Genomic DNA, 112,753 nt, shown 5'->3' on the forward strand with positions numbered 1-112,753 from the left:
TGTTTCAGCATCCATCGTGCCGCAGTCTCAATCCCATGCGAACCGAGCGCCAGCCTTGCGTCTACATCCTCGCGAGCCAGCCGCACGGGACGCTTTACATCGGTGTCACCAGCAATCTCACCGCGCGGCTCTGGCAGCATCGCAACGAAGTGGCCGAGGGGTTCACCAGCCGCTACCACGTCCACCGCCTCGTCCGTTACGAGCTGCTGGGCGACATGGAGCGCGCCATCGCCCGCGAAAAGCAATTGAAGCGCTGGCACCGGCAGTGGAAGATCAACCTGATCGAGAGCGAGAATCCCGATTGGCATGATCTGGCGGTTGGGTTGGGGCTGCCTCCCATCGACCTGCGCTGATGGCGGGATAGACCCTGAAACGAGTTCAGGGTGACGAGGGGTGGGGTTCATCGCACCCATCAAAACGGGTTCACCGTAAAGCCGTTCTGTTGCAACAGCGCGTGGGCGGTCATCGCAGACAGCGCCATTTCCACGCCGGGGATCAGGTCTTCGGGCTTGATGCCGTAAGCCGCCGCGCTTTGCCCGCACAGGATAAAGCGCACGTCCGCCTCCAGCAGCGCCTCCACCAGTTTGGCCGAGGGGTTATCGCCCCCGCCCCCGGCTGCGTTCGCGGCGTGGGCGGCGTTGGTCAGCACTTCGAGCGAGGCCTTGCCGTGCACCACCACCGCCAGCCGGATATTCTCCTGAGGCACGCCGTTCGCCACGTGCATATTGAGGAACCGCGCCGCGCTTTCAAACCCGCGATTGGCGCTGCCCTCCGCCGCCGGGGTCGCCACATCAAAAGCAACCGCAAATTCGGTGTCGGCGGGCAGTTGCGTTATACCCGGCACCGGGGCGTGCGGGCCGAAGTCGGTGATTACCGGGCCGGGTTTGAACGCGCTGCGATCCTGCGCGGCGAGCGGGGCGGCGGCGATAACGGCCAATGCGAGCGCAAGAGTGGTGATGATACGCATGAGACTTCCTCCTAGGATGCTGCCTTTTTCAATGCCACGCGGATGAGGTCGCCTTCGCTGGCGCCATCCCCCAGTTCCTCCAGCGCGCGCGCCACCGCTTGCGCCGCAACCGCCGGTTTGAACCCGAGGTTTTCGAGTGCGCTGGCCGCGTCCGCGCCTTTGCTTCCCGCAGGCGCGGCAGTCACGCCGACCGCAACCCCGCTCACGCCTCCGGGCATCGCGCCCGCCTTATCCTTCAATTCGTTGACGATCCGGCTTGCCAGTTTCGGCCCCACGCCCTGCGCCCTTGCCACCATCGCCGCATCGCCGCGTCCGCAGGCGTCGCGCAATTCTCCGGTCGAGAGCGCCGAGAGTATCGCCAGCGCCACCTTGCTCCCCACGCCCTGCACACCGGTCAGCAGCCGGAACCAGTCACGCTCGGCGCTGTCGGCAAAGCCCAGCAGGCGCATGTCGTTCTCGCTCACCTGCAATTCGGTGTGTACGGTGCAGGCCTCTCCCACTTCGCCCAGCGCGGCCAATGTGCGGCGCGAACAGTGGACGAGATAGCCGACCCCGCCGACATCGACGATGGCCCAGTCCTCGCCCAACGCATCGAGCCTGCCTGAGAGTTTGGCGATCATGATTCCCTGTCTGCGTTACCGCTTCACTGCTTGCGCGCAGGGTTGTGACGGACAGAACGAGAACAGTCCAGAGCCTGAGTGGGGTTATCGTCATTGCGAGCGTAGCGCGGCAATCCAGAGCGGCACACGAACGCGCTGGATTGCCGCGCGGCTGCGCCGCTCGCAATGACGGCTTGGTGGACAAATCAGCGGGTTTGCGCATAAGCGCAAGGCATGAGCTGGAACACCTTCGGGCGCGTGCTGCGCTTTACCACTTGGGGCGAAAGTCACGGGCCTGCGCTGGGCGCGGTGGTGGATGGCTGCCCGCCGGGGCTGGCGATCAGCGAAGACTATATCCAGCCGTTCATGGATACGCGCAAGCCGGGCACCAGCCGCTTCACCACCCAGCGGCGCGAGGATGATCTGGTGCGCATCCTGTCGGGCGTGTTCGAAGGGCGGACGACCGGCACGCCGATCAGCCTGATGATCGAAAACACCGATCAACGGTCAAAAGATTACTCGGACATCGCGCAATCCTATCGCCCCGGCCATGCCGATTACGCCTATGACGCCAAATACGGCATCCGCGATTATCGCGGCGGAGGGCGTTCCAGCGCGCGCGAAACGGCGGCGCGGGTGGCGGCGGGCGCGGTGGCGCGGCTGGTGATCCCGGAAGTCAGCATCGTGGCCTATGTGTGCGAGCTTGGCGGCGACCGGATCGACCCAGCGCGGATCGACCACACTGAAATCGCAAACAACCCGTTCTTCTGCCCCGATCCCGAAGCCGCCAAGCGGTGGGAGGCCAAGGTTGATGCAGCCCGCAAAGCCGGATCGTCATTGGGCGCGGTGGTCGAATGTGTCGCCACCGGCGTTCCCGCAGGCTGGGGCGCGCCGATCTATGCCAAGCTCGACAGCGATCTGGCCGCCGCGATGATGAGCATCAACGCGGTCAAGGGCGTCGAAATCGGCGACGGATTCGAGGCCGCGCGCCTGACCGGCGAACAAAACGCCGACCGGATGCGGCCCGGCAATGAGGGTAAGCCAATCTACGCCAGCAACCACGCGGGCGGCACAGCGGGCGGGATTTCAACCGGGCAGCCAGTGGTTTGCCGGGTGGCGTTCAAGCCGACATCTTCCATCCTCACCCCGGTCGAATCGATCAACAGCGCGGGCGAAGCAGTCGAAGTCGTCACCAAGGGCCGCCACGACCCCTGCGTCGGCATCCGCGGCACCCCGGTGGTCGAAGCGATGATGGCGCTGGTGCTGGCCGATCACAAGCTGCTGCACCGCGCTCAAGTAGCATAAGCGATAGCGCGGGCAGGAACGCGCGCAGATGGGTTAGCGGTCGCGCGCGCAGGACACCTCGGTTTCGTGATGCCCCACGCTCCCATCAATCGCTTCCATCAATCAATACACGCGCATTAATCGATTGGACGCGCCATCGTGAAAGCGTCATTGTCTATCCATAGACTGCGCCCGACTGGCGAGTCTCACGCAATCAACCTGTAAGGAGAGAACACTCATGGACGCAAAAACTGGCGAGATGAGCGGCTGCCCATTCAATGGCGATGCCGGAACACGCAGCCTGCTGGGCCGCACCAACCGCGATTGGTGGCCGCAAGCAATGCAGCTCGACATCCTGACCGAAGGCGGGCGCAGCGCAAACCCCTACGGCGAGGATTTCGACTACGCCGAAGCCTTCAACGCACTCGATTACAATGCGCTCAAGGCCGATCTCACCGCGCTGATGACCGATAACCAGCCGTGGTGGCCCGCCGATTACGGGCATTACGGCCCGCTGTTCATCCGCATGGCGTGGCACGCCGCAGGCACTTACCGCACCGGTGACGGGCGCGGCGGCGCGGGCAGCGGACAGCAGCGGTTCGCCCCGCTCAATTCCTGGCCCGATAACGGCAACCTCGACAAGGCGCGCCGCCTGTTGTGGCCGATCAAGCAGAAATATGGCCGCAACATCAGCTGGGCCGATCTGTTCATCCTCGCGGGCAATGTCGCGATTGAAAGCATGGGCGGCCCGGTGTTCGGCTTTGGCGGCGGGCGTGCAGACGTCTATGAACCCGAAAGCACCTATTGGGGCACCGAAGAACAGTGGGTCAACGAAGGCGTTGCCACCCGCATCCGGCCTGACGATGGCGCCGATTTGGAAAACCCGCTCGCCGCGATCCAGATGGGGCTGATCTACGTCAATCCCGAAGGGCCGGGCGGCAATCCCGATCCATTGGAAAGCGCGCGCGATATCCGCGAAACCTTCGCCCGCATGGCAATGAATGACGAAGAAACCGTCGCGCTCACCGCTGGCGGCCACGCGTTTGGCAAGGCGCATGGCGCTGCCCCTTCGGACACGTTCAGCGGCGCGCCTGAAAGCGAAGACCTGCATCTGCAAGGCTTTGGCTGGCTGACGGACGAGGCCGAAATCGCGGCAGGCAACATCACCACGTCCGGGCTGGAAGGAGCGTGGTCGAATAACCCGACGTCGTGGAGCCACGATTATTTCCGCATCCTGTTCAAATATGATTTTGAGCTGGTGAAGAGCCCGGCAGGCGCGCAGCAGTGGACGCCGATCAACCCTGATCCCGAAGACATGGCCCCCGACGCGCGTGACCCGAACAAGCGGGTGCCGACGATGATGACTACCGCCGACATGGCGCTGAAGATGGACCCGGAATATCGCAAAATCTCCGAACGTTTCCTCGCCAACCCCGAACAGCTGGATGATGCCTTTGCGCGCGCGTGGTTCAAACTGTGCCACCGCGATATGGGGCCGAAGGTGCGTTACATGGGGCCGGAAGTCCCGGCTGAAACGCTGATCTGGCAGGATCCGGTTCCCGCTGGCACCGCGCCTGCTGGTGCCGAAGTGGCGCGCTTCAAGGCGGCTATTCTCGGCTCTGGCCTGACCGTCAGCGCGTTGGTCAAGGCCGCGTGGGCTTCGGCCTCGACCTACCGCAATTCCGACCATCGCGGCGGCGCCAACGGCGCGCGGGTGCGGCTGGCCCCGCAAAGCGGCTGGGCGGCGAACGATCCCGACGAACTCGCCAAGGTGCTCGGCGTGATCGACGCGCATCGTGGAAGCCTCAGCATGGCCGACGCAATCGTGCTGGCCGGGTCGGCTGCGGTCGAAAAGGCGGCCAAGGATGCCGGGCATGACGTGGCCGTGCCGTTCACAGGCGGGCGCGGCGATGCGGGCGAGGAACACACCGACGCGGCGAGTTTCGAACCGCTGGAACCGTTTGCCGATGGTTTCCGCAACTACCTCAAGACCAAGGCATCGGTGCGCACCGAGGAGATGCTGATCGACAAGGCGCATCTGCTCGGCCTGTCGATCCCCGAACTGACCGTGCTGGTCGGCGGCCTGCGCGTGCTCGGTGCCAACAGCGGCAACCGCAAGCACGGCGTGTTCACCGACAAGGTCGGCGTGCTGACCACTGACTTCTTCCGCAACCTGCTCGACATGGGAACCAAGTGGGCGCCCGTGGATGGCAGCGGCGATGAGGAATATGTCGGCACCTGCCGCACCACAGGGGCGGAGAAATACCGCGCCACCCGCGCCGATCTGGTGTTCGGATCAAACTCGATGCTGCGCGCTCAGGCCGAGGTCTATGCCGAGGCCGGGGCCGAGGGCAAATTCGTGGCCGACTTCATCTCGGCCTGGAACAAGGTGATGAATGCTGACCGCTTCGATGTGAGCTACGCCCAATATCACTGAGCGTATCACTGAGCGTATGGCGAGTGACACAGAAAGGCCTCCGGTAGCGATACCGGGGGCCTTTTTGGCGAACAGACGGACGCAGAGCGCGGTTACACCGCAGGCACGACAGTCGACATTCCTTCGTTCACACTGATGATCGGGTGATAGCCAAGTTCGCGGCGCGCCTTTTCGGTATTCAGCGTCACCTCTACCCCGACCGTGCCGTATTCCTGCGCGCCAATCGGCGCTGCAATCGCCCCGCTGGTCAGGCGTTCAATCGTGCTGCCAACCGCCACCACTGCGCGCACCACCATGCGTGGCACGGTTTTGTCGGTTGCCTCAACCCCGGCCGCCTCCAGCAGGCGCGAAACGAAGCTGCGGAATGTGCTGCGTTCGTCATCCGCGATGAAATAGGCCTCGCCCGCCTTGCCATGCATCAGCGCCAGCACGATCCCTTCAACCGCGTTATCGATATGGGTCGTCGATGTGAGATAGGTGCCGCCCGCAATCCACGCGAGTTTTCCGCTGCGCGCTGCGGCGATCAGCTGCGGTAGCGCGGTGGTATCATCACGCCCCCAAACGAAGCGCGGGCGCACCGCGATGATCGGCATGGCGGGCGATGACAGGCTCAACGCCATCTGCTCCGCCGCCGCCTTGCTGGCCGAATAGCTCCCGGCAAAGCGCGCCGGATAGGGCTGTGCTTCGGTCGCATCCATCAATGGCTTGCCCGACAGCAAGACCGCTTCGGTGCTGATGTGTACCGCGCGGCCAATGCCCGCCTCACGCGCGGCGGTGAAGACATTGCGGGTGCCGTTAAGGTTGGTGGCGTGTTGATCGGGTTCGTGGATCGCATGGCCGGTGTCAGCCGCCGCGTGAACCAGCCCGGCGCAGCCCGCCATCCCGGTGACGAGGCTTTGGCGATCGAGAATATCGCCGCGCGCCGCCTTTGCCCCCAGCATTTCCACCGCCTGCGCCGAAGCATCACTGCGGGCCAGCGCCACCACGTCATGCCCATCGGCGACCAGCCGCCGGATCAGGTTTCGGCCAAGATAGCCGCTGCCGCCCGTCACAAATATCCGCATTGCCATTCCCCTCTCACCCGGATGCCCGCCCGCAGCCGCTTGATATAGGCCGGGTGGGGCCCGCGCGCTTGAGCATGGCCGAGAACCTGCATTGCCGCAACGGCCCGCTGGGCAAGAACTGGCCAGTGCCTTGCTGATCAACAGCCCGGCCGAATCCGCTTGACCGTCGCGCATCCTGATATAAATATGATATCATAATTATATCGAATCGGAGAATTCGTCATGGCAATTGCTGATACCCCCGCCCTCAATCGCAGTCGGGAAACCCCAGCGGCAACGCAGAGCGGTTATATGATGCTGCTGGTTTCGCTGGTGTTGGTGGTCGCGGCAGTGTGGCTGTTTATCAGCGCGATGACCCCGGACGATCCCGATGGGCTGCGTCTGGTTGGTGCGATCATCACCGGTGTGATCGGTGTTCTGGTGCTCACCGGGTTTTACATGATCAACCCCAACGAAGCCGCCGCGATCCAGCTGTTCGGCGCGTATAAGGGCACTGACCGCAGCGAAGGCCTGCGCTGGGTGCTGCCGTGGCTGACGCGCAAGAAAATCGCGGTGCGCGCCAACAATGTCATCTCGGAAAAGATCAAGGTCAACGATGCGCGCGGCAACCCGATTGAAATGGCCGCGCAGGTCGTCTGGCGCGTTACCGATACGGCACAGGCGCTGTTCGACGTCGATGATTACCGCGAATTCGTCGATGCCCAGATCGAAGCCGCGGTGCGATCAATCGGTTCTCGCTACCCCTATGATGATATCGAACATCTCGAAGTGACCTTGCGCGGCAATCACGAGGAAGTGGGCGTTGAATTGCGCGCTGCCTTGATCGAGCGGCTGACGGTGGCCGGGATCACGGTGGACGAATGCGGTCTCACCCACCTTGCCTATGCTCCCGAAATCGCAGGCGCAATGCTGCGCCGCCAGCAGGCCGAAGCGGTGATCGCCGCACGGCGCAAACTGGTCGAAGGCGCGGTGTCGATGGTGGAAATGGCGCTCACCCAGTTGTCCGAGAAAAACGTGGTCGAACTTGACGACGAACGCCGCGCGGCGATGGTATCGAACCTGATGGTGGTGCTGTGCGGCGAGCGCGAAACCCAGCCGGTGGTCAACGCAGGGTCGCTCTACTGATTGCATCATGGCCGCAAAAAAAGCCTTTGCCCTGCGCCTTGACCCGGCGCTTCACGATGCGCTTCAACGCGCGGCGGATGCTGACCTGCGTAGCGTCAACGCCGAGATCGAAGTGCTGTTGCGTGAGGCGCTGGCGCGGCGCGGGGTCAAGGTGGCGGTCAGCAAGGGAGCGCGGCGCGGACGGCCCGCCGGGCCGCGTGACAGTTCAGCGGAGGCCTGAACGGGCCATCCCCCGGAATCGCGTAAGTATTGGCAGAGCGGCGAATGCGGTGTTCGCCGGATCGAATGGTGCCGGGATCAGCCTTTCGCCGCGTGCTCGGCGCGGGCGATTTCGTGCAGCCAATCGGCGTGGCGCGGGGCTTTCTTCGTCTTCGACCATTCTTCCAGCATCAACGGCGCGACGCGGGCGAGCTCGGCATATTGATCCGCCGTGCCAATGTCGGCGGCAAGTTCAAGCCGGTGCCCGTTGGGATCGAAGAAATAGATCGACTGGAAAATGCCGTGATGCGTCGGGCCGAGCACCTCCACCCCCTGCGCTTCGATATGCGCCTTGGCCGCCAGCAGTGCCGCCATATCGGGCACCCGCAGCGCGATGTGCTGCACCCAGGCGGGCGTGTTGGGGTCTTTGCCCATGTCCGGCTGGTTCGGCAGTTCGAAAAAGGCGATGATGTTGCCGTTCCCCGCATCGAGGAAGATGTGCATATAGGGATCATATTCGCCGGTTGACGGCACGTGATCCTCGGCAAAGGCGGTGGTGTAGGTCATGCCCAGCACGCGGGCATACCATTCCACCGTCTCCTTTGCATCGCGGCAACGATAGGCGGCATGGTGGATGCCGGCCAGATTCACCGGGTGTGCGACGGGGTGTGCTGCGTTTTTGGTCATAACCAACTCCGTTCGGGCTGAGCTTGTCGAAGCCCTGCTTTTTCTTCTGTCCTGCCTTCCCAAAGAAGAACAGCCCTTCGACAAGCTCAGGGCGAACGGGGATGGGAGAACGGTTTGCGCCTACTCCGCCGGTTCCTCAACGTTCAACACGCCGCGGATGATCTGGTCGCGTTCCATGCTTTCGAACAGGGCTTTGAAATTGCCCTCACCAAAGCCGTCATCGCCCTTGCGCTGGATGAATTCGAAGAACACCGGGCCAACCTGCGCCTGCGCGAAGATTTGCAGCAGCAACCGGGGTTGGCCGCCTTCTGTCGAGCCATCGAGTAGGATGCCGCGCATCTTGAGCGCGTCCACATCCTCACCGTGGCCGGGCAGGCGTCCGTCGAGCATGTCGTAATAGGTCGCCGGCGGCGCGGTCATGAACGGGACGCCCAGCGCCTTGAGCCGATCCCAGCACGCCAGCAGATCATCACAGATCAACGCGATGTGCTGGATGCCCTCCCCATTGAAGGCCTTGAGGAACTCGTCGATCTGGCCCTTCCCGCCTTCACCTTCTTCATTAAGCGGAATGCGGATCTTGCCGTCGGGCGCGGTCAGCGCCTTGGACGTGAGGCCGGTATATTCGCCCTTGATGTCAAAAAAGCGGATCTCGCGGAAGTTGAACAGGGTCTCGTAATAGTCCGCCCAATACTTCATCCGCCCGGTGTAAACATTGTGAGTCAGGTGATCGATGGTGTGGAAGCCCGCGCCGACGGGATGCGGATCAACGCCGGGCAGGTATTCAAAATCGATGTCATAGATGGTGAGGCCCCCACCCTTACCATTACCAACGCCCGTATCGGCATAGCGGTCAACCAGATACAAAATCGCGCCGCCGATGCCGCGGATCGCGGGGATGCGTAGTTCCATCGGGCCGGGTTCGTTGGCGACGGGTTCTGCCCCTTGGGCGATCAGATGGGCATAGGCCTTGGCCGCGTCGCGCACCCGGAATGCCATCCCGCAGGCTGCCGCGCCGTGTTCCCGCGCGAAATACCACGCGGCGCTGCGCGGTTCGTAATTGGCGATCAGATTGATGCCGCCCTGTCGCCACAGGTCCACGTCTTTGGAACGGTGCTGCGCCACGCGGGTGAAGCCCATCGCCTGAAACACAGGTTCCAGCACGCCCTTTTCCGGCGCGCAGAATTCGACGAATTCGAACCCGTCGAGCCCGGCGGGGTTTTCAAACAGGTCGGTGGCCGAAGCTTTGTTGGTCGGTGCGTTCATCGCGGCAATCCCCTGCGGCAAGCAATTAGTTTCAATTGAAACCAAATACCCGAAGGCAGCGATTCGCGCAAGGGTGGGTATGCGCTAAGCGATCCGCCCGATGCTGCGCCCGTGCTCATCGCGAACCACCGCCAGTCGCGCTCCGAACGGCGCGCCGCCTTCGAATGCCGCAGCGGTTGCGGGGTCGGTCAGATCAGCATTGCCGCACACCCGTTCGCCTGCCGGATTGCGCCCGATGAATATCGCCGCATCGCCCTTGGGGGAGCGGTTGATGGTGTAGGTTTCCACCGTCGCGCTATCGAACGGCGCGGCGGAGGCGGGGACGGCATTGGCCGCCTTGGGCAGTTTGGCAAAGCGGTCACCCACAGACCAATCGGCGGGCGTGGTCGAGTAGATGCCAGTGGCATATTTGCTCATCCACCCGCCATTCGCTCCCACCAGCGCGAAAGCCCCCCGGTCGGCGCGCACCCGCTGCACGGCTTCGACGATGGCGTGGGCGGAATAATTGTTCCCCGCCCCGCCAAAGAACGGCAGGCCCCCGGTCAGCGTCAATCCGCGCGGATCGTCGGCGGACAGGCCGAAATGGTCGCATTGGTTGAACACGGGGATGGCGAAGCACGAATAGAAATCGATATAGGCGATGTCATCCATGCCCTTCCCCGCCCGCGCCAATGCCGCTTCGACGCTGGAGATGGAGGCGGGGTTGGCGGACAAATCGGGCCGCTCGGACAGCTTCAACTCGGTCGCAGCAGTGACCGCGTGGATATGCACCCACTTGGCTTCGGGCACGCCCAGCGCGCGGGCCAGCCCGGCGCTTGCGACAATGATCGCAGCGGCCTGATTCACCTGATCGCGCGCCACGGTCATACGCGGGTAAGGCTCAGCGACAATGCGGTTGCGCGCCGTCACCGTTGCCAATTCTTCCGCGCTGCGCTCCACCGGGGCGGCGGAGTGCGGGTTGGCGGCGGCCACGCGGGTAAAGGGCGCGAACAGCTTGCCGATTTCCAGCCGGTATTCCTCCAGCCCCATGCCCAGCTTCGCCCGCCGCGCATTTTCCGCCAGCGCATAGAGCGGGATTGCCCCGCTCGCGCCATGGGCGAACAGCGCGGGCTCCAGCAGCTCCTCGACCCCGAAGCCCTGATCCTCGAACGCGCCACCGATGGCTTCCGACCAGTCGGGTGCCTCACCCTTGGCGGTCAGCGCCAGCACGGTCGAGATCGCCTCCGATCCCACGATCACCGCGCATTGGCTGTCCCCCGCCGCGATCGCTGCGGCAAATTCGCCCACCAATTGCTGATTGGTCTGCCCGCCGGTGGGGGTGAGGATCGCGCGCGCCGGGTTGGCACCCACGCGCTTCGCCAGCGCGCGCGGCACATTATCCGCCGCACCGAACGGCGGTTTGCGATCCGGGCGCGACATTTCAAACGCGCGGATCGCGGCCAGCGTGTCGATGGCATCGGCCACAGACCCTGTCGCGCCGCTGTCCGCAATCGCCGCAGCCAGCGCCCGTCCGCCAAGGTCCATGTAGGAGAGGGCGGCGTAACCGGGTTCGCCAACCCTCTCCGAATATTGACCGACCCCGATGATGACCGGGGTGTTGTCAGCGATGTTAGTCGACAAAACCATCGACCCGTTCAACGATGATCGCCGGGGCCATGCCGCCCGCCGCGCACATCGTCACCAGGCCATAACGCCCGCCGCGCGCTTCCAATTCATCGACGATGGTGCCGATCAGGATCGACCCCGTCGCGCCAATCGGATGGCCCAGCGCGATTGATCCGCCGTTGACGTTGACCTTGTCCCAATCCAGCCCCAGATCGCGCACGAACTTGGCGGCGACCACCGCGAAAGCTTCGTTGATTTCGAACAGGTCGATATCGTCCACCGTGAGGCCCGCCTTCGCCAGCACCTTTTTGGCGGCAGGCACCGGCGCATTCAGCATCAGCGTGGGATCATCGCCCATATTGGCGGTGGCAACGATGCGCGCGCGCGGTTTCAGCCCGTGCTTTTGCGCGTAGTCCTTGCTGGTAATCAGCACCGCCGCCGCGCCGTCAACCACGCCGGACGAATTGCCCGCGTGGTGGAAATGCTGAATGTCGAGGTCAGGATATTTCTGGTTGATCAGCTTGCGAAATGTCGTGCCCTTCTCGTCCAGCGGCACATCGGCAATCTTGGGAAAGGCCGGTTCCAGCTTGGCCAGATCGTCCATCGTCGTCTGCGGACGCGGGTATTCATCGTGGTCGAGCAGCACGGTGCCATCATCCGCCACCACCGGCACCAGCGATTTGGCGAATCGGCCCGCCGCCATCGCTTCGGCGGCGCGTTGCTGCGAACGGTAGCCGACCGCGTCCAGATCGGCGCGGGTGAAGCCTTCCATGCTGGCAATCGCATCGCCGCAAATGCCCTGATGCGATTGCGGATGCACCGCCTGCAGGCGTTCGTTATAGCTGCCCATCATCGGCGGTTTCAGCCCGGCGCGCATTTTCTCCTGAGACATGGCCGAGGTAAGGCTCATCATCTCGGTTCCGCCAGCGACGATGCAATCTTCCATCCCGCTCATCACCTGCGCCGATGCCAGCGCGACGCTGGTAATCCCGCCGCCGCAGAACCGGTCTAGCGTGGTGCCCGATGAGGTAATGTCATAGCCCGCGTCAAGCGATGCCATGCGGCCCAGATCGCCCGCCTGCATCCCGTCCTGCGTCGAAACCGACCAGATCACGTCATCAACCGTACTGGTGTCGAGGTGGTTGCGCTCCGCAATCGCCTTCATCACCGTGGCGGCGAGATGCTGCGGATGCTGCGCCGCCAGCGCGCCCTTCCCCTGCTTGCCGATCCCGCGCGGGGTGCGCACTGCGTCGATGATATATGCTTCAGCCATGGTGATCCTCTCCGATATAACGAAATTGCGGTTGACGTGTTGGTAAACCGCCTCCACCACTTGCACAAGAATTGAGTTTCAATTCGCAATGCTAAAATCAATAGGGAGACAGCCGTGAGCGAGAATACCCCACCCGAAGTGCTGACCGAGGTTGAAGACGGCATCCTGATCGTCACCATCAACCGTCCCGAAGCCAAGAATGCGATGACCAAGGCGGCGGCCGAAGGAATCGCGGCGGCGATGGATCGGCTGGACGCCGAGGATGATCTGCGCGTCGGCATCATCACCGGCGCGGGCGGGACATTCTGTTCGGGCATGGATCTCAAAGGCTTCCTGCGCGGCGAAACCCCCAGCGTCGAAGGGCGCGGGTTTGGCGGCGTGGTGCAGGCCCCGCCCGCCAAGCCGCTGATCGCGGCGGTCGAAGGCTATGCATTGGCAGGTGGGCTGGAACTGATGATCGCGTGCGATCTGGTGGTCGCCAATGCCAACGCCAAATTCGGTATTCCCGAAGTGAAGCGCGGACTGGTGGCCGCTGCTGGCGGCGTGATGATGCTGCCCGATCAGATCCCCGAACGCATCGCGATGGAACTGGCGCTGACCGGCGATTTCATCGGGGCAGAGCGCGCCTATCAAATCGGCCTGATCAACGAAGTCACCGAAGGTTCGGCGCTGGACGGCGCAAAGGCGCTGGCCGCGAAAATCGCGGCCAATGGCCCGCTGGCGGTGAAGGTATCCAAACAGGTGATGAAGCAATCGCGCGGCTGGGCTATGGAAGATCGCTACGCCAAGCAGGGGCAATTGATCGGGCCGGTTTTCGTCAGCCATGATGCGCGCGAAGGCGCGGCGGCCTTCGCCGAAAAGCGCAAACCCAACTGGACGGGGAAATAAGCAACGGTTTCGCCCCACGGCGGGTAATCCTGCTTGGCCCGGTCGCCCCAGACCCTGCCTAGACCCGCCTTAGACCGCGCTAGCCCAATGTTTCACGCGAAACATTTTTGGCGGCTTGGGTAAGCGAACCGACAGTATTTGGGATCATAAGGAGAAAGAAATGCCCGTCATCAACGTGCCGCAACCGGCCTTCATGGAAGAAGAAGAAATCGCCATTTTCGCTGATGCCGTCGGCAAATTCTATCAGCAGCACGCCCCGCAAAAGCGCGTCCAGCAATGGCGTGACGATGGTATGGTGGAACGCGAATTCTGGCGCGAAGCCGGGGCAGCAGGCCTGCTCGGCGTGAGTGTCCCGACCGAATATGGCGGCCACGGCGGCGATTTCCGGCATGATCTGGTGGTGATCGATCAGCAGGCCAAACACGACGTTGATGGGTTCGCCGCCAGCCTGCACAATACGATCATCCTGCCCTATCTGGTGCGCCACGGCACCGAAGAACAGAAGCTGAAATACCTGCCCAAGCTGGTCAGCGGCGAATTGGTCAGCGCGATTGCGATGACCGAGCCGGGGGTGGGCAGCGACCTTCAGGCGATCACCACCACCGCCCTGCGCGATGGCAATGGCTACCGCATCAACGGGGCCAAGACCTATATCTCCAATGGGCAAACCGCCGATTTCATCGTGGTCGTCGCCAAGACCAACCCGAACGAACGGGCCAAGGGCATCTCGCTGATGCTGCTGGAAACCGAAGGCGCCGAAGGGTTCCAGCGAGGCAAGAAACTCGACAAGATCGGGCTTGATGCAGCCGATACGTCGGAACTGTTCTTCGACAATGTCTTCGTGCCGGCCGAAAACGTGCTCGGCGGGGTCGAGGGCAAGGGCTTTTACCAGCTGATGGGCGAATTGCCGCAGGAACGTCTGGTGATCGCCATCGGCGCGGCCACGGGGATCGAAAAGGCGCTCGATACCACGGTCGAATATGTCAAATCGCGCAAGGCCTTCGGGCAGACGATCTGGGATTTCCAGAACACCCAGTTCGTGCTCGCCGATCTCAAGGCGCGCGGCACGGCGGCACGGGTGTTCGTCAATGATTGCATCGCCAAACTGCTCCGGGGCGAGCTCGATGTCGCCACCGCGTCGATGGCGAAATACTGGGTGACCGAACTGCAAGGCGAAGTCGTCGACAAGTGCCTGCAACTGCATGGCGGCGCGGGCTATATCAACGAATATCCGATCGCCAAGATGTACCGCGATGCCCGCATCACGCGCATTTTCGGCGGATCGAACGAAGTGATGAAGATGCTGATCGCGCGGAGTATGTAGTTTGTTTTGCGCTCCCGCGCAGGCGGGAGCCTCAGGCACGATCATGCTTCACCGGACTGAGAACCCCGTCTTCGCGGGGACTCACAGAACAACAAAAAAGGGCGGCTCGAACCATCGAGCCGCCCTTTTTTGTGGCCGAAGCCTGCGCGTCCTAGAACTTGGCGCGCAGCGTAACACCATACTGGCGCGGCGGCAGGACAAAGGCTGAACGTGAATTGGCCGCGCCGGTTCCGCGCAAGGTGGTGTTGAATGTCACCCCGCGCACCACTTCGTTGGTGAGGTTCGTGACCCAGCCCTCGATCGTGTACTGACCACCAGCAAAGCGCAGTCCGCCGCGCAGGTTCACGAAGGCTTTGCCATCCTGAATATCGGCGATGATCGGGTCGGCAGCATCGATCGCCTGCTGCAAACCGCCATTGGCCGCGATGGCGGCGGCATCGGGCAGGATGATCGCCTGGGTCGAGGTGCGCTGATCATCCTCCATCCGCACCTGGCCTGACAGGAACACTTCGGTCGAAGCATTGATTGGCTTTTCCCACAATGCGCCAATCAACGCGACGATTTGCGGCGCGTTGGTCAGATCATTGCCGCACAGCGCCACCACCTGAACCGATGTCTGCGTACCAGCGCAATCGTCGGGGTAGCTCGCCTCAAGGAAGGTCGCGCCAAAGTTGAAGGTCAGTTCGTCATTGGGCCGGAACAGCCCTTCGATTTCGACGCCCTTCGTTTCGGCCTTGGGCACGTTGAACGTTTCAAATGCGGTTCCGGTGAATTCGAGCACCTGGAAGTCCGTGAATTCTTCATAAAATGCCGCGACATTGACCGTCAGATCGCCATTGGCAGTCTGGCCTTTTAGCCCGATTTCGTAGGCATCAACCTCTTCCGAAAGGAAGGTTGGATCGGCCCCGTCCACCGCTGCGGTGGTATCAAGGTTGATCCCACCCGCCTTATAACCATGCGTGAAGCTGGCATAGGTATTGATCGACGGGCTGAATTCATAGCCCAGTTTGACGGTGTAAATCAGTTCTTCGTCGTTGAAGTTTTCCTGGAAGGTACGCGGCAGCGGCAAGACGGCCGCCTGCGGCAGATCAGCCGGAGCGGTGAAGCCGAAACAGCCAAGACCGATAAAGGCAGGTTGCAAAGCGCCCGGAACCCCGCCCAGCGCACCCAGAACCGCCGGGCAGATCTGGTTGTTGACCGCTGTCTGGGTAAAGCCGCCCTCCTTGTCTTCCCACGAATAACGCGCACCGACAGTCAGCTCGAGCCCGTCAGTGATCTCGAACGAATTATGCGTGAAGATGGCGTAGCTCTTGGCATCCTGTTGGAACCGGTTGGTGTTGGTGGTGCCTGCCGGATCAACCCCGGTGAACACCGACAGCGGGTTGGGGCCAAGCGCACCGCCGGTCGGCACGAACAGCAGCGCACCGACATTCTCGCCAAAGTCCTGTCCCAGCGAAAAGCTGACCGACTGGTCAAGCTGTTCGTCCGAATAGAAGCCGCCGACCATGTAGTTGAGCTTGCCGCCAAAGGCTTCGCCTTGAAGCCGCAGTTCAGCAGTCCAGGTTTCGATATCGAGATTGAGCGCATCGACGTTGAAGATATCAAGCCCGCTGAAATCCGAATCGTAGTTTTCGAAGCTTTCGAATTTGCGGTAGGAGCCGATGAAGATCAGATCGGCATTGTCCGACACCGGAAATTCCAGTTCGCCGGTCACGCCGTAATTGTCGATATCTGCAATCGGGGCAAAATTGGCCGAGACGACGCGGTTGTTGAGCGCCTGCTCAAACGCCCCCTGATCGCGCGGCGTGGTCGATACCGAAGGCTGGCCATTGCCGCCATTCGCGCCAAGCCCGACCGCGGCAAACGCCCCGCCGGTCACCAATGGTGACTGAAACAGTTCAATCGCGCCGCAGCAGCTTGATGTGCTATTGGAAAAATCGGCGATGATGCGTCCACGCAACCCGCTATCGGTATCCCATCCGATCTGGCCGCGCACCAACCACTGATCGACATCATTGGTATCGCCAATGTCGTTCCCGTTGCGATCAGCGACCGTCAGAAACCCGTCACGCTCACGAAAGGCGCCGGTCAGGCGAACGGCCACCGTGTCTCTGACGATCGGAACGTTGATGGCACCTTGCACGCTGATCTCGTCAAAATTGCCGTAGCCAGCATTCACGAAGCCGCCGAATTCGGTAACGTCCGGACGGACATTGGTGACGTTGAGCGCGCCGGCCGAAGTGTTGCGGCCGAACAGGGTGCCTTGCGGCCCACGGAGGACTTCGACCCGCTCGACATCGACAAATTCGTTGAGCGCGACGCCCGGGCGGGACTGATACGCACCATCGACAAAGATGCCGACAGCGCTTTCGAAGCCGATATTGTTCGATGTGGTCCCGATCCCGCGCACCCGCAGCACGACCGAGCCTGACGCCAACTGCGCTTGTGAACTGGTGAAGCTTGGTGCGAGCGCCGAGATCTGCCGGATATCGCTCACGCCCTGATTTTCCAGCTGCTGCGGCGAAATCGCGGTCACCGCCAGTGGAATGTCCTGCACGTCCTGCGCGCGGCGGGTGGCGGTCACGATGATGACGTTGCCTTCCCGCACGGCCGGAGCGTCTTCGGCCGCATCCTGAGCAAAGGCGGGGGTGGTAAGTGAACTGCAGGCCATCAGGCCGCCAGCAAAGGCTGCAAACTTGCGCATCAGTGTCTCCCTCTCTCCACCCCAGCCGGTCTTTGCGCCGATATTGGGGTTGTGAGATGAAACCTATCAGGCCTCCGCGCGCTCACAAGCGGCGCAGACAAACTTCTGATTAATAGTAGCAAAAATGCAACATAATGTGTTGCGGCGCACCATAATTGCAATATAGAATTCGCAAACGCAACAATGATGCGTTGCCGCAAGCAAGGTCAGAAGCCGTAGCGTAAACCCAGCCACACGGTGCGCGGCGCGCCCAGATCGATCGATCCGCCCTGATTGCGGGTGATGATTGTCTCGTCCGTTAAATTTTCAGCCCGCACCACCATTGAAAGCTTTCCGGCGAGCGGCGCAGTGAGAAATGCGTCCAGCGTGGTGGCCGGTGCCAGCCGATCGGCCTCGCGATCATCCTCGAATTGAGCAGCAACGTGACGCAGGGTTCCCGCCACCCGCCAACCGGGCGCAGGCTGCCAGCCAAACGTGACCGACGCGGCGAATTCGGGGGTTTGCGCCGGACGGTTCCCGTCAAGATCAAGCGAAGCGCCTTCGCCCCGCACCTCGGCGTCGGTCCAGGCCAGCGAACCATCGATAGTGACCGCGCCGAATTTGGCAGCAAGGCTCGCCTCAACCCCGCGCGCGGTGATCGCGGGCAGGTTTTCGCGGCGGCGCAGGTTGGGGGCGATGGTCACATTGGCGATGGCGTTTTCAACCTCGTTATCGAACGCGGTGAGTGACAGAACGATTTGATTGATCGGCTGCCAGTCCAGCCCCACCTCGAACCCTTCAAGCCGTTCATTCTCCAGCGCGGCATTGGCCTCAGTCACCACCGGAAACACCACAAACGGGCGGTAGAGTTCATTCAAGGTCGGCAGGCGCAGTCCGGTATAGGCGGCGGCACGGATATCCAGCCGCCGGGTGGCATAGAACAACGCGCCCGCGCGCCAGCTTACCGCCCAGTCCGACCGGTCAGGTGCGCTGATTATATTGACCGGCACCCCGGCATGATCGACCGCGCGGAAAAATCCGCCGGTAATGCTGGTGCGATCCGCGCGCAGCCCGCCGTTGACCAGCAGCGGGCCGATCTGCCAGTCATCCTCGACAAACAGCCCGAGATTGGCAGTCGCCCCGCCCGCGCGGCGGCGTTCGGTGAAAAGCCCGGTAAAGGCGCTGATCGCGTCTTCCTGCAATTCCCCATCGGCGCGGCGGTAATCGGCACCGATGCGGATATCGTGCGCTTCGGCCAGCGGCGGGCGCAGTTCGAACTTGCCGCCCACCCCGGTTGATGGCGTGGCGCGCTGATCGAGTGCCGGGGTAAAGCGGGTCGAACTGATCACCACATTGGTAAAATCGCGCGCCTGAACATAGGCGAGTGCATCGAATTGCCACGCCCCGCGCCCAACGATACGCAGGCTGGCCTCCTGCCCTTCGCTGGTCGAATCTGCGCCGTCAAAACGCAAGGTGCGGTTATCGCGGAATGCCGCGACGCGGGCTTGCAGTTCGACATCTGAGGTCAGCGGGGCGACCGCCCGCAGGGCCGCGTTCCAGCTATCAAACCCGGCGCGCGCAGTGGCGGGGACGCGCTGATCATCGGGCGTGGTAAAGAACCCCTGCCCGCGATCCCAGCGCCCGCTGGCAACCGCGAACCCGCGCCCCAATCGCTGGGTCAGCACGCCGCTGAGTTCGCTTTCGGCGCGGCTGTTGATCGCTGCGCTGGCGAGCAATGGCGCGCTCTCTCCGGGTGCGGCGCTTTCCAGCTCGATCGTGCCCGCCAGTGCGCCAGCACCAAACGGCCCCGACCCGCCGCCGCGCGTCACCCGCACGGTGCCCAAGGTTTCAGGGGCGATGGCGGACAACGGGATAAAGCCGAAGAACGGATCGGCAATCGGCACCCCGTCCAGCAGCACCAGCGCGCGGCTGGTGGCATTGCCGCCCAACGCGCGCAGCGTCACGCCTTGGGCGCTCGGGTTGGATGAACGGCTGTCCGAACGGCGAAACTGCTGGAATCCCGCCACGCCGCGCAGCACATCCTCGATCCGGCCCGACGGACTGGCGATAATCACATCGCGTTCCAGCGTGGTGGTGGCGTAGATGCTGGTCGACAGTGCCGGATCAAGCCCGCGCCCGGTAACGATGATTTCGGGCCGAGGTTCCACGTTCAGAACCTCATCATCCTGCGCGGCAAGCGGCACGGCCAAGGCAAGAACGGTCAGGGGGCCCGACAGACGTAGCAACATTCTCATGCCTGCGCGCCTAGCGGTTCGGCCTGCCCGCGTCACCCAAAAGTCAGTTGCAGAATGCCATTCAAGACTCGCTTTTGCGCAAAGCCTGTGGTTACATCAGTGTCAACAAGGGAGAGAGGGCCTGTCATGCTTGCAACACCACCAGATTTCGACGTGCTGATCGTTGGTGCCGGGATTTCCGGGATCGGCATGGCCGCGCATATGGAATCAAAGGCCCCGCATCACACCTACGCCATCGTCGACCGGCGCGATAATCTGGGCGGCACGTGGGATCTGTTCCGCTATCCCGGCATCCGTTCGGATAGCGATATGCACACGCTGGGCTTCGATTTCGAACCGTGGCGGCATGAAAAATCGATCGCCGATGCGCCAGCGATCCTCGATTACCTCGACCATATCGTCGATGAGCGCGGCATCCGCCAGCATATGCGTCTCGGCCACAAGGTGATCAGTGCCGATTTCCGCCACGACGAAGCGCGCTGGCATGTCGAGATTGAACTGACCGACGGATCGCGCACCCGCATGACCGCTAATTTCCTGTATCTCGGATCAGGCTATTACGATTATGACGAGCCTTACGATCCGGGCTTCGATTTCGGCGAATTTGAAGGTCAGGTGATCCACCCGCAATTCTGGCCCGAAGACCTCGATTACGCGGGCAAACGCGTGGTGGTGATCGGATCGGGCGCAACTGCGGTGACAATCGTGCCATCAATGGCGAAAGATGCCGCGCACGTCACCATGCTGCAACGCACGCCGACGTGGATGTTCTCCCGCCCGGCAAAGGATGCGATCGCCAATTTCCTACGCAAGATTCTACCCGAAAACCTCGCCTACCGAATCACCCGTTTCAAGAACATCCGGATGCAGGATTATGCGTTCAAGATGGCGCGCGACAAGCCGCAGAAGGTGAAAGACGCGCTCTACACAAAGATCGAAGAAGCGCTCGGCCCGGATTACGACAAGGCCAGCTTCACCCCGCCGTATAATCCGTGGGAACAGCGGCTTTGTCTGGTGCCCGATCAGGATCTTTTCGATGCGATGAATGCGGGCAAGGCCAGCGTCGTCACCGGCCATATCGCCAGTTTCGAAAAGGGCGGTGTGCGGCTGACCGATGGGCAGTTCCTGCCCGCCGATATCGTGGTGACGGCAACCGGGCTGAAACTGGCGGTGGCGGGCAAGATCGCGATTTCTGTCGATGGCGAAGCGGTCGAATTCAACCAGCGGTTCTATTACAAGGGCTGCATGTTCTCGAACCTGCCCAACCTTGCGGTGGTGTTCGGATATTTGAACGCCAGCTGGACTTTGCGCGCAGATATCAATTCCGATTTTGTCTGCCGGGTGCTGGAACATATGCGCAAGACCGGCGCGACTATCGCCGTCCCGGCGCTCACCCCCGAAGGCGAAGTCGCGATTGTCGAAGATGACGTGTTCGATTTTTCAAGCGGATATATCCAGCGCGGCAAACACATCATGCCGCGCAATTCGGTGTCCTATCCGTGGCGGCTCAATCAGGAATATCTGCTGGATCGCAAGCGGATGAAGCGCGATCCGCTGACCGATGGCATCCTGACCTTCACGCGAGCGGGAGCGAATGCTCAATCGGCTGGCGAGCAGCTTGAGGCAGCGGAATAAGTCAGGGGAGATGGCGACGAATCTCTTTTGATTGTTGTCATTCTCCCCTAATCTTTGGCCATGACCTCTCCTGAAAAAATCTGGACCGCCGGACTTGTCGTTATCGGTGATGAAATCCTTTCCGGCCGCACGCATGACAAGAACATCGCGCAGGTGGCCAGCTGGCTCCAGGTGCAGGGCATCCGCTTGGCCGAAGTGCGGGTGGTGCCGGATGTCGAAAGCCGGATCGTGGCCGCAGTGAACGATCTTCGCGCCGCCTATGATTACCTGTTCACCACCGGCGGCATTGGCCCGACGCATGATGACATCACCGTCGATGCGGTCGCCGCCGCATTGGGCGTGCCGGTGGTGGTTCACCCCGAAGCGCGCGCGCTGCTCGAACGTTATTATGAAACCCGCGGCGGGCTTAATGAAGGTCGGCTGCGCATGGCGCGCGTGCCTGAGGGTTCCGACTTGATCCCCAACCGCATGTCCGGCGCGCCCGGCATCCGGCGCGGCAACCTGTTCCTGATGGCGGGCGTGCCGCATATCACGGCGGGAATGCTCGACGCGCTGACGGGCGAGCTGGAAGGCGGCGCGCCGCTGCTCACCGAAACCATCGGCTGCTGGATTGCCGAAAGCGAAGTCGCCGACCTGTTGCGCCGCACCGAAGCCGCGCACGAGGCCTGCCAGATCGGATCCTACCCGTTTTTCCGTGAAGGCCGGGTGGGTGCCAATTTCGTGGTGCGATCAACCAGCGCAGACGCTCTCAAGACCTGCTGCGACAGCCTGATCGAAGGGCTGACGGCGGGCGGTTACGCTTGCACCCCCGGCGGAATCTGACGCGCAGGCCTGATCCAAAGGGTTGATACGGGAAACAAAGGGGCCGGAAGCACACAGCCCCCGACCCCATTATTGTTAGGCGATTGCCGCCCAACGAGCCCACAGGGCTCGCAAGGCCGACCGGCTGCCCGCAGCGATGCGACCGTCAGGTCGCGTGAGCGAGGAAACGAAGCCGCTGGTGCGGCTTCGCCCCACAAATTACGCCCCTTCGACTTCCGAAAGGTCAACCTTGAGGCCCGGGCCCATGCTCGAGGTCACGGTGACCTTGCGCACATATTTGCCCTTGGCACCCGAAGGCTTGGACTTCACCACCGCTTCGGTCAGCGCCTTGAAGTTGGCCTTCAGCGCGTCGTCGGAGAAGCTCAGCTTGCCGATGCCCGAATGGATGATGCCCTGCTTTTCGACGCGGTATTCGACCTGGCCGCCCTTGGCGTCCTTGACCGCCTGCGCGACGTTGGGGGTGACGGTGCCCAGCTTGGGGTTCGGCATCAGCCCCTTGGGGCCGAGCGTCTTGCCCAGACGGCCAACCACCGCCATCATGTCGGGCGAAGCGATCACGCGGTCGTAATCGAGGTTGCCCGCCAGCATATCTTCCATCAGGTCTTCAGCGCCGACCTTGTCAGCACCAGCCGCCAGCGCCTTTTCGGCGTTGTCGCCGCGCGCGAACACGGCCACCTTCACGTCCTTGCCGGTGCCCGAAGGCAGCGACACCATGCCGCGCACCATCTGATCGGCGTGACGCGGATCAACTCCGAGGTTCATGGCGACTTCAACGGTTTCGTCGAACTTGGTCTTGTACTGGCGCAGCACGCTCAGTGCTTCGTCAACGCTGTAAAGCTTTTCGCGGTCGAGCGAGGCCAGCACTTTGGCTTTTTTGGAAATCTTGGTCATCGGTTCAGCCCTCCACCACTTCAAGGCCCATCGAACGGGCGCTGCCGGCGATGATCTTCATCGCCTGATCAATGTCATTCGCGTTGAGGTCAGCCATCTTGGCTTCCGCGATTTCCTTGATCTGCGAGTTGGTGATGGTTCCGGCCGAAATCTTGCCCGGCTCCTTCGAACCCGACTTGAGCTTAGCCGCCTTCTTGAGGAAGAACGATGCGGGCGGGGTCTTGGTGATGAAGGTGAATGAACGATCCGCATAGACCGTGATCACGGTCGGGATCGGCATTCCCTTTTCCATTTCCTGCGTCGAGGCATTGAACGCCTTGCAGAATTCCATGATGTTCACGCCGCGCTGACCCAGCGCCGGGCCGATCGGCGGCGACGGGGTGGCAGAGCCCGCGGGCACCTGCAGCTTGATATAGCCTTCAATTTTCTTGGCCATGGGGCCGTTCCTTTCACACTGTCGAACCACCGCACAATCGGCGCGGCAAATCGTGTTCTCATGTTAAGTGGTCAAACAGCGGGAATTCCCGCCTTCCACACGAATCCCTTGCGGGAAGGGGCGCCATTAATGGTGCACCGCGCAAAAGGCAACAGGCTTGAGCGGGAACTAGAGCCATTCGGCGCGACGGCGCTCTCGTTTAGCGGACAGGCCGTGCCCGAAGATGGAGTGCCGCAGCCGCTGTTACAAATTTGCCATTATGGCGGCGCCCCAGATCATGAAGATCACCAAGCCCAACACCGTACCGACTACAAGGCAGCCGCAATTGATCATGCCCAGCGTATAGCCCGTGCGTCGCTCCTGATCCTTTCCGGTGATGATTGCGGCAAGGCCCAGCCCTGCGGAAATCAGAAAAAAAAGGAACCCAATCCCCATCCACGAGGTGAGGTAGCCAACCGCCAATGAAACAAGCGCGAAGATGCCCAGCAGCAGCGCGGTATCCTGCCCGCCTTGCTGCGCGCCGGGGAGGTGCGCGGGGCCTTGGGCAATCGGGTAAATATCGCTTGCCACGCCGTCGACAATCTCAAAATCGACGACCATCCCGGCTGCGGGGGCACGATCGCCTCTCCAGCTTTCGAGGTGGAAATCAATCCGCGCACCCTCGGAATGGGAAATCGCGCCCTTGTTCTCCGCTTGATTATATCCGAGTATCGTCCCTTTCACGCCCGCCATCCTCCGTTATTTTGTCGCCCCCCCCCACAGGTTTCGACGATTGGCCGAACGAGAGCATGACGCCTTGCCAAAGGCCTGTAAACATAAAATTTCACCCGAAATCGCCGCGCGAACCGCAGCCGCATAAGTGGCGCAGTCTGCATACAATACATGGTCGGCCACAGGCCAATGATTGAAACAGGCCCCAAAAGGCCGAGGGCTACTTCGCCAGTTCGACGTGCTCGAAATCGAGTTCCACCGGGGTCGCGCGGCCGAAGATCGACACGGAAACCTTGACCTTGGCCTTGTCGAAATCGAGTTCTTCGACGATCCCGTTGAAGCTGGCAAACGGGCCGTCGAGCACTTTGACCGAATCGCCGATTTCGTAATCGACGCTGATTTCGTGCTTGGGGGTTGCCTTGGCTTCGGCCACGCCGCCGAAATAGCGCGCGGCTTCGCGTTCGGAAATCGGCTGCGGCTTGGTGCCCGAACCCAGAAAGCCGGTGACCTTGGGGGTGTTCTTGACCAGGTGATAGACATCATCGGTCATGTTCAGCTTGGCCAGCACATAGCCGGGCATGAACTTGCGTTCGACCTGCACCTTTTTGCCGCGCTTCACCTCGGTCACGGTTTCGGTGGGAACCTGAATATCCTCAACGCCTTCGGAAAGGCCAAGCCGTCCGGCTTCGGAAATGATTGCGTCACGCACCTTGTTTTCGAAACCGGAATGGGCGTGAATGATATACCAGCGAGCCATGAAATGTCCTTGAGAGTGGGTCTGACGGGCAGAATGAACTGGCCGGGGCCTTATTGCAGCAGGCCGATCGCGCCGCGCACAATCGCGCCGAACGCGCTGTCGATAGCGAGGAAGAACAGCGCGAGGATCAGCATGAAGATGAACACGAAGATCGAAGTGCGCACCGTCTCTTCACGAGTCGGCCACACGATCTTGCTGCCTTCGGCGCGCACCTGATTGACGAATTCGCCAGGTGAGGTCTTGCGCTTTTTTTCTTCGGCCTTGGGTTCGGCACTATTTTTCTGCTCGGCCATAAAGCCTCGTATCCCTTCGCGTGAATTCCGGCGTCATTCCCAACGGCTTTCAGGTAGGGGGCCGCGCCGCCCGGGACAAGGTCACCGGAGGGGCTGGATATGCTACCAATGTCAGAAAAGACGCGCCGTCTATACGGGCGGCGCGTGGCAATTGCAAGATTGCTTGGGCGCGCGTCAGTTCAGCGCGAACAGCCGTGCAAGCAGACCGGGCTGCTGCATCGGCCGCAGCGGGCCGTGGATCGCCGACAGACGCGCCGGATCGCGGGTAGGACGCGGGCTGACCCAGTGGTCAGGGCGCGAGGAACGGAAAGTATAGGCGCTCATCCTGTGTCTCCTGTGCGTTGATGAACTCGGTTCGTCGACAGGAATACACGGTTTGGCTTGCGGTGGGATGAACAGGCACCAAGTTGGCCAGCGTCCGCCGAAAGCCTATGCCGTTTCGGAGAAGCCGCTATGAATGGCCTCGGCCTCATCTGCTGACCTGAAATGGCTCAGCGGAAATCCAGCCTTATCGGAGAGCGACTTGCCAGCCACGCCGTATCGAGCTTGCGCCGCACCGGCGGGAGCGGGGCGAGCAGCGGGCGATCCGGGTCAGCCACGGCCTGCTGCACCGCCAGCGTTCCCCGATAGCCACGCCGCGCCAGATCATTAGCGATAGCCAGCACCTCATCTTCGTTCAGCAACGCGTCGTGCACCGTGGTGCGCACTTCAAACGGCACCCGATCCTGTCCGCACAGCAAATCGAGCGTCCGCGCAAACCGAACGAAGGCCCGGGTTCCGGTAACCTTCTCGAAGCTTGCAGACGGCGCCTTGTAGTCGAGCGCAACATAATCGATCTGCCTGTGATCAAGCAATCGCGCGACCACGTCGGGCCGCAAACCGTTGGTATCAAGCTTTACCGCAAACCCCAAAGCTTTCACCTGCGCGGCAAACGTGACAAGTTGAGGCCACGTCGTCGCCTCTCCGCCTGAAAGCACCACGCCTTCCAGCAGTCTTTGCCGCCGCCGTAGAAACGCCAGCGCGTCCTCGCCGGTAAGCGTTCCCTTGCCGAACACAATCTCCGGATTATGGCAGTAACCGCAGCGCATGTTGCAGCCCGCCACCCAAAGGATGCAGGCGCTGCGCCCAGGAAAGTCGAGGAGGGTGAATGGCGTGATCGCGTGGAACGGAGCTGCGACGCGCGCCCGCCTTCGTTCGGTTCCGGCGCGATCAGCCAGCGCGGTCAAACAGGTTCTCCACCATCGCGGCATCTTCGGTAAAGTGACGGCGCTGGCGGTGTTCTCCGACCTTCCCCTTATTGAAGCTGTCGACCGGACGGAAATAGCCCATGACCCGCGTCCAAACCTTGGTGCTGTTGCCGCATTCTGGACAGTCGGGCTGCTCGCCCGCAAGATAGCCGTGCGTATCACACACCGAGAATACCGGGGTGAGCGTGACATAGGGCAAACGGTAGCGGGTCAGCACGGTGCGCAGGAACCCGCGCGCCGCATCCGAACTCGACAGCTTCTCGCTCATATAGAGGTGCAGCACCGTGCCGCCCGTGTATTTGCACTGCAGATCATCTTGCAATTCCAGCGCCTCGAACGGATCTTCGGTGTGATCGACGGGGATTTGCGAGCTGTTGGTGTAATAAATGTTATCGCCGCTGCCTGCCTGCAGGATATCGGGGAAACGTTTGCGGTCTTCCTTGGCGAACCGATACGTCGTCCCCTCTGCCGGAGTGGCCTCGAGGTTGTAGAGATTGCCGGTTCGTGCCTGGTAGCCAACCAGCCGCGCGCGCATGTGGTCGAGGATGCCGAGCGCCATCTCTATCCCTTCCGGAGCGGTCAGATCGTGGGCATCGCCGGTGAAATTCCGCACCATTTCGTTCATCCCGTTCACCCCGATGGTCGAGAAGTGATTGCGCAGGAACGGCAGGTATCGCGCGGTATAGGGATATAGCCCGCGATCATACATGCTCTGGACGAATATCCGCTTCTTCTCGAGCGTGGAGCTGGCGATGTCCATCAGCCGGTCGAGTTCGGCCGTGAAGCCATCAAGGTCGCCTTTGAAGCGGTAACCCAGCGCCGCCATATTGATCGTAACCACTCCGAGCGAACCGGTCATCTCGGCCGAACCGAACAGCCCGTTCCCGCGCTTGAGCAATTCGCGCAGGTCGAGTTGCAAGCGGCAGCACATCGATCGCACCGCGCCCGGCGCATAGGCGTCCGGATTGGGGCGCCGTTCGCCGTTCGCCGGATCGCGTATATATTGGCTCCCGATGAAGTTCTGAAAGTATGAGGACCCGACCTTGGCGGCATTATCAAAAATCGCGCTGGCGACCCGGCTGTCCCAATCGAAATCCTCGGTGATGTTGACCGTCGGTATCGGGAAGGTGAATGGCTGGCCGGTGGCATCGCCCTCGGTCATGATCTCGTAATAGGCGATCACGATCTGCTCCATCTCAGGCGCGAAATGGGCGAAAGTCAGGTCTTCCAGGCTGCGCAACCCCAGATCGCGCTGGCGGGCGCGGTCAAGCAGGGCGGCATCGTCAAGCCCTGCAAACAGATGGCGGTCATGCGCGGTCGGATAGAGATTGCGCAAATCCTCGGGCACGGTGATGTCGAGCGTGATGTTGGTGAACGGCGATTGCCCCCAGCGCGCAGGAACGTTGAGGTTGTAGACGAACTGGCGGATCGCCTTCTTTATTTTGGCGAAGGACAGATTGTCACGGAACACATAGGGCGCAAGGTAGGTGTCGAAGCTGGAAAACGCCTGCGCTCCGGCCCATTCGGATTGCAGAATGCCGAGGAAATTGGCCATTTGCCCCAGCGCTTCACGGAAATGACGTGGTGGGCGCGATGACACGCGCCCGGCCACGCCGTTGAAGCCGTCATTGAGCAAGGCGCGCAAGGACCAACCCGCGCAATAGCCGGTGAGGCTGTCGAGATCGTGGATGTGGAGGTCGCCTTGGCGGTGGGCAAGGCCTTCTTCCGGGGCATAGACTTGATCGAGCCAGTAATTGGCAATCACCTTGCCAGCGACGTTGCTGATCAGACCCGCATGCGAATAGCCGACATTGGCGTTCGCCTTGATCCGCCAGTCGGCCCCTGAAACATATTCATCGACGGTTGCGCCGCAATCGATGCCGCTACTGGCGGCAGGTGAGCCGCGCATCGCGGCGATGCGGACGACAGGTGTGGCAACTGCGTTCATCTATGGTCTCCCGAGTATATTGTGGCTCCGACTGGCCCCAGCCACATCATCTTGTGAATAACCTCTCTAACGGGGCGACATTGGCGATGGATTGACATTCATCAATCGACCGACTGTGGGCCCGAAAAAATGCTTTCCTGTGCGCCCGCGCAGCCTCAAGACAAAACCGCCCCCCGGCCGAAGGGGCCGGAAGGCGGCAAGGTCACTCCCTTGGGGAGGGGCGGGAGTGAACGGAGCTTCAGGCGGCGACCGGGTGGCCGCCTTCCATCGCGTGCAGAATGCGCGGGTCTTCCGAAATCGGGATACCGGCTTCTTCATAGCGCCCGCGAACCCGCCGCGTCAGCAAGCCGACGCGGGCGAGCGCGGGCAGCATCAGGTGTTCAAGCGAGTGGATCTGCCCCGGCGGCAATTGCCGGGTGATGCCGAGTTGTTCGGCCTCACGCAGCCCGGCGAAGAAATCATCCGCATCGATCTCGCAATTTTCCAGCACCATCATGAAACCGGGATCAATCCGGCTGGCAATCGTCCCCGCAGTCCCGGCAAAGGCAAGAATGCTGACCGCTTCAAACGCGAAATCGGCCAGATCCTCGACCTCGTCTTCGGCGAGTCCGGCAATTACCGGGGCCAGATAGGCATGGCCGAATGAGACGTGGCGCGATTCGTCGCGCATCACGTTGAAGGTTAATTGCTTGAGCAATTCGCACTGGGTCGAACGATACATGTTGTTGAACGCGCCCAGCGCCAGCCCTTCGACGATCATGTTCATGCCGATCATGATCTTCTCGTAACGATCCGCCTTCAGCGTGGCATCGATCAACTGTTTGAGCCAGCCCGACATCGGATAAACCATCGCCACCTTGTCGCAATACCGCGCGAACACTTCGACATGGCGCGCCTCGTCCATCGTCTGGGTCGCGGCATACAGTTTGGCAGTGGCATCGGGCACCGAATGGGTGACGCAGGCCGCCGTCATCAGCGCGCCCTGTTCGCCGTGCAGGAATTGCGACAGCAACTGCGCGGTCGAATGGGCTGTGAAGCGTTCCTGCTGCGATTTTGACAGCTTCTGGAAAAACGGCATCCGGTGATAGATGTCCTGTTCGTCATTGATCAGCGGCTTGGACGGATCGACCGCCAGATCCCACGGCAGGCGTTCATCACTGTTCCACTGATCCTGCTTGGCGCGGCGGTAGAGGTCTTCAATCTTGTCGCCCGACATCAGATAATCGAACGTCCAGGCAATTTCGAGCGGGCTGCGATAGATGTCGTCGGGTGACTGGCCCTTCAACCAATTTGGCAGCGGGCTGGCTTCGGGGGTTTTTGTAACAGTTTCCATGGTTCTCTCCCTTGAGGCGCGCAGCGCGGGCGGGCCATGCTTGCGGTTTCAATATTGGCGGGCGGGCAGGCGCACGATCATGCCGTCCATCGCGGCGGTCACCGGAATCTGGCAGGCGAGCCGGCTGCGATCATTCACATCATGCGCAAAATCGAGCGTCGCGCGTTCAAGATCGTGCATCGCGGGAAGCCGGGGGGCGTCGGCTGGATCAAGGTAGCAATGGCACGTGCCGCAGGCGCAAAACCCACCGCAATCGCCCTCAATCCCCGGCACCTTGTGCATCGCCGCAGCTTCCATCAGGCTGATGCCTGCAGGGCTGGCGATGTCGTGGACCGTGCCATTATATTCGACATAGGTAATCTGAGGCATTGGCCGTGCTGCTCCGCCAGTTACTGACACTGATGTAAGCAGTCGGGAGCAGCGCTTACATTGATCTTTATCAAGGCAGGCCGGTTCGAACCCGCAGATGCAGCCGATCATCCATAATTCTGTTTGAGGTTGCCATGTCCCGTCCCGGCGCTTGCCGCCTATTTTTGAGCGCTACGTTCGGCATCCCGTCCGGGGCGGAACTCTCCCGGCAACTCAGCGAACTGGCCACCCCGGTCACGGTGATGCGCGGCGAGACGGTTGAAACCGATCCTGCGGCGGCATCATTGGCATTCCTGACCGGTGGCGCGACCAAATTGAGCGCGCTCGCGGCGCGCGGGCGGCACCAGATCGTGGCGTTCCATTTCGGCGGTGACATCTTCTCGATCCCTGCAGAAGGGCTGCACCGCCATGTGATTACCGGATTACGCGACAGCGCGCTGTTCCTGTTCCCGGCGCGCGCATTCTATGATCGTGCTGCGGCCAGCCCGCGCATTATGCGCACGCTGCTGGAACGCTCGCAAACCGCGCTGTTCCGCTGCCGTGACAAGGCAGTGAACCTTGGCCGCAAGACCGCGCGCGAACGGGTTGCGGGGTTTCTGCTGGGCATGGCGGAGCGGCTGGATTGCCCCGATGACGAGCCCGGCTGCATCAAATTGCCGATGTCGCGCCGCGACGTGGGCGAAAGCTTGGGCCTGACCATTGAAACGGTCAGCCGCCAGATCACCGAGCTCAAGGAAGCCGGAATTATCGACACCCGTGGGCGGTCATGCATCGTGCTGCATAATCTGGATCAGTTGGCCGCGCAGGCTGGCAATGTCGAACCGCGCGATGCGATGTCCGGCCTTGCCCCGGCAGCGCAGCGGGTGGTGATGGTTCACTGACCGCGCCTGATACCGCCGCATCACGCGCTTGGAATGCGCAAGCGCCGTAATAACCGGGCATGGCATCTGGCAATCCTTGATTTACATCAATTGCGTGACGCTCAGTCGGTCTATGTGAGCCTGCATGGATCACACACCTTTCGCATCGCTCGCCGTGCTGACGCTGCTGACGGTTCCTGCCGTAGCCAATGCCCAGAACGCGCCCCCGCCCGCATCGGTATCTGCATCGGTGGCCGAACCCGCGCCCGAAACCGCACCCGCAACGCTCAAACTCGATCCCTATGCCGATATCCGCTACCGGCTCGAACTGGTGGATCAGGATGGTCTGCCGCAGGATGCCACCGCATCGACGCTGCGAATCAGGGCCGGGGTCAGGCTGGGCGAATGGCATGGATTCAGCGCGCAGGTGGAGGGTGAGGCAATTGCCCGGATCGGCCCGCGCGATTTCAATGATACGGTCAACGGACGCACGGCGTTTCCGGTGGTCGCTGATCCTTCTGATGTGCTGCTCAATCAAGCTATCGTGAAGTGGCAGCCGGTCAAGGAACTGTCCGCCAGCGCCGGGCGACAGGCGGTCAATCTTGATAACCAGCGCTGGGTCGGATCGGTCGGCTGGCGGCAGAACGATCAGACGCTTGATGCTGTCCGGCTAACCGCTGCGCCGGTGAAAGAAGCGAAAATCGATTACTTGTATGCCTGGCGCGTCAACCGGGTGTTCGGCCCGGATTCGGCGCAGGGCATCTGGCACGACACCGATATTCACGGCCTGCGCGCGGCCTATGCCGTTGAAGGGTTCGGCACGCTGACAGGCTATGGCTATTGGCTGGATATTCCCGCTGCTCCGGCCAGCAATTCGCAGACCATTGGTGTGCGGTTGGCGGGCGAACGCAGCGTGGGGAACGGCATCCGCCTGCTCTATACTGGTGAATATGCCCGCCAGACCGATCACGCCGCTAACCCGCAGGCGTTCGGACTGGATTATTGGGTGGGAGAGGCCGGGATTGCGCGCGGCGGGTTCACCGCAAAAGTGGGCTGGGAGCGGCTTGAGGGAAGCGGGACGGTTGCCCTGCAAACCCCGCTGGCGACGTTGCATGCCTTCAATGGTTGGGCCGACAAATTTCTGGTCACCCCGCCCGATGGCCTGCGCGATGTATACGGCGAAGTTGGCTACCGGTTCGGCGCGGACTCTACACTAAAGGGGTTGGCGCTGCGGGCAATCATCCATGATTTCGCGGCGACCGCTACCAGTGCCACCTATGGGCAAGAGATAGACCTGCTGGCGTCCTATCCGATCCGGCCCAATCTCGTGCTGCTGGGCAAATTCGCGCATTACGACGCCGATCTGTTCGCCACCGACACCACCAAGGGCTGGCTGTCGCTGCAACTGACATTCTGATGCTCACCCTCTTGAGCCAAAGTTCGAAGAGTGCCGCCTCATCATGCTTTAGTGCAAGTGTGCATCCGCGACCATTCGTCACGCGTCAGTTCCCAATAGCGTGATCGCCGCGCCGTTCCATCCGGGCGAATGCTGTCGCGTTCGCCCATGTAACGGAACCCGGCCGCCTCGATCACCCGCGCCGAACGCAGATTGTCGAGCGCGGCAGTCAGTCCGATCAACCGCACGCCGAGGTGATCGAACATCCAGCCAAAACTGCGCGCCGCACCCGCCTTGCCGGTGCCCTGGCTCTGCGCATCGGCGCGGAATGCCCCGCCGATTTCGGCGGCTGAACGATCAGGCCAGACGCTGAAATAGGAATAGCTCAGAATCGCGCCCGTTTCGTCAACCAGAACCGCCAGAACCGCTTCTCCGCGATGCTGGCGCTCGCGTGCATCGACAATCCATTGCCTGATGCTTTCCCGGGTGAAGGGCCGGGGCAGATCATAGATCGGATCGGACACTTGCGGATCGCTGAGCAGGTCGAGCAACGCGTCGGCATCGGCTTCTTCTGCAAGGCGGTAACCTGGCGCAAGCAAGCGCACATCAGCGGATCGCACCGCATTGCGGATTTGCCGTTCCTCTGCGGCGGTGACGTTCAATCGGGTGACGGGCGGCGCGCTCATGATCGGTGGCACTAACGTTGGTCAGGCGGAACGGGATCGGGCCGTGAAAAAGCCGATAATGCGGCGCGGTCCTCGATCCGGATTTTCGCGCCGCGCGCCGCTACGCCATGCGCCTTGAGCGTGCCAAAGGCGCGTGACAGGTTCTCCGGAGTCATCCCCAGGAGCGATGCCAGCACCCGTTTTTCGCCGCTCAGTTCAAATTCCTGCTTGTCGCCGTGGCGGGCGCTGTGTTCCAGCAGGTAATGGCCAAGCCGCTCCGCCGACTGGCGCAGTTTCATGTCCGTGAGCGCGCGCACCATGTCGCGGTATCCCAACGCCAGTTCGTGCATGGTGGCCTGCATCAACGCCGTGTCCCGCTTGATCACCTCTCGCATCAGCGCCGCTGGCACCAGCAGGATGCGCGATGAGGCCAGCGTGCGGGCCGACATCAGATAGGGCATGTCGTTAATGACGGCGGCAAGGATGTAGCTGGTCACTGGCTCAACGATCCGCATGGTCGTATCGCGCACGTCTCCGGCGGCGTAGAGTTCGACCAGACCGTCAACCAGCACGTGCAGAAAATCGGCGCGCTGCCCGATCTCGAACAGCGTCAGTTGCGGCGGGAAAACCTGCAGGAATGATCCCGACAAGACCCGTTCGCGCATGGCGTCGTCCATATCGCGGAACAGCGGCAGGCGGGCAATTTCTGGCTTTTCGCCGATTCGCATGAAAGTCATCACCCCCGGTGCTTAGGCAACTATTCTAGCTGCCGGATTGATGCATATCAAGCAACCACTTGATGTAAGTTGGGTCAGGCTAGCTGTCATATCAGGCCAAATCAATTTTGCGTCTTTTGCGGTCTCCCATTTGATCTTGATCAACAAGGCGCGTGCCGCCTCGTGCGCATTGCGAACTGGTAAACGCATCTCCAGCGGGAGCTTACCATGTCGCCACAAGACCAAGTGACCAGCGCGGAACAGAACCGCGCTCTGGGTCTCAGCACCTTCGCTTTCACCATCTGTTTCGCGGTGTGGACGATTTTTGCGATCATCGGGATCGAGATCAAGGCCGAACTGGGCCTGAACGATACCCAATTTGGCCTGCTGGTCGGCACCCCGATCCTGACTGGATCGCTGACTCGCCTGCTGCTGGGGGTGTGGACCGATCAGCGGGGCGGGCGGATCGTGTTTCCGCTGACCATGCTGGCATCAGCGGCGTCGACGTTTCTGCTGTCCTATGCCGATAATTACTATGTGATGCTGCTCGCTGCGCTCGGCCTTGGTCTGGCTGGGGGCGGGTTTGCCGTCGGCGTCGCATACGTCTCGAAATTCTACCCGCAGGAACGCCAAGGCGCGGCGCTGGGTTTCTTCGGGATGGGCAATGTTGGCGCAGCAGTGACCAAGTTTCTCGCGCCGTGGCTGATGGTTGCCGTTGGCTGGCAGGGCGTAGCGCAGGTCTGGGCCGCGGTGCTCGCGGTGGTGGCGGTTGTGTTCTACCTGTTCGCCAAGGATGATCCGGAATTTGCCGCGCGCAAAATCAGCGGGGCTAAAGCGCGCGGCCTGATCGAACAGCTTGAACCGCTGAAAAATGAACAGGTCTGGCGGTTCTCGCTGTATTATTTCTTCGTCTTCGGTGCGTTCGTGGCATTGGCGCTGTGGCTGCCGCATTACATCGTCGATCTGTATGAGGTCGATATCAAGACCGCCGGGATGCTGGCGGCCAGCTTCTCACTCTCGGCCAGTGTGTTCCGCGCTTATGGCGGGATATTGTCTGACAAGTATGGCGCGCGAAAGATCATGTATGCCACCTTTGGCGTGTCGCTGGTCTGCCTGTTCATGCTGTCCTATCCGGCGACGCATTATGTGATCGAAGGCATCCGTGGGCCGATCACTTTTTCCACCTCGATGAGCCTGGTGCCGTTCGTGATTACGGTGTTCGTGCTCGGCTTCTTCATGTCGCTGGGCAAGGCGGCGGTGTATAAGCATATTCCGGTTTATTACCCGCAGAATGTCGGATCGGTCGGCGGGCTTGTCGGTCTGGTCGGCGGGCTGGGCGGGTTTATTCTGCCAATCGTGTTCGGTGCGGTCAGCGATCTTACCGGTATCTGGACCAGCTGCTTCATGGTGCTGTTTGCGCTGGTGGCGGTGGCTTTCATATGGATGCATCTGGCGATCCGGCAGATGGAACAGAAGGCCAGCGGGATTGATAGCCGCAGCCTTCCGCAGTTCCCCGAAATGGCCGGAATCCACGACGAAATCAAACACGCCGCTGCGCAGCCCAGCAAGGTTCTGGCCGAATGGCAGCCGGAAGACCCGGATTTCTGGGAAAACACCGGCGAACGCATCGCGCGGCGCAATCTGTATATCTCGATCCCCGCGCTGCTGCTGGCCTTTTCGGTGTGGATGGTGTGGTCGATGGTGGTGGCCAAGCTGCCATCGATCGGCTTTGCCTATACCACCGATCAGTTGTTCTGGCTGGCCGCGCTACCCGGCCTGTCGGGCGCGACCTTGCGCATTTTCTACAGCTTCATGGTGCCGATCTTCGGCGGGCGGCTGTGGACCACGATGAGCACAGCATCCTTGCTGATCCCCGCATTCGGGATCGGTTATGCGGTGCAGAACCCCGATACGCCCTATGTCATCTTTCTGGTGCTGGCGCTGCTGTGCGGGTTTGGCGGGGGCAATTTCGCCTCGTCGATGTCGAACATCAGCTTCTTTTTCCCCAAGGCGCAGAAGGGCAATGCGCTGGCGCTGAACGCCGGGCTGGGCAATCTCGGCGTGTCAGTGATGCAGTTCGCGGTGCCGCTGGTGATTGTGGCAGGCGTGTTCGGCGCGCTGGGCGGCGCACCGCAGCAGACGGCAGACGGCGGCCAGTTGTGGCTCCAGAACGCGGGCTTCATCTGGGTGCCGTTCATCATCGCCAGCACGCTGCTGGCGTGGTTCGGGATGCATGACATTGCCGATGCCAAGGCCAGTTTTGCCGAACAGTCGGTGATCTTCCAGCGCAAGCACAATTGGCTGATGTGCTGGCTCTACACTGGCACCTTCGGCAGCTTCATCGGCTTTTCCGCCGGTCTGCCACTGCTCGCCAAGCAGGAATTTCCCGATGTCGACGTGCTCAAATTCGTGTTCCTGGGCCCGCTGGTTGGCGCATTGAGCCGCGCGGCCACCGGCTGGGTGTCCGATCGCTGGGGCGGCGCGCGCGTCACCTTCTGGGTGTTCGTGGCGATGATGCTGGGCGTGCTGGGGGTGATCTGGTTCCTTCAGGCGGGCAGTTGGTGGGGCTTCCTCGGCATGTTCATCTTTATGTTCTTCATGACCGGGGTGGGCAATGCCTCGACCTTCCAGATGATCCCGGCGATCATGCGGGTCGAAGTGCCCCGGCTGATGCCCGAATTGGGTGCCGAGGCCCAAAGGCGGCAGGCGGAAAAGGAATCCGCCGCGATTGTCGGCTTCACCTCGGCCATCGCTGCCTATGGGGCCTTCTTCATCCCCAAAAGCTTCGGCAGCGCGATTGCTGCCACCGGAACGCCGATGGCGGCGCTGTGGGGCTTCCTGATCTTCTACGCCAGCTGCGCCGCGCTGACGTGGTGGGCCTACACCCGCCGGGGCGGCCTGCTCCACGATATCGAGCGTGGCCGCACGCCAGTGCCAGCGCCCCATAATGCACCCCTGAAAGGAGCCCAAGCATGAGCCAGCTGCTCGACCGCCTGACCTTTTTCCGCCAGCCGAAACAAGGCTTTGCCGACGGGCACGGCGTCACCACCAATCAGAACCGCGATTGGGAAGATGGCTATCGCGCGCGCTGGCAGCACGACAAGATCGTGCGCTCCACCCACGGGGTGAACTGCACCGGATCGTGCAGCTGGAAGATCTACGTCAAAGGCGGGATCATCACCTGGGAAACGCAGCAGACCGATTACCCGCGCACGCGGCCCGATCTGCCAAACCACGAACCGCGCGGCTGCCCGCGCGGCGCGAGCTACAGCTGGTATATTTATTCCGCCCAGCGGCTCAAATATCCGATGGTGCGTTCGCGCCTGCTTAAGCTGTGGCGCGAAGCGCGCGTGATGCGCACTCCGGTGGCCGCGTGGGCATCGATTGTCGAGGATCCGGCCAAGCGCAAAAGCTACACCGCGATCCGCGGGCATGGCGGCTTCGTGCGCTCGACCTGGGACGAGGTGAACGAAATCATCGCGGCGGCCAATGCCTATACCGCCAAGACTTACGGCCCCGACCGGGTGATCGGGTTCAGCCCCATCCCGGCGATGTCGATGGTCAGCTACGCGGCGGGATCACGTTACCTGTCGCTGCTCGGCGGCACCTGCATGAGCTTTTACGACTGGTATTGCGATCTGCCACCCGCCAGCCCGCAAACCTGGGGTGAACAGACCGACGTCCCCGAAAGCGCCGACTGGTATAATGCCGGCTTCCTGATGCTGTGGGGATCGAACGTGCCGCAAACGCGCACGCCCGACGCCCACTTCATGACAGAGGCACGCTATCGCGGGACCAAGGTCGCGGTGGTCAGCCCCGACTATGCCGAAGCGACCAAATTCGCCGATCTCTGGCTCAATCCCAAGCAGGGCACCGATGCCGCGTTGGCGATGGCGATGGGCCATGTGATCCTGCGCGAATATCACCTCGACCGGCAGGCGGAATATTTCGAGGATTACTGCCGCAAATATTCCGATATGCCGATGCTGGTGCGGCTGGTGGAAAAAGACGGCGCGCTGGTGCCCGAACGCCTGCTGCGCGCCGCCGATTTCCTTGACGATCTGGGCGAGAGCAACAATCCCGACTGGAAGACCGTTGCGATTGACGAAAACACCGATGAAGTGGTGGTGCCGTCCGGTTCGGCGGGCTTCCGTTGGGGTGAAGACGGCAAGTGGAACCTTCAGGAAAGGGACGGGCGCGGCAATGATACCCGCCTACGGCTGACCACCATCCTTGATGGCCACCATGACGAAGTGGTCGAGGTTGCCTTCCCCTATTTCGGCAATCGTGAACATGACCATTTCGAAGGGACCGATCATCCCAGCGTGCTGAAACGCCGAGTGTCGGCGCGTCAAATGCAGCTCAAAAACGGGCAGGCATTCGTTGCCACCGTGTTCGATCTGTTTTGCGCCAATTACGGGCTCGACCGAGGATTGGGCGGCGATCATGTGGCGCGCGATTATGGTGACATGGTGCCCTATACCCCCGCCTGGGCAGAGAAAATCTGCGGTGTTCCCGCCGATCACATCATCACCGCCGCACGCGAATTTGCCACCAATGCCGAAGTGACCAAGGGCAAATCGATGGTGATCCTGGGGGCCGGGCTAAACCACTGGTACCACATGGACATGAATTATCGCGGCATCATCAACCTGTTGGTGATGTGCGGCTGTGTGGGTCAATCGGGCGGCGGCTGGTCGCATTATGTCGGTCAGGAAAAACTGCGCCCGCAAACCGGGTGGCTGCCGCTGGCCTTCGCGCTCGATTGGAACCGCCCGCCGCGCCAGATGAATTCGACCAGCTTCTTCTACGCCCACACCGATCAATGGCGCTATGAAACGCTGGGGGTGGAGGAAATCCTGTCCCCAACCGCGCCCGATGGCGATTGGGACGCCAGCCTGATCGATTATAACGCGCGGGCTGAACGGATGGGCTGGCTGCCATCCGCGCCGCAATTGAAAACCAATCCGCTGGAAGTGGGCAAGGCGGCCAAGGCCAGCGGCATGGCACCCAAGGATTATGTGGCGCAGGCGCTCAAGGCGGGCGATCTGGAAATGTCGTGTTTCGACCCGGATGATCCGGCCAACTGGCCGCGCAACATGTTCGTGTGGCGGTCAAACCTGCTCGGCTCGTCGGGCAAGGGGCACGAATATTTCCTCAAACACCTGCTCGGCACCGCACACGGCGTGCAGGGCAAAGATCTGGGCGAAACCGGCGCGCAGAAACCCAAGGATGTGAAATGGCACGATGATGCGCCCAAGGGGAAGCTTGACCTGCTGGTGACACTCGATTTCCGGATGTCGACCACCTGCGTCTATTCCGACATCGTCCTGCCGACCGCGAGCTGGTATGAAAAGGACGATCTTAACACGTCGGACATGCACCCCTTCATCCACCCGCTGTCGGCCGCGGTCGATCCGGTGTGGGAATCGCGCAGCGACTGGGACATTTACAAGGGCATCGCCAAGGCATTTTCCGACATCGCGCCCGAAGTGCTGGGGGTTGAACAGGATCTGGTGCTGACCCCGATCCAGCATGACAGCCCCAATGAAATCGCCCAGCCCTATGATGTGGCCGATTGGGGCAAGGGTGAAACCGAACCGATCCCCGGCGTGACCATGGCCAATGTTGCCTTGGTTGAGCGCAACTATGCTGAACTCTACCAGAAATTCACCGCGCTTGGCCCGCTGATGGAAAAGCTTGGCAATGGCGGCAAGGGGATCGGCTGGAACACCGATCACGAGGTCGCCAACCTGCGCGCGCTCAACGGAGCGGTGCTGAATGATGGCGTGGGCAAGGGCCAGCCGCAGATCGAAACCGCGATTGACGCGGCCGAGGTGATCCTGATGCTTGCGCCCGAAACCAATGGCGAGGTTGCGGTCAAGGCATGGGCCGATCTGGGCAAGAAAACCGGGATTGATCACACCCATCTGGCGCGGCCCAAGGAAGACGAGAAAATACGCTTCCGCGACATTCAGGCGCAGCCGAGGAAGATCATCTCGTCACCCACATGGTCGGGCATCGAAAGCGAGCATGTCTGCTACAACGCGGGTTACACCAACGTCCACGAGTTGATCCCCTGGCGCACGCTGACCGGGCGCCAGCAGTTGTATCAGGATCACAAGTGGATGCGCGCCTTTGGCGAAGGCTTCTGCGTCTATCGCCCGCCGATTGACACCAAGGCGGTGAAACCGATGCTGGATGAAGCCAAGGGCGCGCCGCACGTGATCCTGAACTTCATCACCCCGCACCAGAAATGGGGCATCCATTCGACCTATACCGACAACCTGTTGATGCTCACCCTGTCACGCGGCGGGCCGATTGTGTGGATGAGCGAGGTTGACGCGGCCAAGGCCGAGCTGGTCGATAATGACTGGGTGGAAACCTTCAATTCCAATGGCGCGCTGGTGGCCCGCGTGGTGGTGTCGCAGCGGATGAAGGAAGGCACACTGTTCATGTATCACGCGCAGGAAAAGATCGTGAACGTCCCCGGATCGCCGCTGACCGGGCAGCGCGGCGGCATCCATAATTCGGTGACGCGCGCGGTGTTGAAACCCACCCACATGATCGGCGGCTACGTGCAGCTGGCCTATGGCTTCAACTATTACGGCACCGTTGGTTCCAACCGCGACGAATATGTCATCGTTCGCAAATTGCAGAAGGTCGACTGGCTCGAAGGGGCCTTGGCCGAAGGGGAGACTGTGGCATGAAAATCCGCGCGCAAATCGGCAAGGTCTTGAACCTTGATAAGTGCATCGGGTGCCACACCTGCTCGGTCACCTGCAAGAACGTATGGACCAGCCGCGAAGGCATGGAATACGCATGGTTCAACAATGTCGAAACCAAGCCGGGCATCGGCTATCCCAAGGACTGGGAGAACCAGAAACGCTGGAACGGCGGCTGGGTGCGCACGCCGGGCGGATCGATCCGGCCCAAAATGGGCGGCAAATGGCGGTTGCTGGCGAAGATTTTCGCCAACCCCGACTTGCCTGAAATTGACGATTACTACGAACCCTTCACCTTCGATTACGCGCATTTGCAAAAGGTGGGCGAGAGCAAGGCCTTCCCCACCGCGCGCCCGCGCAGCCTGATTTCAGGCAAGCGGATGGAGAAGATCGAATGGGGCCCGAACTGGGAAGAAATCCTGGGCGGCGAGTTTTCCAAGCGGTCGGAGGATTACAATTTCGAAGGGGTGCAGAAGGAGATTTACGGCCAGTTCGAAAACACCTTCATGATGTATCTGCCGCGCCTGTGCGAACACTGCCTCAACCCCACCTGCGTGGCCGCCTGCCCATCGGGCGCGATCTACAAGCGCGAGGAGGACGGGATTGTCCTGATTGATCAGGAGGCGTGCCGGGGCTGGCGGATGTGCGTATCGGGCTGCCCTTACAAGAAAATCTACTACAACTGGAAAAGCGGCAAGAGCGAAAAGTGCATCTTCTGCTATCCGCGCATCGAGGCTGGCCAGCCGACCGTGTGCAGCGAAACCTGCGTCGGGCGCATCCGCTATCTCGGCGTGATGCTGTATGATGCCGACCGCATCGAAGAAGCGGCGAGCGCCGAGAATGTCGAGGATCTGTATCAGGCGCAGCTCGATATCTTCCTTGATCCACATGATCCGGCGGTGATCGAGCAGGCGCGCAAAGACGGCGTGCCCGAAAACTGGCTCGAAGCCGCGCGCCATTCACCGGTTTACAAGATGGCGATGGAATGGAAGGTCGCCTTCCCGCTCCACCCCGAATATCGCACGCTGCCGATGGTCTGGTATGTGCCGCCGCTGTCACCGATCAATGCGGCGGCGAGCGCGGGGCAGATTTCGGTCAACAACAATATGCCCGATGTGCGGTCGCTACGCATCCCGCTCAAATACCTCGCCAACCTGCTGACGGCGGGGGACGAGGAGCCGGTAGCGCTATGCCTTGAACGGATGCTGGCGATGCGCGGTTACATGCGCGCCAAAACGGTCGACGGCGTGCATAATGAAAGCATCGCCGAAGCGGTCGGCCTGACCGGCGCGCAGATCGAGGACATGTACAAGGTGATGGCGCTGGCCGATTACGAGGATCGCTTCGTCATCCCCACTGGCCACCGCGAAGATGCCGAGGACATGTTCGAGGAACGCGGTTCGTGCGGTTTCTCGTTCGGCAATGGCTGTTCGGGCGGGTCGAGCGATGCCAATTTGTTCGGTGCCCCGGCGCGCAAGAAGCTCCAGACTCCATCGGAGGTGCTGTCATGACGTCGCTCCATCTCATCTCGCTGCTGCTGCAATATCCCTCGCGTGATCTGCAAGCGGTGATCGGCGAAATTCGCCAGCGATTGGCGGCTGATCCGGCGCTGCCTACAGGCGGCGCGGCGGCGCTCGAACCGCTGCTGACCCGGCTCGGAACCGCCGACATCTATGATGTGCAGGAAACCTACGTCGAATTGTTCGACCGGGGCCGCGCGCACAGCTTGCACCTGTTCGAGCACGTTCACGGCGAAAGCCGCGACCGGGGGCAGGCGATGGTCGATCTGCGGCAGCGCTATCTTGATGCCGGGCTGGAGCCGGAAGGCAACGAACTGCCCGATTATCTGCCGCTGTTCCTCGATTATTGTTCAACCCTGCCGCCCGCCGCCGCGCGCGATGCGTTGGCGGAACCCGGCGTGGTACTGATCGCGCTTTCCGCGCGGCTGGCCGAGAAGCAATCGGATTACGCGCCGGTGTTTGCCCTGTTGTGCGACATTGCCGGGATCGAAATGAACGAGGAGGCGGCCAAGGCGTTGCCGCCGGTCGAAGACCCCGAAACGCTCGCCGAATTGGACGCGCAGTGGGAGGAGGAGGAAGTCCGCTTCACCGCCGATGCTGCGCCCGATCCCACTGCCGCCTGCCCGCAGGTAAGCGCCATCCTAGACCGGATGCGTGCGCCCCTGCCTGCCACAACCGCCAACAGGAGCTGAACCATGGAAAATTTCATCAACCACCTGCTGTTCGGCATCTATCCCTACATCGCGCTGGCGGTGCTGGCGATTGGTTCGGTGATCCGGTTCGACCGCGAACCCTATAGCTGGCGTTCGGGTTCCAGCCAGCTCTTGCGGCGCAAACAGTTGATGTGGGGTTCAGTATTGTTCCATGTCGGCGTATTGTTTATTTTCTTCGGCCATCTCATCGGATTGCTGACCCCGATTGCGCTGTTCGATGCGCTGGGGATCAGCCACGGGGCCAAACAATTGCTGGCGATTATTGCGGGCGGCATTGCCGGGGTGGCGGCGATTATCGGCGCGAGCTTGCTGATCCACCGCCGCTTTTTCGATCCCCGCGTGCGCGCCAATTCCAGCTTCGCCGACAATGCGATCATTCTGATCCTGTGGGTGCAACTGGCACTGGGGTTGGCAACCGTGCCAATTTCGGCGGGCCATCTGGATGGGCACGAAATGGTCAAGTTCATGGCCTGGGCACAGGGCATTTTCACCTTTCAGGGTGATGCGGCGAGCCATGTTGCCAATGTCCATATCATCTTCAAACTGCACATTTTCCTCGGGCTGACGATCCTGCTGATCTTCCCCTTCACCCGGCTGGTGCACATGCTGTCTGCCCCGGTGCGTTATCTGTGGCGCGGCGGTTATCAGATCGTGCGTTCGCGCCGGAGCATCAGCCATGGATGAGGTGATCGAACGCGCCGCTGTGCAGGTTGGCGGGGTCGAAATCAGCCCCGCCGCCATCGCTGCCGAGGCGCAGAACCACCCCGCACCCGCCGCCGCCGCCGCATGGCAAGCCGCGGCCGAGGCGCTGGCGATCCGGCAATTGCTGCTGGCCGAGGCGGAGCGGTTGGCAATCGAAGCGGGGGATCGCTGCGATGCGCAGGGCCGCCCGCTCGCCCCCGATGATGCGCGGATCGATGCGCTGCTGACGCAGGAAATCACGGTGCCGCAGGCGACCACGGCTGAGGCGCGGCGGTTCTATGATCGTCACCGGGATCGCTTTGCCAGCGAAACGCTGATCGAGGCCGAACATATCCTGTTTTCGGCGAGCCCTGATGACAGCTTTGCCTATGGCCTTGCGGTGGGTGATGCGCGAACCGCGATACGCGCGGTGCAGGCCGATCCGGGGTGCTTTGCCGAGTTGGCTCGGGCCAAATCCGCCTGCCCATCGAAGGAGCAGGGCGGCAATCTCGGCCAGATTGGCAAGGGCCAGACCGTGGCCGAATTCGAAGCGGCGCTGTTCGCGCTGGCCGAAGGGCAATTGTGCGCCGAGCCAGTGCGCACCCGCTTTGGCGTGCACGTAATCCGCGCAGGGCGGCGGGCGGAAGGGCAGCAATTGCCATTTGCGGCGGTGGAAGAAACCATCCGCGATTATCTGGAGGAAGCCAGCTATCGCAAGGCGGTGGCGCAATATCTCGCGATCCTTGCCAGCCGCACCGCCATCACCGGGGTCGATCTGCCGATTGCCGACGGGCCGCTGGTGCAGTGACCATCGCCCGTTCCCCCGATATCCTGCCGCTCGCCGCACCCTTGCACGATGGCATCGGCCGCAGGTTCGAATATCTGCGCCTGTCGCTGACCGAGGTGTGCAATTTCCGCTGCACCTATTGCCTGCCCGATGGTTACCGCAAACCGTGCAACCGCCCGGTCGAACTGTCGGCCGATGAAATCCACCGGGCGGTGACAGCCTTCGCGCAATTGGGCCTGTGGAAGGTCAGGCTGACCGGCGGCGAGCCGAGCTTGCGGCGCGATTTCGAGGATGTGGCGCGCGCGGTCGCCGCGGTGCCGGGCATCCGCCGCGTGGCTGTGACTACCAATGGCTATCGCTTGGCGCAGCGGGCACAGGCGTGGCGCGATGCGGGGATCAGCGCGATCAACGTCAGCGTCGATTCGCTTGACCCGGCGCGCTTTGCCGCGATCACCGGGCACGACCGATTGGCCGAAGTGCTGCGCGGGATCGAGGCGGCGCGGGACGCCGGGTTTGACAGCGTCAAACTGAACGCGGTGCTGATGCGCGGGGTCAATGATGATGAGCTTGCCGCGATGGTCGATTTCGTGCGCGCCCGCGACCTTTCACTGCGCTTTATCGAGGTGATGCGCACCAATGATAACGCCGCGTTTTTCCGCGATCACCACATCGCCGGGCAAAGCGTGATTGATCGGTTGGAGGCGGCAGGCTGGCACCGCCTGCCCCGTGCGCCGGGGGCCGGGCCAGCGGTTGAGCTGGGGCACCCCGAAGCCAAGGGGCGGATCGGGATCATCGCGCCCTATGCAAAAGATTTCTGCGCCAGTTGCAACCGGCTGCGGCTGTCATCGGACGGGCGGCTGCATCTGTGCCTGTTCGGCGATGGCGGCAGCGATTTGCGCCCGCTGCTGTCCACCGATGATCCGCAGCCGTTGATTGCGCATATTCGCGGGCTTGTCGCAACCAAGGCTCCCGCACACCGGCTGCATGATGGTAATAGCGGGGCAACCCCGCATCTTGCATCAATAGGAGGCTAAGGCCCGATGGCTGGAATTGACACAGAGGCGATGTTTCACCCGCTCGGCATGGCGGTGCTGACCATTTCGGATAGCCGCAGTCTGGCAACCGATACCTCGGGCGCGCTGCTGTGCGATCGCTTGCAGGCTGCGGGGCACCGGCTGATCGACCGGGCGATTGTGAGGGATGAGATCGCTGATATCCGCGCGCAGTTGCAAGATTGGCTCTCGCGTCCGCAGATCGAAATTATCCTCACCACCGGCGGCACCGGCTTTTCTCCGCGCGACAACACCCCCGAAGCGGTCAAGCCGTTGCTGCGCCGCGAGATGGACGGATTTTCCGTCGCGTTCCACAACAAGAGCCTGACCAGCGTGGGCGTCGCCACCATGCAATCACGCGCCTTTGCCGGGCAGGCGGGCGATGCCTTTATCTTCTGCGTGCCGGGATCGACGGGGGCGTGCCGCGATGCGTGGGATGGATTGCTCGAACTGGAATTCGATAGCCGCCACAAGCCGTGCTCGATTGCGGGGGCACTGCCGCGCCTGCGGGATGTGTGTGCGTGATCACGCCCGTCGAGCCGGTGTGGCTTCGGCGGGCTCAGGGGAAATGGGACGAAGCGGGGCTTCTCCCACTCGGCATTCAGGAAGCGGCGCACAGGCTGCGCTGACCTGCGCCGACTGGCTGATCCCCGCCCGCCGAATGCTCCGGCCGAAGCGGAAGGCGCGTTCGTCAACGCCCTGGCGTTCGAGCTGTGGTGCTGAATTGCGTCGTGGACGCCGCAAGGTCAGCGGGATCGTTGATATTGGCGAAGGGATCGCATGCTTCGCCGGGGGGCCATTCGACATGGACCACACCTTGAGCAGCGGCAAAGCGCCACAGCGAAGCGCCTCCCTTCGCGACGTATTCCGCCAGCGCCGCCTCGTCGACCCGCCACAACGCCGCCAGCGGCTGATGCTTGCCACCGCTGACCGGCATCGCAACCTTGTGATCATTCAGCGCTTCATCCAGCCTCAGCACGAGATCGAGCGGCAGGAAGGGTTGATCGCAGCCGATCAGCATCACATGCGGACGGCCCTGCGCGGTAGCGAAGGCAAAGGCGCTGACAAGCGCGCTGATCGGCCCGCAACCCGGTCTGGCGTCGCGCAGCAGCGGCAAGCCAGCCGCCTCAGGCAAGATCGGTTCAATCTGAGCGGCATCCCGCACCGCCAGTGCCAGGCAGTCCGATTGCGGCAAAGCCCGCGCGATACTGTGCGCCAGCAGCGGCTTGTCGCCAAGCAATCGCATGGGTTTCTGGCCACCGATCCTGGCACCCTCCCCTCCTGCGGCGATAACAATCGCTGGAAGAAGTCTCGATTCCGATCGGATCACAGCGCTTTGTCCACTCCTGTACGGGGCCACCTCAACGATAAACGGGATTGCGGTCTTTGCAAACTTGATCACAGCAGATGCGATAATGGGCATATCATATACTTAATTTAACGACTAGGCTGGGTGCAAAGGAGACACGGCGTGACCGCAGCAACGACCACAATGGAGCGCCACCGCGCCTGGCGCGGCCCGGCAATCCTGAGTTTCGGATTTCGGCCATTCTTTCTGCTTGGGCCGCTGTGGGCAGCGCTGTCTATGATGCTCTGGATTCCCATGCTGGCGGGCCAGTTGACGCTGCCGACCCGCTTCGATCCCGTGACTTGGCACGCGCATGAATTCCTGTTCGGCTATCTTGGCGCGATCATTGCCGGCTTTCTGCTAACCGCCGTACCCAACTGGACTGGTCGGCTGCCGGTGACCGGCTGGCCGCTGGCGGGGTTGGCTGCACTGTGGCTCGCAGGACGGGTAACGATAGCCGTCTCGCAGAGCCTGCCCCCGCTGGCGGTGGCAGTGGTTGATCTGGCGCTGGTCGCCGCGCTCGCAATGTTTTTGGGCCGCGAGATCGTGGTGGGTAAAAACTGGCGCAATTTGCCGATCGTCGGTCTGCTGGTGCTATTCGGCTGCGCTAATGCATTGTTCCACTGGGAGGCAGCGAGCGGTGCCTACGCTGCGCAAGGTATGGGCCTGCGCCTTGGTCTGGCGGCGGTGCTGATGATGATCGCGGTGATTGGCGGGCGGATCGTTCCCTCCTTCACCCGTAACTGGCTGGCCAAACGTGGCCGGGGGCGACTGCCGACGCCGCCCATGCAGCTGTTTGACCAAGTTGCTCTTGGGCTGCTTCTGGCCGCGCTGCTTGCTTGGGTGTTCGCTCCGTTTGCAACGGTAACAGGCCTTGCGCTGGGGCTGGCGGGGCTTGTGCATTTGGTCCGCATGGCACGCTGGGCGGGGGATCGCACCTTCGCCGAGCCGCTCGTGCTGGTATTGCATCTTGGCTATGTGTTTGTTCCCCTTGGTGCGCTGGCGGGGGCGGCGGAGATCCTTGGTAGTGGCTGGGTTGGCGCCGGGAGTGCGCAACATCTGTGGATGGCGGGGGGCATCGGGTTGATGACGATGGCGGTAATGACCCGCGCGACCCTAGGCCATACGGGGCGCGAATTGACCGCAGGTCGTGGGACAATGGCGATCTATGCGGCGGTGATTCTTGCCGTGCTGGCGCGGATTGCAGCTGGCGCGTGGCCGGAATGGGCAGGCGTGCTGCACGGTCTGTCGGGTGCAAGCTGGATTGCCGCTTTTGCGGGTTTCGCCGCGCTCTACGGTCCGATGCTGCTGAGGTCCCGGCACTCAGCGGTCTGAGCCATGGGCTGGGCCGGTTCATCGCCGCGCTAGTCGTGTTCCTGCTCGCGCACGCAGTGCCGGTGCGCCCGCCGATCCAGCCATGGCTCGTGGGTTTGCTGGGGCAGCGCAGATCACCATCACCTACGCGATAATGGTGGTGCTGGCGCATCAGACCATTCACGCCGGGGCGATCACACCCTCAGACTAGGCATTCGTCGCAATCGGCAGCATTATGGTCATCAGCAACACGGTGTCGTCCACGGCCTCGATGCCATGGACAGTGCGTTCATCGAAATACACCCATTGATCGGCATGCAGCGTCAGCGTCCGGTCGGTCAGCTTCACTGCCACCGCGCCTGAGAGGCAATGGAGCGTAATCTGAGAGGCCACATGGTGGTCCGGGATAGTCGCCCCCCGCGCCAGAACGAGGCGGATGGCTTCGAACCGGTCGGTCTTGACGATCGCTCTGGTGCCAGGCTTGTCAGCGGAATGCACAATGTGGCCAAGATCGATCACGTCTGCCGGGCTGGCATGATGCAGGGCCATGGGGTGGTCTCCTTCTCGCTTTTGCGCTGGTTGTGGCGGGATCAGGGCTAACTTAACTGCGGTTCGTGCTGCGGCTCAGGCTCACGCATCAGGCGGTCGCGGAACTGCTCGGGATCGGGGATAAGCTCGCTAATGCGGCGCTGATCGAGCCGGGCGAGAAAATCTTCCACGGCCTCGCTCAGCAACGGCTTGAGACCGCACAGGCCATTGATCGCGCACCCCGACCCGGTCGCAAAGCATGAAACAAAGGCATCGAGGTTCTCGAACCGACGCACCACCTCGCCAACCGTAATGGTGTGTGCCGGGCGCGCCAGCCGCATTCCGCCGCCCCGGCCGCGGAAAGTCTCGATCAGTCCTGCAGACTGCAATCCTTGCACGACCTTGGCGAGGTGGTTGCGCGAAATCCGGAACTGCTGCGCGATGTCGTCAACCGATAAGTGCCTGTCGGCGGCCGACAGGGTCATTAGCACTCGCAGTGCGTAGTCGGTGTGGAGGCTGAGCTGCATGGAAATACACATATCAAATATTGTATTTCCGGACAACGCGGTTTAACCGGTATGTGATATACTTGTTATCGAGAGCCAAATGATCAATGCCGCGTCCGTTCCGGCTGAGATTGAGTGCCATCCCGAGGCGGTGAGACGCGGGTCTGAAAAGCGACTGGTGCTGCCCGCGCTCTATCTCAAGGTCACGTGCGATGGCTGGGGCGTGAAGCGGCCTGTGTGGCGGCGCTCGCCATCGGCTGCACGCTGACGGTGACGCTCTATCTGGCGATGGTCTGGACGCTGGGCCAGTTCGGCGTGAGGCTATGACAGCGCGCTTCGATACTGCGCGTCCACCACCTCCCAATCGAGATTGGCCATGAAGGCATCGACATACTTCGCGGTCGCCGCCCCGTAATCCATGTGATAGCTGTGTTCATACATGTCGAGCGCGATCAGCGGGGCGCCATTGATGGCACCTTGCATGTGATCCGAAGCCCAGTAATTGTGCAGCGAGGCGGTGTGCCGGTTGTAGCTGAGGATGCACCAGCCTGACCCCCCTGCCAGTGACATCGCGGTGCGGCGAAACTCCGCCTCCCACGCGGCAAAGCTGCCGAACCATCCGTCCAGCGTTTCGTAGATCGAACCGCCCGGATTGCCGTTGCCGCCCAGAGCATCGAAGTAATATTCATGCAGCACCACCGATCCGGTGCGGTGCAGCTCCTCGCGCTTCAGCCCGGCATAGGCGACCGGCGGAAAATCGGGGTCTGCCATCGCGGCGGCAAGCCGGGTTTCAATGGTGTTGAGCCCGCGCACCGAGCCTTGATAATTGTTCTCCCAGTGCGAAGTGATCAGCCGCTCGGACAGGCCGGTCAGTTTGGCAGGATCAAACCGTAGCGGCTTGGGGGTATGGTTCCCCGCAAAAGCACCGGCGGCGGCTGTAGGGGTTTGCGCAGCCGCAGCGGCGCTGGTGGTTCCCGCCAGTGCGATGCCGGTGGCCGAGATTGCCGCGCTGCCAATCGCCTGACGCCGTGTGACATTGTTCATGTGTTTCTCCTCAGATCACCAGAACCAGTACCGCGCCGCCAACCGCCGCGACGGCCAGGACCCTGAGCACCGACCAATTGGCGCCAAATATCAATGCACCGCACAATACGGCCAGCACACCAGCGCGCCAGTCGAAACTGACAAGATCGGGCCAGTAGAGCCGCAACGGGCCAAACCGCTGTTCACCCACTGCGGCGAACAGCACGTGCAGCCCAAACCACGCGGTGAGATTGGCGATCACGCCGACCACAGCCGCCGTCACCGCCGCCAACCCGCCTTTCAGCCGCACGGCATTGCCCAGTCGGTCGATCCACGGCGCAAAGGCGAAAATCCAGAGGAAGCAAGGCGCAAACGTTACCCACGTCGTCAATGCCGCACCGATCAGTCCGGCGACCATCGGTGAAAACGGCTCCGGCGCGCGGAATGCGGCGAGGTAGCCGACAAATTGGGTGACCAGGATAAGCGGGCCGGGGGTTGTTTCGGCCAAACCAAGACCATCGGCCATTTCGCCCGGACGCAGCCAGCCAAACCCCTGCACGGCTTCCTGCGCCATATAGGCGAGCACCGCATAGGCCCCGCCAAAGGTGACGATGGCGAGCTGCGAGAAGAACGCGCCGATTTCCCACAGCACATGATCCTGCCCCAGCGTCAGCGCGATCACCACCATCGGCGCGGCCCATACCGTGCCCCACAGGGCAATCGACAGGAACGTGCTGCGCCACGGCCGCGCTGTCACTGCGCCGCTCCCGCTCGAAGGCTTGAGCGCCAGCAGGTCGGGTCGAACCGCTGCCACCGCAATGCCGATCACGCCTGCGCCCAGCACGATCAGCGGAAACGGCAGATCGAGCAGAAACAGCCCCACAAATGCCGCAACCGCCAGCGCGCGTTTCAGCCCGGTGTCGAGCGCACGGCCGGCAATGCGCAACAAGGCCTGCACCACAATCGCCAGCACGGCCGCCTTGACACCGAGAAACAGCGCTTCGACCCAAGCCAGATTGGCGGCGACTGCATAAAGTATCGACAAAGCCAGAATGATCACCGCCCCGGGGATGACGAACAGCAATCCCCCCGCAAGGCCCCCGCGCCAACCATGCAGCCGCCAGCCCGTCCAAGTCGCCAGTTGCTGGGCTTCGGGGCCGGGCAGGAGATGGCAGAAATTGAGCGCGTGGAGGAAGTCTTCTTCAGCAATCCATTTGCGTTCGTCCACCAATTCGCGGTGCATCAGCGCGATCTGCCCGGCAGGCCCGCCAAAGCTGAGGAAGCCGATACGGGCGAACACCCGCAGCAGATCGGCGAAAGGAATTGCAGGAGTTTGTTCTGGAGGGGTAGTAATCGGGAGAGCGCCCAAATCAGCCATGCTTACCTCGCAAAAAAGCCCTGCACGGTGGCGGGGCAACGAGGCAACACTTGGGCTTGTCTCAGCCTGAACGGGAGGTTGCGTGACCCCGTTATGACATCATCTAACTAGAGGTTTTGTCCAGATCAAGCGGAATGGCAATCCGCTGGATCCCCGATCCCCGCACGCCCACAGCTACAATTCGACGCCGAACTGCCGTAGCGCTGCGACCATCGCCAGATAGAGTGCGATGGTCAGACCGCAGCCTGCCGCCAGCGCAGGCCAGAAGCCGATGCCACGATGGAGCATGACCGGGATCAACAGGAACATCGGCAGGCTGGGCAGTACGAACCAGAAGGTCGCCAGCGCATGATCGGCCATGCGCACAGTGTCCTGCGTGTCGCGCCACAGCCAGATCATCCCCAGCACCGAAATGAGCGGGAGCGACGCTACCAGAGCGCCGATACCGGGCGCACGTCGGGCAATATCGCTGACGATGGCGATGATCAAGCCAGACAGCGCCGCCTTGAACAGCAGGTATCCCATGCGCTTCTCCCTTCAGGCAGCGGCGGCATCGGCTTGCGAGTCGAGCGCCGTACCACTTCGGTAACGCTGCCAGCGCGCGCACAGACTGGCAATGCCCCAGCCATCGCGCGTCACCTTAAGATAGATCGCGGCCACCACCAGCATATTGAGCACGGTTGAACTGGTCAGCCCGCACAGGATCACGATCGCCATCGGAGCCTGAATCTCACTACCCGGCTCGCCCATTGCAAACGCCAGCGGCAGGTTGATCATCACCAGCACCGCATCATTGGACGAACGGAACGCCTGCCGCAGCAGCAGGAACATGCCCACCAGCACAATGAAGCCGAGCGCCAGCAGCGTCCGGGTCGCGCTCGCCGCGCTTTCGAACTGACCGCTCAGTTCAATATGTGCGCCTTGCGGTAGCACAATTTCGTCAAGCACCTGTTCGATATCGGCCACCACCGCGCCCAGATCGCGGCCCGAGACATTGGCCATCACCAGTTGCATCCGCTCTGCGCTTTCGCGGGTGATCGCGTCCGGCCCCTGCTGGTGCTGGTGCTGTGCGCTTGCGGCGGACAACCGATCAAGATCGACAGCCCGAAGAATACAGCGAAAATGGGGTTTTGACTCGCAAGGAAACGCAAATCTTTTCAGCGCCTTACATTACCTTGCAGTAATGGCAGGGGTGTGCGGACTCGAACCGCAGGCCCTCGGTTTTGGAGACCGATGCTCTACCAACTGAGCTACACCCCTGCAGCGCGTCGGAGCGGTGCCTTTATCGAAGGCGCGGGGGATAGGCAATCCTCTTTGCCGCCTGTATTCTGCGCCCCGCCATGCACGCCCCCACCCGCTCTCCGATCCCGGTTGAAACCCTGCTGCTGGCCTATCGCAGCGGGATTTTCCCGATGGCTGACCACCGCGATGATGCCGAGGTGTTCTGGGTGGAGCCGCGCGAACGGGCGATCATCCCGCTGGACGGGCTGCGCCTATCGAAATCCTTGCGCAAGGTGCTGCGCGCCGACCGCTTCACAGTAACGGTCGACCGCGCGTTCGAAGCGGTGATCCGCGCCTGCGCTGAGCCGCGCCCCGATCATCCCGAAACCTGGATCAGCGAACGCATCGTGCAAAGCTATATCGCGCTACACCGCGCGGGCCATGCCCATTCGGTCGAATGCTGGGCCGCCGGCGGCGATGGCGCGCCGGAACTGGTCGGCGGGCTGTATGGCGTGTCGTTCGACCGGGTGTTCTGCGGGGAGAGTATGTTCAGCCGGGTGCCCGATGCCAGCAAGGTCGCGCTGGCGTGGCTGGTGGCGATGCTGCGCACGGCGGGGTTTGCGCTCCTCGATTGCCAGTTCATGACCGACCATCTGCGATCAATGGGCGCGGTGGAACTGGCGCAGGCCGATTATCGCTTGCTGGTTGAACGCGCCAATGGCCAGCCACACGCCAGCCTTGGCATGGCGTGGCGCACCTTCAACGAATCCTATGCATCGGGTTCCGGAGCGGGTTCCGGCGCTGGTGTCTCGGGCGCAGGCGTTGCCGACGGGCGCGGCGCGGGCTTGGCCGCAGGCTCCTTGGCAGGCGCGGCAGAACCTTCCTCTCCCGGGAAAGCCATCGTGCAATCCTTGACCCAGACATCATAGATCGGGTGTTCGACCACGTTGAGACTGGGCGATTCGCGAAACAGCCAGCCTGAGAAGATCCGGCGATGCTGCTGCGCCCCGCGTTCGCGAATATCAACCTGCACGAAAGCGCCGGTTTCCTGCGGCATTTCCCAAGGCGCGGTGCGCTCACACGCGGACAGGCGGATGATGACCGGGCCGATTTCGCGGCTTTCACCGGGCCTGAGGCTGATGTCCTCAGAAACATTATTGCGTTTGTTGAGCAGTCCGATCACCGCGACGCGTTCTGCCATCGGGGTCGCGCCGTAATCATCGGCCGCAGCAGCATCAGCCGCCGCGTCAGTTGCCGCAGCAGACGTTGCCTCACCCAGCGCAACTTTTACCGTCTCGGGTTCAGACGCCCCTTCGCCGCACGCCGTCAGCACCAATGCGCAGGCGAGCAGCGCGGCAAGGATGGAGGCCCGCACGGCGAGCCTCAGCTATCCGCGCTGCCGGGCGTCCAGGCTTCGTAATCGCCCATCGCGCGGACGCGCTGACCGCCGCGTTGCAGCGCGCCTTGCGGGACATAGGCCTGCGCGGTGCCGGTGGCGTTGGGGGTGTAATCGACCTCCCACACGCGCGGCGGCGGCAGGTGGCTTTCGGGGACGTCATCATAGGTGCCGTGCAGCCAGCCGTGCCATTCCGCCGGAACGCGGCTGGCATCATTGGGGCCGGAATAGATCACCCAGCGTTTTTCGCGGCTGGTGTATGATCCGTCCGCCGGGCCGTTCGCTTTGGGCTGCGCGCGGTAATATTTGTTGCCCGCCCCATCGGTGCCGACATGCTCGCCGCCAGCGCGGCTGGCCCAAAGGTGGGTGCCCAGCGTCGCGCCGTCCCACCAGGTGAATATCTTTCCAAGGATTCCCATATCCGCGCGCCTAGCCGAATTGGATCACAGCGCCAAGATGCGATCGTCAGTGTGGGCGCGAGTCTTTGGTTTGTGCACCCGCCTCCGCGGGTGCGATATCCTCGCGCCTGCGGCGCTGCGGGCGGCCGGTCGGCCTTGCGGCCTGTCCTTTGGCAGGCCGTTTCAGCGCTTCCAGCGGGCGAGGGATTTAATCCTCCATTTCCCACATCACCCGATCCCCCGGCACGATCCCCAGTTCCGCCGCGCGGCCCGCGCGCAGTTCCAGCACCGCAATCGCAAAGCCCGAAGACGTCACCGAATCGAGCGAATAGGGCACGGTGTTGGCGGCGATATTGCTGATCCGCCCGTCGGCACCGACAAAGATGATGTCGAGCGACAGCGGGGTGTTCTTCATCCAGAAACTGCTCGGTTCGGGCGCGGCTGAGGGAAACAGCATCCCTTCATTATCGCCCAGCGCTGTGCGGAACATCAGCCCCTTGGCCTGCGCCTGCGGGTTGGCGGCCAGTTCAACCTTGAACGGCAGGCGCTTGTCGCCGCGCTCCACCACCAGATCGATCACCTCCAGCCCCGAAACCGGGTGACGGGCAACCTCTGCGCTGACTGCGGATGCGGATGCGGATGCTTGCGCCCGCGCGGTGGCGCCTTCGCCCGGCGAACACGCCGCCAACGCCGCGCCCGACATCGCCAATGTCGCCATTCCAGCTGCCAGCCATTGCTTTACCATGATCCGTCCGCCTGTTCTTCGTCGGCTGCTTCGTCCAGCCATTGTTCGATATCTCCGACGCTGTTCGCGCCGAGAATGTATTTCACGTGATCATACTGGTGGCCTGCGCGCAGCATTGCTGCAACGGCTTTTTCATGCGCCTTGCGCCGCGCCAGCGGATCATCGCCTGCCGCGCCCGTTACGCCCCATGGGCCAAGCCGCTTTTTCTGTGCCATCAGCGCAGCAGCGCGGCAGCTGGCGGCCTCGCCCGGTGCGTGGGATTGGCGAATCGTCTCATCCACGCCGGCCGCCCACAAGGTCTGTTCGATCCGCCGTCCGCCGTAACCGCGCGCGCCCAGATCGCGTGCGCGCATCCGGGCATAGGCATCATCATCGACATAGCCGAGTTCCACCAGCCGGGCGACGAGCGCCGGAATATCGATCTGCGCGCTTCGCCCATCGGCATCCTCAGCCACCCCGCGCTCCTTCAATTTGCGCGCGAGGTATCCTTCCAGCCGCGCCCCGGTGGTGGCAAACCGGGCGGCGTAATGCAGCGCAAGATCGCGCAACGCACGTTCGTCCAGCGGCGGCTTTGGCCGCTTCCTTTCCGGGTATTTCCGCCCGGAATCCTCCCCGGTATCACGACCGGGCGATGACGAATTCGCTTTACGTGAAACCATTTCGCCTTATTCGTGCCACCTTCCAGATTAAATGCGATAGCATTGGAGCGAGCCTGACTATGACTGGCTCACGGGGGTTACGCTAGAGCGCGAGCGGGAGAACGCCATGAAAAGCGCCGCAACTTACGGGTATCGCTGAGAAATATGACCGACGCCGTATTAACGCCGACGCCGAATGATTGCGACCTGCCGCGAATCCGTGCGCAGTTTGCAACCTTCAATGATGCGATCGACTATGCCGCACAAAGCCGCAAGGGGCTTAATTTTCACGATATGCGCGGCGAATTGGATCGCGTTTACCCCTATGCCGAAATGCGCGATGATGCGCTGGTGATGGCGCGCCGCCTGATCGCGGCGGGGATTGGCAAGCAGGACCGGGTCGCCTTGATCGCCGAAACCGGGGCGGATTTTGCCGCGCTGTTCTGCGCCTGCATCTATGCCGGAGCATGGCCGGTGCCATTGCCGCTGCCGACCACCTTCGGCGGCAAGGAAAGCTATATCGATCAGCTCGCGATCCAGCTGCAAAGCGCGGATCCCAAGATCCTGCTCTATCCCGAAGAAATCGGTGAAATGGCCGCTGCTGCCGCTGCGCGGCAGGGCTGCGAATCGACCAGCTGGCAGGATTTCAGTCAGCGCCCCGCGCCCGATTGCATCATGCCCGAAGCCAGCCCGGACGATATCTGCTACCTGCAATACTCCTCCGGCTCGACCCGGTTCCCGACCGGGGTGGCAGTCACCCACAAGGCGTTGCTGCACAATCTGTATGGCCATGCCGAGATGATGAATCTGGGCGGCAATGATCGCTGCGTCAGCTGGCTGCCGTGGTATCACGACATGGGGCTGGTGGGGTGCTTCCTGTCGCTGATCGCCAATCAGGTTTCGGCCGATTATTTGAAACCCGATGCCTTTGCCCGCCGTCCGCTGGCGTGGCTCGACATGATCAGCCGCAATCCGGGCAACACCTTGTCCTATTCGCCGACCTTCGGTTACGACATTTGTGCCCGCCGCATATCCAGCCAGTCGAACGTCGCGGAACGGTTCGACCTGTCGCGCTGGCGCGTGGCGGGCAATGGCGCTGACATGATCCGTCCGGATGTGATGCAAAGCTTCGTCAACGCCTTCGCCGGCGCTGGTTTCAAGGCTTCGGCCTTCACCCCGTCCTATGGCCTGGCCGAAGCCGTGCTGGCGGTAACGGTCATGCCGCCGGGCGAAGGCATCCGCGTCGAATTGGTCGAAGAAGAACGCCTGTCGGGCACCCCGCGCGATATTTCGCGCCCGGCCCGCTACCGCGCAATCGTCAATTGCGGCAAACCGCTGCCCGATATGGAAGTGGCAATCCGGGGTGAGGACGGCCACAGCCGCAGCGATCACCAGATCGGCAAGGTGTGGTGCCGCGGCCCAAGCGTGATGCATTCCTATTTCCGCAATGAAGAAGCGACTGCGGATTGCCTGGTCGACGGTTGGCTGGACACCGGGGACATGGGCTACACCGCCAATGGCTATCTGTTCATCGTCGGCCGGGCGAAGGACATGATCATCATCAACGGCAAGAACCACTGGCCGCAGGATATCGAATGGGCAGTAGAACAGCTGCCCGGCTTCAACCACGGTGACATCGCGGCCTTTTCGATCGAGATGGAAAACGGCGAGGAAGCCCCTGCCGTGTTGGTGCACTGCCGGGTGGCTGATCCGATCGAACGGATCAGACTGCGCGAACAGATCGCCGACAAGGTGCGTTCGGTGACGGGCATGAGCTGCATCGTCGAACTCGTCCCGCCGCGCACCCTGCCGCGCACGTCTTCGGGCAAGCTATCGCGCGCCAAGGCCAAGAAACTGTATCTCGCCGGCGAAATCGTGCCGATTCAGCTGGCGGCGTAAGGCTCTACTCGGCATCCTCAACCCAGCTGGCCCGCAATGGGCCTGCGGCAGAACGCAGCCGGACTTGCACCCCATTTTCGCGCAAGCTTTTGGCGGCCTGTTCGCCCTGCTCCGAATCGCCGGTCAGCACCACGGCGCGATCCAGTCGCTTGGCAGCCCAGCCGATCACCGCGAGCGCCCTCGCCCCCTCAGCGCTTGGCCCGTCATCCCCAAAAGCAATCGCCGCTGGCAATGCGCCCGAAGGCGGGATCAGCTCGATGGTCCACTCCGGCTCGGTCGCGGCAATCCGCGCCTCCAGTGTGCGATAGGCCGCAAGGCCGGCACTATCGAGCCGCTTGGCCCGCACCAGCGCGCGGCGGCGGTTGCGGTCGATCAGCACGTCTGTTTCGGGCACACCTGCCGCCAGCGACAACCGGGTCGTGAGCGCCTGCACCCGCGCCGAGGCGGCGGCGGCTTCGCGTTCGCGCGTCGCCGATAGCTGCGCGCGCTGGGCCGCGCCCGCACCGGTTTCGGTCTGGGTCTGGGTCAGTGTCAGTTCGACCGGCCTGCCCAACCGGGTTTCCAGCGCGCGGGCGATTTCGGTTTCAGCATCGGGGCGGATGACCGGGGTGAACATGATCGCGCTCACCGCAACCGGTTTGGCGGAAAAATTGATCTCCAGCGCGTCAAGCTGTGCTGGCCGGGCAAACCTTTCGGTTATGGCATCGCGCGCAATCCGCTGGGCATTGGTTTCCCACGCGATCTGCTGGAGCGAGAAAGCAAGCGGCACCGCCAGCGCCACGAACACCGTGATCAAGGCGATGTTCTGAAAGATGGTGTTGCGCGCGCTTAATGAGGTACGAAAACCATACAATTTAGCCATCGCGAAGGCCGTCAGCGCAATTGTCAGGAAGTTGGTGACGAACAACAGTAGGGAACCTGAAAACACCGTCCAGTTGAAGGTCGCAAGGCCAAAGCCGACCACCGCCAGCGGCGGCATCAACGCGGTGGCGATGGCCACGCCGACAATCGTGCCTTCGCGCCCGCGGATCATCGCATAAGCCCCAGCGAGCGCCGAAAACAGCGCCACGAACAGATCGAACAGGTTGGGCCGCGTGCGCGCCGCGATTTCGCTGGTGATTGTCTGGATCGGGGAGAAAAACACCAACGCCGCACACAGCAGCACTGCCAGCGCGCTGCCGATCAGCAGGGTGCGCCCCGATTGTTTCAGCCAGTCCCAATCGCCGATTGCCAGTGCAAAGCCCAGCCCCATGATCGGCCCCATCAAAGGCGACAGCAACATCGCCCCGATCACCACTGCAGGCGATGACAGCAGCAGTCCGAGCACCGCGATCCCACCGCTCATCGCGGTCATGAACAGGTATCTTTCGGACAGCGCGCAATCCTCGCGCCGCCGCACGATCACCTCGGCCTGATCGATCTGGCCGATGACATGCACCGTCCACCATTCCCGCACCCCGTCCAGCAAGCTGGCCAGCACTGCGGCTAAGTTTGTGGGCGTAGGTGCCGACGGAGTGGTGGCAGAATCAGCCTTGGCTTCAGCCACAGGCAAAGCGGCAGAACCGGCGGTGTCGTTCATCAGAAGGCCTCTGGCAAAAGCATCATATTGCGCGCGATAGCCCGCCATCGGGGAAATTGCCAAGCAAAGACCGCGCAAACGCATGGCATGATGGACGCAAGCCCCCTTTCAGGCTTACCATACACGCGCGCTTGAAAGGTGTGTTTTAGATCACTAATACAGTGGGGCATGAGCCCGCGCCCGGCGACGCGCGTTTGATGGAGTAGATATTGGCATGAGCACCGAAACCAAGACGGCGACGTTAGACGCAACGGAATTCTCGCTCACCCCGCCCGATCCGGTGCCGCAGGTCGCGCCCGAACAGGCCGCTGGGCTGGTGCCGGTCAGCACAGAAGAGAAAAGCAAGCTCGACACCAAGGTCGATGCCTTCGTCAACGAACTGGTGTCGGTTGACGCCAATTCGCCTGCGTTTGGCGAAAAGGTCGATCAGATCACCCGCATGGGGCAGGAACAGATCCGTGCCGCCGCCGCCATGTCGAACCGGTTTCTTGATCGTCCTGTGCGGGCGATGGATGCAGATGGCAATGTCGGCAAGGACTTGGCCGAACTGCGCCGCACGGTCGAAGACCTTGATCCGGGCCGCAAGGGCAAGCTATCCGGCCCGCGCAAACTGCTCGGCATCATCCCGTTCGGCAACAAGCTGAAGAATTATTTTGACAGCTACACCTCGGCGCAGGGTCATATTTCCTCGATCCTTCAACGGCTGGATAGCGGCAAGAAGGAACTGCACCTCGATAATGCCGCGATCGACACCGAGCGCCAGAAGCTGTGGGCAGCGATGGGCGAGCTGGAACAGATGATCCACATCGCCAAGACGCTCGATGCGCGGTTGGAGGCCAAGGCGCTCGAACTCGACAGCTCTGATCCGGCCAAGGCCAAGGCGCTGCGCGAATCGGCGCTGTTCTATGTCCGCCAGCGCACGCAGGATTTGCTGACCCAGATGGCGGTGAGCGTGCAGGGCTATCTCGCGCTTGATCTGGTCAAGAAAAACAACGTTGAACTGGTCAAGGGCGTCGACCGCGCGTCTACGACCACGGTGGGCGCGCTGCGCACTGCGGTGACGGTGGCGCAGGCGATGACCAACCAACGGCTGGTCCTCGGTCAGATCACCGCGCTCAACAAAACCACCAGCGACATCATCGATTCGACCAGCACGTTGCTGCGCGAACAGACCGCGCAAATCCACGAACAGGCAGCGTCCAGCACCATCCCGCTGGAAACGCTGCAACGCGCGTTCCAGAACATCTATGACACGATGGACGAGGTCGACACGTTCAAGCTGCGCGCGCTCGATTCGATGAAGCAGACCGTCACCACGCTGACCGCCGAGGTCGAAAAGTCCAAAGGCTACATCGCCCGCGCGGAAGGGCAGGCCCAGGCGCAGTCCAAGGTCGCCTCGCAAACGCCGTCGCTGCTCGCACTGGATAAATGATGGTCGACAGCACCCGCGATTCTGACCGTATCCTGCGCGAGGCGAAAACCAGCCTCGCCGTGCAGCGCGAGGGCGGAACGCACCGCCCGGCGCCGCGCGGCAGCATCGGCAAGGGTTCGGCGGAAGTGAAGATGAAGGCCCTCCTGAAGCGCGTTCGCAACATCGCGCTGGCGGTGGTGGCGATCTGGATCGGCGCGGGGATTTTCAGCGCGGTGGTCGGCCCGCTGCTGTTCTGGGGCTTCATGGCCATGGTGGTCGCCACTGTCGTTGCGATCGGCGTGTTCGGCGTGTTCCCGAAGGTCAAAGTGCCCAAACGCGCCGAACTCACCCTCGGCAATCCGCAGCAGATGGTCGCGCGCACCGAATTGTGGCTGGAGGCGCAGCGGCCCGCTCTGCCCCCGCCCGCGCAGACCATCGTCGATCAATTGGGCGTGCAGCTCGATGCGCTTGGCCTGCAACTGCGCACGCTTGACGGCGCTCACCCGGCGATGGCTGAAGTGCGCGAATTGGTGGGCGAATATATCCCCGAAACGATCGACAATTACCGCAAGATTCCGGCCCACCTTCGCGGGGAACAGCACGCGGGCAAGACCGCCGATAAACGCCTCACAGAAAGCCTGTCGAAACTGTCGGGTGAGGTCGACCGCGTCACCCGGCGGCTGGCCGAAGGCGCATTGGACGATCTGGCGATCAAGAGCCGCTATCTTGAATATCGTTACGGCGGGGCCGATGCGCTGGAAGATATGCGCTCGCCCGATACCGGCGTGCCGCTGCCCGATTTCTCGGTCAAGCAGGCCAAAGAGCAGGAACATTGAGCGATGCGCGTCACCCTGCCCCATGATCTCACCAAAGACGAAGTGCGCCGCCGGATGCACGCCCATGTCGATGAAATCGCAGGGTTCTTTCCCGCAGGCATCGCCAAGATAACGACCGATTGGCCCAGCGAAGACCGCATGGCGATAACCGCCGAGGTGATGGGCTATACGATCCCCGGCGGGGTCGATGTGCGCGACAATGAGGTTGTGATCGAAATGCAACTGCCCGCGATGCTGGGGATGATGCGCGGGTCGATCGAATATGCGGTGAAGAAAGAGGCGGGGCGGCTGCTCACGCCGTAAAGCGTGTGCGGCGTCAGGCTGCTCGCACCAGCAGCGTTACCCCGGCGCGCGTGAAATCGAGCGCATCGAGGCTGGGCGCATAAAGGCATTCGCCCGCCCCAGCCCGCGCCAAACCATCGCGCGATGCAACCTCGCCCGCCAGCGGCAACGCCAGCAGCCCACCGGGATAGGCGGCATGGGTCGCCGCATCGGGCGCGCCTGCCACCCGGTCGAGCCGGAAATGCGGCCCATCGACCAGCACCTGCCCATCGGCGATGCTGCGGCGGTGCTGCGCGGCGTAAGGCCCGCCATCCGCCACCGCCAGCGCACGATCCAGATGCAGTTCGCGCGGGCGGCCATAATCATACAGGCGAAACGTCGTCTCGCTGGCCTGCTGCACTTCGACCAGCGACAGCCCCGGCCCAATCGCGTGGACGGTGCCAGCGGGCAGGTAGAACAGATCACCGGCGCGCGCGGCGTGCCAGGTGAGCAAGCTTTCAATCGTGCCATCGCGCGCCGCAGCGGCGATTTCTTCGGACGTCACCGCGCGCTCAAACCCGATGGCGAGCTCCGCATCAGGCTCGGCATCCAGCACCAGCCAGCATTCTTCCTTGCCCGCCTCCCCCGCCAGCGCGGTGGCATCGGAGGGGTGCACCTGCACCGATAGCTTTTCCGAGGTGAACAGGTATTTGACCAGCACCTGCGGCAGTTCTGGCGGCGGTTCGAACCAGATTTCGCCAATCTGTTCCCCCGGCGGCGCAATGAAGGGCGCGGGCAGGGTATCGCGGCCCCACACCTTGGCGACCATCCGTGTGGGAAGCTGGCGTGCTGCGCTCACTGGTTCACCGCCCCCGGCAGCTTGCCGACGCGCTGCGCCCCGTCGCGCGTCGTCACCAGCACTTCGTCGCCCGATACGATGATGCACACATCCTCCAGCCCCACCGCCGAAATGCGCGGACCGTCGGTAATGGCGAGCACGCCCCGGCAATGGTCGAGGTCAACCACGCCGCCCTTGGCAACATTGCCCGCCGCATCGGCCTCTCCCGCCAAGGCATCGGCCAGCGCGGCCCAATTGCCGATGTCCGACCAGCCCATGCGCGCGGGAACCATCGCCGCGCGCGCGGTGTATTCCATCACCGCATAGTCGATCGAATCCCCGTCAATCGCGGCAAATGGCGCGGGCGCGGGGTAGAAGCGCGCGCCGTCCTGATGCCCGCCTGCCACCGCCTCTGCCACCAACCGCGCCATATCCGGGCGGTGCGCGGCAAGCTCCGCCAGCAAATGCCCGGCGCGAAACGCAAAGATTCCGCCGTTCCAGCTGTAATCCCCGCTGGCACAGTATTGCTGCGCGCGCACGAGATCGGGCTTTTCGACAAACCGCGCCACTGTGAAACCGCCCGCCAGCGGCTCGCCGCGTTGCAGATAGCCGTAGCCGGTTTCGGGCCGATCAGGCGCGATGCCGAACGTCACTAGGTAATCTTGCCGCGCCAGTTCAGCCGCAGCCAGCGCAGCCGCGCGAAACGCCGCAGCGTCGGCAATGTGATGATCGCTCGGGCAGACCAGCATCACGGCATCGGCGGGCAGCAGCGTAGCGGCCAGCGCAATTGCGGGCGCGGTGTTGCGCGCCGAGGGTTCAATCACCAGCCGCGCGCCGGGGGTATCGCCCAATTGCGCGGTGATCAGATCGGCATGGGCCGCGCCAGCCACCACCAGCGGCGCGGCAAAGCGAGTATCGCCGGCCACCCGCCGCACCGCCTGTTCGAACAATGTCTCATCGCTCACCAGCGGCAACAACGGTTTGGGCACCGCCTTGCGGCTGACCGGCCACAGCCGCGTGCCGCTGCCGCCGCACAGGATAACCGGATGAATTGCTGTCACTTCATCTGCCTTTTTTGCTGGATAGGCGCGCTATATCAATCGCATTCATGACACCAGCATGAACGCCGCCGTCTGTCCGGAGTTCAGACCGCATTGCCGCAATCAGAACCACTGTTGACGCCAGTAGAACGGCGCGGCCACCGGGTTTCCTTCGCCATCGGTCGCCGGACGAAAGCCAAGCCGCGTTTCAACCAGCTGGCAGGTAATCCGATCGGCCTGATGGTCAGGACTGGGGCGATAGATGCTGCAATTGCGCGCGCGCCCATCGGTGCCAACGATCACGCGCACGATCACCTGCGTCCCGCGCCGCGCAGCGCGCCCGCCGGGCGGCACCGGAAAATCGCGCGCATTGTCGATACTGCCGGAAATGTGCACCGGCTTGGTCACGGCAATCCCGCCGCGCCCGCTGCCGCGATTGCCGCTGCCCGTGCCCAGTCCCGTTCCCGCCGCCCCGGTGCCAGCGCCCGCATCAGCCGCGCCCGATTGGCTGGCCGTGCCGGTTGATGATGCGCGCGGCAAGGGGTCATCCTGTTTCAGCCTGACCTTGGGCGGCTGGCTGATCACCGGCTTGGCCACCGCTTCACGCCCCGGCGCACCTTGCGCACCTTCATCGGGTTCAGGTTGATTTTCAGGCGGCGGCGGATCCGGCGGCGCGGTGATCGTGACCGTAAAGGCCGACACCACCCCGCGTTCAACCGAGGCGGTGAAATCCGGGGCCAGAGCGCGGGCAAGACCGTACAGCGCGGCGAGGTGCAACACCACGATCCCCGCGATCAGCGGCCAGCTGAGCCGCTTGCGCTGCGCGCGAAAGCCTCTCGCATTCCCCATCGACATAACCCGCTCCGCGATTGCTCCATTCTGGACGAGGTTGCGTCCGCAAGCTTTCAAGTGATTCTATATCAGAACAGCATTATTTTGCGATGGAGCGCAGGATCGAGCGCGCACTGGATCATGAAGAAGGCGCCTTGGATGCCATCCTTGGCGCCAAAATTGACTCCGTCGGCTCTGAAACGGGCGCAACCGGCGGTGGGCAAGCTGCGCCTGCTCATGGCGATGTGGGGGCGGCGGGTTCGGGCCAAGTTGCTGGCCCTGTGCATTCCGATGCCTCTCCTCACGCCTCAGGGCCAGGTGTCATCGGCCGCGCAAGGATCGCGATGGGCAATCTTGACCGGGCGAGTCTGCTGGCGGCGATAATCGGCGGGGCGGCCTATCTGGCGCTCGCTTGGCTCAGCCTGCTCATTGCGCGCCCTGAGACGCATATCAGCCCGGTGTGGCTGCCCAATGCCTGCGCGGCGGCGTTCCTGCTGCGCGCGCAGCTTCGCAATGAAGTCCCGTTCCTGCTGGCCACCTTCGCTGCGGGGCTCTCCGCCAACGCCCTTGTCCAGCTGCCCGATCATGTCGCACTGGTGTTCGCACTGGCCAATGTGGTGGAGATCATTGCCGTTCTCGTGCTCACCCGGTGGGTGGTGCGCGGGCAATCGGACATGAACCATCTACCAGACCTTGCACGGTTCGTCTGGGCGGGCGGGTTGATCGGCCCCGCGCTTTCCGCGCTGATAACAGTGCCGGTGATGGGCAGCGGCCTTGACGCGATACTTCGCGGGGCGACCAGTTGGTTCCTTACCAACAGCATGGCGATGGTGCTGATCGTGCCGACAGCCTTGTTGCTGTTCGACCGGGTCAAGGGCCGACGGACTGCAACGCCGGCGCATCCGGCGGAAAGCCTCGCCTTGTTGATCGGCGGGATGGTTTGCACATTTCTGGTTTTCAGACAGACCTATTACCCGCTGATGTTCCTGATCCAGCCGATCACGCTGATGCACGCGTTCCGGCTGGGCAGCCTTGGCAGCGCGCTGCATGTTGGCGCAGTTGCGGTGGTGGCGGGGGCCATGACGTGGGCCGGGCTCGGCCCGATTGCCGCTGCCGGCGGCACCGGGGGCATGACCGAACTGCATCTGCTGCAGGCTTTCATCGCGGCAAATTTCCTGACCGGCCTGCCAGTGGCCGCGATCCTTGCCGGCCGTGACCGGATGACCGCCGCGCTCGAAGCGGGCAAGCGGCAGATCGACCTGCTCACCGACAATATCACCGATGCGATCCTGCGTTACGATATGGACGGTGTGTGCACCTATGCCTCGCCCTCGGTCAGCGCGGTGATGGGGGTGTCGCCTGAAACCTTTGTCGGCAATCCGGTAACTGCGCGCCTGCACCCCGATGCGCGCGACCGGACGATGCAGGCGCTGGGCCGCCTGCTCGGCGGGATCAGCGAAACCGAACGCGTCACCTATCGCCGGTTTTACGATAGTCCAGATGGCACTGCGGTGTTTCTCGAGGCCAACTGCGCGGTGGTGCGCAACCCCCAGACCGGCGCGCGCGAAGGCGTGGTCGTGGCGGCCCGCGATGTCACCGAGCGGGTTGAGCTTGAACTGCTTCTCACCCGCGCGCGGCGCCATGCCGAAAATGCGACGCAGGCCAAATCCGCGTTCCTCGCCAATATGAGCCATGAAATCCGCACCCCGATGAACGGCGTGCTCGGCTTTGCCGAATTGATGTTGCAGGGCGATCTGGCTGATGATCAGCGCCGCTTTGCCGAATTGATCGTGCAATCGGGCCGGTCGATGATGACGCTGCTCAACGACGTGCTCGACCTGTCCAAGATCGAAAGCGGCCAGTTCACGATTGATCGCGCCCCGGTGAACCTGCACGACAGCCTGGCCGAATGCGCGGCGCTGCACCGGCACACTGCCGAAAACAAGGGCCTGACGCTCGATTTTGCATGGGCTACTAACAATTGCGCCGAAGCCACGCAGCGCCCGTGGATCATGACTGACGGGCTGCGATTGCGCCAGATCGTGCTCAACCTGATCGGCAATGCGGTGAAGTTCACCGAAGCGGGGCATATCCGGGTCAGTTGCAAGATCACCCCGGATGAGGTGCAGGTGGTGATCGCCGATAGCGGGATCGGCATCAGCCCGGATCGCCTCGAAGCGATTTTCCACCCCTTCACGCAGGGCGAGGCCGATACCGCGCGGCGCTTTGGCGGCACCGGGCTTGGCTTGTCGATCAGCCGCCATCTTGCCACCCTGCTAGGCGGCCGGATCGAGGTTGAAAGCCGCCCCGGTGAAGGATCGCGTTTCACCCTGATCCTGCCCGCGACGCTGGTGCAGTCCCCCACCCGGGACGAGCCGGCCGAACCGGTGAAGCCCGCCGACCTGCCGCTCGCCACGCGCATCCTGCTGGTCGAGGATCACGACATCAATCGCCTGCTGATGACTGAAATGCTGGAACGCTGCGGTCAGGATGTGGCGGTTGCGCATGACGGGAACGAAGCCATCGCGATGGTGATCGATTCGATCATGCGCGGGCGGCCCTATGATCTGGTGCTGATGGATGTGCAGATGCCCGATTGCGATGGCTATGCCGCCACCCGCGCGATCCGGGGCGAAGGGATCGGGCCGGGGCTGCTGCCGATCATCGCGCTGACTGCCAATGCCTTCCCCGAAGATATCACCGCCGCGCGGGCTGCGGGGATGCAGGCGCATCTGGCCAAGCCGGTGGCCTTCGCGCAGCTGGCGCGGACATTGCAACGCTGGCTGCCCACCCGGATCGTCGAATCGGGCGATCCGGGCACCACAACGACCCCGGCGGCGCGCGCGTCCTTACTGGCGCACTCACCGCAGCTTATCACGCGCTGGCAGACGCGGCGGAGCGAAGCCGCAGACGCAGTGCGCGCCGGTCTGACCGATGGCCTATTCACGCAGCCTGCAACCACCCCCAGCGCCCGCCGTGATCAGATCGCCGCACTGGCGCACAAGCTGGCCGGAACCGCCGCGCTGTTCGATGAGCCGGAGCTGGGCCAATGCGCGGCGGCGCTCGAACGCGCGCTCAAACGGGGCGAAGGTGCGGCGCGGTGCGAAGCTTTGGCGCAGGATCTGCTGGCGCTGGCCGATGGAGTGAACAGCGCTGATACCCAGCGGGCGGGCGGCAGCAGCAATTAGGGTCGAAGCCTACCCCCGCTGGCCAGGAATCGCGGTTTGTCTTCCAAGACCGGCCCCTCTGCGAGCGCAAATCTTGCAGTCGGTAGCCGCGTAAACAAGCGGGAAATGCAAACGGCGGCACCCATGGGTGCCGCCGCCGCGTTTTCAAAGCCAACCCGGGGGTCAGAAATCGTAGCTGACGCCAACTTTGATCCGCCAGACCGACGAGCTGATATTGACGTTATTGTCGTTATTGAAGGCATCTTCCCCCGCAAAGCCGGAAATGATGTAGCGGCCCTGCGCATCGATCCCGGAGATATTGGCAATATCCTGCAATCCGGCAAAATTGCGCCGCCGCTGCACGTTCCAGCTGCTGTCCAGCAGATTGAGGAAATTGTCGACCGTAGCGAACAGCTTGATCTTATCATCATGACCGAACAGGCGGCCCGGCCCCGGCAGTTCCTGCGACAGCGACAGATCCATATCGTAATACCAGTCGTTGGTGCAGGTATTGCGAGGGATCGAGCTGCCGATGTGCGCCTTGGCGCAGCCCAGACCATTGGCAAAATCGACCAGGCCCTGCACCGCAGCCGCATTCGACGTAGGCGCAATGTTCGGATCGTTCACCCCTGTTGGCAGATAGACCAGCGCATTGTCATTGCCCGAAGCGCTGTCGTTGAACACGCCGCCGCCGGTGAAGGTCAGGCTGAAGGGCCGGCCCGAGCGTGCGATGAAGGAAATCGACAGGCGGCTCGCCAGATCGCTGAAGAATTCTTCCTTGAACGACAACCGCGAGGTGATGTTGTGGCGCGATCCGAAGAATCCGCGCGAGGGATCGGGGTTCTGCCGGTCAAACGCCGCCGTCAGGTCGAAGTTCGAACCAGCGGTGGAGCTGAACATATTGCGCCGATCCCGCGCATGGGTCCAGGCATAACCGAGGTTGAAATCAACCGAACCGCCTTCGGTAAACAGCCCGCCATTGAACCGCTTGTCCAGAATGAAGGAGGCAATCTGGCTGTTGGTGCTGCCCGCATTGGTCAGCATCAATTCATCATCGCGGCTGGTGGCAAAACACGCCGCAGTGACACCCGAGAAAACCGGGCCGGGGTCGAGACCGACCAGTTCGGCGTCGCAATTGTTAGCCAACGGATCGATCGCCCGGAAGATTGGGCGGCCGTCAATTGTAAAGCCGCCCAGCCCGCGTGACGGATCAGGCGTTTGCGACAGGTCGACCAGCGTAAAAGGATTGCGCATATGGCTGTAAATGTAATCGAGCGTCAGATTCCAGCCGCTGAAAAATCCGCTGTCGGCGAAATCGAGACCGGAAGTGAAGCCCAGATTGGCGCGGATCACGCTGGGCAGTTTGATATCCGGGCTAATCGATTGGGTATCGCCAAGGCCCGCAGCCGAACGATTGACCGCCGCATCCACAAAACAGCTGGGCAGGCCGGTGAACTGGCCGCCAACCACCACATCGATCTGCCCTGCCGGACACGGCGCATCCTGCGTTGTGCCGGTGGCAAAGCCGCGGCCATCATTCTGGAAGGCATTGCCGAACCACACTAGCGGGTCACCGCCGGAAAACACGCCAACGCCGCCGCGCAGCTGCGCACCGGAAAACACCGCGAAATCATTCATATCGTATGTCAGCGCCAGACGCGGCATCACAATCGGATCGAGAGCGCTGAAACCGGTGTTGTTGCCAAAACCGTAACGGGCAACGAAATTCGGGTTGATCGCGGGCGCGCCGCCATCAAACCAGTCAACCCTGACGCCAATAACGGCATTGAGCTGGTCACTGATTTCCCATTCGTCCTGCGCAAACGCCGAATAGATCGTGCGATTGAAATCGGCCGCCGCATCGACGACATTGCCGGTCGAGGAGAAATTGCCGAACGCCCCTTCGGTCGCCCCACTGATGACGTTGGCGGGTATGGTGTTGGTCAGGTTGTTACCAGTGCCGGGTGACAGCAGGCCAGCTTCCAGATCGGCAATGTTGCGGAACACCAAGGTACCGGTCGCGTTCTGCACGAACAGGTTGAACAGCGATACACGGTTGTATTCAACCCCGACTTTGAAATGATGCGCGCCCGCATCCAGCTTTAACGCAGCGCGGAACTGATCAACATTGGTCCGCAGATCGTTGGCTGAACGCGAATTGCCCGGCCCAGCCATTACGGTGCCGTCAATTCCGGTCGGGTTATCGATGCCGACGATGATGCGCGGGATCGGATTGTCCGACTGCGCTTCGCCGCCGCCGATCGGATCCTGCAGATCGCGCACTTCTGAACGCGAATAGCGGATTTCGGACGAAAGATTGTCGGACCATTGCGAAAACAGGCGGCCCGAATAATAGTTCGATTTGGTGCCACTGATGCGGAAAGTGTTTTGGCCCACAGCCTGCGGGCTGTTGCCGGTGAACAGGTCATCCGCCAGCGTGGAGCCTTCTTCGAGCCGCTGATAGGTCGTTTCCAGACGGTGATCATCGTTGATCTGGAGATCGCCGCGCAGGAAATAGCGGTTGTTGGTGAACGGACGGCTGGTCACCAGATCACCGGTATCAATGCCGTAAACGCGATTGAGAACCTCACGAACTTCGTTGAACTGATCGACAGAAATACCGACCTGCTCGTTCGGGAAATTGGCCCCCGTCGGGCCATCATCCTGCGATTGGCCGGCTTCCTGATGTTCATAGGCGCCAAACAGGAACAGACGGTCCTTGATCACCGGGCCGCCAAGATAGACACCCCAGCGCTTGTCTGCCTCGATCGGGGCGACATTGCGGATTTCGCCGTCAGCTACAACCTTGTTGCCGCGCAGGCCATTGTCCGAATATTCGAAAAACCCGCCGAAATGGTAATCATTGCTGCCCGATTTGGTCACCACATTGATCGCGCAGCCGGTGAAATTGCCGTAATCGACATCGAACGGCGCAAATTGAACCTGCGTTTCACGCACTGCGTCAAACGGGATCGGGGTCGAACTGCGCGAGCTGAAACCGGTATCGTTGAGGCCGAAAATGTCGCCCTGACTGATCCCGTCAACCGTAAAGGCATTGCCGCGATCATTGCCGCCAAGGCAACTGATCCGGTCTGCGCCCGAACCACCATCGTCGCGGTCCAGGCTGACGCGCGGATCGAACCGGATGATGTCGCGGATATCGCGGTTGAAACTGGGGGAGTTTTCGAGCACTTCGAGCGAAAATGCTGAACCAGGGCCGGTCGCCAATTGTGTCACCGTGGCCCGTGTGCCGGATACGACGATGGTGCCGGACCCCACCGCAAGCGAGAAGCTGACCCCGGTTGCGCCCTGCAACGAGGTATTGATGTCAGAAATCGTCTGGCCTTCGAAACCCTCGGCATTGGCGGAGACGGTATAGGGACCGCCGACAATCAGGTTGGTTGCCGAAAATCTGCCACCCGCATCGGTTGTGGTGGTGCGCGATGCACCCGTGCGCGTATCGGTTACAATGACCGTCGCCCCGGAAATCGGCGTGCCGCTATCGTCTTGCACCGTGCCTTGGATACTGGAGGTGATCTGCTGCGCCATCACCGGCGCAGGCAAGATAGCGGCTGCGGAGAGGCTGACGATGCTGGCCGCGAGGAGATATTTAAGCTTCATGTGTGGAGCCCCTGAAACAATGGAAAATTACGGTAACGCGGGCCGCCCTAGCCCTGAACGCTTGCGGAAAAACGACTGTTCTGTGACAATTTGATGAAACACCCTTCCCCGATGCGCCGATTGCATAATGCGCGCTTTTCCGAACACCAGAAGACTCTCGGAGTTGCGCCATATCTGCGCGCGAGTGTTGCATCGCCGCAACGCCCGCAGGGTTTTTGCAATTGGCGGTTTACAGCCCCGAATGGCGAAAATCAGGCGAGATTGATCTCGCGCAGCCGCTGCATCAGGAAATCATGCGCGGTGATCGGTGCCGGCGGCGGAGTCGCGGCGCCTGCATCAATGCATTCGGGCAGTGGTTCAATCAGGAAATCGGGCCGGAAATGCAGGAAAAACGGCATCGAGAACCGCGCCCGCCGCGCCGCTTCACCGCGCGGATTGACCACCCGGTGCGTGGTTGAACGCAGCCGCCCGTTGGTCTGGCGTTCCAGCATATCGCCAACATTGATCACCAGCGCGCCCGGCGGCACATCAACCGCGTGCCATTCGCCCTGACGGGTGAGCAGTTCGAGCCCGGCTTCCTCGGCCCCCAGCAGCAGGGTGATGGTGTTGATGTCTTCATGCGCAGCGGCGCGAATCGCACCTTCGGGCGCGCCTTCGCCCAGCGGCGGATAATGCAGCAGCCGCATCACCGAATTGCCGTCTTCAATGCTGTCCGCAAAGAAATCGCGCGGACGGCCCAGATGCAGCGCAATAGCTTCGAGCACGCGCGCGCCGGCCACTTCGAACGCGGCGAACAGCGCGCTCATGGTTTCGCGGAAGCCTTCGACCTCGTCCGGCCAGATATTGGGTGCCATGAATTCAGCCAGCGGGTGGCCCGGCGGCAGGGTGCGGCCAACGTGCCAGAATTCCTTCAGGTCGAACACCTCGGCGTCCTTGGCCTTTTCGGTGCCGAACGGGGTGTAACCGCGCGCGCCGCCGCCGCCTTCGATCTTGTAGGCACGCTTGACCGGGTCGGGCAGCGCAAAGAACGCCTTGGACACGGCCTCGGCCTGATCGATCAGGTCTTGCGGGATGCCGTGATCGCGCACCACGGCAAAACCATATTCGCCAAAACTGCGCCCCAACTCATCGGCGATGGTATCGAGCGGCTGGGCGAGCGAGACTGAAGCAATGTTGATCATGACAGCCGCCTTACACCCGCGCCCACGCCGCTGCCAAGAGGGTCAGAGGTGTCAAATTACAGCGGCAAAAACAGTCCCGCCAGCGCCGCGCTCATCAGATTGGCGAGGCTGCCTGCCGCAAGCGCTTTCAGCCCCAGCCGCGCGATCACCGGGCGTTGGTTCGGAGCCAGCCCGCCGGTCACTGCCATCTGGATCGCGATCGAGGAGAAATTGGCAAAACCGCACAGCGCAAAGGTGATGATCGCCCGGCTGCGCGCGGTCAATTCACCCGCCTGCATCGCGCCGAGATCGATGAAGGCGACAAATTCGTTGAGCACGATCTTGGTGCCGAACAATCCACCCGCAATCTGCGCCTGATCCCAATCGGAAATGCCGATCAGGAACATCACGGGTGCGAACAGATAGCCCAGCAGTTTCTGGAAGCTGATATTCGCCAGCCATTCGGCGGTCGCAGGCGCGAACGGCGCGCCGATCTGATCGGCAAAGCCCACCATGCCGCCGCCAATCCCGGCGAGCGCACCGTTCGCCAACGCCACCAACGCGACAAACACCATCACCATCGCGCCAACCGCCACCGCCAGTTTCACCCCGGTCTGGGTGCCTTGCGCGGCGGCTTCGATGATGTTGGCGGGGCGATGGCCTTCTTCAAAGGTTTCGGCAGCCATCACTTCATCGGACTTGCCGCTTTCGACCATTGCCGCAGGGCCAACCGAGCTGATCCGAGCCTGCGGCAGTTCGACCTCGTGCCCGTTTTCGTCATACATCACCACGCGGGTCGCTTCGGCCAGCGAACCGGCTTTGCCGCGCGCGCGCGCCACGGCTGCCTGGCCGACGGTGTTGTCATGATCGGGAGCCATTGCCGCCGGATCATCGGGCATGATGATCTTGGCCATCAGGATCCCGCCCGGTGCCGACATGAACGCCGCCGCCAGCAGGAACGGCACCGCATCTTCACCGATGAAGCTGGCATAGGCGGCCAGAATCGTGCCTGCGACGCCCGCCATCCCCACGGTCATCAAGGTGAACAGCGCGGGTGCGGGCAGCGCGGCAAGATAGGGGCGCACCACCAGCGGGCTTTCCGATTGGCCGACAAAGATGTTGGCGGCAGAGCCGAGCGCTTCGACCCGGCTGATCCCGGTGATCCAGCCAATCGCTCCGCCCACCCAGCGCACCAGCCGCTGCATGATGCCAAGGTGGTAGAGGATCGAAACAATCGCCGCGAAGAACACGATCACCGGCAGCGCGGCGATCACAAAGGTATTGGCGAACGGGTTGTTTTCCATCGGCCCGAACACCGATGTGATGCCCACCTTGGAAAAATCGAGCAGCGCGATCACGCCGCTGGAAAGCCCGCCGATGATGGCCACACCCACATCGGTGCGCAGCACGATCAGCGCGGTGAACGCTTGCAACGCAAACGCCGCGCCAACCACGCGCAGGTTGATCCTGCGCCGCCCTGAAGACAACGCAAAGGCAATACCAAGAATAGCGATGACCCCGGCAAGGCTCAGAAGGATCGGCGTGATACTCTCGTTCACGGTAGCAACGTGCCCCTTGCAATGTCTGAAAATAGTTAAGTGACGTGATCCCTGTTGTCCGCCGGTTGGCCCCCGCAGGCAATCATGCGGGCGTGGCAGTTTGCGACGCCAGTTGCAAGCCGGATGACAGCGCGCAGCGCGGTGGCTGGGCCGTGACCGGTGACAGGCGCACACGCGCCGCTTTTCTTTTGCCCGCGCGCTGGCTAGCAATCACGCGATGAACGATACCCCATCCGCAGCGCAAGCCGCTGTTCCGTCGGCGCCAGCCAGCCCCCTTGCAAACATGCCGCTGGGCCTGTTCGTGTTCACGCTGTTATATGGCGGGATGACGGTGCTGGCGGGGGTGCTGGCATATAAGCAGGTGCAGTTGTGGCCGACCGATCTGGCGGTGGAGAGCGGGATTTTCGCGTTCCTGCTACTGGTGGTGATATCCAGCACGATGGCGCAATTATACGGACGCCAGTTTGCGCAGCGGATCGTGTGGTGGGGTTTTCTGCCGCTGTTGATTGCATCGCTGCTGATGCAACTGGTGCTGGGCCTGCCCGCTTCAACCGAGATGGTCGCGGGCCGCGCCGATGATCTGGCCGCGTTTGAACGGGTGCATTCGACCGTGTGGCGCGTGTGGGCGGCTGGGCCGGCGGCCTATATCACCTCGTTGCTGCTCAATATCTGGATCTTTGACCGGTTGAGAGGCCGCAACAGTGGCGGCACGATTGATCTGATGGTGCGCGGCGCAATCGCATCGGCGCTGTCGCAGGCGGTGGATTCGGTGATCTTCATCACGCTGGCATTTTACGGGCTGTTCCCGATCACCAACCTGTTGATCGGGCAGGTGATCGCCAAGGTGGTGCTATCGCTGGTGCTGGTGCCGTTCCTGATTACCGGCGGGGTGAAGGCGGCGAAATGGCTGGATGGGCGGGGTGCAAAACCGGGGGCTTGAGCCTGCGCTGATTCGCGGTAATCTGACTTTCGGGAATCAGGGAGGGTTCAGCATGAAAACCGGAATGATTATAGTCTTCGCAGGCACCATTGCGCTCGCAGGCTGCGCGCCGGTCGGTGGGCCGGGGGTGAGCAGCTATTATGATTGCGGTGACGGCATCCGGCTCAAGGTTGATAGTCTTTCGGGCGACCGCGTGATGGTGCAGATGAACAATGACAAGCCCGTCACGCTCCCCGCCGACAAATCCGCATCAGGCGCAAAATACATGAGCGCGACGCACCAATTCTGGAGCAAGGGCGACGAAGCAACATGGACAGTGGGCCGCATGGTGCCGATGACCTGCCGGAAAGTGGCGGTGCCAAGGGGGGTTTGAGCAAGCTTCGCATTCTTGACGATGCGAAATCGGTCGCACAGCGACCGCATTGGCGACCGGCCTCAAGCAGCGAAGCGGTAGGCCAACAAGGACGCCCTCCTCATATCCGTGTAATCGAGTGCGATCCGCACCCGCGCGTCGGTAGGGATCATCGCAAAGCCTTCAGGGCGGCGGTGCCCCTAAATCCGCCTCCAGCGAAAATACCAGACCTCGTGCCCGTACACGGTGCGAGCCTTTTGCTCATACCGCGTTTCGGGCCAGCCTGACGGGCGCACCTGCCAGTCGGATGGCTTTTCCACCACCCATTCGAACAGATCGGTGTGGCGCTGCATCACCATCAGGGCGTGGCGCAGATAGATGTCGTGATCGGTGCCGAACCGGAATTCGCCGCCCGGTTTCATCTTCTGCGCGATCAGCTTTACCGGCCCGTCATTCATCATCCGCCGCTTGGCATGGCGGGCCTTGGGCCAGGGATCGGGGTGGAGTAGATAGACCATGCTCAGCGCCCCATCGGGCACCCGCGCCAGCACATCGAGCGCATCGCCCAGATGCAGGCGGATGTTCGGGAGCTGCTGATCGGCAATATGGGTCAGCGCCTGCGCCACGCCGTTGACGAAGGGTTCGGCCCCGATGAAACCGTGATCGGGTAGCAAGTCGGCGCGGTAAGCAAGATGCTCTCCCCCGCCAAAGCCGATCTCGAAATGCAGCGGGCGCTGGTCGCCGAACAGGATTTCGCTCGTCACCGGCCCTTCGGCAGGCACGGCGATTTGCGGCAGCAGGTTATCAACCAGCCCCTGCTGCCGGGTCCGCAATTTCTTGCCGACGCTGCGGCCATAAAGCCGTGCGATTGTGGTCGGATCGCCTTCCTTGAACGCTGTCATGGACGGGGCAATTGGCACCCGACCCGACGAGGGTCAACCGGAAGGCAGCGCGCTGGCGGCCATTCCCCAAAAAAATCGTGCTGGACGCTCCGATTGCCCTGTGGTGAGCACGGGCCATGTCAGCCCTGCCCCCGACGATAGGAACACGTGCCATTCAGCCCGCCGCGCTCAACGAAAAAGAGCTTGAGGTCCTGCGCCTGCTGGCGGCCGGGCATACAGTGAAGTCGATTGCAGCCGGACTGGATCGGTCAGAAGCGTCGATCAACGAACGCCTGCGCGAGGCACGGCGCAAGACCGGTGTCGGAAGCAGCCGGGAACTTGCCCGCCTGCTCGACGCCCAGAAAATCTGGGACAAGAATATTGATCTGCCGGAGGCCGCTTCCTTCACCGAGAGCCGTGAAAGGCCGCCGCACAGTCGCGGCTTTTGGTCGAAAGGAACGATTATGATGTTGATTGCTCTGCCTCTCGTCGCAGCCGGGCTGCTGGTAACGGCCACGAACCCTTCGGAACATGGCGCAACCCCGCGCTCTGCCGCTGTGTCCCCCATCGGGCAATCGCCGCTGGTCGGGCGCTGGTCGCTTGATATTGAGAGCATCCCTGCCGAAGAGCGTCCTCGCGCAGTCACCATCGCGTTCAGTGAGGGGCCGGAGGGGCGCTGGAACACCATAGTCGAGATCGTCGCGGCGGACGGATCGCGGATGGATGCCCAGTCTGCCGCCACCCTTGACGGCGTGGCCGTGCCGGTTTCAGGCACGATGGGCTTTGTTGATAGCGTATCGCTGCGCCGTCCCGATCCCGATACGCTGGTGATGACGCTGGCCAAGGACGGTATGCGCGTCTCAACACGGGTCTATACGATCGCAAAAGATGGCCGGACCATGACCGAAACGATCGTCTGGGCAGCCGCCGGAATACCGGACATTGTCACCACCACCTTCAATAGAGTGGGCTGAAATGCAGGACGCCCGGAGCACAAGTCCCGGGCGTCCTGTAAATTGAAAAAGCGCTGTTTCGGCCCGCAAGGACCCGAGCGCCTGGAAACGCCCTCGCAAAATAAACTACGCGGCTTCGACCACCTGTTCATCATCGCGCAGCACGTAACCGCGGCCCCATACCGTTTCGATGTAGTTTTCACCGCCGCAAGCAAGGCTCAGCTTCTTGCGCAGCTTGCAGATGAACACGTCGATGATCTTGAGTTCGGGTTCGTCCATCCCGCCGTAAAGGTGATTGAGGAACATTTCCTTGGTCAAAGTGGTGCCCTTGCGAAGCGAGAGCAGTTCCAGCATCGCATATTCCTTGCCGGTGAGGTGAACGCGCGCGCCATCGACTTCGACCGTCTTGGCATCGAGGTTCACGGCCAGCTTGCCTGTGCGGATAACGCTTTGCGAATGGCCTTTCGACCGGCGCACCACGGCATAGATGCGGGCGACCAGCTCTTCGCGGTGGAACGGTTTGGTCACATAATCATCCGCGCCGAAACCGAAGCTGCGGATCTTCGAATCCATTTCGGAAATGCCTGACAGGATCAGCACCGGGGTCTGCACCTTGGCGACGCGGAGCTTCTTCAGCACGTCATACCCGTGCATGTCGGGCAGGTTCAGGTCGAGCAGGATGATGTCGTAATCATACAGCTTGCCCAGATCGAGGCCCTCTTCGCCGAGGTCGGTCGAATAGACATTGAAACCCTCGGTGGTGAGCATCAGCTCAATCGCCTTGGCGGTAGTCGGTTCGTCTTCGATCAGCAGCACACGCATCGCTGGTCCCCTGTTTGCCTTTGGTAACCCCTGCTTAGGAGAGGTTGCCGCCTGTTAACCACGACACTTGTCACCAAAAAAGGTTAATAAGAGGTTTAAGGCGTTAACGTTTTGAAGTGAGTCTTTCGAGTCACAGTGGCGGACGGTCGATTTGGGGTCGGGCGTGTGTGGATGCCCCCAGTTTTGCACGGCGATTTTGTGTCGGCTGTGACAGCTTGGCGCTTTTATCGCTCGTGTGTCAGGCCTCTTGCTGTGGCCTGCTTTTGCCACGGGCCGGTATGCAGTGCGAAGAACGAGTTCCACATCGGTTCAGAGAGTTTTGATGCTCGCGCGCCGGGACTGGTTTGCTCGTCCTGAACATTGAAGACCTCGCCGCATAATCGCCAGTCGATCTCCTTGCCGGGCTTGTCGCCCCTATGCAGGCGCAATACGTGGTGCACTGCCCTTGCCCGCCTGAAGCGCAACAATCATTCAACCGCGCGCGCAAAAGATTCATAGCTGGATTCGAAAGATTCAATCACCATATTTTTCTTCACAGATTCGATTTGGGGCTTGCGCGGTTCGCGACTCAAGCTTGCTCCACGCGTCGCGGGTCTGAACCACCCCGACAAATGGTCGATATGGTAATTTAGAGGTTAATCTGTCGTTGACGTGAGTCGCGCACTGATTCATCATCTAGTGGTTCGGCGCAAATCGAACCCCCAAGCCTTGGTGAATCACCCGCCGCTCGGATCAGAGCACCGGAGAGAGGATTCGCCCCGGCCCGAGGAACCGATACGCGCCGCGAACCGATCAGCAGGTGCAGCAACAGGCGTCTTTCGGAGCCCTCCTGTTGGCAAGTCTGTGGATCAACCGGTATAGAACAGAATTGGAACATGGCCACTTGCGGGTCGTTCCGATTCGGGGGCAAAGTGGGGCAGCAGATGGATTTCAAGGTGAGCGATAACGTGCCGGGTGATGTGGTGAACGAATTGGATGCAGGCACGCCTGCCGAGGCACAAGCGGGGGCCGAGATGTCCGCAGGGGATGAAAAGGCTGTGACCATGAACAAGGCGGATGCCGGATCGGAAGAACTCATCGCCGCCAAGGCTGGCGAAGCGCTGGCCGGCGCGCTCGCGCAAGCCGGGGCCGAAGCGGGGAAGGGTGCTACCGACAGCAAGAAGGTCAACGCCCGCCGCTTTACCGTCGTCACCGACGACAGCCGCGATGCCCGGCTGACCGATTTCGGCAAGGACACGCTGACCGATCGATATCTGCTGCCCGGAGAGAATTATCAGGATCTGTTCGCCCGCGTGGCCGATGCCTATGCCGATGATCAGGCCCACGCCCAGCGGCTGTATGATTACATCTCGAAATTGTGGTTCATGCCCGCCACTCCGGTGCTGTCAAACGGCGGCACCCACCGCGGCTTGCCGATTTCGTGTTACCTCAATTCGGTGTCCGACAGCCTTGAAGGGATCGTCAACACCTGGAACGAAAACGTCTGGCTCGCCAGCAAGGGCGGCGGGATCGGCACTTATTGGGGCAATGTCCGCGGGATTGGCGAACCGGTTGGCCTGAACGGCAAGACCAGCGGGATCATCCCGTTTGTGCGCGTCATGGACAGCCTGACGCTGGCGATTTCGCAAGGTTCGCTGCGGCGCGGTTCGGCGGCGTGCTATCTTGACGTCAGCCACCCGGAAATCGAAGAATTCCTCGAAATCCGTAAACCCAGCGGCGACTTCAACCGCAAGGCGCTGAACCTGCACCACGGCGTGCTGCTGACCGATGAATTCATGGAAGCGGTGCGTGACGGGGCCGAATTTGACCTCAAATCGCCCAAGACCGGCGAAGTGCGCGCCACCGTCGATGCGCGCTCGCTGTTCCAGAAACTGGTCGAAACTCGACTGGCCACGGGGGAACCTTACATCGTGTTCTCCGACACGGTGAACCGCATGATGCCCAAGCATCACCGCGATCTGGGGCTGAAAGTTTCAACCTCGAACCTGTGCAGCGAAATCACCCTGCCGACCGGGGTCGATCACCTGGGCAATGACCGCACGGCGGTGTGCTGCCTGTCGTCATTGAACCTGGAAACCTGGGACGAATGGAACGGCGACAAGCTGTTCATCGAAGACGTGATGCGCTTCCTCGACAACGTGCTGCAGGATTATATCGACCGCGCGCCCGACGAAATGGCCCGCGCCAAATATTCCGCCGCGCGCGAACGTTCGGTGGGCCTCGGTGTGATGGGCTTCCACTCCTTCCTGCAGGCCAAGGGCATGGCGTTCGAAAGCGCGATGGCCAAGGCGATCAACCTGAAGATGTTCAAGCACATCCACGCCAAGGCGTGCGAGGCATCAATGCTGCTCGCGCAGGAACGCGGGCCGTGCCCCGATGCCGCAGACATGGGCGCGATGGAGCGGTTTTCCTGCAAGATGGCAATCGCGCCGACCGCGTCGATCAGCATCATCTGCGGCGGCACGTCGGCCTGTATCGAGCCGATCCCGGCCAACATCTACACCCACAAGACGCTGTCGGGCAGCTTTATCGTCAAGAACCCCTATCTCGAGAAATTGCTCGAGAAGAAGTCGAAAAACTCGACCAATGTCTGGAACTCGATCCTCGAACGCGGTGGCAGCGTTCAGCACCTCGATTTCCTCACGCCCGAGGAAAAGGCGGTCTACAAGACCAGCTTTGAAATCGACCAGCGCTGGCTGCTCGAATTCGCGGCGGATCGCACGCCCTATATCGATCAGGCGCAGTCGCTGAACCTGTTCATCCCGGCCGATGTCGACAAGTGGGATCTGATGATGCTGCATTTCCAGGCGTGGGAGCGCGGGATCAAATCGCTCTATTACCTCCGCTCCAAGTCGGTGCAGCGCGCCGGGTTCGTCGGCGGGGTGGAGGCGGATAACACCACCGAACTCGCCCGCATCGAACTCGCCGCCGCCGACGGCCCGACCGATTACGAAGAATGCTTAAGCTGCCAATAGGCGCGCCCGAATCCGCCGCCTCGCGCGGCCCATTATCTGATATACTGATTCCCTAGCCGGAGGTTCCGCCATGTCGCTGCTTGAAGCCCGCTCCACCTACAAACCGTTCCAGTACCCCTGGGCCTATGATTTCTGGAAGCGCCAGCAACAGATCCACTGGATGCCCGAAGAAGTGCCGCTGGGCGAGGATTGCCGCGATTGGGCGCAGAAGATCACCGAGAACGAGCGTAACCTGCTCACCCAGATTTTCCGCTTCTTCACCCAGGCCGATGTCGAGGTGCAGAACTGCTATCACGAAAATTACGGCCGGGTGTTCAAGCCGACCGAGATCAAGATGATGCTGGCGGCGTTTTCCAACATGGAAACCGTGCACATCGCGGCGTACTCGCACCTGCTCGACACCATCGGGATGCCCGAAAGCGAATACAGCGCCTTCCTCGAATATGAGGAAATGAAGGACAAGCACGATTTCCTCAATCAGTTCGGGGTCGATACGGATGAGGATATCGCCCGCACGCTTGCCGCGTTCGGCGGGTTTACCGAAGGGCTGCAACTGTTCGCATCCTTTGCGATGCTGATGAACTTCCCGCGCTTCAACAAGATGAAGGGCATGGGCCAGATCGTCAGCTGGTCAGTGCGCGATGAAAGCCTGCACTGCGAAGGCATCATCAAACTGTTCCACACCTTCTGCGAAGAACGCCAGTGCCTGACCAAATCGGTCAAGGAAGACCTGATCGACATCTGCCAGAAGACCGTGCGGCTGGAAGACAACTTCATCGACCTCGCGTTTGAAATGGGCCCGGTCAACGGGATGAGCGCCAAGGAGATCAAGCGCTACATCCGTTACATCGCCGATTGGCGGCTGAAACAGCTGGGCCTGCAGGAAATCTACATGATCGAAGACCACCCGCTGCCGTGGCTATCGCCGCTGCTGAACGGGGTGGAACACGCCAACTTCTTCGAAACCCGCGCGACAGAGTATTCCAAGGGCGCCACAAGGGGCGATTGGAACACCGTGTGGTCGTCGTTTGATAAGCGCCAGAAGGCGAAAGCGGTGAACGAGGACGGGGTTGAAGAGGCCGAGGCCGGGTTGTTTGGGGCTGAGGCTGCGGAGTGATTGTTGCGAGTGCTCAAGTTTCTCACCTCGCCCGAATGGCTCGCATTCAGCTCGGTTGCGAGCGTATTAGGGCTGGGTGTGGCACTTTGGGGCATTTGGTTTGCAATTGAACAGATTAAAAAGGTAAAAAGCTCGTCAGAAGCTGCCGAAGAAGCTATTCAGGCCTTGAAATTCAGGATTGCCAGTTTCGACATCTTTGGTGAGGTGGCGATAGCTGAGCGATCCTTGGAGGCAATGAAAGAAGAGTTGAAAAGCGAAGACGAAATAAAGTGGCGGCGGGAGGCTGATAATTTAATGAAATCCCTTATAAATATAAGGGAGAATTTCGCTCAAGCTAACGATAAAACGTCACAACAATTATCTACAGCAATAAAGCGTGCATCGAATTTGGCAAACAAAGCTGAGAATGGTCACAGGCGCGATGCTACAGATTTAGCAAAAATAAACGATTCATTTCGTGAAATACATATCGCGCTTGTGAAGGTTAAGGTTCAGATCCAGAGAGACTAACTATGAACGAGGCGATGAATAAATTACGAGCGCTAGTCGAAGCGCTGTATTCAAATACGACTTCTGGAGCCTTGGCTTGGGCCGTACAGGCTGGATCGGATGTTTTTTTCACATCGATTGGAGATCGGCGACTTGATGTGTTTGTCGAAGAGGGAGAGCGTGAAGAAGATGTATGGATTATAATTTATAACCGAGATGGCGATAAAATAGAGTCATTTAGCGACACATTCTTTGGCAAAGCTAGGCCGGCGCGCACTCCTCATGACAATTATTATTCGCTAATGAAAGATTTATATGATGCTGCTGGCCGAAACGCTAGGGGCGCGGATAAGATTGTTAATGAGCTTCTTGAAGAGTTAGGTGTGGAGGGAATAACGGAAATTGAGGATATAAGGTTTTGAACCGCATCACCTTGGTTTTTTGATGGCAACTTAGCTACGCTCGCATCTTGTCCTACGCGCTCCTCCGATCTTGCCCATGTCAGACAAAAGCCGCTACCTCGTCCCCGCTGGCTTCGGCATCGCGCACGTCACCTACCTCCGCTAGCCGCCTCGCAAGGCGTGGCGCATTTGAAGCGCGATCACACGTATCCCCCACACGTCTCCCCGGACTTGATCCGGGGTCCCGCTGGCTTATGCTACGTTGAATAAAGAAGCGGGATCCCGGGTCAAGCCCGGGAAGACGATGAGGGATACGTGTGTGGGGGTCTGACTCTCCCCTCCTCGTCTCCCCGGCGCAGGCCGGGGCCCAGCTTTCTTGGGCGTGGATCGCACCCAGCCGCTCTGGGTCCCGGCCTGCGCCGGGATGACGGGGGGCGCTCCGCCGCGCACCCTCAAAGCAACCTTTTATCAAGCCCTTGGGCGCTATGCCCGCGCTATGGATTGGCTTGCTCCCGCACTCGACACCGCTTTGCGCCCTGAAAACATCGTCACCGCGATCATCGCGATGAACTTCCTCGCGTTCGCCGCCTTCGGGATCGACAAGTCGCGGGCCGAGCGCGGGGCGTGGCGCATTTTGGAGGGGACGCTGTTGCAACTGGCCTTCCTCGGCCGCACGCCGGGCGATATCCTTGTTGCGCGATGTCTTAGCCGCCGGGCGTGAGGCGGGGCGTTCAGTAGTTCTGTAATCGGGCTCCAACCGCGCGCATTACCCGCCGCCAAACAGTTATGTCACCTTTGCACGCTGGCTGAATTCCTCACGCTGCCACTCTGCGCCCTCCAGCACTTCTGCAAGGTGCCGCGCTGCTTCGGCCATGTCGGCAAAGCGCAGGTAGGCCGGCGCAAAGCCGAGCCGCAACACGTCGGGATCGCGGAAGTCTCCGATCACGCCGCGCGCGATCAATGCCTGACAGATCGCATAGGCATGGGGGGTGCGAAATGAAAGCTGGCTGCCGCGCGCGCCGCTATCGGTCGGGCTGACACAATCAAGTTCTACGCCGTGTGCGCTCAGGCATTCACCGAAAAACTCCGACAGCGCGCGCGATTTTTCATACAGCCGCCCCACTCCGATTTCGGCAATCAGATCGACGCCCACTTCGAGCGCGGTCAGGCCGAGGATCGGCGCGGTGCCGCATTGCAACTGTTCGATACCGGGCGCGGAGGCGTAGTCATCATCGAAGGCGAACGGCGCAGCGTGACCGAACCAGCCCGTCAGCGGCTGGGCAAGGCTTGCATGGTGACGTTCGGCTGCGAAGGCAAAGGCGGGTGCACCCGGCCCGCCGCACAGATATTTGTATCCGCAGCCCACCGCAAAATCCGCGCCCACCGCATTCAGATCGACCGGCACCGCCCCGGCTGAGTGCGATAAATCCCACAGCACCAGTGCGCCTGCCGCATGGGCCGCGCGGGTCAGCGCCGCCATGTCGTGCATCGCGCCGGTCTTGTAATGCACATGGGTGAGCAGCAGCAGCGCAACGTCACCATCGAGTGCCTCGGCCAGCTGGTCGCGCTCGGCCAGCCGCCGGGTTGCCAGCCCCTGCCGCTCCAACCCCGCGATCATGTAGAGATCGGTCGGGAAATTGCCGGGTTCAGACAGGATCACCTTGCACGCCGGACGCATGGTGAGCGCCGCCGCGATCAGTTTGAACAGGTTCACGCTGGTTGAATCGCAGGCGATTACTTCATGCGGATTGGCCCCGATCAACGGTGCAATCTTGCCACCGATGCGGCCCGCCATGGCGAACCAATCAGCGCTATTCCACGACCGGATCAACCCCTCACCCCATTCCTGCTCCACCACGCGGGCGATGGCCGCAGGCGTAGCCTTGGGCAGTGCGCCGAGTGAATTGCCATCGAGGTAAATCACCCCTTCGGGCAGTGTGAACCGATCCCGATACCCCGCCAACGGATCGGCGGCGTCGAATTCCCGTGCACGGTCTTCCATGGTCATATCAGCTCCCGCAAAACGGCGCGCACCGGGGATGCATCGCCGCCAATTATCGCCAGCGGCAGCGCGATCAACTCGTAACGCCCCGGCGGCACAGCATCGAGCACCAGCCCTTCAAGCACGCGGATATCGTGGCGCAGCACCGCCAGATGTGCGTCCATCGTTTTGGATGTCTGCGGGTCGATGGAAGGGCCATCCAGCCCCACCAGCCGCACGCCAGCTGCCGCCAGAGCATCGACGGTTTGCGGGGCAAGGGCGGCCGTTTCGTCCACCCATGCATCGTGGGGGAAGGCATCGAAGGTGCGAAACAGCACCCGCTCCACCCCCGTCAGATCAGGCAGGTGTTCGGGCAGGATCAGCGGCCCTGCACCGCGCACGTCCACCACCACACACTCACCGAGATAAGGTGCAAGATCGACGCTCGCGATATCAGGCGCATCGGCGGCATAATGCAGCGGCGCATCGGCGTGCGCGCCCGAATGGGTCGACATCGTGATCGCGGAGACATTGACCGGAGAGCCTTGCGCCATCTGCCACGTGCCTGCCTGCGCAAACGCCGTATCGCCCGGCCAAACCGGCAAGCCGGGGCGCAGCGGCTGCGAAATGTCCCACAACCGGCGGCTCATATCGCCGTTCTGACGCTTAAAAGTTCAGGGAAGAAGGCCTGTTTCAAGACCCCTTCGAGATAGGGCACACCCGCCGTCCCGCCGGTCCCGCGTTTGAAGCCGATGATCCGCTCAACGGTCTTGAGATGGCCGAACCGCCAGCGCTGAAAATGGTATTCCAGATCAACCAGCTTTTCGGCCAGCTCGTAAAGGTCCCAGTGCTCCTGCGGATCACGGTAGATCGCCGCCCAGGCCGCCTCGACACTGGCATTGTGTTGATAAGGCACGGTGGGGTCGCGCCCGGTCGCCTCCGCCGCGATCGTGAAGCCACGCCGTGACAGCAGGCGGATCGCCGCATCGTACAGGCTCGCCCGCCCCCGTTCAGCCTCCAGCCGCGCAGCCCAATCGGCGTTGCCTTCGTGCAGTTGCACGTGCTTTTCATCGCGCCCGCCAAGCATGAATTCCATCATCCGGTACTGGGCCGATTGAAACCCGCTCGATCCGCCCAGATAGGGGCGGATGCGCGAATAATCATGCGGGGTCATGGTGCTGAGCACGTCCCAGCTCTGGATCAGCTGCGTCTGCGCGCGCGCTACCCGGGCGAGCATCTTGAAGGCAGGGCGCAGGTTGTCCGCTTCAACACATTCGCGCGCGGCGGTCAGTTCGTGCAGGCACAGTTTGAGCCATAGCTCGCTGGCCTGGTGCACAATAATGAACAGCAGTTCGTCATGCGCATCAGAGGATGGATGTTGCGCCCCGAGAACGCGGTCGAGATCGAGATAGCTCGCGTAAGTAACTTTGTCGGTCATGCCCACAGCCTATAGCGCGCAGCGGCTGGCAGGGGAACTACCCCTCAATCACGCGGGCTTCGGGATGGTGCTTGTCAATGTGTTTGAGGATGATTTTCAGGTTTCTGGTGTTCGAACGGAACAGCAGATCAGCGGCATCGCCTACCAAAGGAATCACGCCAATCGCAGCATCGAACAACACGTTCAGCCCCATCCGTGCCAGCTTCCATCGGGACATGCCCAGATTGCGCGCTTCCCAGACGATATAGGCTCCCATCGCTGTCGTCACGATATCACCCAGCACCGGAACCAACCCGATCAGTGCATCAAGCCCGACCGGAAAATTCACACCCGGAATAACGAAACTGCGTTCCAGCAGCTTTTCCATAATGGTCACGCGGGCGCGGACCGATGCGGCATCGGTGCCGGTCGGCAGTTGCATGGTGATGACGTGCGGCGATTCTGGGCGGGGTTTCACGGGCGTGTCCATCCCGATTATGTGGTGGGCTGCGACAGCGGGAACAAGGGGTGCAGGCCCCACGGGTTGGCGATGTAGTTCCTGACTGACCCACGCACCATCGACCAGCGCACCGGTGCCCCAAGCGGAATGAACACTTCGCGGGCCGTCAACGCAGCATGAGCCTCGACCAGTAACCGCTCACGTGTGGCGGCATCGCGTTCGGTCAACGACTGGCGCACCAGCGCATCAGCCTCGGCCGAGCACAGGCTGGCTTTGAGACTGCAATGGAACTGGTTGAGATACCAGCGCGGCCCGGTGTAGCGGGCAATCGTATCGCGCAGTTCAAGATCGGCTTCCTCGCCCGGCGCGGCCCGCACCGCTGTAACGCCGATCAGCGCCCAGGCTTCGGCCAGTTGGCGCATCAACAAATCGCTGCCCGGCCCGCGTGGCAAAGCGACGCGCACCGCCGCACTCGCTTGCGATTGCGCAGTCCACGCCCGCACCCGCGCCGCCGCAGTCGCCCGGCGTTCATCAAGCGATGTGCCAGCCCACCGATCCCCAGCAAAAGGCGGCGCAATGAAACTTTCGGGCGGCACAATCCGGCTGGTCGCCTTCCACCCACCCAGCCCGAACGGCTGGATCAACGCACCGCGATCAAGCGCCATCGACAGCGCCTCGCGCCGGGCGGGGTCGGCCAGCAGGCCTTGTTCGCGCCGCACCGCCAAGCCGAGCAGACCTATTGCCGGGTCAACCTGTATCGTCCCGCGCGACAATGGCCCGGTTTCGGCCAGCGGGAAATCGGCAAGGCTGCCATTCAGCACCAGATCAACCTCGCCCCGAGAAAATGCCGCCACAGCATCGCGCGCCGGCAAGGCCCGAACACTGACCGGGCGCGCGACCTCTTGCCAATCTTCCCGGGCTGGCATGCCGCGCGTTTCAGGCGGCAAGGCTGTAAGGCGGGCGATCATTCCAGCCTCGTCTCGTGACATCGCCATCGGCCCGGATCCGTTTCCGCTTTTGGCAAAACCGAGTTCGGGTTGAGCAAGCAATCGCAGAAAATCGGGCATCGGCGCGGTCAGGCGCACTTCGATCACCCTCCCGGTCATGGCGCGAATGTCGCGCACCTTGGCCAAATCGAGGCCGAGCGACGTTCCCTTCAACCGCGCCAGCGCATCGCGCAGCAATCGCCGCACCTCGGTCGCCGTGATCTCCTCACCATCGGGCCAGGTGCTGTCCCGCAAGCGGAAGATGTAACTCATGCCGTCATCGGTGACGATCCAGCGTTCCGCCATAGCTGGCACGACCTGCCCAGCAGGATCGAGCGCAACCAGCCCTTCGTGGGTTGTCGCGCGCAAATGCTGAGCGGCTGACGGCAGGCGCACGCCCTGCTGAAACAGGCTTTCAGGCGCGCCAATTATCGCCACCTCGACCGAACCATTCCCGTTCGAGGGGCCACAGGACGACAGCGCCAGAGCGGCAAGCAGGGTTGGCCAGAATCGCATCAACCGCTGACTAGCAGGTTGCAACGCATCGGTCAGCTTGGTGGTTGCCCAGGCAGGCGCGTTTGTTCAAATCTTGCGCAGCATCGACGGCTGCGGCGGTGCAGGCGCGCGGTGAGCTCTTGAGGATACGACCAAACTGGCGGTCGGCCCGTCATTCGCCTCAAGCGGACGCCGGGCCTTCTGCGAGTCAATTTCATCATCAAAGGCGACGCCGAACCGGTCGTCTTGCACCCAGGCGACCGAGCCCTTGATCGCGCCGATATTGCGCAATTCGACAGTTAGGCGGTGGCCGCGCTGGACGCGCAGATTGCCTTCGCCCATCATCCCGCCGTCGGACAGGTTACGCACTCGCACCCGATGCGTTTCGGTGCTCTGTTCGATGCGGATATCGGCCAGCAAGAACAGACTGTCGCGCGTAACACTGCGTGTTTCCACACCCGTCATATCTGGGTCGCCTCCTAAACTGCAAAAATCACCGCATGGGCCAGTCCATCATTTTAGATGGCCGACCACAAAACGCCATTGAAACTGCGCCAATTGCAGTTACCAAAAGGTTAAAATGATTGCCGCAGGTGCCTGCGATGCAGCGGGCGTCCCATCACGGCACAGGCCGCGAGCCACAGTTTACGATCAATCGTCGCGGGAGATTTTTTCGCGCCGTTCGTGGGCTTCCTGCGCTTCAACCGTCATGGTTGCGACCGGCCGCGCGATCAGGCGGCGCAGACCGATTGGGTCCCCGGTGACTTCGCAATAGCCATATTCGCCCGAATCGATCCGGCGCAACGCGGAGTCGATCTTGGACACCAGTTTGCGTTGGCGGTCGCGGGTGCGCAGTTCGATGCCCCAATCGGTTTCACTGGAAGCGCGGTCGGTCAGATCGGCTTCGCGGATCGGGCCATCCTGCAACGATTGCAGCGTCTGGCCAGCAGCCGAATGGATCGAGCGTTTCCACTCGATCAGCAGCATGCGAAAATAGGCCTGCTGGCGCTCATTCATGTATTCCTCGTCCTCGCTCGGCACATAGTCCGGAGCGATCAGGCGCTTGGCCTTTTCGAGGATGTCGATTTCGTCAGGCGCGGCAGTTGGCATCAAGCCCTCTCATCCCGTGATTTGCTGGGCTGACCTTCGTGTCCTGCCGCCTGAATATTTTCATTGGCTCACTTGGTCCCAGCCGTCTGAAGCAATGCGCGCCCTATAGGCAAGGCCCCCTATACGCACAAGCGGGTTTGGGAATGTTGTGGGGGCAAATGTCAGCGGTGCAGAAAGTGCCATTGGCGTTAACCAATTATTGACCATGTTAGCCGAGTTCTGATGCCGGGAAGGCCGTTTGGAAGCGGTCTGGTGAACCGGGGACGACATCATGAATATCATTGCGATCAGCACCAAAGACACGAATGTTTCACGTGAAACACTTCCACACGATACACGGGGCGAGGCGGCACTTGGCCGCTGGCTGGCGGCGGCAGCGACGGGTCAAGCGGGGGCCTGCTTTGATTTGGGCGTCGCGTTCTCGACCGGCAGCAACGGCGCACCGTGTGATCTGATCGAAGCCCACAAATGGTTCAACCTTGCCGCAGCGCGCGGCCATGAAGAAGCCGCCTATTGCCGCGCCGACATTTCCGAGGAAATGACCGCCCGCGAAATCGCCGAAGCCCAGCGCCGTGCCCGCCAGTGGCTGGCCGAAGGCAATCAGCGCGCCGCGTAAGCCGCGTTAGTCGCCCTTCCTGAACGGGGTGCGCTCACCAAGATACATCCGATCACTCGCCACGCCTGCGCGTTCGCGTTCGAGGAAATCGGCAACCGCCGCGCGAAAGCCGGGATCGGCGATCCAATGCGCGGACCACGTCTGCACCGGTTCATACCCGCGCGCCAGCTTGTGCCCGCCCTGCGCGCCCGCCTCAACCCGGCCAAGCCCGCGCGCAATCGCGATGTCGATCGCCTGATAATAGCACAGTTCAAAATGCAGGAAGCGCACGTCGCGGGTGCAGCCCCAATAACGCCCGTAAAGCGCATCGCCCCCGACAAAATTGAGCGCGCCCGCAATCGGCTGCGCACCGTCATAGGCGAGGAGCAGCACAATCCTGTCCCCCATCCGCTCCCCCAGCAGGCTGAAGGCTTCGCGGGTGAGATAGGGTTGGCCCCATTTGCGTTGCCCGGTGTCCTGATAAAACACCCAGAACGCATCCCAATGCGATTCGGTGATTTCCGCGCCGGTCAGGTGCCGGATGCTCAGCCCTTCGCAGGCGGCCGCGCGTTCCTTGCGCAAATCCTTACGCTTGCGCGATGACAGCGCGCCTAGAAACGCGTCAAAGCTGGCATAGCCACGATTGAACCAGTGGAACTGGATGTCTGATCGCGGCATCCACCCGCCAGCCTCGAACAGCGGCAATTGATCGGGCGCGATGAAGGTCGCGTGGGCCGATGACATCGCGTTCTGCGCGCACACCATTTCCGCCGCCTTGAGCAGATGCGGGGCAAGTGCCGGATCGCTCAGCAACAGACGAGGGCCGGTGGCAGGCGTAAACGGCGCAGCGATTTGCAGCTTGGGGTAATAACGCCCACCCGCGCGGTGCCATGCGTCCGCCCAGGCATGGTCGAACACATATTCGCCCTGGCTATGCCCCTTGGCGTATGACGGCATGGCGGCAAGCAAGCGCCCAGCATCATCGGTGATCGCGATCGGCGCAGGCTCCCACCCGGTGCCGGGGCCGACCGAACCGGAATCCTCCATCGCGGTTAGAAATTCGTGGGATGTGAAAGGGTTGTGATCGCCGCCCAGCGCGTTCCACTGATCGCGGTCAAAACTGCTGACCGAAGGTGCAAGGCGGACGGTCAGTTCAGGCGCGCTCACGCCAGCCCTGCCCCTTCCGCAATCAGCGCATCGGCATGGGCCATTGCGCGCGCACGGGTTTCGGGCGAATTGACCGTCCAAGTGAGCACCGGCAGCCCCCGGGCTCGCAAGCCTGCAACCCACGGACTGGGCAAAGCCGCGACATGGTAAGCGAGAAAATCAGGCTTTGCGATCCACAGCGCCAGCTTGCGTCGCCATGACGTCTGCGTGTCGCCGCGCTCGTCCTCACGCATCACCAGTCCGGCACAGACTCGCGGTGCGTGCCGTCTGAACCACCGGGCGACGCGCGGATCGAAGCTCATAACGGCATGAGGCCCGGAATAGTCCTCAAGCAACCGCGCGACATAAACGCACGTCCAATCAACATCGTAGCCGCGCTTTGACTTGATTTCGATCAGCAACGGCACGCGGCCAGCAACCACATCGAGAAACTTCGCCAGCCGTACGGGATGCTGATCGGTGCCAAGCAGCCTCAGTGTTTCGAGATTATCGGCATCGAGGGCTTCGGTGGCCTCCGATCTTCCCGTCAGCCGCTCAAGTTCCCAATCGTGAAACACCATCGGGTGATCGTCGGCACTGCGCTGAACGTCGCACTCGATGCCCATGCCTGCCGCGATCGCCGCTTCGGCTCCGGCCAGCGAGTTTTCCGGCACGTCCGGCCCATGCAACCCGCGATGGGCATATTCCCACTGCGTCAGCCAGTCCGGAGCGCGCCGTTTGCTCATGCCTTCAGCGCGATCACCGCATCCACCTCAACCGCCGCGCCGCGCGGCAGCGCGGGCACGCCGACAGCGGCGCGGGCGTGCTTGCCCGCAGCGCCGAACACCTGTTCCATCAGATCGGACGCGCCATTGGCGACTTCGGGCTGATCGGTGAAATCGGCGGTGCAATTGATGAAGGCGCCGAGCTTCACGATCCGCTCCACGCGGTCGAGCAAGCCAGCCGCGCCCAATTGCGCAATGATCATCAGTGCGCAGGCGCGCGCGGCGGCCTGACCCTCGGCCACGCTGACATCCTCGCCCAACCGCCCGGTGATCAGCGCGCCATCGACAAATGGCAGCTGGCCGGAAACATGGGCAAAGTCGCCATGCACCACCACCGGCACATAGCTGGCGACCGGCGCTGCGGCCTTGGGCAGGGTAATGCCGAGTTCGGCCAGTTTTGCGGTATAGCTCATTTTCAATCCTCCAAACGTTCCAGCAGCCACGGCAAGGCTTCATCCCAGCGATCTATCCGGGCTTCTGCATGGCCTGCTTTATGTGCGCAATCAATCGCGTGGGCGATCATCGGTTCGCCGCACAGGTGCAGCCGCGTGACCTGCGGGGTGATTTCCGCGACCGAGGCATGGTGTTGCGCCAGATCATCGATGAACAGCGCGCGGGTGGGCGCATATTCATCGATAATCGCCTTGAGCGCCGGGCCTTTCGGCCCCTGATTGGTGAACACGCGGGCGTTGATGCCGACAGCGGCAAGCTGCGCGGCGCGGGCATCGCGGTGGCCATCCACCAGATTGGTCAGGATCACCACATCGGCACGCTCGGCCAGCGTGTTGATCCCTTCGACCGCGCCTGCAATCGGCTGCTGGCTGTCCATCTCATTATCGAAGAACGCGCGCAGCATCCGCCAGATGTCCGCCGGTTCGAGCAACGCGCCGCTATCCTGCCAGCGCAGCGCCTCGGCAAAATTATGCCCTTCCAGCTGGAAGGCCACCCCCTGGCTTGCCTCCAGCCAATCCTTGAACGGGGCGACCATGTGCAACAGCACTTCGTCACAATCGCTGATGATCAGGGGGCGGGTCATGTCAGTAAAGCGTCCTTGGCGGCGACCAGTTCTTCGGGCGTGACGGCCAGTGCCTCTGCCGCGCGAATCAGATCGGGTTCGTGATTGGTAAGGAATTCGATGGCCGAGGCAAGGATGGCAGGATCTCCCAGCCCGGCGCGCAGAGTATCGGGATCAAGCCCGGTCAGATCAAGGTAGCGCGCGGCGCGATCCTCGCCCTCAAGCACCCAGCCGAGCGCGGCCAGCGCCAGCGCCTGCGGGTTGAGCGGATCGGGTTCGGGGCGAAGCGGGATTGTCCTGTCCTTTATGCAAGGTTAGTCGTAAGCCAGACGAATGCGGGGCGAGCAGTGACAAAGCGGATCATGGTTGTCGAGGATAATGACCTTAACCGGAAATTGTTCTGCGATGTGCTGCGCGCCAACGGGTTCGACGTAGAGCCTGTGGATGATGGCAACAAGGTGCTGGAAACCGCGCGCGCGACCTCGCCCGATCTGATCATCATGGACATTCAACTGGGCGGGGTATCGGGGGTTGACCTGATCGAAGCTGCCAAGCGCGATTCGGCGCTGTGTTCGATCCCGGTGCTGGCAGTGACCGCCTTTGCGGCCAAGGGCGATGAAGAACGTATCCGCGCGGCGGGCGCGGCGGGCTATCTGTCAAAGCCGGTGTCGATCAGCCCGTTCATGAATGCGGTGCGCGGGTTGCTGCCTGCCTGACGCGCGGTTTCGTGTTGCCCATGCACGCGCAAATCGCGTCTGTAAAAGCGCCGAAACCTTGACAATCTGCATCATCCGCCGCTTTGCAAGCGTATCAATCCGGCAAGCGCCGCCATCACACCAACCGCCGAAAGCACCACCCCGCCATGAACTCCGCTGAAGTCAATGAGCGCATTCGCACCCTGATCGAACCGTTCAACAAGAAAGGCATCGCCATCGAAGACGCGACCACCTTTGCCGGCGATCTTGAATTTGACAGCCTGACCGTGATGGATTTCGTCGCTGAAATCGAAGACGAATTTGATGTGATCATCTCGATGAACCAGCAGGCTGAAATCGAAAACTGGGGCCAGCTTGTCGCGGCAGTGCACAAGTTGCAGGATAGCTGATAGAGGCCGCGTCCATGACCGAAACGCTCACCGCCCCCGCCACGGTTGATCTGCTGGCGAAGTTCGATCCCATCATCCAGACCCGTGAAGCGCTGCTTGCTGCCGGGGTGGAAGACCCGTTCAATCTGGTGATGGAACAGGTGCTGTCCCCCACCCGCGCGATCTGCAACGGGCGCGATACGATCCTGCTCGGCACCTATAACTACATGGGCATGACCTTCGACGATGATGTCATCGCGGCAGGCAAGGCGGCGATGGAGGATTTCGGCGCGGGCACCACCGGCAGCCGTGTGCTCAACGGCACCTTCCGCGATCACCGCGATGTGGAAACGGCGCTGCGCGAATTCTACGCCATGGATCACGCCATGGTGTTTTCGACCGGGTATCAGGCGAACCTTGGCATTATCTCGACGCTGGCGGGCAAGGGCGATTACATCATCCTCGATATCGACAGCCACGCATCGATCTGGGATGGCTGCGCGATGGGCAACGCCGAGGTCGTGCCATTCAAACACAACGATATTGAGGCGATGGAAAAACGCCTGAAGCGCGTGCCCGAAGGCGCGGGCAAGCTGGTCGTGCTCGAAGGCGTCTATTCGATGATGGGCGATGTCGCTCCGCTGAAGGAAATGGTCCGCATCGCCAAGGAAAACGGCGCGATGGTGCTGGTGGATGAGGCCCATTCGATGGGCTTTATCGGCCAGCACGGCCGCGGCGTGGCCGAAGAACAGGGCGTGATCGACGATGTCGATTTCATCATCGGCACCTTTTCCAAATCGGTCGGCACGGTCGGGGGGTTCTGCGTATCGAACCACCCGAAGTTTGAAGTGCTGCGGTTGGTGTGCCGCCCCTATGTCTTCACCGCGGCGCTGCCGCCGAGCGTGATGGCGAGTTCGGCCACGTCGATCCGCAAGCTGATGCATGGCGGGAACAAGCGCGCGCATCTGTGGGAGAACAGTCGCACGCTGCACCAGGGTTTGCGCGATCTCGGCTTCACGCTCGGCACAGCCACGGCGCAAAGCGCGATCATCGCGGTGATCATGCCCGATCTGGAAAAGGGCGCGATGATGTGGGAGGCGCTGTTGAAAGAGGGCCTCTACGTCAACCTCGCCCGCCCGCCTGCAACCCCTGCGGGCATGACCCTGCTGCGCTGTTCGCTATGCGCCGAACATTCGGCCGAGCAGGTCACGACCATCCTCGGCATGTTCGAACGCGCGGGCAAGGCGATCGGGATTATTTAACCCATTTGGTTATTTATCTTGACATCGTGACGCTCTCTGGTTAGATAGGGGCATAGTCGAGAAATAGCGATTCGCCAGCGGGCGGCCTTCCGGGTGGAAGTGCCGCCTTTTTGCCGTTCGCAAAGGGAGATCTGCCCATGGCAAAACGCGGCCCTGCGCGAACCAGCGCCGATGATACCGCCACCCATCACACCACCGATCGCCGCTGGCGCACCCGCTTTATTGATTACCTTGCAATCAGTTCCAACGTCACCCGTTCCGCCGAACACGCTGGCATCGATGTCAGCCGCGCCTATCGCCTGCGCCGCGCCGATCCCGATTTTGCACGGCAATGGCAGGTGGCGCTGGCCGAAGGGTATAGCCACCTTGAAATGGAAGTCCTGCGCCGCCTGCGCGAAGGCGATTTCAAAACCGGCGATGGCGAGAAATTCGATTTCGCCAACGCCATCCGCCTGCTCGCCGCGCACCGTGATAGCGCCGCCAACGGGCAAAGCCGCGAACGCGATGTCAGCGCCGAAGAAGTGCGCGCGTCGATCGACAGCAAGATCGAGGAAATCCGGCGGCGCATGGTCAAGGCCAAACCCGGCGACACGCAGGCCTGATGTCCGCACCGTTCGAATGGATCGTCACCGCACCGCCCGAAGTAAGGCGAAAGCTGGTCAGCCAGCTCAGCCAAAGGGAGAAAAACGACCTTGCTTTCATCTGGCCCTATGCCGCCCGCCCCGAACAGCTGCCTCCGCCGGGCGACTGGCGGATCTGGATGACCATGGCCGGGCGCGGGTTCGGCAAGACCCGCGCTGGTGCCGAATGGGTGCGCATGATCGCCGATAGAAACCCCGATGCACGGATCGCGCTGGTGTCCTCCTCGCTGGCAGAGGCGCGCGCGGTGATGGTTGAGGGCGAAAGCGGCCTGCTGTCGATCTATCCGCCCACCGCTCGGCCCCGGTTTGAACCATCGCGCCGCCGCATCCGCTTTGCCAATGGTGCGCAGGCGCAGTTGTTTTCCGCCGCCGAGCCGGAAAGCCTGCGCGGGCCGCAGCACAGCCACGCCTGGTGCGATGAAATCGGCAAGTGGCCGCTGGCGCATGAACGCGCCACGCGCTGCTGGGACAATCTGCTGCTCGGCCTCAGGCTGGGGAATGATCCGCGCATCGCGGTTACAACCACCCCGCGCGCGGTGCCGCTGGTGCAGCGGCTGATCGCGCAGATTGGCAGCGCCGGGGATGTCGCCATCAGCCGCGGGGCGACCAGCGATAATGCCGCCAATCTGCCGCAGCGGTTTCTGGATGCGATTGCCAGCGAATTTGGGGGCACCCAGCTTGCCAGACAGGAAATCGAAGGCGAATTGATCGAGGATATCGAAGGCGCATTGTGGACCCGCGCGCTGATCGAACAGGTGCGCGAAACCGGCGCCGTTCCCGCAGCTGTGCGGGTGGTGGTGGCGGTTGATCCGCCTGCATCGGCCACGGGCGATGAATGCGGGATCATTGTGGTCGCCTTGGGCGAAGACGGCATTGCCCGCGTGCTCGCCGATTGTTCGGCCCAAGGCGCAGCCCCTGCCGAATGGGCGCAGAAAGTCGCCGATGCTGCGCGCGAATGGGGTGCTGACCGCGTTGTGGCAGAGGCCAATCAGGGCGGGGCGATGGTCGAAAGCGTGCTGCGCGCCGCCGATCAGGCGCTGCCGATCAGGCTGGTGCACGCTGCCCGCGGCAAGGTTGCCCGCGCCGAACCCATCGCCGCGCTCTACGCCGCCGGGCGGGTGCGCCACGTGGGGATGTTCGCACGGCTCGAAGACCAATTGTGCGGGCTGCTGGCGGGCGGAACCTACGCCGGCCCCGGCCGCAGCCCCGACCGCGCCGATGCGCTGGTGTGGGGATTGAGCGAATTGATGCTGGGGCGGAGCGCCCGCCCCAGCGTGCGGCCAATCTGACGCGCCGCGACCAAGACAAAGGAAATCCGATGGCATTGCTCGACACTCTCCTCTCCGCCTTCAAGGGCGGGGAGCGCGCCCGTGTGCCTTTGGCGCCCGGCATGATGCAGGGGTGGCACCCGGCGTTTGCGGCTGGGCCTGGGCCGCGCAGCTATGATTATGCCCGCGCGATTGGCGAAGGCTTTCTGGCCAACCCGATTGCCCAGCGATCGGTCAGGATCGTGGCCGAGGCGGTGGGGCAGGCCCCGCTCGCCTGCAATGATCCGCGCCTCGCCGCGCTCGTCACCGCTACCAGCGCCGGGCAATCGCTGATCGAAACGCTGGCCGCGCAATTGCTGCTGCACGGCAATGGCTATGTGCAGATCCTGAAGGATGCGAGCGGCACGCCGGTGGAGTTGTTCGCGCTGCGGCCCGAACGGGTGAAGGTGGCAACCGGGCCGGATGGCTGGCCGTGCGGCTATGATTACACGGTGAATAACCGCACCGCGCGGATCGCGGTGGAGGATGAGGATGGCTGGCCGGGGATCATCGCGATCCGGACGATGCATCCGCTTGACGATCACTGCGGCGCGGGCGCGCTGGAGGCGGCGTGGCAGGCGGTGCTGATCCACAATGCCGCAACCCACTGGAACCGCGCGCTGCTGGAAAACGCGGCGCGGCCTTCGGGCGCGCTGGTTTACGAGCCGGGGGACGGCGCGAGCCTCGCTCATGAACAGTTCGAACGGTTGAAGCGCGAGCTGGATATCGCCTTTTCGGGCGCAGCCAATGCGGGGCGACCGATGTTGCTCGACGGCGGGCTGAAATGGCAGAGCATGGCGCTGACCCCGGCGGACATGGACTTCGCGACGCTGAAAAGCGCGGCGGCGCGCGATATCGCGCTGGCGTTCGGGGTGCCGCCGATGCTGCTCGGCCTGCCGGGCGACAACACCTATGCCAATTACCGTGAGGCCAACCGCGCGCTGTGGCGGCTGACGCTGCTGCCGCTGGCGGAGAAACTGTTTTCCGCGCTGCGTCAGGGCCTCGCTCCGTGGTTCCCCGGTGCCGAAATCGGGGTCGATCTCGACCGGGTCACGGCGCTGTCGGAAGACCGCGAGCGATTGTGGTCGCAGGTGTCCGACGCCGATTTCCTGACCCGCGCGGAAAAACGCCAGATGCTGGGCCTGAGCCCTGAAGAACAGCCAGAGGAGAATACCGCATGAGCCGCGCAGATGTGCTTGCCAGCCTGATGGTGCAGGCCCGCAATGATGGGGCAGCGCTGGTGACTTTACGCGCTATTGTCGAGGAATCGAGCGCGCTCGCCACCGACCGGGTGCTCGAACGGCTCGGGCTGGGCGATGCCGGGGCCGAGAGCGATCTGGTTCAGCTGCGCGAACTGCTGCGGGCGTGGCGCGATACCAAGGCCAGCGCGTGGAAAGCGTTGATGGAATGGATCATCCGCGGCGCACTGGCGTTGCTGCTGATCGGGATCGCGGTGCGCCTTGGCGTGTGGGACCGGCTATGAGCGCGCGGGCCATGCGTTTTGCCGGCTATGCCGCGCTGTTCGATATTCCCGATGCAGCGCGCGACACGATCCGGCGCGGAGCGTTCGCCAAGACGCTGGCGAGCCAGAATGCGCCCTTGCCGCTATACTGGCAGCACCGCCCGGATCAGCCGATCGGCGTGATCGAGCAGGTGTCAGAGGACGCGCGCGGTTTGCGGGTGATCGCCCGGATCGACCGGCCCGATAGCCGCGCGGCGATGCTGCTGGCGCAAGGCGCGGTAAGCGGCCTCAGCTTCGGCTTCCGCACCCGCGCGGCGCGGCAATCCGATCAGGGGCGCGAACTGATCGAGATTGACCTGTTCGAAGTCAGCCTGGTCACCCACCCGCTGCAACATCGAGCCAGGGTGCATTTTGTAAGCTGACCGAGCCGACCAAACCACTTTCCACCGGCCGCCATTGGGGCGGCCTTTTTTCTGCCCAACCGAAAGGCCAATGCCCCATGGAACATACCCAACCTGCGATGACCACCACCGATCCGCTGGACGCCAGCTTTGACATCATTGCCCGGCAGGATCAGGCCGATGCGGCCATTTCCGGCCTGCGCACCGATGTCGACGAGGTGAAAGCGCGGCTCGACAAAGTCGCCCGCGCCGCCACCCGCCCGGCGATGGGCGGCACCCCGGCGAGCGACGCTCCTGAAGTCAAAGGCTTCGTCGATGGCTATCTGCGCCGTGGACGTGAAACCGAACTCAAGTCGATCAGCGGCACCGCCCCCGGCGATGGCGGCTATGCCGTGCCGCGCCAGATCGACGCGGTGATTGCCGCTGAACTCGCCGAAATCAGCCCGATCCGCGCGATTGCTCAGGTGGTGCAGACCGGCACGTCTGGCTATCGCAAGCTGGTTGCTACCGGCGGCACCGCGTCAGGCTGGGTCAGCGAAGCCGCCCCGCGCCCGGAAACCGCAACCCCGCAATTTGCTGAAATCGCCCCGCCATCGGGCGATCTCTACGCCAACCCGGCGGCGAGCCAGGGGATGCTGGATGACGCCGCTTTCGACATCGAAACCTGGCTGGCCAGCGAGATCGCGCTGGAATTCGCGCGCGCCGAAGGCACGGCATTCGTCAACGGAACCGGGATCAACCAGCCCGAAGGCTTCCTCAACGCTCCAACCGCCACTGCCGAAGACGGCGTGCGGGCATTCGGGACGATGCAATATATCGGATCGGGAAGCGCCGCCGGGTTCGACGCGGCGCCCGATGCGCGGCTGATCGACCTGATCCACTCGCTCAAATCGGGCCACCGTCAGGGCGCGGTGTTCGTGATGAATTCGTCAACGCTGGCAACGGTGCGCAAGCTCAAGACCGCCGATGGCGCGTTCCTGTGGCAGCCGGGCATGGTCGAAGGCCAGCCTGACCGCCTGCTGGGCTATCCGGTGATCGAGGCGGAGGATATGCCCGATGTCGCAGGCGGGGCCTTCCCGATCGCGTTCGGCAATTTCCGCCACGGCTATCTGATCGCTGAAAACGGCGCGACCCGGGTGCTGCGCGATCCGTTCACCAACAAGCCCTTCGTGCACTTCTACGCCACCAAGCGGGTGGGCGGCAAAGTGCTCGATTCCAACGCGATCAAGCTGCTGAAGATCGAAGCCTAGGTGTTAACTTAGGCTTCGATCCCCCGGCAAGGTCGAGTCCCCCCTTGCTCCCTTGCCGGTGTCTCGCGCCCGCATCGCTTCAGGCCCCCTTCCCGCCTGACCCAGCGATGCGGGCGCATTTTGTCTCGAACACAGAATTGGAGAACCCGCGATGGAGCGGACTATCTTGCAGCCAGCAGCGCTTGACGGCGCGGCGCTGGCGGAGCTCAAGCACTGGCTCGGGATCAGCCGCCCCAATGACGATGCGGCCCTGATCGGGCTGATCGATGCCAGTCTGGCCATCTGCGAAGCCTTCACCGGCAAGATGCCGCTGGCGCAGACGGTCGAGGAAATCATCGCGCCGCACGCGGGGTGGCAGGAACTGGTATCGCGCCCGGTGCGCGAAATCACTGGCGCGGCATGGATCACTGCCGATGGCACGCGTGAAGCATTGCCGCTGCCAACCGACGCGCTGGAGTGGCGCATCGCGGTCAGCGCATGCGTGCAATTGCTGCGCCCGTTCGAAGGGCGCGGGATCGCCTTGCAACTGGTCGTCGGGATTGCCGATGACTGGGACAGCCTGCCCGCATCGCTGCGTCATGGGATCATCCGGCTGGCCGCGCATCTCTATCGTGAGCGTGACCGCGATGGCAAGGGCGGCGCAGCGGTGCCCGCCAGCGTTACCGCGCTGTGGCGGCCATGGCGCAGCACGAGGCTGGCATGATCCGCGCCGCAGCAGCCAGCGCCCGGCTAGTGCAGCGCCTGCGCGCGCGGGCCGAACAGATCGCCGCCAGCCGCGCAGTTGATCGTCGCAGGGAACGCCGCGCGCCGGGTGCGGAGTGGCGTTCTGCCACCGCGCTGTGGCCCGATTTCACCGCCGATATCGCTTCAACAGACAGAACAGGGAATTGACCACCATGGAAAATGACCTGCGCGCCGCACTGATCGCCTGGCTCAGGGCCGATCCCGCGCTCGCCGCGATCAATGCGATCGAGGAAGAATCCCCGCTCAGCGTCAGCCCGCCGTGGCTCGGCATCGCGGCAAGCGCTTCGATCGATTGGGGCTCCAAAGACCGGCAGGGCCGCGAAACGCGGATCGCGCTGGAGCTGGAAACCCGCATTGATCTCACCGCCGCCGACGCCCCCTTGCTCGCCGCGATTGAACGCCGGGTGCTTGACCTGCCGCCGTTTCAGCCTGGTTTCGAACTCGCCTCAATCCGGTTTCTGCGTTCGCGCAGCGAAGCCCGCGCCGACAATCGCCGGGCCGCGCTGATCGAATTTCGTTTCCGCATCCTTGAACAAAATTAGGAGTAACGCCCATGCCCGCCCAATCCGGCGCCGCCTTCCTGCTCAAGATCACCGATGGGGCCTCACCCCCCGCCTATCAGACCGTCGCAGGCCTTCGCACCACGCAAATGTCGATCAATGGCGACACGGTAGTCATCACCCACAAGGATTCGGGCGGCTGGCGCGACCTTTTGTCCGGCGCGGGCACCCGATCAGTGTCTGTCAGCGCTGCGGGAATCTTCCTCGGCAGTGCAGCGGAAAGCGCGGTGCGCAGCCATGCGCTGGCCGGGACGCTTGCCGGTTATGAATTGTCATTCGAGGATGGCGAGCGGCTGCGCGGACGGTTTCTGGTGCAACGGCTCGATTATGCCGGGGATTTCAATGGGGAGCGCAATTATACGCTCCAGCTCGAAAGCTCCGGGCCGGTCGTGCCAGCATGACCGCCGCCGCCAATCCCCTGCGCGGGGAAAGCGTGCTGATGGTGGCGGGGATGGGCTATGTGCTGCGACCGACCTTTGAAAGCCTGGTGCTGGCCGAAGCCGAACTGGGATCGCTGTTCGCGCTGGTCGAACGCGCGGCGGCGGGCGCGCTGACCCTGACCGAGATGACCGCGCTGCTGTGGCATTGCTTGCCGCCGGAATCGCGGCCTGACCGTGCAGCCGTGGGTCAGGCAGTGCTGGCAATGGGGCTAGTGGCCGCCACCCAGCCGGTGCGCGCAGTGCTGGCGCAGGTGCTTCAGGGTGAGACGTGACCTCGACCTTCGCCGCCTGCGCCGCGCGCTGGTGCAGCCTCTCGGCCCGCCTGCTCGGCTGGCGCCCGGTTGAATTCTGGAACGCCACCCCGGCCGAATTGGCGATGGCGCTGGCCGCGCCTGATGATCCCGCCTGCCCACCCCCACCCAGCCGCGAGATGATCGCCCGCATGATGGAGCGCGACGCTGATGAACGATAATTTCGAAGAACTGGTGATCGACGTGCGCGCCCGCACCGATGGCTTTACCACCGATCTGGAAACCATGCGCCGCTCGCTCGACACGTCGTTGCTCGACGGGTTCGGGCGGGCGGGCAATGTGCTTGAAAACGGACTGCTATCAGCGCTGCGGCGCGGCAGTCTGGGATTTGATGATCTGAAGCGCACAGCGTTCAATGCGCTCAACGAAATCGCCGCCCATGCGCTGCAATCGGGCATCAGCAACCTGTTCGGCGGTGCGAGCAGCGGCGGGGGCGGGGGCGGGGGCCTGGGGGGACTGATCAGCCAGTCACTCGGCGCACTGTTCGGCTTGCCGGGCCGCGCGACCGGCGGCCCGGTCAGCCCCGGGCGGGCGTTTCTGGTGGGTGAGCGCGGGCCGGAAGTGTTCGTCCCCACTTCATCGGGCCGGATCGACAACGGCATCGCCGCACAGGGCCGCGATGTGCGGGTCGCCATTCAACTCGCCGTTCCGCGCGGGGTGGCCGCGCCCACCGCGATGCAACGTTCATCCCGGCAAATCGCCAGCGCGGTGCGCCGCTCCTTGCAACAGGCCTGATCGGGGGAATTATCATGGCATTCTGGCTCGCACGCGAACGCCGCACGCAGGAAAGCAGCTTTATCCAGCGGTTCGACCCGCGGTTCTGGACGGTCAATTTCCCCCGACCTGCGATGGCTTCGGCGGTGACGATTGCGCCTGATGCGCTGCGGGTCGAGGTTGAACTGCACCACGCAGGCGAACTGGTCGGGCTGATCTGGGACAGCGTCGACACGCTCGATCATCCGCTGCTCGCCTATGAAACCGATCGCGATTACGCGCACACCACGCTCAGCTTTCGCTGGCAGTCCGAAGGCGTGATCGCGCTTGATCTGCCCAACGGGCCAACGCTGACGATCGAAGGGCGCGATGCCGCTGGCACGCCCCGGACGTGGTTTGTAAGGCTATGGAATTATGCGCAAGGCACCCCCACCGATGCCCGCATAACCTTGCCGTTCTCCGATCTTCAAGCGGGCTTTGGCCTGCCGGGTGAGCCTGTCCACCCCGGCGACATCGACCGCATGTTCATCTCGCTGGTCGCGCCCGGCCACGTTCCGGGCAGCGCCGCGCCGCTGCCTGCGCGCTTCAATGGTGCGGTGACCGTGTCCGATATCGTCGCCGATGGTGCCCGCGCCATGCTGGAGGTCGGCGATGTTCTGCTGCCGCCGCATGGCACGAGAATCGCTACCGCCTACGACGATGCCTTCAACCAGACCCCGGCCCGCCTGCTGCGCGCGGTGACCGGTCTCGGCTATCGTCAGGATCTGATCCACTATGTCGGCATGAGCCATTTCATGCGGCTCGCGCAGCAGCCGACTGGCAAGGTCAAGGTGACAACCGCAGGAGAACTTAGTGCGCCAGCGGTTGCCTGGCACCGCAATTACTTCGAGCTTGCGCAGGCCGGAGCCTTCGAAGTCATCGCCTCGCTCTCGTATGAATTGTTCGATGCCTATTGCCCGGATGCCTGGAAGCAGCGCACCGCAAGCGGCGCCCCTGCATTAACCGGCTGGGTGCCACCATCGACCTTGCTGTCTCCGGCAAATACGCAAGCGATGGCATGGCTGATGGACGTGGCCCGCGACTTCGTGGCGCTGCTTAGGCAGGCAGGTCTGCCGGTGCGCTTCCAGATAGGCGAGCCGTGGTGGTGGGTGACATCGGCAGGAGAAATCTGCCTGTATGATGACGCTGCAAAGGCAGCATTCGGCGGCACCCCGCCGATAATCACCGATGTCGGCGGCCCACTGACCTTCGCGCAAACCGCCTTGCTCGATGAAGCAGGCGTGCTGCTGGCACAATCGACCGCGAACCTGACCGCCGTCGTTCGCAACGCCGCGCAGGGGCCGTCAGAGGTGCTGCTGCTGACATTCACGCCGACCATTCTCGACCCGAACAGGCCTGAACTGTTTCGGGCGAACCTGCCATCTGGCTGGGCGGCACCGGCGTTCGACCGGCTGCAAATCGAAGACTACGACTGGCTCACCGGCGGAGCGGATGCGGCGCGGCGCGCGGCCTATGCCTTTGTCGATTCCTGGCTCGGCTACCCGTCTGCGCTTCAGGATTATCTCGCCGGTTTCGTGCTCGATCCTGCCGATGCCGAACTTTTCTGGCTGCGGATCGACAATGGGATCGATGAAGCAGCCGAGCGCGGCATCGCCCGCCGCTATGTCTGGGCGCTGCCGCAGGTCAACCGCGATGGCTACACCCGCCTCGCCCCATCCCCGGAGCAAGCCATGGATCCGTTCGACAACGTGCTTTACCCCTTTGCACTGGGGCGTAATGCCTCGGTCGCGCCGGAATTCTCGACCTCGATTGCGGTGACCGCATCGGGGCACGAACGGCGCAATTCGCTGTGGTCGGATGCGCGGCTGCATTTCGATGTCGGCCCCGGCATCCGGTCAGAGACGGAACTGTCCGAACTCGTCGCTTTCTTCCGCGCCCGGCGAGGCCCGGCGCGCGGGTTCCGCATGATGGATCCGTTCGATAACAGCTCCAACGCGATGACCGGCACGCCAACCATGTTCGATCAGTTGATCGGCATTGGCGACGGCGCCACGGCGGATTTCCAGCTGATCAAGTCCTATGGGACAGGCGAGCCGCAAGTGCGCCCAATCACCCGGCCGCGGCCGGAAACGCTGCTGGTCAGCATCGGCGGCGGCGCGAGCACTGGCTGGACGCTGAGCGAGAAAGGCGTGCTTCGGTTCCTCGCCGCACCGCCTCCCGGGGCAGAGGTGCGTGCTGGGTTCCTGTTCGATGTTCCGGTACGATTCGCCGAAGACCGACTTGACGTGTCCGCAGTGGATTTTGCAGCCGGGGAGGCACCATCAATCCCGCTGATCGAACTGCGGGAGACAGCCTGATGCGGGTGTTCTTCGACCGCGAGCTTGATACGGTCGCGACCTTCTGGCGCATTTATCGCCGTGATGGGGCCGCACTCGCCTTTACCAGCCATAACCGCGATCTGACCTTCGGCGGCATAACCCACCGCGCCGCGCCCGGCATGATCCCTGCCGCGATCCGACTCACGGTTGAACTCAGCAACGACAGCGCCGAAGCACAAGGTGCGCTGCACCATGATTCGATCCGCGAAGAAGAACTTGCCGCCGGACTGTTCGATGAAGCCGCGATCGAAATCGGCGCGGTCGACTGGATCACGCTTGATCATTCCACGCTCTATTCAGGGCAAATTGGCCGGATCGAGGACAATCAGACGCAGTTCACCGCCGAGCTGCGATCAAACAAAAGCCTGCTCGAACGCGACCTTGTTCCGCGCACCAGCCCGACCTGCCGGGCCGAGTTCTGTGGCCGGGGATGCGGGCTTTCGGCGGTGCGTTTCACTACCTTCCGCTTGCTTGATGCGATTGACCCCGAAACGAACCGGGTGCGTTTTGCTGGCCTGATCGGGGAAAATTACGTCGACGGTAAATTGCGGTTCCTGTCTGGGCCGCAGACTGGCTTGGATTTCGGTATCATCGATGCGGACGCGGACTGGCTCACACTCGATCGGCCGCTGGTGGCGGGAACCGCTATCGGCACCCGCGCTGAACTGCGCGAAGGATGCGATCATACCTTTGCCACCTGCGTGGGCCGGTTTGCCAATAGTATCAACTTCCGCGGTGAACCGTTCCTGCCGGGCAATGATCTGCTGTCGCGTTACGGCCAACCATGATTGGGGCGGGCGCGCCAAATCCGGGCGTTGCGCTGGCCGAGGCAGCGGCAAAGCTGGTCGGCAGCCCGTTCCGGCTTCACGGACGCGACCCTGCAACTGGTCTCGATTGTGTCGGGCTGGTGGTCGCAGCGCTATCCGCGACCGGAGCAACTCCGCGTGCGCCCAGTGGTTACGGCTTGCGCAACCTGTCGGTGGACCATTGGCTACATTTTGCCGACCGATCAGGACTGACGGCGTCGCCCGGGCCAATCCGCGCGGGCGATGTGCTGTTGATCGCGCTTAGCCATTGCCAGCATCATCTGGCCATCGCCGCGAGCGCGGCCAGCATCATTCATGCCCATGCCGGGCTGCGAAAAGTGGTGTGGCAACCGCTTGATCCCGCTTGGCGGCTCCACATCAAGTGGCAGGTCGCACAACAAATGGAAGGCTGATTTTATGGCAACATTGGTGCTTACAGCCATCGGCACCGCCGTTGGTGGGCCGATTGGCGGATCGATTGGCGCGTTGGTCGGTCAGCAGGTCGATGGGCTCATTTTTGGCGGCGGCACCCGCCAAGGGCCTCGTCTGCGCGAAGTGACGATCAGCACGTCGAGCTATGGCCAGCCAATCGCCCGCCACTTCGGGCGGATGCGGGTGCCCGGTTCGGTGATCTGGTCAACCGACCTGATTGAAAACAGGCGCAAGGAAAAGGGACGCAAGGGCCAGCCATCGACTGTCACCTTCTCCTATACGGCCTCCTTCGCGGTCGCATTGTCCAGCACCCCGATTGCGCGGCTCGGGCGGGTCTGGGCCGATGGCAACCTGCTGCGCGGAAGCCTTGGCGACCTCAAGGCAGGCGGGAGCCTGCGCATCTATAGCGGCCACGGCGACGACCCGGTTGATCCCCTGATCGCGGCCGCCAAAAGCGGTCAGGCACCAGCCTTCCGGGACTGTGCCTATGTGGTGTTCGAAGATCTTGAACTGGGAGATTTTGGCAACCGTATCCCGGCGCTCAGCTTCGAAATCTTCGCCGAAGGGGGCGATGACACTGTTTCTCTGGAACGGTTGGTGCCTGGGGCGGTTCCGGCTGCGATGCCGGTCATGCTGGCCCATGCCCGGGGCTTTGCCGATGAAGGCGGGCCGCTTGCCGCAAGTTTGGCAGCAATTGATCAGGTCATCCCTCTGATCTGCACATCAGGCAAATATGGCCCGATCATTGCCCCTCGGGCGGTCCCAGATGGCGAAATCATAACTCTGCCCGCCCAACTCGCGCTGCGCGACAATGGCACAGACGAAGCCCGGCACAAGCAGCGGTCAGGTGTCCCGACCCAGGAACCGGCGGCCCTGCGCTATTACGATGAAGATCGCGATTACCAGCCGGGCGTTCAGCGCGCGATTGGCACGCGGCAGGTGGGCCGCGAATTGATGGTTGATCTGCCCGCCACCATGAACGCGAGCGGAGCACGGCAGCTGGCCAATGACAGTGCGAATCGTGCACGCTGGCAGCACGAAACGGTGCTCTGGCGCACCAGCGAAATCGACCCGCGCCTATCCCCCGGCACCATCGTGCGCATTCCCGATGCTCCCGGATACTGGCTATTGCGCAGTTGGGAATGGCTCGACCGCGGGATTGAGCTCGAATTGGAACGGCTCGCGCCCGGCCTTACAACGGCCCGCATCAGCGATCCGGGCGAGCCCTTGCCGCCGTCAGATCTGGTGATCCCGAATACGAAGCTGGCCGCCATAGAAGTTCCGGCAGACGGCAATGCCAATCCCGCTGCATCTCTGATTTTCGCAGCCGTTTCGGCCGAAAATAATGCTTGGCGCGGTGCGGCGCTGTTTGCCGTTCAAGGCACCGCGATGGTCGATCTGGGCACCAGCGGATCGCAGCGCGCCATTATTGGCACACTTTTTGAACCCCTGCCCCCTTCGCGGGCTTTACTGTTCGAGCCGGAAGCCAAGGCTGTAATCGAACTCGTCGCAGACGACATCGCCTTCACTGAAACAAGCATTGATGGCCTCGCCGCAGGAGCCAACCGTTTGCTGGTCGGCAGTGAGGTCATCCAGTTTGTGCGGGCCGCCCCCTTGGGCAACCGCCGGTGGGAATTGTCAGGATTGCTTCGCGGACGCGGCGGCACCGAGCACGGCGCGGCGCAGGGCCATCCTGCGCAGACCCTTGCCGTCCTGCTGGATGACAGTCTGGTAGCGCTCGATCAGGAGCTTGTTCCACCGCTGCCGACCACGCGGATCGCGGCAATCGGGAGAGGCGATACCGAAGCGGTGCTCGCCCCGCTCGCCAATCCCGGTCTCTCGCGTCGCCCACCGTGCCCGGTTCACCCGCGTCAACGAATCGATCCGGACCAGACCCGGCATTTCAGCTGGACCCGGCGCGCGCGCGGGCAATGGCGCTGGGACAATGCGGTCGAGGTGCCACTGGTCGAAGAACGCGAACTTTATCAAATCGGCTACGGCCCGACCGCCGCGCCGCACGTCACATGGACGCGCAGCGAACCGCAGCTGTCGCTGACTCAGCCAGAAATTGCGAGCCTGCGGGACACGCATGGCAATGCCGATCTGTGGGTCATGCAGGTCGGAACATTTGACCGCTCACCGGCGCTGTTGCTCGCGTCGCTTTAACCAAGCTCAGGAGTTTTGCATGTCCGAACCTTTTACCTTCACCTCCTCCACGCCGAACATCGGCTTGCCATTGCTGATCGCAGGCCAGGCACAAAAGGAATTCTTCCTCAATCAGTCGCTTGTTATTGTGGATTCGCTGCATCGCCGCTCTGTGATAGCCTCGCAGCCTGCACCGCCGACGAATTCCAACGAAGGCGACTGCTTCCGGATCACTGCCACTGCAACGCAGGAGTGGGAAGGTTGCGAAGACCATATCACCATTCGGATTGGCGGCAGTTGGCACTTCATTGCACCGCGCGAAGGCATGTTCATGTTTGACAGCGCGGCGGATCAGTTCCTGCTTTATCAATCAGGCTGGCGGGTCGCTTCTACACCTGCAATCCCGGCGTCCGGCGCCGTAATTGATGCCGAAGCGCGCGCCGCGATCAGTGAGTTGATCGAAGCTCTGCGTGACATCGGGATTTTTGCACCCGTGACAGACTAAAATGGACGCACATCACCCGGCGATCATAAGTGCATTTTTGGACGCGACCGCCCCATCGCGACATTCTTGCAACACCCTTGTGTGATTGATGGCTTGCCTCAGACATAGGGAAAAGATAGAGACAGTCTGTGCCTCAAGTCTAATATAAAAGGGGAATCTGAGTATGCGCAAACTCGTCATTGGAATGGCGATGGCTTCGACCGCGCTGACAACGCCTGCCATGGCCCGCGACGGCCAATGGTACATTCAGGGCGATGCTGGTGCCATGATTGTCGAAGACCAGGATCTCGATGTCAACGGTGTGAAAGACAATGCAGGCGTCGGCTACGACACTGGGTTCGATTTTGGTGCCGCAGTCGGCTACGACTTTGGGGTTTTCCGCCTCGAAGCCGAAACCAGCTATCGCGCTGCTATCGATCCGGAAGATGTTACCGCCGGCAGCCAAGGCCTCGCGCTCTTTCCTCCCAGCGTCAACACCTTCAATGGGAAGCGTAGTGCGTTTGGGGAAATGAATGCGCTCAGTTTCATGTTGAACGGCCTGGTAGATTTCGGCGACGACGATAGCCTTCAGGCATTTCTCGGCGGCGGCATCGGTGTGGCCCGTGTGGACATGGACGCCAGCGTGGATGTCAGAGGCCCCGGTGTCTGGAACGACTCCGATACAGGTTTGGCTTGGCAAATTCTCGCAGGTGTTCGGCTTCCTGTCAGTAAAGCGTGGGATATCGGTCTGAAATATCGGTACTTCAATGCCCCTGACATGAAACTTGTCGACCCGTTGGGGCGCACCCTCGATACCGAACTTGTCACGCACTCGCTGCTGGGTTCGATCACTTACAACTTCGGTGGTGAAGAACCTGTTGTGGCACCGGTGGCACCGCCGCCTCCGCCTCCGCCACCACCGCCTCCGCCGCCACCTCCGCCGCCGCCGCCACCACCGCCGGTGCCGTGCAACACGGGTCCGTACATCGTGTTCTTCGACTTTGATAAGTCGGACATCACGGCTGAGGCTGCAACCATCCTCAACAGCGCCGTCACTGCCTACGCCAATTGTGGTTCGGCAAACGTGATGCTGGCAGGTCACACTGACCGTGCGGGTAGCGTCAAGTACAACATCGGCTTGGCTGAACGGCGTAACGCATCGGTCCGCAGCTACCTGAACGGTCGCGGGATCCCTGATGGCCGCATCACGGGTGAAGCGTTTGGCGAATCGCAGCCGCGCGTCCCGACCGCCGACGGTGTGCGCGAAGCGCAGAACCGCCGCGTGGAAGTGACTTATGGTCCGGGTTCGGGCATGTAAGTCACCCCACTAAGGGTATTGAAGAGGGGCCGGAGCAATCCGGCCCCTTTTTTGCTGGTGTCTCGTCAAATGAGTGTCGTTGAAGTGGCGAGACCTTGCGCACTCAGGGTCGCCATAGCGAGATCCTGCCTTGTGCTGACATCACAAGTTCGATCGGGGATCAGCTATGTGGTTAAGTCGCCGACGGTAGCTCCACTTCGGCCAGGATCAAATGATTGGCGCGTCATCTGCTCGGCGCTCTTGCTTCCTAACTTGAAGCATATTGCAGCCTAGTGGAAGCAGATGGCTACTCAGAAAACGCAGTGCTTCAAAGACATGAAGTGTTGATTCTGATGAGGTCAGGATGGAATCTTTTCCGCAGCTCCGGTCATCCCGGTTCACCGTTTCTGTGACGGTAAGCCCGATGGCAAGGCGTGAAGTGAAGCGAAGTGAAGCCTCAGGCTAGCCAACGTCGCAACACAGACTAGCAGAGCCTCCACACGCAACCGCTTGGTGGCGGGCAGAATCCGCCCTCCATAACATCTCGGCCTGCACCTGATTGCTATACCCCGGAATGATCGGGGGAAACACTCCCGGTTCTGGTGTTGGCACTCACTCGCCCATTGCTGCCCGGGCGCGCTGCCCGATGGTCGCTTCGGCAACTGGTAGCGCACGGTAAGCGTAGATCAGCAGAATGAGCGATATCGGTGCCACCGCGATCAGCGAAAGAACGCCCATCCGCATGCTTCCGGTCAACTCTGAAATCTGTCCGACCATGTAAGGCCCAATCGCGAGGCCAACCAGCGTGGTCGCAAGAAAGAATGAGGCCGTCGCAGTACCTCGCATCCGCGGGAGGACCAGATCCTGCGTGGTCGCCGCCGCCGCGCCCAGAGCGGTCGCAGCGAACAGGCCAGCGAGGAAATTCATTACATAGAACAGCGCCGCGTTCTCTGTGGTGAAGCCAACCCAGATCGGGATCACCGGGGCGATGATGCCGAACATGATGACGAGAATGCGTCCCGATGGATTTCGGACCCGCAGCCAGTCAGACATGCGCCCGCCCAGGATCACTCCGAGGAAACCGGACACCGCGCCACTGCCGCCGAGCACGAAGGCGAGTTCTTCCTTCGGCAGCTTGAGCACAGTCTCCGCATAGGGCGCAGCCCAGAACGCCAGCGCATAGGCGCCGAGCGATACGAGCCCATATCCCAGAGCCGTGCAAATGAAGGCCGGCGTACCCCAGATCAGGCTGAAGGTAGCAGGATCGTGGCGCCGGAGCGTCGCAGCCCAGGAAAACACCGCATAATAGCCGAACGCCATGGCCGACCATTGTGGCAAATTGTTAGTCAGCTTGGTCATGATCACAGCAAGGATGATCATGGCCGCCGCCATCGCCAGGTTGATCAGCACCGCCATTGGGCCACGGCGCATGGCATGGATCACTGTAAAAGGCGGCAGCAGCATCGACAGGTCGGTGAAGAAATCAAACAACGGATGGCGGCCACTTGCATTTTCTTCGGGCGGTCGTGCGGGTTCACGCAGCGACGCTACCCACAGCGCAAGCAGTAGGCCGGGCAGGCCTACCGCCATGAATGCGGCCTGCCAGCCAACCAACCCACCGATTCCGCCGCCCGGATAGGCCGCGTCCCAGACCTGCGAAATCTTGGCGCCAATAAAAAGTGAGACCCCACCGCCAAGATACAGGCCGGACGAATAGATTGCCAATGCAGTAGCGCGCTGGCGGGTGGGAAAATAATCTGAAATCAGCGAATAAGCGGTCGGGCTCGCGGTTGCTTCGCCAACCCCTACCCCCATCCGTGCCAGTGACAGCGTAAAATAATTGCGCGCAAGCCCGGATAGCGCGGTCATGGTTGACCACAAGACCAAGCCGATAGTCAGCAGGCGGACACGATGCCAACGGTCCGCCAGTCGGCCCAACGGCACACCAAACAACGCATAGAACACCGCAAAGGCAGCCCCGCCCAAGAAACCCAACTGTCCATCGGTCAGGTCGAGGTCGCGCTTGATATCGACAGCGAGGATCGAGAGGATCTGCCGATCGATGAAATTGAGGATATAGACCACAACCAACACGCCCAGGACATACCAGCTATATGCGGACGCTGGCGCATCCTCACGGGCCTGCGCCGCAGTTGCTTCCTCGCTCAAGAATGATCCCCTATCGGTATGGTCTGGTTAAAGGTCGGCC

110 protein-coding genes, 1 tRNA gene and 1 pseudogene are annotated in these 112,753 nt (G+C 62.2%); 57 read left to right on the forward strand and 55 right to left on the reverse strand.

Annotation, left to right across the window (positions count from 1 at the left end):
* Positions 1-35: 35 nt before the first annotated feature.
* Positions 36-353 carry a GIY-YIG nuclease family protein gene (locus tag ACSSV3_RS03020; protein WP_354323631.1) on the forward strand — a complete coding sequence of 106 codons (318 nt, stop codon included), beginning with the start codon at positions 36-38 and terminating at the stop codon, positions 351-353.
* A 59-nt stretch (positions 354-412) separates the two neighbouring features.
* Here the strand turns inward: ACSSV3_RS03020 and ACSSV3_RS03025 are convergent, their stop codons facing one another.
* Together ACSSV3_RS03025 and ruvA are read right to left on the reverse strand one after the other, a co-directional pair.
* Complete coding sequence (locus tag ACSSV3_RS03025; protein WP_354323633.1) at positions 413-967, reverse strand: DsrE family protein; 555 nt, start codon at positions 965-967, stop codon at positions 413-415.
* An 11-nt stretch (positions 968-978) separates the two neighbouring features.
* Positions 979-1,587, reverse strand: a complete 609-nt coding sequence (ruvA, locus tag ACSSV3_RS03030; protein WP_354323635.1) for a Holliday junction branch migration protein RuvA — start codon at positions 1,585-1,587, stop codon at positions 979-981.
* Between the two features lie 213 nt (positions 1,588-1,800).
* Between ruvA and aroC the strand changes: the two genes are divergently transcribed.
* Together aroC and katG are read left to right on the forward strand one after the other, a co-directional pair.
* Positions 1,801-2,871, forward strand: coding sequence for a chorismate synthase (gene aroC, locus ACSSV3_RS03035; RefSeq protein WP_354323636.1), 1,071 nt, complete (start codon positions 1,801-1,803; stop codon positions 2,869-2,871).
* Between the two features lie 217 nt (positions 2,872-3,088).
* The gene (katG, locus tag ACSSV3_RS03040; RefSeq protein WP_354323637.1) at positions 3,089-5,287 is read left to right on the forward strand and encodes a catalase/peroxidase HPI; all 2,199 of its coding nucleotides are present in this window, start codon (positions 3,089-3,091) and stop codon (positions 5,285-5,287) included.
* A 92-nt stretch (positions 5,288-5,379) separates the two neighbouring features.
* On the opposite strand, the gene ACSSV3_RS03045 is transcribed toward katG, so the two are convergent.
* Positions 5,380-6,357, reverse strand: a complete 978-nt coding sequence (locus tag ACSSV3_RS03045) for an NAD-dependent epimerase/dehydratase family protein (RefSeq protein ID WP_354323638.1) — start codon at positions 6,355-6,357, stop codon at positions 5,380-5,382.
* Between the two features lie 345 nt (positions 6,358-6,702).
* Between ACSSV3_RS03045 and ACSSV3_RS03050 the strand changes: the two genes are divergently transcribed.
* Positions 6,703-7,476: an SPFH domain-containing protein gene (locus ACSSV3_RS03050; protein WP_454184753.1), complete on the forward strand. Its 774-nt coding sequence runs from the start codon at positions 6,703-6,705 to the stop codon at positions 7,474-7,476.
* 7 nt (positions 7,477-7,483) lie between these two features.
* Positions 7,484-7,696, forward strand: a complete 213-nt coding sequence (locus tag ACSSV3_RS03055) for an Arc family DNA-binding protein (protein WP_354323642.1) — start codon at positions 7,484-7,486, stop codon at positions 7,694-7,696.
* A gap of 77 nt (positions 7,697-7,773) precedes the next feature.
* On the opposite strand, the gene ACSSV3_RS03060 is transcribed toward ACSSV3_RS03055, so the two are convergent.
* The 4 genes from ACSSV3_RS03060 to ACSSV3_RS03075 all read right to left on the reverse strand — a co-directional run bounded on the left by ACSSV3_RS03060 (position 7,774) and on the right by ACSSV3_RS03075 (position 12,502).
* Entirely contained in the window at positions 7,774-8,361 is a 588-nt protein-coding gene (locus ACSSV3_RS03060) for a VOC family protein (protein WP_354323643.1), read from the reverse strand.
* Positions 8,362-8,481: 120 nt separating this feature from the next.
* Entirely contained in the window at positions 8,482-9,624 is a 1,143-nt protein-coding gene (gene hppD, locus ACSSV3_RS03065) for a 4-hydroxyphenylpyruvate dioxygenase (RefSeq protein ID WP_354323644.1), read from the reverse strand.
* A gap of 84 nt (positions 9,625-9,708) precedes the next feature.
* Positions 9,709-11,250: an acetyl-CoA acetyltransferase gene (locus ACSSV3_RS03070; protein WP_354323645.1), complete on the reverse strand. Its 1,542-nt coding sequence runs from the start codon at positions 11,248-11,250 to the stop codon at positions 9,709-9,711.
* Positions 11,234-12,502: an acetyl-CoA C-acetyltransferase gene (locus ACSSV3_RS03075; protein ID WP_354323647.1), complete on the reverse strand. Its 1,269-nt coding sequence runs from the start codon at positions 12,500-12,502 to the stop codon at positions 11,234-11,236. The genes ACSSV3_RS03070 and ACSSV3_RS03075 overlap by 17 nt, the downstream gene beginning before the upstream one ends.
* 114 nt (positions 12,503-12,616) lie before the next feature.
* On the opposite strand from ACSSV3_RS03075, the gene ACSSV3_RS03080 reads away from it, so the two are divergent.
* A complete protein-coding gene (locus ACSSV3_RS03080) occupies positions 12,617-13,390 on the forward strand; it encodes a crotonase/enoyl-CoA hydratase family protein (protein WP_354323649.1) in 774 nt (257 codons plus the stop codon).
* 160 nt (positions 13,391-13,550) lie between these two features.
* Positions 13,551-14,714 carry an acyl-CoA dehydrogenase family protein gene (locus ACSSV3_RS03085; RefSeq protein WP_354323650.1) on the forward strand — a complete coding sequence of 388 codons (1,164 nt, stop codon included), beginning with the start codon at positions 13,551-13,553 and terminating at the stop codon, positions 14,712-14,714.
* Between the two features lie 151 nt (positions 14,715-14,865).
* Here the strand turns inward: ACSSV3_RS03085 and ACSSV3_RS03090 are convergent, their stop codons facing one another.
* Positions 14,866-17,418: a TonB-dependent receptor gene (locus ACSSV3_RS03090; RefSeq protein ID WP_354323652.1), complete on the reverse strand. Its 2,553-nt coding sequence runs from the start codon at positions 17,416-17,418 to the stop codon at positions 14,866-14,868.
* A 206-nt stretch (positions 17,419-17,624) separates the two neighbouring features.
* Complete coding sequence (locus ACSSV3_RS03095; RefSeq protein WP_354323653.1) at positions 17,625-19,652, reverse strand: TonB-dependent receptor; 2,028 nt, start codon at positions 19,650-19,652, stop codon at positions 17,625-17,627.
* Between the two features lie 126 nt (positions 19,653-19,778).
* Here ACSSV3_RS03095 and ACSSV3_RS03100 point away from each other — a divergent pair, with 126 nt between their 5' ends.
* Entirely contained in the window at positions 19,779-21,287 is a 1,509-nt protein-coding gene (locus ACSSV3_RS03100) for a flavin-containing monooxygenase (RefSeq protein ID WP_354323654.1), read from the forward strand.
* A gap of 60 nt (positions 21,288-21,347) precedes the next feature.
* A complete protein-coding gene (locus ACSSV3_RS03105) occupies positions 21,348-22,109 on the forward strand; it encodes a competence/damage-inducible protein A (RefSeq protein WP_354323655.1) in 762 nt (253 codons plus the stop codon).
* Between the two features lie 198 nt (positions 22,110-22,307).
* On the opposite strand, the gene rplA is transcribed toward ACSSV3_RS03105, so the two are convergent.
* The 10 genes from rplA to ACSSV3_RS03155 form a co-directional block, all read right to left on the reverse strand.
* Positions 22,308-23,000, reverse strand: a complete 693-nt coding sequence (rplA, locus tag ACSSV3_RS03110) for a 50S ribosomal protein L1 (RefSeq protein WP_354323657.1) — start codon at positions 22,998-23,000, stop codon at positions 22,308-22,310.
* Between the two features lie 4 nt (positions 23,001-23,004).
* Positions 23,005-23,436: a 50S ribosomal protein L11 gene (rplK, locus tag ACSSV3_RS03115; RefSeq protein WP_354323659.1), complete on the reverse strand. Its 432-nt coding sequence runs from the start codon at positions 23,434-23,436 to the stop codon at positions 23,005-23,007.
* Between the two features lie 243 nt (positions 23,437-23,679).
* Positions 23,680-24,159: a hypothetical protein gene (locus tag ACSSV3_RS03120; RefSeq protein WP_354323660.1), complete on the reverse strand. Its 480-nt coding sequence runs from the start codon at positions 24,157-24,159 to the stop codon at positions 23,680-23,682.
* 208 nt (positions 24,160-24,367) lie between these two features.
* Positions 24,368-24,904: a transcription termination/antitermination protein NusG gene (gene nusG / locus ACSSV3_RS03125; protein ID WP_354323662.1), complete on the reverse strand. Its 537-nt coding sequence runs from the start codon at positions 24,902-24,904 to the stop codon at positions 24,368-24,370.
* 50 nt (positions 24,905-24,954) lie between these two features.
* The gene (secE, locus tag ACSSV3_RS03130; protein ID WP_354323663.1) at positions 24,955-25,197 is read right to left on the reverse strand and encodes a preprotein translocase subunit SecE; all 243 of its coding nucleotides are present in this window, start codon (positions 25,195-25,197) and stop codon (positions 24,955-24,957) included.
* Positions 25,198-25,371: 174 nt separating this feature from the next.
* Positions 25,372-25,521, reverse strand: coding sequence for a hypothetical protein (locus tag ACSSV3_RS03135; protein ID WP_354323665.1), 150 nt, complete (start codon positions 25,519-25,521; stop codon positions 25,372-25,374).
* 167 nt (positions 25,522-25,688) lie between these two features.
* Complete coding sequence (locus tag ACSSV3_RS03140) at positions 25,689-26,423, reverse strand: anaerobic ribonucleoside-triphosphate reductase activating protein (protein ID WP_354323666.1); 735 nt, start codon at positions 26,421-26,423, stop codon at positions 25,689-25,691.
* A complete protein-coding gene (locus ACSSV3_RS03145; RefSeq protein ID WP_354323668.1) occupies positions 26,407-28,392 on the reverse strand; it encodes a ribonucleoside triphosphate reductase in 1,986 nt (661 codons plus the stop codon). The genes ACSSV3_RS03140 and ACSSV3_RS03145 overlap by 17 nt, the downstream gene beginning before the upstream one ends.
* Before the next feature lie 238 nt (positions 28,393-28,630).
* Entirely contained in the window at positions 28,631-29,725 is a 1,095-nt protein-coding gene (locus ACSSV3_RS03150) for a ferritin-like domain-containing protein (protein ID WP_354323670.1), read from the reverse strand.
* A 48-nt stretch (positions 29,726-29,773) separates the two neighbouring features.
* Positions 29,774-30,094, reverse strand: a complete 321-nt coding sequence (locus tag ACSSV3_RS03155) for a 2Fe-2S iron-sulfur cluster-binding protein (RefSeq protein ID WP_354323672.1) — start codon at positions 30,092-30,094, stop codon at positions 29,774-29,776.
* Between the two features lie 164 nt (positions 30,095-30,258).
* Here ACSSV3_RS03155 and ACSSV3_RS03160 point away from each other — a divergent pair, with 164 nt between their 5' ends.
* Together ACSSV3_RS03160 and ACSSV3_RS03165 are read left to right on the forward strand one after the other, a co-directional pair.
* Positions 30,259-30,975: a helix-turn-helix domain-containing protein gene (locus tag ACSSV3_RS03160; protein WP_354323673.1), complete on the forward strand. Its 717-nt coding sequence runs from the start codon at positions 30,259-30,261 to the stop codon at positions 30,973-30,975.
* Positions 30,976-31,099: 124 nt separating this feature from the next.
* The gene (locus ACSSV3_RS03165; RefSeq protein WP_354323675.1) at positions 31,100-32,371 is read left to right on the forward strand and encodes an alginate export family protein; all 1,272 of its coding nucleotides are present in this window, start codon (positions 31,100-31,102) and stop codon (positions 32,369-32,371) included.
* Between the two features lie 41 nt (positions 32,372-32,412).
* On the opposite strand, the gene ACSSV3_RS03170 is transcribed toward ACSSV3_RS03165, so the two are convergent.
* Together ACSSV3_RS03170 and ACSSV3_RS03175 are read right to left on the reverse strand one after the other, a co-directional pair.
* Positions 32,413-33,036, reverse strand: coding sequence for a GNAT family N-acetyltransferase (locus tag ACSSV3_RS03170; RefSeq protein ID WP_354323676.1), 624 nt, complete (start codon positions 33,034-33,036; stop codon positions 32,413-32,415).
* Between the two features lie 11 nt (positions 33,037-33,047).
* Positions 33,048-33,752 (reverse strand): helix-turn-helix domain-containing protein, encoded by a 705-nt coding sequence (locus ACSSV3_RS03175; protein ID WP_354323677.1) that lies wholly within the window; start codon positions 33,750-33,752, stop codon positions 33,048-33,050.
* A gap of 207 nt (positions 33,753-33,959) precedes the next feature.
* Here ACSSV3_RS03175 and ACSSV3_RS03180 point away from each other — a divergent pair, with 207 nt between their 5' ends.
* From ACSSV3_RS03180 to ACSSV3_RS03215, 8 genes are read left to right on the forward strand one after another with little or no spacing between them, the layout of a single operon-like run.
* Complete coding sequence (locus ACSSV3_RS03180; RefSeq protein ID WP_354323678.1) at positions 33,960-36,707, forward strand: nitrate/nitrite transporter; 2,748 nt, start codon at positions 33,960-33,962, stop codon at positions 36,705-36,707.
* A complete protein-coding gene (locus tag ACSSV3_RS03185) occupies positions 36,704-40,441 on the forward strand; it encodes a nitrate reductase subunit alpha (RefSeq protein WP_354323679.1) in 3,738 nt (1,245 codons plus the stop codon). Before ACSSV3_RS03180 ends, ACSSV3_RS03185 begins: the two co-directional genes overlap by 4 nt.
* On the forward strand, positions 40,438-41,967 hold the full coding sequence (gene narH / locus ACSSV3_RS03190) for a nitrate reductase subunit beta (RefSeq protein ID WP_354323681.1): 1,530 nt from the start codon (positions 40,438-40,440) through the stop codon (positions 41,965-41,967). Before ACSSV3_RS03185 ends, narH begins: the two co-directional genes overlap by 4 nt.
* The gene (gene narJ, locus ACSSV3_RS03195) at positions 41,964-42,668 is read left to right on the forward strand and encodes a nitrate reductase molybdenum cofactor assembly chaperone (protein WP_354323682.1); all 705 of its coding nucleotides are present in this window, start codon (positions 41,964-41,966) and stop codon (positions 42,666-42,668) included. Before narH ends, narJ begins: the two co-directional genes overlap by 4 nt.
* Positions 42,669-42,671: 3 nt before the next feature.
* Positions 42,672-43,373: a respiratory nitrate reductase subunit gamma gene (gene narI / locus ACSSV3_RS03200; RefSeq protein ID WP_354323684.1), complete on the forward strand. Its 702-nt coding sequence runs from the start codon at positions 42,672-42,674 to the stop codon at positions 43,371-43,373.
* Positions 43,366-44,178 (forward strand): peptidylprolyl isomerase, encoded by an 813-nt coding sequence (locus ACSSV3_RS03205; RefSeq protein ID WP_354323685.1) that lies wholly within the window; start codon positions 43,366-43,368, stop codon positions 44,176-44,178. Before narI ends, ACSSV3_RS03205 begins: the two co-directional genes overlap by 8 nt.
* On the forward strand, positions 44,175-45,191 hold the full coding sequence (gene moaA / locus ACSSV3_RS03210; RefSeq protein WP_354323686.1) for a GTP 3',8-cyclase MoaA: 1,017 nt from the start codon (positions 44,175-44,177) through the stop codon (positions 45,189-45,191). Before ACSSV3_RS03205 ends, moaA begins: the two co-directional genes overlap by 4 nt.
* A 6-nt stretch (positions 45,192-45,197) precedes the next feature.
* Complete coding sequence (locus ACSSV3_RS03215; RefSeq protein WP_354323688.1) at positions 45,198-45,734, forward strand: molybdenum cofactor synthesis domain-containing protein; 537 nt, start codon at positions 45,198-45,200, stop codon at positions 45,732-45,734.
* 166 nt (positions 45,735-45,900) lie between these two features.
* Here ACSSV3_RS03215 and mobA read toward each other — a convergent pair whose 3' ends face one another.
* On the reverse strand, positions 45,901-46,632 hold the full coding sequence (gene mobA / locus ACSSV3_RS03220) for a molybdenum cofactor guanylyltransferase (RefSeq protein ID WP_354323690.1): 732 nt from the start codon (positions 46,630-46,632) through the stop codon (positions 45,901-45,903).
* A gap of 48 nt (positions 46,633-46,680) precedes the next feature.
* Here mobA and ACSSV3_RS03225 point away from each other — a divergent pair, with 48 nt between their 5' ends.
* On the forward strand, positions 46,681-47,892 hold the full coding sequence (locus ACSSV3_RS03225) for an NnrS family protein (protein ID WP_354323691.1): 1,212 nt from the start codon (positions 46,681-46,683) through the stop codon (positions 47,890-47,892).
* 186 nt (positions 47,893-48,078) lie between these two features.
* On the opposite strand, the gene ACSSV3_RS03230 is transcribed toward ACSSV3_RS03225, so the two are convergent.
* The 7 genes from ACSSV3_RS03230 to ACSSV3_RS03260 form a co-directional block, all read right to left on the reverse strand.
* Entirely contained in the window at positions 48,079-48,420 is a 342-nt protein-coding gene (locus ACSSV3_RS03230) for a cupin domain-containing protein (protein WP_354323692.1), read from the reverse strand.
* Between the two features lie 47 nt (positions 48,421-48,467).
* Entirely contained in the window at positions 48,468-48,926 is a 459-nt protein-coding gene (locus tag ACSSV3_RS03235; protein ID WP_354323694.1) for an RrF2 family transcriptional regulator, read from the reverse strand.
* Positions 48,927-49,226: 300 nt separating this feature from the next.
* A complete protein-coding gene (locus tag ACSSV3_RS03240) occupies positions 49,227-49,949 on the reverse strand; it encodes a superoxide dismutase (RefSeq protein ID WP_354323696.1) in 723 nt (240 codons plus the stop codon).
* Between the two features lie 10 nt (positions 49,950-49,959).
* Positions 49,960-51,306 carry a chromate efflux transporter gene (chrA, locus tag ACSSV3_RS03245; RefSeq protein WP_354323698.1) on the reverse strand — a complete coding sequence of 449 codons (1,347 nt, stop codon included), beginning with the start codon at positions 51,304-51,306 and terminating at the stop codon, positions 49,960-49,962.
* A gap of 174 nt (positions 51,307-51,480) precedes the next feature.
* Complete coding sequence (locus ACSSV3_RS03250) at positions 51,481-51,831, reverse strand: DUF3147 family protein (protein ID WP_354323700.1); 351 nt, start codon at positions 51,829-51,831, stop codon at positions 51,481-51,483.
* A gap of 12 nt (positions 51,832-51,843) precedes the next feature.
* Positions 51,844-52,392, reverse strand: coding sequence for an efflux RND transporter permease subunit (locus ACSSV3_RS03255; protein ID WP_354323702.1), 549 nt, complete (start codon positions 52,390-52,392; stop codon positions 51,844-51,846).
* Between the two features lie 98 nt (positions 52,393-52,490).
* A tRNA-Trp gene (locus ACSSV3_RS03260) sits at positions 52,491-52,566 on the reverse strand.
* A gap of 80 nt (positions 52,567-52,646) precedes the next feature.
* On the opposite strand from ACSSV3_RS03260, the gene aat reads away from it, so the two are divergent.
* On the forward strand, positions 52,647-53,456 hold the full coding sequence (gene aat / locus ACSSV3_RS03265) for a leucyl/phenylalanyl-tRNA--protein transferase (RefSeq protein WP_354323703.1): 810 nt from the start codon (positions 52,647-52,649) through the stop codon (positions 53,454-53,456).
* A gap of 35 nt (positions 53,457-53,491) precedes the next feature.
* Here the strand turns inward: aat and ACSSV3_RS03270 are convergent.
* The 4 genes and pseudogenes from ACSSV3_RS03270 to ACSSV3_RS03285 form a co-directional block, all read right to left on the reverse strand.
* Positions 53,492-53,728, reverse strand: a pseudogene (locus ACSSV3_RS03270) (DUF2155 domain-containing protein); the annotation flags it as partial.
* A gap of 182 nt (positions 53,729-53,910) precedes the next feature.
* Positions 53,911-54,342: an NADH:ubiquinone oxidoreductase subunit NDUFA12 gene (locus tag ACSSV3_RS03275; protein WP_354323705.1), complete on the reverse strand. Its 432-nt coding sequence runs from the start codon at positions 54,340-54,342 to the stop codon at positions 53,911-53,913.
* A gap of 187 nt (positions 54,343-54,529) precedes the next feature.
* On the reverse strand, positions 54,530-55,066 hold the full coding sequence (locus tag ACSSV3_RS03280; RefSeq protein ID WP_354323707.1) for a DUF192 domain-containing protein: 537 nt from the start codon (positions 55,064-55,066) through the stop codon (positions 54,530-54,532).
* Positions 55,060-55,725, reverse strand: a complete 666-nt coding sequence (locus tag ACSSV3_RS03285) for a regulatory protein RecX (protein WP_354323708.1) — start codon at positions 55,723-55,725, stop codon at positions 55,060-55,062. Before ACSSV3_RS03285 ends, ACSSV3_RS03280 begins: the two co-directional genes overlap by 7 nt.
* A 144-nt stretch (positions 55,726-55,869) precedes the next feature.
* Between ACSSV3_RS03285 and ACSSV3_RS03290 the strand changes: the two genes are divergently transcribed.
* Positions 55,870-57,603 (forward strand): fatty acyl-AMP ligase, encoded by a 1,734-nt coding sequence (locus ACSSV3_RS03290; RefSeq protein WP_354323710.1) that lies wholly within the window; start codon positions 55,870-55,872, stop codon positions 57,601-57,603.
* A 4-nt stretch (positions 57,604-57,607) separates the two neighbouring features.
* On the opposite strand, the gene ACSSV3_RS03295 is transcribed toward ACSSV3_RS03290, so the two are convergent.
* Complete coding sequence (locus tag ACSSV3_RS03295; RefSeq protein ID WP_354323711.1) at positions 57,608-59,182, reverse strand: TIGR00341 family protein; 1,575 nt, start codon at positions 59,180-59,182, stop codon at positions 57,608-57,610.
* 214 nt (positions 59,183-59,396) lie between these two features.
* Here ACSSV3_RS03295 and ACSSV3_RS03300 point away from each other — a divergent pair, with 214 nt between their 5' ends.
* Genes ACSSV3_RS03300 through ACSSV3_RS03310 form a run of 3 tightly spaced genes read left to right on the forward strand, consistent with a single transcriptional unit; the run spans position 59,397 to position 61,732 of the window.
* Complete coding sequence (locus ACSSV3_RS03300) at positions 59,397-60,614, forward strand: toxic anion resistance protein (RefSeq protein ID WP_354323713.1); 1,218 nt, start codon at positions 59,397-59,399, stop codon at positions 60,612-60,614.
* A complete protein-coding gene (locus ACSSV3_RS03305; RefSeq protein ID WP_354323715.1) occupies positions 60,611-61,429 on the forward strand; it encodes a hypothetical protein in 819 nt (272 codons plus the stop codon). The genes ACSSV3_RS03300 and ACSSV3_RS03305 overlap by 4 nt, the downstream gene beginning before the upstream one ends.
* A 3-nt stretch (positions 61,430-61,432) precedes the next feature.
* Entirely contained in the window at positions 61,433-61,732 is a 300-nt protein-coding gene (locus tag ACSSV3_RS03310; protein ID WP_354323717.1) for a polyhydroxyalkanoic acid system family protein, read from the forward strand.
* A 13-nt stretch (positions 61,733-61,745) separates the two neighbouring features.
* Here ACSSV3_RS03310 and ACSSV3_RS03315 read toward each other — a convergent pair whose 3' ends face one another.
* From ACSSV3_RS03315 to ACSSV3_RS03325, 3 genes are all read right to left on the reverse strand, one after another.
* Positions 61,746-62,519: a class I mannose-6-phosphate isomerase gene (locus ACSSV3_RS03315; RefSeq protein ID WP_354324086.1), complete on the reverse strand. Its 774-nt coding sequence runs from the start codon at positions 62,517-62,519 to the stop codon at positions 61,746-61,748.
* A gap of 26 nt (positions 62,520-62,545) precedes the next feature.
* Positions 62,546-63,589: a mannose-1-phosphate guanylyltransferase gene (locus ACSSV3_RS03320; RefSeq protein ID WP_354323719.1), complete on the reverse strand. Its 1,044-nt coding sequence runs from the start codon at positions 63,587-63,589 to the stop codon at positions 62,546-62,548.
* Positions 63,590-63,691: 102 nt separating this feature from the next.
* A complete protein-coding gene (locus ACSSV3_RS03325) occupies positions 63,692-64,423 on the reverse strand; it encodes an energy transducer TonB (RefSeq protein WP_354323721.1) in 732 nt (243 codons plus the stop codon).
* 320 nt (positions 64,424-64,743) lie between these two features.
* Between ACSSV3_RS03325 and ACSSV3_RS03330 the strand changes: the two genes are divergently transcribed.
* Positions 64,744-67,587, forward strand: coding sequence for an ATP-binding protein (locus ACSSV3_RS03330; protein WP_354323722.1), 2,844 nt, complete (start codon positions 64,744-64,746; stop codon positions 67,585-67,587).
* A 162-nt stretch (positions 67,588-67,749) separates the two neighbouring features.
* On the opposite strand, the gene ACSSV3_RS03335 is transcribed toward ACSSV3_RS03330, so the two are convergent.
* The 3 genes from ACSSV3_RS03335 to ACSSV3_RS03345 all read right to left on the reverse strand — a co-directional run bounded on the left by ACSSV3_RS03335 (position 67,750) and on the right by ACSSV3_RS03345 (position 73,906).
* The gene (locus ACSSV3_RS03335; protein ID WP_354323724.1) at positions 67,750-71,187 is read right to left on the reverse strand and encodes a TonB-dependent receptor; all 3,438 of its coding nucleotides are present in this window, start codon (positions 71,185-71,187) and stop codon (positions 67,750-67,752) included.
* 251 nt (positions 71,188-71,438) lie between these two features.
* Positions 71,439-72,368 carry an isopenicillin N synthase family dioxygenase gene (locus ACSSV3_RS03340; protein WP_354323725.1) on the reverse strand — a complete coding sequence of 310 codons (930 nt, stop codon included), beginning with the start codon at positions 72,366-72,368 and terminating at the stop codon, positions 71,439-71,441.
* 56 nt (positions 72,369-72,424) lie between these two features.
* The gene (locus ACSSV3_RS03345; protein ID WP_354323727.1) at positions 72,425-73,906 is read right to left on the reverse strand and encodes a NupC/NupG family nucleoside CNT transporter; all 1,482 of its coding nucleotides are present in this window, start codon (positions 73,904-73,906) and stop codon (positions 72,425-72,427) included.
* A 217-nt stretch (positions 73,907-74,123) separates the two neighbouring features.
* Between ACSSV3_RS03345 and ACSSV3_RS03350 the strand changes: the two genes are divergently transcribed.
* Positions 74,124-74,846, forward strand: a complete 723-nt coding sequence (locus tag ACSSV3_RS03350) for a queuosine precursor transporter (protein ID WP_354323728.1) — start codon at positions 74,124-74,126, stop codon at positions 74,844-74,846.
* A gap of 52 nt (positions 74,847-74,898) precedes the next feature.
* Positions 74,899-75,219, forward strand: a complete 321-nt coding sequence (locus ACSSV3_RS03355) for an MliC family protein (protein WP_354323730.1) — start codon at positions 74,899-74,901, stop codon at positions 75,217-75,219.
* Positions 75,220-75,398: 179 nt separating this feature from the next.
* On the opposite strand, the gene trmB is transcribed toward ACSSV3_RS03355, so the two are convergent.
* The gene (gene trmB / locus ACSSV3_RS03360) at positions 75,399-76,100 is read right to left on the reverse strand and encodes a tRNA (guanosine(46)-N7)-methyltransferase TrmB (protein ID WP_354323732.1); all 702 of its coding nucleotides are present in this window, start codon (positions 76,098-76,100) and stop codon (positions 75,399-75,401) included.
* Positions 76,101-76,216: 116 nt separating this feature from the next.
* On the opposite strand from trmB, the gene ACSSV3_RS03365 reads away from it, so the two are divergent.
* Positions 76,217-77,053: a helix-turn-helix domain-containing protein gene (locus ACSSV3_RS03365; RefSeq protein ID WP_354323734.1), complete on the forward strand. Its 837-nt coding sequence runs from the start codon at positions 76,217-76,219 to the stop codon at positions 77,051-77,053.
* A gap of 105 nt (positions 77,054-77,158) precedes the next feature.
* Here the strand turns inward: ACSSV3_RS03365 and ctrA are convergent, their stop codons facing one another.
* A complete protein-coding gene (ctrA, locus tag ACSSV3_RS03370; RefSeq protein WP_354323736.1) occupies positions 77,159-77,854 on the reverse strand; it encodes a response regulator transcription factor CtrA in 696 nt (231 codons plus the stop codon).
* 923 nt (positions 77,855-78,777) lie between these two features.
* On the opposite strand from ctrA, the gene ACSSV3_RS03375 reads away from it, so the two are divergent.
* From ACSSV3_RS03375 to ACSSV3_RS03395, 5 genes are all read left to right on the forward strand, one after another.
* Complete coding sequence (locus ACSSV3_RS03375) at positions 78,778-80,829, forward strand: ribonucleoside-diphosphate reductase subunit alpha (RefSeq protein ID WP_354324087.1); 2,052 nt, start codon at positions 78,778-78,780, stop codon at positions 80,827-80,829.
* Positions 80,830-80,899: 70 nt separating this feature from the next.
* Positions 80,900-81,946: a ribonucleotide-diphosphate reductase subunit beta gene (locus ACSSV3_RS03380; RefSeq protein WP_354323737.1), complete on the forward strand. Its 1,047-nt coding sequence runs from the start codon at positions 80,900-80,902 to the stop codon at positions 81,944-81,946.
* Positions 81,947-81,955: 9 nt separating this feature from the next.
* Complete coding sequence (locus ACSSV3_RS03385; protein ID WP_354323738.1) at positions 81,956-82,456, forward strand: hypothetical protein; 501 nt, start codon at positions 81,956-81,958, stop codon at positions 82,454-82,456.
* A 2-nt stretch (positions 82,457-82,458) separates the two neighbouring features.
* Positions 82,459-82,857: a hypothetical protein gene (locus tag ACSSV3_RS03390; RefSeq protein ID WP_354323739.1), complete on the forward strand. Its 399-nt coding sequence runs from the start codon at positions 82,459-82,461 to the stop codon at positions 82,855-82,857.
* 475 nt (positions 82,858-83,332) lie between these two features.
* Entirely contained in the window at positions 83,333-83,557 is a 225-nt protein-coding gene (locus ACSSV3_RS03395; RefSeq protein WP_354323741.1) for a DUF1294 domain-containing protein, read from the forward strand.
* Between the two features lie 63 nt (positions 83,558-83,620).
* Here the strand turns inward: ACSSV3_RS03395 and kynU are convergent, their stop codons facing one another.
* The 7 genes from kynU to dksA form a co-directional block, all read right to left on the reverse strand.
* Entirely contained in the window at positions 83,621-84,838 is a 1,218-nt protein-coding gene (gene kynU, locus ACSSV3_RS03400) for a kynureninase (RefSeq protein WP_354324089.1), read from the reverse strand.
* Positions 84,839-84,840: 2 nt separating this feature from the next.
* Positions 84,841-85,467: an arylformamidase gene (gene kynB, locus ACSSV3_RS03405; protein WP_354323743.1), complete on the reverse strand. Its 627-nt coding sequence runs from the start codon at positions 85,465-85,467 to the stop codon at positions 84,841-84,843.
* Complete coding sequence (locus tag ACSSV3_RS03410) at positions 85,464-86,255, reverse strand: tryptophan 2,3-dioxygenase (protein WP_354323745.1); 792 nt, start codon at positions 86,253-86,255, stop codon at positions 85,464-85,466. Before ACSSV3_RS03410 ends, kynB begins: the two co-directional genes overlap by 4 nt.
* Before the next feature lie 37 nt (positions 86,256-86,292).
* Positions 86,293-86,724 (reverse strand): DUF4112 domain-containing protein, encoded by a 432-nt coding sequence (locus ACSSV3_RS03415; protein ID WP_354323746.1) that lies wholly within the window; start codon positions 86,722-86,724, stop codon positions 86,293-86,295.
* A gap of 5 nt (positions 86,725-86,729) precedes the next feature.
* Positions 86,730-88,196, reverse strand: coding sequence for an ABC transporter substrate-binding protein (locus tag ACSSV3_RS03420; protein WP_354323748.1), 1,467 nt, complete (start codon positions 88,194-88,196; stop codon positions 86,730-86,732).
* 66 nt (positions 88,197-88,262) lie between these two features.
* On the reverse strand, positions 88,263-88,640 hold the full coding sequence (locus tag ACSSV3_RS03425; protein ID WP_354323750.1) for a PilZ domain-containing protein: 378 nt from the start codon (positions 88,638-88,640) through the stop codon (positions 88,263-88,265).
* Positions 88,641-88,826: 186 nt separating this feature from the next.
* The gene (gene dksA / locus ACSSV3_RS03430) at positions 88,827-89,285 is read right to left on the reverse strand and encodes an RNA polymerase-binding protein DksA (protein WP_354323752.1); all 459 of its coding nucleotides are present in this window, start codon (positions 89,283-89,285) and stop codon (positions 88,827-88,829) included.
* Positions 89,286-89,556: 271 nt separating this feature from the next.
* Between dksA and ACSSV3_RS03435 the strand changes: the two genes are divergently transcribed.
* Entirely contained in the window at positions 89,557-89,901 is a 345-nt protein-coding gene (locus tag ACSSV3_RS03435) for an SEL1-like repeat protein (RefSeq protein WP_354323754.1), read from the forward strand.
* A 6-nt stretch (positions 89,902-89,907) separates the two neighbouring features.
* Here the strand turns inward: ACSSV3_RS03435 and ACSSV3_RS03440 are convergent, their stop codons facing one another.
* Genes ACSSV3_RS03440 through ACSSV3_RS03460 form a run of 5 tightly spaced genes read right to left on the reverse strand, consistent with a single transcriptional unit; the run spans position 89,908 to position 93,134 of the window.
* A complete protein-coding gene (locus tag ACSSV3_RS03440) occupies positions 89,908-91,047 on the reverse strand; it encodes a GNAT family N-acetyltransferase (RefSeq protein ID WP_354323756.1) in 1,140 nt (379 codons plus the stop codon).
* Positions 91,044-91,772: a glycerophosphodiester phosphodiesterase family protein gene (locus ACSSV3_RS03445; RefSeq protein WP_354323758.1), complete on the reverse strand. Its 729-nt coding sequence runs from the start codon at positions 91,770-91,772 to the stop codon at positions 91,044-91,046. Before ACSSV3_RS03445 ends, ACSSV3_RS03440 begins: the two co-directional genes overlap by 4 nt.
* On the reverse strand, positions 91,769-92,224 hold the full coding sequence (locus tag ACSSV3_RS03450; protein ID WP_354323759.1) for a RidA family protein: 456 nt from the start codon (positions 92,222-92,224) through the stop codon (positions 91,769-91,771). Before ACSSV3_RS03450 ends, ACSSV3_RS03445 begins: the two co-directional genes overlap by 4 nt.
* Before the next feature lie 2 nt (positions 92,225-92,226).
* Positions 92,227-92,847: an HAD family hydrolase gene (locus tag ACSSV3_RS03455; RefSeq protein ID WP_354323760.1), complete on the reverse strand. Its 621-nt coding sequence runs from the start codon at positions 92,845-92,847 to the stop codon at positions 92,227-92,229.
* Positions 92,844-93,134 (reverse strand): DUF3572 domain-containing protein, encoded by a 291-nt coding sequence (locus ACSSV3_RS03460; RefSeq protein WP_354324091.1) that lies wholly within the window; start codon positions 93,132-93,134, stop codon positions 92,844-92,846. Before ACSSV3_RS03460 ends, ACSSV3_RS03455 begins: the two co-directional genes overlap by 4 nt.
* Positions 93,135-93,173: 39 nt before the next feature.
* Here ACSSV3_RS03460 and ACSSV3_RS03465 point away from each other — a divergent pair, with 39 nt between their 5' ends.
* From ACSSV3_RS03465 to ACSSV3_RS03570, 22 genes are all read left to right on the forward strand, one after another.
* Positions 93,174-93,542 carry a response regulator gene (locus ACSSV3_RS03465; RefSeq protein WP_354323762.1) on the forward strand — a complete coding sequence of 123 codons (369 nt, stop codon included), beginning with the start codon at positions 93,174-93,176 and terminating at the stop codon, positions 93,540-93,542.
* 146 nt (positions 93,543-93,688) lie between these two features.
* Positions 93,689-93,931: an acyl carrier protein gene (locus ACSSV3_RS03470; RefSeq protein WP_354323764.1), complete on the forward strand. Its 243-nt coding sequence runs from the start codon at positions 93,689-93,691 to the stop codon at positions 93,929-93,931.
* 14 nt (positions 93,932-93,945) lie between these two features.
* On the forward strand, positions 93,946-95,172 hold the full coding sequence (gene spt / locus ACSSV3_RS03475) for a serine palmitoyltransferase (RefSeq protein WP_354323765.1): 1,227 nt from the start codon (positions 93,946-93,948) through the stop codon (positions 95,170-95,172).
* A 137-nt stretch (positions 95,173-95,309) separates the two neighbouring features.
* The gene (locus ACSSV3_RS03480) at positions 95,310-95,774 is read left to right on the forward strand and encodes a hypothetical protein (RefSeq protein ID WP_354323767.1); all 465 of its coding nucleotides are present in this window, start codon (positions 95,310-95,312) and stop codon (positions 95,772-95,774) included.
* Positions 95,774-97,102: a DNA-packaging protein gene (locus tag ACSSV3_RS03485; protein ID WP_354323768.1), complete on the forward strand. Its 1,329-nt coding sequence runs from the start codon at positions 95,774-95,776 to the stop codon at positions 97,100-97,102. The genes ACSSV3_RS03480 and ACSSV3_RS03485 overlap by 1 nt, the downstream gene beginning before the upstream one ends.
* Before the next feature lie 29 nt (positions 97,103-97,131).
* A complete protein-coding gene (locus ACSSV3_RS03490; RefSeq protein WP_354323770.1) occupies positions 97,132-98,301 on the forward strand; it encodes a phage portal protein in 1,170 nt (389 codons plus the stop codon).
* Positions 98,298-98,603: a DUF6127 family protein gene (locus tag ACSSV3_RS03495; RefSeq protein ID WP_354323773.1), complete on the forward strand. Its 306-nt coding sequence runs from the start codon at positions 98,298-98,300 to the stop codon at positions 98,601-98,603. The genes ACSSV3_RS03490 and ACSSV3_RS03495 overlap by 4 nt, the downstream gene beginning before the upstream one ends.
* Positions 98,600-99,004 (forward strand): HK97 family phage prohead protease, encoded by a 405-nt coding sequence (locus ACSSV3_RS03500; RefSeq protein ID WP_354323775.1) that lies wholly within the window; start codon positions 98,600-98,602, stop codon positions 99,002-99,004. Before ACSSV3_RS03495 ends, ACSSV3_RS03500 begins: the two co-directional genes overlap by 4 nt.
* A gap of 77 nt (positions 99,005-99,081) precedes the next feature.
* A complete protein-coding gene (locus ACSSV3_RS03505) occupies positions 99,082-100,233 on the forward strand; it encodes a phage major capsid protein (protein ID WP_354323776.1) in 1,152 nt (383 codons plus the stop codon).
* 151 nt (positions 100,234-100,384) lie between these two features.
* The gene (locus ACSSV3_RS03510) at positions 100,385-100,936 is read left to right on the forward strand and encodes a head-tail connector protein (RefSeq protein WP_354323778.1); all 552 of its coding nucleotides are present in this window, start codon (positions 100,385-100,387) and stop codon (positions 100,934-100,936) included.
* Positions 100,933-101,124 carry a hypothetical protein gene (locus tag ACSSV3_RS03515; protein ID WP_354323780.1) on the forward strand — a complete coding sequence of 64 codons (192 nt, stop codon included), beginning with the start codon at positions 100,933-100,935 and terminating at the stop codon, positions 101,122-101,124. Before ACSSV3_RS03510 ends, ACSSV3_RS03515 begins: the two co-directional genes overlap by 4 nt.
* Positions 101,125-101,129: 5 nt before the next feature.
* Positions 101,130-101,519 carry a DUF3168 domain-containing protein gene (locus ACSSV3_RS03520; RefSeq protein ID WP_354323782.1) on the forward strand — a complete coding sequence of 130 codons (390 nt, stop codon included), beginning with the start codon at positions 101,130-101,132 and terminating at the stop codon, positions 101,517-101,519.
* An 11-nt stretch (positions 101,520-101,530) separates the two neighbouring features.
* Positions 101,531-101,938 carry a phage major tail protein, TP901-1 family gene (locus ACSSV3_RS03525; protein ID WP_354323784.1) on the forward strand — a complete coding sequence of 136 codons (408 nt, stop codon included), beginning with the start codon at positions 101,531-101,533 and terminating at the stop codon, positions 101,936-101,938.
* Complete coding sequence (locus ACSSV3_RS03530; protein WP_354323785.1) at positions 101,935-102,249, forward strand: GTA-gp10 family protein; 315 nt, start codon at positions 101,935-101,937, stop codon at positions 102,247-102,249. The genes ACSSV3_RS03525 and ACSSV3_RS03530 overlap by 4 nt, the downstream gene beginning before the upstream one ends.
* The gene (locus ACSSV3_RS03535) at positions 102,246-102,449 is read left to right on the forward strand and encodes a phage tail assembly chaperone (protein WP_354323787.1); all 204 of its coding nucleotides are present in this window, start codon (positions 102,246-102,248) and stop codon (positions 102,447-102,449) included. Before ACSSV3_RS03530 ends, ACSSV3_RS03535 begins: the two co-directional genes overlap by 4 nt.
* Positions 102,439-103,023 (forward strand): tail tape measure protein, encoded by a 585-nt coding sequence (locus ACSSV3_RS03540; RefSeq protein ID WP_354323789.1) that lies wholly within the window; start codon positions 102,439-102,441, stop codon positions 103,021-103,023. The genes ACSSV3_RS03535 and ACSSV3_RS03540 overlap by 11 nt, the downstream gene beginning before the upstream one ends.
* Positions 103,024-103,037: 14 nt before the next feature.
* Positions 103,038-105,359 (forward strand): DUF2460 domain-containing protein, encoded by a 2,322-nt coding sequence (locus tag ACSSV3_RS03545; RefSeq protein WP_354323790.1) that lies wholly within the window; start codon positions 103,038-103,040, stop codon positions 105,357-105,359.
* Positions 105,359-106,168, forward strand: coding sequence for a DUF2163 domain-containing protein (locus tag ACSSV3_RS03550; RefSeq protein WP_354323792.1), 810 nt, complete (start codon positions 105,359-105,361; stop codon positions 106,166-106,168). The genes ACSSV3_RS03545 and ACSSV3_RS03550 overlap by 1 nt, the downstream gene beginning before the upstream one ends.
* Complete coding sequence (locus ACSSV3_RS03555) at positions 106,165-106,599, forward strand: NlpC/P60 family protein (RefSeq protein ID WP_354323793.1); 435 nt, start codon at positions 106,165-106,167, stop codon at positions 106,597-106,599. Before ACSSV3_RS03550 ends, ACSSV3_RS03555 begins: the two co-directional genes overlap by 4 nt.
* Before the next feature lie 4 nt (positions 106,600-106,603).
* Complete coding sequence (locus tag ACSSV3_RS03560) at positions 106,604-108,784, forward strand: GTA baseplate fiber-binding domain-containing protein (RefSeq protein WP_354323795.1); 2,181 nt, start codon at positions 106,604-106,606, stop codon at positions 108,782-108,784.
* 19 nt (positions 108,785-108,803) lie between these two features.
* Positions 108,804-109,268, forward strand: a complete 465-nt coding sequence (locus ACSSV3_RS03565) for a DUF2793 domain-containing protein (RefSeq protein ID WP_354323796.1) — start codon at positions 108,804-108,806, stop codon at positions 109,266-109,268.
* A 163-nt stretch (positions 109,269-109,431) separates the two neighbouring features.
* Positions 109,432-110,565 (forward strand): OmpA family protein, encoded by a 1,134-nt coding sequence (locus ACSSV3_RS03570; RefSeq protein ID WP_354323798.1) that lies wholly within the window; start codon positions 109,432-109,434, stop codon positions 110,563-110,565.
* A 591-nt stretch (positions 110,566-111,156) separates the two neighbouring features.
* On the opposite strand, the gene ACSSV3_RS03575 is transcribed toward ACSSV3_RS03570, so the two are convergent.
* Positions 111,157-112,713, reverse strand: a complete 1,557-nt coding sequence (locus ACSSV3_RS03575) for a spinster family MFS transporter (protein ID WP_354323800.1) — start codon at positions 112,711-112,713, stop codon at positions 111,157-111,159.
* Positions 112,714-112,753: the final 40 nt, after the last annotated feature.

This window comes from Porphyrobacter sp. MBR-49 (assembly GCF_053628655.1).

Excerpts from the sequence above, each read along its gene's own strand:
- ACSSV3_RS03330 (WP_354323722.1), top strand. The coding sequence starts at position 64,744 with ATGGGCAATCTTGACCGGGCGAGTCTGCTGGCGGCGATAATCGGCGGG.
- ACSSV3_RS03280 (WP_354323707.1), bottom strand. The coding sequence starts at position 55,066 with ATGGTAAAGCAATGGCTGGCAGCTGGAATGGCGACATTGGCGATGTCG.
- ACSSV3_RS03325 (WP_354323721.1), bottom strand. The coding sequence starts at position 64,423 with ATGTCGATGGGGAATGCGAGAGGCTTTCGCGCGCAGCGCAAGCGGCTC.
- ACSSV3_RS03365 (WP_354323734.1), top strand. The coding sequence starts at position 76,217 with ATGTCAGCCCTGCCCCCGACGATAGGAACACGTGCCATTCAGCCCGCC.
- ACSSV3_RS03335 (WP_354323724.1), bottom strand. The coding sequence starts at position 71,187 with ATGAAGCTTAAATATCTCCTCGCGGCCAGCATCGTCAGCCTCTCCGCA.
- ACSSV3_RS03470 (WP_354323764.1), top strand. The coding sequence starts at position 93,689 with ATGAACTCCGCTGAAGTCAATGAGCGCATTCGCACCCTGATCGAACCG.
- chrA (WP_354323698.1), bottom strand. The coding sequence starts at position 51,306 with ATGGCTGATTTGGGCGCTCTCCCGATTACTACCCCTCCAGAACAAACT.
- ACSSV3_RS03070 (WP_354323645.1), bottom strand. The coding sequence starts at position 11,250 with ATGGTTTTGTCGACTAACATCGCTGACAACACCCCGGTCATCATCGGG.
- ACSSV3_RS03555 (WP_354323793.1), top strand. The coding sequence starts at position 106,165 with ATGATTGGGGCGGGCGCGCCAAATCCGGGCGTTGCGCTGGCCGAGGCA.
- ACSSV3_RS03375 (WP_354324087.1), top strand. The coding sequence starts at position 78,778 with ATGGATTTCAAGGTGAGCGATAACGTGCCGGGTGATGTGGTGAACGAA.
- ACSSV3_RS03305 (WP_354323715.1), top strand. The coding sequence starts at position 60,611 with ATGATGGTCGACAGCACCCGCGATTCTGACCGTATCCTGCGCGAGGCG.
- ACSSV3_RS03300 (WP_354323713.1), top strand. The coding sequence starts at position 59,397 with ATGAGCACCGAAACCAAGACGGCGACGTTAGACGCAACGGAATTCTCG.
- spt (WP_354323765.1), top strand. The coding sequence starts at position 93,946 with ATGACCGAAACGCTCACCGCCCCCGCCACGGTTGATCTGCTGGCGAAG.
- ACSSV3_RS03050 (WP_454184753.1), top strand. The coding sequence starts at position 6,703 with ATGACCCCGGACGATCCCGATGGGCTGCGTCTGGTTGGTGCGATCATC.
- ACSSV3_RS03105 (WP_354323655.1), top strand. The coding sequence starts at position 21,348 with ATGACCTCTCCTGAAAAAATCTGGACCGCCGGACTTGTCGTTATCGGT.
- ACSSV3_RS03290 (WP_354323710.1), top strand. The coding sequence starts at position 55,870 with ATGACCGACGCCGTATTAACGCCGACGCCGAATGATTGCGACCTGCCG.
- ACSSV3_RS03315 (WP_354324086.1), bottom strand. The coding sequence starts at position 62,519 with ATGGTCGCCAAGGTGTGGGGCCGCGATACCCTGCCCGCGCCCTTCATT.
- ACSSV3_RS03075 (WP_354323647.1), bottom strand. The coding sequence starts at position 12,502 with ATGGCTGAAGCATATATCATCGACGCAGTGCGCACCCCGCGCGGGATC.
- ACSSV3_RS03100 (WP_354323654.1), top strand. The coding sequence starts at position 19,779 with ATGCTTGCAACACCACCAGATTTCGACGTGCTGATCGTTGGTGCCGGG.
- ACSSV3_RS03205 (WP_354323685.1), top strand. The coding sequence starts at position 43,366 with ATGGATGAGGTGATCGAACGCGCCGCTGTGCAGGTTGGCGGGGTCGAA.
- ACSSV3_RS03485 (WP_354323768.1), top strand. The coding sequence starts at position 95,774 with ATGTCCGCACCGTTCGAATGGATCGTCACCGCACCGCCCGAAGTAAGG.
- kynB (WP_354323743.1), bottom strand. The coding sequence starts at position 85,467 with ATGAGCCGCCGGTTGTGGGACATTTCGCAGCCGCTGCGCCCCGGCTTG.
- ACSSV3_RS03135 (WP_354323665.1), bottom strand. The coding sequence starts at position 25,521 with ATGAGCGCCTATACTTTCCGTTCCTCGCGCCCTGACCACTGGGTCAGC.
- aroC (WP_354323636.1), top strand. The coding sequence starts at position 1,801 with ATGAGCTGGAACACCTTCGGGCGCGTGCTGCGCTTTACCACTTGGGGC.
- ACSSV3_RS03395 (WP_354323741.1), top strand. The coding sequence starts at position 83,333 with ATGGATTGGCTTGCTCCCGCACTCGACACCGCTTTGCGCCCTGAAAAC.
- ACSSV3_RS03275 (WP_354323705.1), bottom strand. The coding sequence starts at position 54,342 with ATGGGAATCCTTGGAAAGATATTCACCTGGTGGGACGGCGCGACGCTG.
- ACSSV3_RS03490 (WP_354323770.1), top strand. The coding sequence starts at position 97,132 with ATGGCATTGCTCGACACTCTCCTCTCCGCCTTCAAGGGCGGGGAGCGC.
- ACSSV3_RS03380 (WP_354323737.1), top strand. The coding sequence starts at position 80,900 with ATGTCGCTGCTTGAAGCCCGCTCCACCTACAAACCGTTCCAGTACCCC.
- ACSSV3_RS03215 (WP_354323688.1), top strand. The coding sequence starts at position 45,198 with ATGGCTGGAATTGACACAGAGGCGATGTTTCACCCGCTCGGCATGGCG.
- ACSSV3_RS03155 (WP_354323672.1), bottom strand. The coding sequence starts at position 30,094 with ATGCCTCAGATTACCTATGTCGAATATAATGGCACGGTCCACGACATC.
- ACSSV3_RS03095 (WP_354323653.1), bottom strand. The coding sequence starts at position 19,652 with ATGAGAATGTTGCTACGTCTGTCGGGCCCCCTGACCGTTCTTGCCTTG.
- ACSSV3_RS03455 (WP_354323760.1), bottom strand. The coding sequence starts at position 92,847 with ATGACCCGCCCCCTGATCATCAGCGATTGTGACGAAGTGCTGTTGCAC.
- ACSSV3_RS03060 (WP_354323643.1), bottom strand. The coding sequence starts at position 8,361 with ATGACCAAAAACGCAGCACACCCCGTCGCACACCCGGTGAATCTGGCC.
- ACSSV3_RS03435 (WP_354323754.1), top strand. The coding sequence starts at position 89,557 with ATGAATATCATTGCGATCAGCACCAAAGACACGAATGTTTCACGTGAA.
- ACSSV3_RS03020 (WP_354323631.1), top strand. The coding sequence starts at position 36 with ATGCGAACCGAGCGCCAGCCTTGCGTCTACATCCTCGCGAGCCAGCCG.
- ACSSV3_RS03480 (WP_354323767.1), top strand. The coding sequence starts at position 95,310 with ATGGCAAAACGCGGCCCTGCGCGAACCAGCGCCGATGATACCGCCACC.
- ACSSV3_RS03525 (WP_354323784.1), top strand. The coding sequence starts at position 101,531 with ATGCCCGCCCAATCCGGCGCCGCCTTCCTGCTCAAGATCACCGATGGG.
- ACSSV3_RS03350 (WP_354323728.1), top strand. The coding sequence starts at position 74,124 with ATGAACGATACCCCATCCGCAGCGCAAGCCGCTGTTCCGTCGGCGCCA.
- rplK (WP_354323659.1), bottom strand. The coding sequence starts at position 23,436 with ATGGCCAAGAAAATTGAAGGCTATATCAAGCTGCAGGTGCCCGCGGGC.
- ACSSV3_RS03515 (WP_354323780.1), top strand. The coding sequence starts at position 100,933 with ATGATCCGCGCCGCAGCAGCCAGCGCCCGGCTAGTGCAGCGCCTGCGC.
- ACSSV3_RS03410 (WP_354323745.1), bottom strand. The coding sequence starts at position 86,255 with ATGACCGACAAAGTTACTTACGCGAGCTATCTCGATCTCGACCGCGTT.
- ACSSV3_RS03145 (WP_354323668.1), bottom strand. The coding sequence starts at position 28,392 with ATGAACGCAGTTGCCACACCTGTCGTCCGCATCGCCGCGATGCGCGGC.
- ruvA (WP_354323635.1), bottom strand. The coding sequence starts at position 1,587 with ATGATCGCCAAACTCTCAGGCAGGCTCGATGCGTTGGGCGAGGACTGG.
- ACSSV3_RS03355 (WP_354323730.1), top strand. The coding sequence starts at position 74,899 with ATGAAAACCGGAATGATTATAGTCTTCGCAGGCACCATTGCGCTCGCA.
- ACSSV3_RS03295 (WP_354323711.1), bottom strand. The coding sequence starts at position 59,182 with ATGAACGACACCGCCGGTTCTGCCGCTTTGCCTGTGGCTGAAGCCAAG.
- ACSSV3_RS03565 (WP_354323796.1), top strand. The coding sequence starts at position 108,804 with ATGTCCGAACCTTTTACCTTCACCTCCTCCACGCCGAACATCGGCTTG.
- ACSSV3_RS03180 (WP_354323678.1), top strand. The coding sequence starts at position 33,960 with ATGTCGCCACAAGACCAAGTGACCAGCGCGGAACAGAACCGCGCTCTG.
- ACSSV3_RS03420 (WP_354323748.1), bottom strand. The coding sequence starts at position 88,196 with ATGCGATTCTGGCCAACCCTGCTTGCCGCTCTGGCGCTGTCGTCCTGT.
- dksA (WP_354323752.1), bottom strand. The coding sequence starts at position 89,285 with ATGCCAACTGCCGCGCCTGACGAAATCGACATCCTCGAAAAGGCCAAG.
- ACSSV3_RS03500 (WP_354323775.1), top strand. The coding sequence starts at position 98,600 with ATGAGCGCGCGGGCCATGCGTTTTGCCGGCTATGCCGCGCTGTTCGAT.
- secE (WP_354323663.1), bottom strand. The coding sequence starts at position 25,197 with ATGGCCGAGCAGAAAAATAGTGCCGAACCCAAGGCCGAAGAAAAAAAG.
- ACSSV3_RS03165 (WP_354323675.1), top strand. The coding sequence starts at position 31,100 with ATGGATCACACACCTTTCGCATCGCTCGCCGTGCTGACGCTGCTGACG.
- ACSSV3_RS03055 (WP_354323642.1), top strand. The coding sequence starts at position 7,484 with ATGGCCGCAAAAAAAGCCTTTGCCCTGCGCCTTGACCCGGCGCTTCAC.
- ACSSV3_RS03390 (WP_354323739.1), top strand. The coding sequence starts at position 82,459 with ATGAACGAGGCGATGAATAAATTACGAGCGCTAGTCGAAGCGCTGTAT.
- ACSSV3_RS03045 (WP_354323638.1), bottom strand. The coding sequence starts at position 6,357 with ATGGCAATGCGGATATTTGTGACGGGCGGCAGCGGCTATCTTGGCCGA.
- ACSSV3_RS03505 (WP_354323776.1), top strand. The coding sequence starts at position 99,082 with ATGGAACATACCCAACCTGCGATGACCACCACCGATCCGCTGGACGCC.
- ACSSV3_RS03310 (WP_354323717.1), top strand. The coding sequence starts at position 61,433 with ATGCGCGTCACCCTGCCCCATGATCTCACCAAAGACGAAGTGCGCCGC.
- hppD (WP_354323644.1), bottom strand. The coding sequence starts at position 9,624 with ATGAACGCACCGACCAACAAAGCTTCGGCCACCGACCTGTTTGAAAAC.
- ACSSV3_RS03090 (WP_354323652.1), bottom strand. The coding sequence starts at position 17,418 with ATGCGCAAGTTTGCAGCCTTTGCTGGCGGCCTGATGGCCTGCAGTTCA.
- ACSSV3_RS03425 (WP_354323750.1), bottom strand. The coding sequence starts at position 88,640 with ATGACGGGTGTGGAAACACGCAGTGTTACGCGCGACAGTCTGTTCTTG.
- ACSSV3_RS03560 (WP_354323795.1), top strand. The coding sequence starts at position 106,604 with ATGGCAACATTGGTGCTTACAGCCATCGGCACCGCCGTTGGTGGGCCG.
- ACSSV3_RS03235 (WP_354323694.1), bottom strand. The coding sequence starts at position 48,926 with ATGCAGCTCAGCCTCCACACCGACTACGCACTGCGAGTGCTAATGACC.
- nusG (WP_354323662.1), bottom strand. The coding sequence starts at position 24,904 with ATGGCTCGCTGGTATATCATTCACGCCCATTCCGGTTTCGAAAACAAG.
- ACSSV3_RS03510 (WP_354323778.1), top strand. The coding sequence starts at position 100,385 with ATGGAGCGGACTATCTTGCAGCCAGCAGCGCTTGACGGCGCGGCGCTG.
- ACSSV3_RS03545 (WP_354323790.1), top strand. The coding sequence starts at position 103,038 with ATGGCATTCTGGCTCGCACGCGAACGCCGCACGCAGGAAAGCAGCTTT.
- ACSSV3_RS03445 (WP_354323758.1), bottom strand. The coding sequence starts at position 91,772 with ATGAGCAAACGGCGCGCTCCGGACTGGCTGACGCAGTGGGAATATGCC.
- trmB (WP_354323732.1), bottom strand. The coding sequence starts at position 76,100 with ATGACAGCGTTCAAGGAAGGCGATCCGACCACAATCGCACGGCTTTAT.
- mobA (WP_354323690.1), bottom strand. The coding sequence starts at position 46,632 with ATGCCCATTATCGCATCTGCTGTGATCAAGTTTGCAAAGACCGCAATC.
- kynU (WP_354324089.1), bottom strand. The coding sequence starts at position 84,838 with ATGGAAGACCGTGCACGGGAATTCGACGCCGCCGATCCGTTGGCGGGG.
- ACSSV3_RS03550 (WP_354323792.1), top strand. The coding sequence starts at position 105,359 with ATGCGGGTGTTCTTCGACCGCGAGCTTGATACGGTCGCGACCTTCTGG.
- ACSSV3_RS03415 (WP_354323746.1), bottom strand. The coding sequence starts at position 86,724 with ATGGACACGCCCGTGAAACCCCGCCCAGAATCGCCGCACGTCATCACC.
- ACSSV3_RS03570 (WP_354323798.1), top strand. The coding sequence starts at position 109,432 with ATGCGCAAACTCGTCATTGGAATGGCGATGGCTTCGACCGCGCTGACA.
- ACSSV3_RS03340 (WP_354323725.1), bottom strand. The coding sequence starts at position 72,368 with ATGATCAACATTGCTTCAGTCTCGCTCGCCCAGCCGCTCGATACCATC.
- narJ (WP_354323682.1), top strand. The coding sequence starts at position 41,964 with ATGACGTCGCTCCATCTCATCTCGCTGCTGCTGCAATATCCCTCGCGT.
- ACSSV3_RS03170 (WP_354323676.1), bottom strand. The coding sequence starts at position 33,036 with ATGAGCGCGCCGCCCGTCACCCGATTGAACGTCACCGCCGCAGAGGAA.
- ACSSV3_RS03495 (WP_354323773.1), top strand. The coding sequence starts at position 98,298 with ATGAGCCGCGCAGATGTGCTTGCCAGCCTGATGGTGCAGGCCCGCAAT.
- ACSSV3_RS03025 (WP_354323633.1), bottom strand. The coding sequence starts at position 967 with ATGCGTATCATCACCACTCTTGCGCTCGCATTGGCCGTTATCGCCGCC.
- ACSSV3_RS03285 (WP_354323708.1), bottom strand. The coding sequence starts at position 55,725 with ATGGTTTCACGTAAAGCGAATTCGTCATCGCCCGGTCGTGATACCGGG.
- ACSSV3_RS03450 (WP_354323759.1), bottom strand. The coding sequence starts at position 92,224 with ATGAGCTATACCGCAAAACTGGCCGAACTCGGCATTACCCTGCCCAAG.
- ACSSV3_RS03185 (WP_354323679.1), top strand. The coding sequence starts at position 36,704 with ATGAGCCAGCTGCTCGACCGCCTGACCTTTTTCCGCCAGCCGAAACAA.
- ACSSV3_RS03085 (WP_354323650.1), top strand. The coding sequence starts at position 13,551 with ATGCCCGTCATCAACGTGCCGCAACCGGCCTTCATGGAAGAAGAAGAA.
- rplA (WP_354323657.1), bottom strand. The coding sequence starts at position 23,000 with ATGACCAAGATTTCCAAAAAAGCCAAAGTGCTGGCCTCGCTCGACCGC.
- ACSSV3_RS03175 (WP_354323677.1), bottom strand. The coding sequence starts at position 33,752 with ATGACTTTCATGCGAATCGGCGAAAAGCCAGAAATTGCCCGCCTGCCG.
- ACSSV3_RS03150 (WP_354323670.1), bottom strand. The coding sequence starts at position 29,725 with ATGGAAACTGTTACAAAAACCCCCGAAGCCAGCCCGCTGCCAAATTGG.
- narH (WP_354323681.1), top strand. The coding sequence starts at position 40,438 with ATGAAAATCCGCGCGCAAATCGGCAAGGTCTTGAACCTTGATAAGTGC.
- ACSSV3_RS03540 (WP_354323789.1), top strand. The coding sequence starts at position 102,439 with ATGAACGATAATTTCGAAGAACTGGTGATCGACGTGCGCGCCCGCACC.
- ACSSV3_RS03240 (WP_354323696.1), bottom strand. The coding sequence starts at position 49,949 with ATGAACAATGTCACACGGCGTCAGGCGATTGGCAGCGCGGCAATCTCG.
- ACSSV3_RS03230 (WP_354323692.1), bottom strand. The coding sequence starts at position 48,420 with ATGGCCCTGCATCATGCCAGCCCGGCAGACGTGATCGATCTTGGCCAC.
- ctrA (WP_354323736.1), bottom strand. The coding sequence starts at position 77,854 with ATGCGTGTGCTGCTGATCGAAGACGAACCGACTACCGCCAAGGCGATT.
- ACSSV3_RS03250 (WP_354323700.1), bottom strand. The coding sequence starts at position 51,831 with ATGGGATACCTGCTGTTCAAGGCGGCGCTGTCTGGCTTGATCATCGCC.
- aat (WP_354323703.1), top strand. The coding sequence starts at position 52,647 with ATGCACGCCCCCACCCGCTCTCCGATCCCGGTTGAAACCCTGCTGCTG.
- ACSSV3_RS03520 (WP_354323782.1), top strand. The coding sequence starts at position 101,130 with ATGGAAAATGACCTGCGCGCCGCACTGATCGCCTGGCTCAGGGCCGAT.
- ACSSV3_RS03530 (WP_354323785.1), top strand. The coding sequence starts at position 101,935 with ATGACCGCCGCCGCCAATCCCCTGCGCGGGGAAAGCGTGCTGATGGTG.
- katG (WP_354323637.1), top strand. The coding sequence starts at position 3,089 with ATGGACGCAAAAACTGGCGAGATGAGCGGCTGCCCATTCAATGGCGAT.
- narI (WP_354323684.1), top strand. The coding sequence starts at position 42,672 with ATGGAAAATTTCATCAACCACCTGCTGTTCGGCATCTATCCCTACATC.